The sequence below is a fragment of the Paraburkholderia rhynchosiae genome (assembly GCF_002879865.1).
GTDB lineage: Bacteria > Pseudomonadota > Gammaproteobacteria > Burkholderiales > Burkholderiaceae > Paraburkholderia > Paraburkholderia rhynchosiae.
The window spans coordinates 55,984-169,365 of record NZ_PNXY01000008.1 but is presented as its reverse complement, the minus strand read 5'-3'; the positions used below and the strand labels follow the sequence as shown (position 1 = coordinate 169,365).

Sequence of the window (113,382 nt, the reverse complement as noted above, 5' to 3'; positions counted from 1 at the left end):
CGCGCGCGGCGACCAGCATAGGCGCGTCGAGCGCGAGTCCGCACGCAAGCGACGCCAGCGCGAACAGCACGATGCCCGCCGCATACAGCCGGCGCGCGCCGAAGCGGTCGCCGAGCGCGCCCGCCGACAGCATCAGCACGGCGAACGCGAGCGTGTAGGCATCGACGACCCATTGCAGGCCCGCAACATTGGCGTGCAGATTCGCGCCGATTTCCGGCAGCGCGATATTGACGATCGTCACGTCCAACTGCGTGACGACAAAGCCCACGCTCACGGTCGCAAGTACACGGCCGAGGGCGGGCGAAACGGGTGTTTTGGGGGAGTTCATGCGCTACATCGTAGGCTCGATTCAACGCACCATGTTTCGGGGCGGCGTGAAGTGTCGATGTAGGCGGAGAACGGGGCGTTGGGAAAAGCTGGGCGTCAGGCAAATGTCAGCGGCAGCAACGCGGGATAAGCGAGCGCCTCTTGCGACACGGGCCTGAACTCGTCGCCGCAAAGAGAAACGGCGCACCCGAAGGCGCGCCGTTCGCTTCACAACCGCAAGCGCTCGCTCAGCGCTTGTGCGGCGCGTCCTTGATGAACAACGTGGTCAACGCACCCACCACGCAGATCGCGCCGACATACAACGGCGCGGCCATCGGGTTCGACTTCATCATCAGCGACACGGCGATTGGCGTGAGGCCGCCGAATACCGCATAGGCGACGTTGTACGAAAACGAAATGCCCGAAAAGCGCACGACCGGTGGGAAGGCTTTCACCATCACGAACGGAATCGCGCCGATCACGCCGACCAGCAGGCCGGCCGCGCCGTATAGCGGCACGAGCGCCGAGGTGTCGACGGCGAGTTGCTGGAACATCACGTAGTAGGTGACAGCCAGCGCAAGGCCGCCGACGAAAATCGTGCGCCCCGCGCCGATGCGGCCGGCGATCGAGCCCGCCATCACGCAGCCGATGGTCAGGCAGAGCGTCGCCACGCAGTTCGCCAGCAGCGCGGTGGCCGGCGCAACGTGAAACTGCTTTTGCAGCAGCGTCGGCGTCATCAGAATCACGACGACGATGGCGGCGGACAGCATCCACGTGAGCAGCATCGAGACGATTACCGCACGGCCGTGGTCGCGCAGCACGGCCTTGAGCGGCACTTCGGCGGCAATCGCCTTGCGCTGCTTGAGCTCGGCGAACACCGGCGTCTCGTGCAGCCAGCGGCGCAGGTAGACCGAAAACATGCCGAACACGCCACCGACGAGGAACGGAATGCGCCACGCGTAATCGGCGATTTCGGCGGGCGCGAAATTGCGATTCACCGCCGACGCGATCAGCGAGCCGAGCAGGATGCCTGCCGTGAGGCCGGCCGTCAGCGTGCCGCACGCATAGCCGATGTGGCGCTGCGGCACATGCTCCGAGACGAACACCCACGCGCCCGGCACTTCGCCGCCGACCGCCGCGCCTTGCATCACGCGGAACAAAAGCAGGAGGACCGGCGCCATGATGCCGATGCTGGCGTAGGTGGGCAACAGGCCCATCATCAGCGTCGGCACGGACATCAGCAGCACGCTCAGCGTGAACATGCGCTTGCGGCCGAACAGGTCGCCGAAGTGGGCCATGACGATGCCGCCGAGCGGCCGCGCGAGATAACCGGCGGCGAAGATGCCGAACGTCTGCACCTGCCGCAGCCAGTCCGGCATGGCGGCCGGGAAAAACAACTGGCCGATGGCCGGCGCGAAGAACACGAAGATGATGAAGTCGTAGAACTCGAGCGCGCCGCCGAGAGCGGCGAGGCCGAGCGTCTTATAGTCGCTGCGCCCGAGAGCGCGTGGGGTGACAGCCTGCGCTCCACCCAGATTTGTCGCTTGCATTGCTATGTCGTTGTCTTGAATTGGGAACCACGTGTGGCGTGGAAAAACGGCGGTCGTCAGGCGAGAAGTGTGGCGAGGGCTGGGTAGAGCGCGGGACACCGGCGCGCCGGCCCGGGTAGGGCAGCGCGATGACGACGGAAGCCAGCGCGGGATTTTACAGGATCAAAGTGATTCGCTTCGGGAAGTGCTTAATTAGATTGAGAAAGTTCCATCAAGCGACGATTTTCGCTGTCGTCCGAGGCCGCGCTTCGGGGCGTGAAGTGTGTTGTAGTCCCTCGGCCATTTGTCTGCCGGATTCGTCTGAGTCACCGCGAAATTAGGATTCATCTTATGGGATAGGACAGGTGCGCCTTCGAGAATGGCGTCCACGCCATCTGTTATGAGTCCTCCCATGCGCATTGCCATTCTTCAACGTGACCCCGTCATGCGTCAGTCGATTGAAAAAATTCTGGTCAGTGCCGGTCATACCTGTTCGGGCTACGACGACGGCCTCACCATGTCGAAAACGCTTGCCCGGTCGACCGTGGACATGCTGGTGCTGGACTGGCAAGGCACACGTCTCTCGGGCACGGAGGTGCTCAGAACGGCGCGTGCGGTCGGCGGCGACCGGGTGCCGGTCATCTTCGTATCGAGGGACACGTCGGAAGAGAGTACGGTGCGCGCCTTCGTCAACGGCGCCGACGACTATGTCGCGTTGCCGCTGCGGCCGGCGGAATTTCGCGAACGCGTCACCGCGCTGCTGCGTCGAGCTTATCCCGACCGCTTCGGCACCGCGAGCTTCAATGTCGGCCCGTACCGTTTCGACACGCATCGCCAGATCGTCATGCTGCGCGGCCAGCCGGTCTCGTTGTCCGGTACGCAATACCGTCTTGCGTCGCTATTCTTCTCGAACATCGGCCGGGTGATGTCGCGCGATCACATCTTCGCGATGGTGTGGGGCCGCGAATTCCGCGAGTTCACGCGCACCATCGACAGCCATGTGTCGCGGCTGCGCCTGTTGCTGGAAATCGAGCCGCAAAACGAATTCCGTTTGCAGCCGGTTTATAAGAGCGGCTACAGGCTGCTGCATCTGCGTCACGAAGAGGCCGTGCACGTTCAGAAGCAGGCCGCCTGAGCCGTTCCCCGCTCAAAGGCGCGGCAATTCCGGCCGTGTTTCGAGCGACTTGCGAATCAACGTTTCCACCGCCGTGCGCTCGTCGCCCGCGAGAGGCAGGCGCGGCGGGCGCACTGGCTCCGTGCCGAGGCCGACCATCGTTTCGGCCAGCTTGATGTTCTGGACCAGCTTGTGGGAGACATCGAGTGCGAGCAGCGGGGCGAACCAGCGGTAGATCTCCCGCGCTTCTTCCAGCCGTCCGGCTTTCAGCAGTTTGTAGATCGCCACCGTCTCGTGCGGAAACGCGCACACGAGACCGGCCACCCAGCCATGCGCGCCCATCAGGATGGCTTCCATAGCGAGATTGTCGACGCCGCACAGAATGGCGAAGCGGTCTCCGACCGTGTTGATCAGTTCGGTCACACGCCGCACGTCGCCGCATGATTCCTTGATCGCGACGATCTTCTTTTCGTCGGCGATTTCCGCGAACATCTCGGGTGTCATGTCGACGCCGTACGCGAGCGGGTTGTTATAGATCATCAGCGGCAACGCGCTCGCATCGGCGACGCTGCGGAAATGGTGCAGCGTCTCACGCCGGTCCGACAGATAGCGCAGTCCCGGCAGCACCATGAAACCGGCGGCGCCGCGACGGCTCCCCGCTTCGGCCTGACGGCAGGCGTCGAGCGTGCTGTTTTCCGCGATCGTCAAAAGCACCGGCACGCGGCCGCGCGAGGCGTCCACGGCGATGTCGAGCACTTGCAGCTTTTCGTCGAGCGAGAGCGTCGACGCTTCTCCCAGCGATCCGCAGACGATGATGCCGTCCACGCCCGCGTCGATCTGCGCTTCGATATTCTTGCCGGTCCATGCGCGGTCTATGCTGAAATCCGCGTTGAACTTGGTGGTAACTGCGGGCAATACGCCTTCCCAGATATGCGCCACGACTGCTCTCCTGAATGTGATGTGTTCCAGCGCAGTGTAAGCAGTGAAAACGCTGCCGTCTTGCGTCAATGGCGCACCACGAATGACGATTTCGGCATAACGGCTAATGCATGTCGGTTGTGCCGAAATCGTCACAATCCGCGCGCAGGCGCACCAAGACTCGGGCGTGCGCCATTCATACCATGTGCGTCATGAAAACGCTCAATATCATCGACTCGCACACCGGCGGTGAACCGACCCGCCTCGTGGTGTCGGGCGGCCCGGATCTCGGCGGCGGAACACTCGCGCAACGGCTCGACGTATTTCGCATGCGTTTCGACGACTGGCGCGCCGGCATCGTCACCGAACCGCGTGGCTCCGATGTGGTGGTCGGGGCGCTGCTGTGCGAACCCGACGACCCGTCGTGCGCGGCCGGCGTGATCTTCTTCAACAATGTCGGCTATCTCGGCATGTGCGGCCACGGCACGATCGGCCTCGTCGTCTCGCTGGCGCATATGGGACGGGTCGGGCCCGGGCGCCATCGGATTGCGACGCCGGTCGGCGTCGTCGAAGCCACGCTCAATGACGACGGCAGCGTGGCCGTGCGCAACGTGCCGGCCTATCGTTATCGCAAGGCGGTTCAAGTCGATGTGCCGGGGCATGGCGTGCTGACGGGCGACATCGGCTGGGGCGGCAACTGGTTTTTTCTGGTCGCTGAGCATGGGCGTGTGCTAGAAGCCTCGCGCATTCCTGAGTTGACCGCCTTCAGCGCCGCGATCCGCGACGCGCTAATCGCGCAGCACATCACCGGGGCGGAGGGCGCGTTGATCGACCATATCGAGCTCTTCGGACCCGGTTCGCGCGACGGCATCGACAGCCGCAGCTTCGTACTGTGTCCAGGCAGCGCTTACGACCGCTCGCCTTGCGGCACGGGCACGAGCGCGAAAGTCGCGTGTCTGGCGGCAGACGGCAAGCTCGCCGAAGGGGCGGTGTGGCGGCAGGAGAGCATTATCGGCAGCGTGTTCGAGGCAAGCTATCGCTATGCCGGCGATGGCGCGTCAGTGATTCCAACCATCACGGGTCACGCGCATATCACCGCGGAAGGCCGGCTTTGCTTCGACGAACGCGATCCGTTCGCGTGGGGCATCCGCACGGCATGACTGCGGATGCGTTGATCGTCGGCGCGGGCATCGTGGGCGCGGCGTGCGCGGTGGAACTGGCCGCGCTCGGCATGCGGGTCGAGGTGCTCGACGCGCAAGGCATCGGCGGCGGCGCGACAGCGGCGGGCATGGGCCATATCGTCGTGATGAACGACTCGCCGGCGGAATTCGCGTTGTGCCGCTACTCGCGCGAACTGTGGCTGGAACTAGCGCCGCAATTGCGCACTCGCGATGCGTTCGCGCGCTGCGGCACGCTTTGGCTCGCCGCCGACGAAGAAGAGTGGCAAGCCGCCCGCGCGATGCATGCCGCGTTCGACACGCAGGGCATCGCCGCGCAACTGCTCGACGCATCCGCGCTGCGTGCGTGCGAGCCGGCGGTGGCTGAGGCGCTCGTGGGCGGTTTGCGCATCGAGCACGACAGCATCGTGTACGCGCCCACAGCCGCCGAATGGCTGCTGACGCAATCGCCGGCGGCCGCAAACATCGGCGTGCGGCTCGGCGCGCCGGTTCGTTCGATCGACGCCGCGGGCGTGACGCTCGCCAACGGCGAGCGGCGCAGTGCGGCGCATGTGATCGTTGCGAACGGCCTCGGCGCGCAGGAGTTGATACCGGCGCTGCCGCTGCAAGCCAAGAAAGGCCACCTGCTGATCACCGACCGCTATCCCGAACTGATCCGTCATCAACTGCTGGAGCTGGGGTATATCAAGAGCGCGCATCATGCGGCCGGCACGTCGGTCGCATTCAATGCGCAACCGCGGCCGACCGGTCAACTGCTGATCGGCTCGTCGCGCCAGTTCAACACGACCGACCCCTCGGTCGAGATGTCCCTGCTCGCGCGGATGCTGCAACGCGCCGCGCACTATCTGCCGATGCTGCCGCAACTGAACGGCATTCGCGCATGGACCGGCTTTCGCGCGGCATCGCCGGATGGACTGCCGCTGATCGGTCCGGCGGGCGATCTGGCGCCTGGCGTGTGGCTCGCCGTCGGCCACGAAGGTTTGGGCGTGACGACTTCGCTCGCGACCGCGAAGTTGCTTGCGGCGCAAATCGTCGGAAGCGCGGCGGCGATTCCCGTCGAGCCATATCTGCCGCTCCGTTTCGTACAGGAGGTGGCGCATGACTGAGAGCGGCGCGCGGCGCATTCGCTTGAGCATCGACGGCCTTGCTGTCGAGGTGGACGCCGGCACGACGGTGGCTGCGGCGCTGGTGGTGTCCGGCGCGAGATACGGCACGCGCGTGTCGGTCAGCGGCGAGCCGCGCGCGGCGCTCTGCGGCATGGGCGTGTGCCAGGAATGCCGCGTGACGATCGACGGCCGCACGCATGCGCTCGCGTGTCAGACGCTTTGCCGGGACGGTCAGAGGGTGCGCACGCGGAAGGCGGACGCGCAATGAGGAGGCGCTTCGGGCCGCTTGCGCCGGACACTTTTGCCGCGAGCCAGACGATGCACACGCACGAGGCGGGCGCGCAATGACGAGGCACTTCGGGCCGCTCGCCCATGACCCCTGCCGCGACGTCCAGAGCCAACGCATGCAAAAGGCAAACCGATAATGACCCGGCACTTCGACGTCATCGTAGTAGGCGCCGGCCCCGCGGGCCTGAACGCCGCACTGGCGGCGGCGCGCGAAGGCGCGGCGGTCGCGTTGCTCGACGACAATCCGCGCGCCGGCGGCCAGATCTGGCGTCAAGGCCCGGGCTATCCGCGGCAGGCGCCGCTGCAAAAACTGCTCGACGGTTTGAACCGCCAAAGCAACATTACCTGCTTCCCCTCGACGCGCGTCGTCGCGCCGCTGGCGCCGCGCGGTCTGCTGGTCGAGTCGGCGGAACAAGGCGGCGTTTGCATGACGTACGGGCGCTTGATTCTCGCGACCGGCGCGCGCGAGCGGTTGCTGCCATTCGCGGGCTGGACGTTGCCGGGGGTGACCGGGGCGGGTGCGCTGCAGGCGCTCATCAAAGGCGGCATGCCCGTGCGCGGCGAGCGTGTCGTGATTGCCGGCAGCGGACCTTTGCTGATCGCGGCATTGGCTACCGCGCGCAGCGCGGGCGCGCGGGTGCTTGCGGTCGTGGAACAGGCTTCGGCTTTCGATGTCGCCCGCTTCGGCGCCTCGCTCGTTCGTGAACCCGCGAAGCTGCGGCAAGCTGTGAGCATGACGCGCGGTTTCGCCGGGCTGCATTACTGGACCGGCAGCATGCTCCAGGCGGCTCACGGCCAAGGCCGCGTTCAAGGCGTGACGATCCGGCGCCGGCGGCACAGCGTGACGCTTGAATGCGACCGGATCGCGTGCGGCTTTGGACTCGTGCCGAATGTGACGCTTGCGCAGGCGCTCGGCTGCGCAATCGACGAAGCGGGCGGCATTGCCGTCGACGCCGCCCAGCACACATCGCTCGACGGCGTTTTCGCCGCCGGCGAGTGCACGGGCGTGGGCGGCGCGGAACTGGCGGCAGTCGAAGGCGAACTCGCGGGCCTCGCGGCGAGTGGCGCTACATTGGAGCGCAGCGGGCTGCATGCGCAACGCGGGCGCTGGCTCCGCTTCGCGCGGCGCGTCGAACGGGCCTTTGCGTTGCAGCCGGCAGCGCGCACGCCGCCCGCCGACGACACGCTGCTGTGCCGTTGCGAAGACGTCAGCATCGGCGAGGTGCGCATGTTCCCGAACTGGCGCGGCGCCAAGCTGCATACCCGTTGCGGAATGGGCGCCTGCCAGGGAAAGGTATGCGGGCTCGCCGCGAGCCTGTACTTCGGCTGGCCGGCTGCGACGCCGCGTCCGCCGTTCAGCCCGGCGCAAATCGGCACGCTGATAGCGGCAGGCGCGCAGCCGTCGCATGGGCAATGACACGCGCCGCTCATCGTTGAGCCATCGGATATTGTCGGCCAGGGTGCCGCTCTATAATCAACCGCGTGTCGAGGACCAAGCAACGACCAAGCCACGACCAAGCCACGACCAAGCCACGACCAAGCCACGACCAAGCCACGACCAAGCAACCGCACCGAGGCGCCGCACTCTGCATCGCCGCGCGTGCACCCCCATAAACGGCTCGGACCCACGGGACCCGCACGATGAACACGCTAGCTCATCAGCTTTCACCTGACGAAGCAACGCTGTCCGACATGCTGTCGCACTTCAGGCAGCTCGAGCCCGTATTCGACGCGTTGCCGGACGTCGTTTTCTTTGTGAAGGACGCCCACGCGCGCTATGCGCTGGTCAATCGCACGCTGGCTTCGCGCTGCGGCTTCAAGGAAAAGTCCGCGCTGCTGGGCAAGACCGCCGAGGACGTGTTTCCGCGCCGCTTCGGCCGCATTTACACGGCGCAGGACGAGGGCATCATCCACGTCGGCAATCAGATGATCGATCAACTGGAATTGCACCTTTATCCCGGCCGCGAGCCCGGCTGGTGCCTGACGTGCAAGCAACCGTTGCGCGATGCGGCGGGCCGGATCGTCGGCCTGGCCGGCATCTCACGCGATCTCAAAGCGGATGAGAGCGGTCATCCGGCTTATAGCAGGCTCGCGGCGGTGGTGCAGTTCATCCAGGAAAACTACGTTCAACCGTTGAACCTGAAGCATCTGGCTGCAATGGCGGACATGTCGGTGGCGCAACTGGAGCGCTATTTTCACAAGGTCTTTCATCTGACGCCGCGCCAGGTCCTGCTGAAAACGCGGCTCGACGCCGCCACGGCACTGCTGGTTTCGAACGACAAAGTCACCGACGTCGCCGCGCTTTGCGGCTACACCGATCACAGCGCCTTCACGCGTCAATTCAAGGCGACGGTGGGCGTGACGCCGACCGAATACCGGATGCTGCTGCACGGCACGTCGCGGAGTTGAGCCTCGGCTTATGGTTCGTCGCAAGCATCACTATTATGTGTACGTCGTCGCGCTCGACGATAAGGTCTGGAATGAAGCGCGTTTTCGCCGCGCGAATCCAGATTACCGGTTCGACAAGCCTTGCGTGTATGTGGGGATGACCGGGCTCGATCCCGATCTGCGGTTCGACCGGCATAAGGCCGGCATTCAGGCCAATCGCTATGTGCGCGACTATGGCTTGCGCCTCGTGCCCGAGTTGTACGAAGTGTTCAATCCCATGCCGTATCTCGGCGCACAGGAAATGGAAGTGGAATTGGCGATTGGACTGCGCGAAGCGGGGTACGGCGTGTGGCAGGCGTAAGCGCCCGTTACTTCACGCCGAGTCCGCGTAGCACGGCATTGCCTTCAGGCGTCAAGCGGATGCGCGAACCACCTGCTTCGCTCGAAACGGTTTCGATCAGGCCGGCTTCGTGGAGTTGCGGAATTTCGGGTTTCGCGGATGCGTCGATCGGCGCGTGCAATAACAGCAGCAACGTCGCCAGTTCGTGATGGCTCAGCAAGCGGCGCAAAATGGTCGGCCGCCTGGCCGGCGCGGGTGTGTCGTTGGTATTGTCTTCGGGCTGGTTCATGGTGCGCACCTTGTGCGGGATAGTGTCCGAAGGATCATGCGGACGAAGTCTTAAACGATTCTTAAGAACCATTGTCCTGTAACACCGTGACACGAAGATGGCACCCGCTTGCCTTACCAACCCTTAGCGATGGCGTTTTTCGCCTGGCCGACCGTGACTCCTGCTTACGGCGCGCAGGTTTTCCCGGCTGTTTCGATCCACAGCGTATTCACATGGCGCTTGCCCGCATAGAAACGGTAAGTCGTCGCGCCGTTGTCGCTGCGCACCTTGACGATGTTCGAATCGCCGAAGTCCAGCATCTGACCTTGGGGGATCGACGTGGATTTGAATGCGGCATTGTGGTTCGAGGCCAGTTGCGTCAGGCAGGCGACGACGTCGTTGACCGAGCGCTGCGTGGTGGTGTCCGTGACCGGCTCGCCGGCATCCGGATCCTTCTGAAAGTAGGCGCAAGCGCTGAGAAGCAGGGGAACTGACAGGACTACGGCAAACTTCTTCATATCTCTCCTGGCGTTTCGTTCGGCCGCCGGTGGCTGCGGAGGCCGCCCTCGGCCCAGCGCGACATACCCCAAATGCAGCCGCAATTGCAGCCGCGGACCGCGAATCAAGGCGCCATTATATCGGGGCGAGGGCCGCACCCAGCCGATGCCGCACGGCGCGTGCCCGAGCCGGCGTCGATCCGGGTCCGTGGTCAGCGCGACACACGCCGGAGCGCGGTCTATTTGCGCCGCTGCGCTTGCGCCGCGAGCCGCACCGCCGCATTGCCGGCGCCGTAGCCGTCATAGCCGCCGCGCCGCTCGACGATCTCCATGAAAAAGCGCTGATCGAGCTGTTCCGTGTACGCGTGGAAGAATTCGCCGCCGCGTTCGTCGCGGTCATACAGGATGTTGTGCTCGCGCAGCGCTTCGAGCATGTCGTCCGGCAACGCGTAGCGGGCGGCGAGATCGTCGTAGTAATTGCGCGGGATGCGCAGCACCGGCAAGCCATCGGCGACGAATTCGGGAATCGCGCTGAAGATGTCGCTCGTGCTGAACGCAACGTGATTCAGGCCCGAGCCGCGATAGGTATGCAGCGCCTCGGCCACCGCCGTATGGTGATCCACCGAGGCGTTCAGCACGACTCGCACGGAACCGTCGCGGCTGCGCAGCGCACGGCTGCGCACGAGCCCATAGGGGTGGGGCACGAGCACGCCGGGTTCGGCCTGAAAGCCGAAGGCCGTCCGCAGAAACAGCACCCACGTGTCCAGCGAATTGGCCGGCACCGCGAGGCACACGTGATCGATGCGGCTGAGCGGTCCTACTTCCGCCGGGCCGTTGACGTCGGTGAGAATGAAATCGGCCTCGAACAAGGTGGGCTGATCCGGCGTTTCGTCGACGAAATAATTCAGGCTGCCGTCCGGCGCCTGCACGGCGGGCAGTACGCGTTCGTTCGGGCCGATCTGGCCCGAGAACGGCGCATAGCCGAAACCGGCCGCGCGCTCGAACGCCAGGCTGGCGTTGTCCACGCGAAACGCCGATGCACACAGCGACAAGCCATGCTGCTGAAAAAACGCATTGGCGAACGAATCCGGCTCGGCGTTCAGCACGATGGACGCCGCTCCATGCTGATAAAGCGTCACCTCTTTCGAACGATGCCGGCCCGCCTGGCGAAAGCGCAGCTTGCCGAGCCAGTCGGCCAGATGTGCGCGCGTGGTGTGATCCACCGCGAATTCCAGGAACTGATAGCCGACGTGCGCGGGCGCAGCGGGCGACTCGTACAACGCGCCGACCGGTTGCCGTGCGGCTTCGAGCAACGCACGCGCCTGTTCTTCGAGGAACAGCAGCGAGCGATGGCCGTCCGCGGCGGTAATCGTGGTGGGCGCGGCGCGAAAGCCGTCGTTGAAAATTTCCAGCGAAAGCGGGCCCTTGTAGCCCGATTTCACGACTTGCGCGGTGAAGTTCGCCACGTCGAAGTCGCCCTGGCCCGGAAAGCAGCGGTAATGGCGGCTCCATTCGAGGACGTCCATCGCAAGCTTCGGCGCGTCGGCGATCTGCACGAAAGCGATGCGCTCGCCGGGAATGTCGGCGATTGCGTCGACCGTATCGTCGAGCGACAGCGTATGAAAGCTGTCGAGCACGAGCCCCAGATTCGGATGATTCACCGCGTTCACGAGCTTCCACGCGTGCCGGTACGTCTTGACGTGCTTGCCCCACGCGAGCGCTTCATAACCGGCAGTTACGCCGGCCGCCTGGGCCGCGCGCGCCAGGGCGCCGAGCTGGTCGATCATCAGCGAATCGTCGCCGATGGTATCCGGCGACACGTTGCTGCAAACCAGAATGCGATCCGTGCCCAGTTCGTGCATCACGTCGAACTTGCGCTTGGCGCGGTCCAGATTACGCGCGAGACGCTCCGGACTTACGCCGTCGAAATCGCGGAACGGCTGGAACAGCATGATTTTCAGGCCCAGATCGTCGGCGATGCGCCGCACGTCGGCGGGCGAGCCGTCGAAATACAGCAGGTCGTTCTCGAAGATCTCGACGCCGTCGAAGCCGGCCGCCTGGATCGCGGTCAGTTTTTCTACGAGGGTGCCGCTGATGGACACGGTGGCAATCGAACGTTGCATGAACAACTCCTGCGAAAACAGTCGGACGGCAGTCGGGGAAATGCGCGCGGCGGCGCCTGGTCTGCATCCTTCGCCGCAGCCATGCTGCAATGCGCAAAATGGGCTAGTTCGTTACTTATGCTGCAAGCAACGGGCCAGACTGTCCCACCCTAAGCGTGATTTTCGCCAGTCTATACAAACTAACTAGATGGTACAAATTCGTATAAACCCCGAATGACGGATGCGGCCGAAGCGCGCACACTTCGTCATACGTTGAGAAGCGACTGCGCCTGTTGCAGTCAGCTTCCTGTTTCATCTAGCTGGAGACGATGTCATGAGCTTTGCATCAGTACTGGTCCTCAACGGACCGAATCTCAACCTGCTCGGTACACGCGAGCCGGCCATTTACGGCTCGGAAACACTCGACGACGTCGCGAAACTTTGCCGCGATGCGGGCGAGCGCCTCGACCTGTCGATTGAGTTCTGTCAGTCGAACGCCGAGCATCAACTGATCGACTGGCTTCATGCGGCGCGCCTGAAGGTCGACGGCATCGTCATCAATCCGGCCGCGTACACGCATACGTCCGTTGCGATCGCCGACGCACTCACCGCGATCGAGAAGCCCGTCATCGAAGTACATATTTCAAACGTGCATCGCCGTGAAGCGTTCCGGCATCACTCGTATGTGTCGGCGGTGGCGGATGCGATCATCGTCGGCTGCGGCACGCAGGGTTATGTGCTCGCTCTGGAGCGGATGGCCACCATCCTTAAGAATAGGGCGGCGAAATGAGCACGCCAATGAATGTGCAAACAACTGCACAAACGAACGCTCAGGCGAGCGCGAATTCGTATCTGGTCGGTCTGATCGGCTCGGGCATCGGCGGCTCGCTGAGTCCCGCGATGCACGAGGAGGAGGGCAGCAAGCTCGGCCTGCATTACGTGTACCGACGCATCGATCTTGAAGCGTTGAAGCTGGACATCACGGCGCTGCCCGAGCTGCTCATCGCCGCCGAGCGCATGGGTTTCAATGGTTTGAACATTACGTATCCGTGCAAGCAGGCGGTCATTGCGCTGCTCGACGAATTGTCCGACGATGCCCGCGCGCTCGGTGCGGTCAACACGGTGCTGTTCGAGGACGGCAAACGCATCGGTCACAACACGGACTGGTCCGGCTTCGCGCGCGCTTTCCAACGCGGCTTGCCGGATGCGTCGCTCGAACGCGTCGTGCAACTGGGCGCGGGCGGCGCAGGCGCGGCCGTCGCGCATGCCGCGCTCGCGATGGGCGCGCAAACGCTCACGCTGTTCGACGTGGACGCCGCGCGCGCCGCATCGCTCGCCGCGGAATTGCAGAAGCGCTTCACCGACCGCACGGTCACTGCCGGCACGTCGCTTGGCGACACGCTCGCCGTCGCGAACGGCCTGATTCACGCGACGCCGACCGGCATGGCGAAACTGCCGGGTCTGCCATTGCCCGCCGAATTGCTGCACCGCGATCTGTGGGTGGCCGACATCGTCTATTTCCCGATCCGCACTGCGTTGTTGCAGGCGGCCGAAGCGCTCGGCTGCCGCACACTGAGCGGCGGCGGCATGGCAGTGTACCAGGCGGTCGACGCGATGCGCATTTTCACTGGACTCGAGCCCGATGCCGAACGGGTCTACGCCCATTTCCAGTCCTTGTTGGAACGCTAACCGGTAGCGCACGCCCGTACACGACGGATACATGACCAGTCAGAGGAGACTACAACGATATGCCGCAACCGATTCAATCCACTCCGGCCGACACCACGCGTCAGGCCGGCGCGACCGCGAGCAGCGCGCGCCGCTCGAACGCCCGTTATCAGATACTCGGGCTGCTTGCCGTCGGCACGATGATCAATTACCTGGACCGTACCGTGCTCGGCATTGCCGCGCCGCAACTGACCAAGGAACTCGGCATCAACGCCGCGATGATGGGTCTGCTGTTCTCGGTGTTCTCGTGGAGCTATGTCGCTTCGCAGATTCCGGGCGGGCTATTCCTCGACCGTTTCGGCAGCAAGCTGACCTATTTCCTGTCGATGAGCTTCTGGTCCTTGTGCACGCTCGCGCAAGGACTCGTGCACGGCATCGCCGGGCTGTTCGTGTTCCGCCTGGGCCTCGGCGTCTCCGAAGCGCCGTGTTTTCCGACCAATAGCCGCGTAGTCGCGACATGGTTCCCGCAGAGCGAACGCGCGATGGCGACGGGCACCTACACCGTCGGCGAATATATCGGCCTCGCGTTTTTCAGCCCGTTCCTGTTCATGCTGATGGGCGCGTTCGGCTGGCGTTCGCTCTTCTATGCGGTTGGGGGCGTGGGCATCGTGTTCGGCGGCATCTGGTGGTTGCTGTATCGCGAACCGCGCGATCATCCGTCGGCGAATCAGGCCGAACTGGACTATATCGAAGCGGGCGGCGGTCTCACGCAGCGGCACAAGGACACCAGTGCTGCTGCGGCACCGGCGAAGAGCGGCTTCGAATGGCGCACCATTGGCCGTCTGCTCAAGCATCGTCAATTGACCGGCATCTGTCTCGGCCAGTTCGCGGGCAACTCGACGCTCGTGTTCTTCCTCACGTGGTTTCCGACGTATCTGGCGACTGAACGCCACATGGGTTGGCTGAAGATCGGCTTCTTCGCGATCATGCCGTTCATCGCGGCGTCGATCGGCGTAATGTTCGGCGGACTCTTCTCCGACTGGCTTTTGCGTCGCGGCAAGTCGCCGAACGTTGCGCGCAAGTTGCCGATCATCGCAGGCCTGTTGCTCGCGTCGACGATCATTCTCGCGAACTACGTGCAGAGCAACGTGGCGGTGATCGCGATTCTGTCAGTGGCGTTTTTCGCGCAAGGCATGGCTGCGCTGGGCTGGACGTTGGTATCGGATATCGCGCCCGAAGGGCTGCTCGGCGTGACCGGCGGCATCTTCAACTTTGCCGCGAATCTGGCCGGTATCGTGACGCCGCTGGTGGTCGGCTTCATCGTCGCCGCGACCGGGTCGTTTGTCGGCGCGCTGGTGTTCATCGGCGTGATCGCATTGATCGGCGCGCTGTCTTACATCTTTATCGTCGGCGACATCAAGCGGATCGTGCTGGTGGATTGAACAGCCGGGTGTAACCTGAGTGCGTAAAAAACGGGACGTGGCGCAGGCCACGTCCCGTTTTACATTTCGGACCGCAAGCCGATGGTCAGTCTTCCTTGCGCACGAAACGCAGCACGGCGTCCACGATCATCGCGCGATGACGCGCTCGCAGTCTCGGATGCGACGGGTCGCGTCCAAACGCGGTGCCGAACGTATGACGATTACCCACGCGATGAAAGCACAACGAGCTGATCAGCAGATGGAGGTCGATTGCGTCCACGTCACTGCGAAACTTGCCGGCCGCGATACCGCGTGCCAGCAGATCTTCGATCGTATGAATGACGGTCACGTTGCGGCCTTTGAAGCTTTTGACCTGCTCGACGTATTTCGCACCGTTGATGTTTTCGATCGTCACGAGGCGCACGAAATCGCGCTGGCGGTCGTGATAGTCGAACGTGAATTCGACTAGCGCGCGCATGCCCTCGATCGGATCGAGTTCGCTGACATGCAGATCCTGTTCGAGCGCGCGAATGTCGCCATACACCTTTTCGAGCACCGCCTGGTACAACCCTTCCTTGCTGCCGAAGTAGTAGTACAGCATGCGCTTGGTGGTGTTGGTGCGCTCCGCAATAGCGTCGACGCGCGCGCCCGTCAGACCCATCGCGGAGAACTCCTGGGTCGCGACGTCGAGGATATTGCGCTTCGTCTGTTCGGGATCGTACTTGCGTCGAGCGTCGCTACGTCGGGCGTCCTTGCGCGGTGCGTCGGACGGGATGCCGTTGGTATCGGGCTCGGCGGCCTTGCTTCCCTTTTTCATTGTGTATTCGAGCGGCAGTGACCGCGCATTCTAGCATGGCGAAAACGGCCTCTGGCGCGGGTTTTGCGCGCAAAGGGCCGCTTGCCGTAGTGAATTGGCGGCGTATCGAGCGGGGCATGTCCTGGCCGGCCGCCTCGAACGCCGGCCCGCCTCATCCGGTTGCATCAGGTGCTTTCAAACGGAGCCGCGAGGTCGCCGGCGGCGCGCGGCGAATACGTCGCGCGCTTGCATCGCGGTGTAGGTCAACTGAGCGGCGACGAGGCCGAGCGCCCCGTACGCGGGTGTCAGGCCGAAGGCGGCGAATGCTGTGGGCACCGGACGCTCGCCTGTGATCGCGGCGGCCAGCAGTTCGCCGGACATCGTGGTCGGCGCCATGCCGTGTCCGCCGAAGCCGACCGCGTGCCACACGCCGTCCGCACTGCGCCCGATTTGCGGCATCTTGTGCCGCGCGTAACTCATCAGACCGCCCCACGCGTAGTCGACACGCACGTCGTGCAATTGCGGATAGACCTTCAGCAGATCGCGCCGCAACAGTCGCGCGATGACCTCCGGCGCGCGATCGCGCACCGAGATGCGTCCGCCCCACAGAATCCGTGTGTCGGGCAGCGGGCGATAGTAGTCGAATGCGAAGCGGGTATCGTAGACGGCCGCGCGCGTGTCGATCGCGTCTTGCAGACGCTCGCCGAGCGGCTCGGTCGCCATGACATAGGTGGCGATGGGCAGCACCGCGCGCTCCACTTTCGCGTAGACATTGCGCGTATACCCGCCGCCCGCCATCACGACGTGTCGCGCGTCGATGGCGCCTTGCGGCGTGTGCACGACGAAGCCCGCGCCGTCGCGCTGCAGATTCACGACCGGCGACTGCTCGTAAATCTGCACGCCCGCGCTGGCCGCTGCATCGGCGACGCCAAGCACGTATTTCAGCGGGTGAAAGTGAAACGCGTTGCGCTCGAACAGGCCGCCGTGATAACGGCGCGTCTTCAATTGCGATGCCAGTTGTTCGGCCGTCACAGGTTCCCAGTCCACGCCAAATGAATCCCGCATCAAACGCCGCTGTGCGTCGAGCAGCGCGGGTTCGTCGAACCAGTTCGCGAGGATGACGCCGGCGTCGATCGCGTCGCAATCTATCCCGTAGCGCGAGATGCGGGCGCGCATCAGATCAACGGCGTCGGTGGTGAGCGTGTACAACTCGCGCGCGCGAGCCGCGCCGAGCGTTTTCAGTAGATCGGCGCAATCGAGACTGTAGCCGCCGAACACGAAGCCGCCGTTGCGACCAGACGCGCCGAAGCCGACTTGCCGCGCTTCGAGCACGGCGACATCAGTCACGCCGCGCTCAGCGAGCCCCAGCGCCGTCGATAACCCAGCAAGCCCGCCGCCGATGATGCACACCTCGACACTGCGCCGCCCGGCGAGCGGCGCGTAAGTAGACGGGCGGGTGACGGTGGCTTCGTAAAAGCTTTGCATACCGGCTAGCGTAGCGGGAATCGCTTGCCCGCGTCCAGTCGCGCGCGCCTGCCGCCTTCTATCGCCCTCTATCCGTTCTATTGCGCCCAGCGCAGCACCAGCGGATCGAGCCGTCGCGCGACTTTCAGCAATCCTTCACGCGTGGCCGGATGCATTGCCGGCAACGGATGGCGTACCGCGTCGGAGCGAATCACGCCGCCTTCCTTCATCAACGCCTTGCACGATGCAAGGCCACCCTGGCGGTTTTCGTAGTTGATCAGCGGCAGCCACTGCTGATAGTGAGCGGCGGCGGCTTCGGTGTCGCCGGCCGCATAAGCGTCGACGATCAGGCGGATGCCGTCGGCATAACCGCCGCCCGTCATCGAACCCGTTGCGCCTGCATCGAGATCGGCCATCAGTGTAATGGCTTCTTCGCCGTCCCACGGCCCCACGATTGCATCGCCGCCGAGCTCGATCAACTCGCGCAGCTTGTTCGCCGCTTGCGGCACTTCGATCTTGAAGTACGACACGTGCTCGATCTCGCGAGCCATGCGCGCGAGGAACGGCGCGGACAACGGCGTGCCGCTGACCGGCGCGTCCTGAATCATGATCGGAATGTCGATTGCGTCGGACACGGTGCGATAAAACTCGTGAATGCCGCGTTCGCCGACGCGGATCGTCGCGCCGTGATACGGCGGCATGACCATGACCATCGCGGCGCCCGCCGCTTGCGCGCGGCGGCTGCGGTCCGCGCATTGATACGAACTGAAATGCGTGGTCGTGACGATTACGGGCACACGGCCCGCGACATGATCGAGCACGACGTGCATCAGCGTATTTCGCTCTTCATCGGAGAGGGCGAACTGTTCGGAGAAGTTCGCCAGAATGCACAGACCGTTCGAGCCCGCGTCGATCATGAAGTCGATGCAGCGCTTCTGGCCTTCGAGGTCGAGCTGACCCGCATCGTCGAAAATGGTGGGCGCAACGGGGAACACGCCGCGCAATGCAGCGGCATTGATGGTTCGAGTCATGATGTAGGCGCTTTTAAAAGTAATAGGGCGGGGCGATCGGAATGTCTCTGCCGCCGACTATACGGCTCTGCGGTCCGCGGGTATATTGAATTGTTTCCATCCTGTGATCGCTTTTACGACTCACCCGGGCTTTGATGAAAAACACACTGAACGTCCTGTTGGGCAAACTGCGCATGAAGCAACTGCAATTGCTGATCGCGCTCGACGACCAGAAGTCGCTGCATAAAGCGGCGGGCCTGATGTCGATGACGCAATCGGCCGCGAGCAAGGCATTGCAGGAACTCGAATCGATGTTCGAGGCGCCGCTTTTCGAGCGCTCGAAGAGCGGCATGATCCCGAATCAGCTCGGGCATTGCGTGATCCGCTATGCGCGCCTCGTGGCGACCGACCTTACCGCGCTATGCCAGGACGTCGCGGAAATACGATCGGGGCGCGGCGGGCGCCTCGCGATCGGCGCGATCATGGGCGCAATTCCCGGGTACGTGGTGCCGGCCATTAATCAACTGCATGCCGGGCAGCCGAACCTGTCGATAGAAGTGGTGGAGGACACGAGCGCGCGCATGCTCGCGCAGCTCGACGACGGCCGGCTCGATCTCGTGATCGGCCGCGCGGCGGTGGCCGCCGATCCGTCGAAATATCAGTACCGTCCGCTCGCCGACGAGCCATTGTCCGTCGTGGTCGGATACGGTCATCCACCGTTGCCTAGGAACGAGGTCAAGCTGAGCCATCTGGCGGATCACCGTTGGGTGATGTATCCGTCGCATATGCCGTTGCACGCGCTGCTCGAACGCGAAATGGATCTTGCCGGGCTGGCGATGCCCGATAACCCTATCTCCACTGCATCGACTTTCGTGACGGTCGCGCTGTTGCAAAGCAGTGCGGATCTTGTGTCGTTGTTGCCGACTGCGATCGCGGAATCGTTTATTCGGCAAAAAATGCTGCGCGTCGTGCCGGTCAAACTGAAGTCGCCTTCGCAGACGTTCGGCGTCGTGACGCGCAAAGGTGGCGTGCTGTCGCCGCCGGCCGAGCGTTTCGTGGAATTGCTGCAGGAGCCGACGAAACTGCAGGGCGAGCCTCGCCCACCCAAACTGAAGCCCATGCCGAAGCGCAAACCCGCGCCAGCAGTCGCAAAGCGGAAAGTGGCCTGAGCCAGCGGTTTCATCAGCACGCGAAAGACGTTGAATATCGCACGGGAATTCGCAATTTGCTATGCCGTCGCGACGGGTGTTGTAGTCGCGACACTGGGGGTAAATCCGAACCAATTGCGCGTGCGCGTCCGCGCTACACTCCCTTGAAGGGCGTCAGGATTACGAGGCTGGCGCCGCTCGGGAGAGCAGTCATGAATCGGCCATCGGTGCGGGTTCCGCTTCGCGCCACCAGCACCACGTGGGTGCGCAAAGGGTTCAAATGGGCGCTGGCGGCGGCGTTGTTGCTTGGGTTGGCGTGGGTTGCACGCATGTGTCAGCTCGAGATTGAAACGTCCCGTCTCCAGGCGCACTACCTCTCCGAGCTGACACGCGACATCGGCTTTGCCGTCGACGAAGGTCCCAGTCATTCCATTCGTTTTCCCGAGACGGACAAAGGTCCTTACGACACCCGTCTCGGTTACGCATTGCTGCCGTCCATCCAGCAGCGTTTGCTGCAACGCGGCTTTGAAATCACCTCGCAGGCGCGCGATTCGGAACGCATGCTGTCGCTTGCGGATAGAAGCCTTTTCCTGCCTTACGCCGAGAAGGATCAAGCCGGCTTGCAGTTGTTCGACGGCACCGGCACACCGCTTTTTAGCGCGAGTTTTCCGGGCCACGTGTATGGCAGCTTCGAAGCGATCCCGCCGCTCGTCGTTAATTCGCTGCTGTTTATCGAAGACCGCTATCTACTCGATCCGAGTCAGCCGAACCGCAATCCCGCCATCGACTGGGGGCGCTTTAGCCGCGCGCTGGTCGACCAGGGCGCGCGCGTATTCAACCACCATCAGGCGACGCCCGGCGGCAGCACACTCGCCACCCAGATCGAAAAATTCCGCCACTCGGCGGGCGGGCGTACCGCGACGCCGCCGGAGAAGCTGCGGCAAATCGCGTCCGCTTCGGTGCGCGCCTATCTGAACGGCCCGCAAACGATGCCCGCACGCGAGCAGATCGTCGTGCATTATCTGAATTCGGTACCGCTTGCCGCGCAGCCCGGCATCGGCGAAATCAACGGCATGGGCGACGGTCTCGCCGCCTGGTACGGCCGCGATTTCGACACTGTGAACCGCATCCTGAGTGCACCTTCGACAGAGCAGAATTTGCCGGAGCAGGGCGAAGCTTTCCGCCAGGTGCTTTCGCTGATGATCGCGCAGCGCGCGCCATCCTATTTGCTGCATCGCGGTTATGCGGAACTCGAACGGCTGACCGACAGTTATTTGCGGCTGCTCGCAAACGGCGGCGTGATCTCCTCCGCGCTGCGCGACGCCGCGCTCTCCGCGAAACTGGAGCTGCATCGCGCGCCGAAACCCGCTGAAAACACGGCTTCGTTCGTGTCGCGCAAGGCAGTGACGTCGATGCGCTCGAATCTGCTGGCGGCGCTCGGCATTTCGAGCTTCTATGAACTCGACCGGCTCGATCTGCAAGCCACCGGCACCCTGAACAATGCCGTGCAGCAGGCCGTTAGCGAACGGCTCGCTGCTGCCGCAACGCGCGATGGCGCGAAGGCCGCGGGTCTTGTCGGCTTCGAGATGCTGCGCGCCTCGGACGACCCGTCGAAAATCGCCTACAGCTTCACGCTGTTCGAGCGACGCGACGGCGCCAACCTCGTGCGTGTGCAAACAGATAGCGTCAACCAGCCGTTCGACATCAATTCCGGTGCGCGGCTGAATCTCGGCTCGACTGCGAAAATGCGTACCGTGGTCACGTATTTGCAGATCGTGTCCCAGTTGCACACGCGTTATGCGGCTCGAAGCGCGGCTGAACTCAAAGCCATCAAGCCCGACCCGAACGATCAATTGACGCGCTGGGCGCTCGACTATCTCTCGCATACAAAAGACCGCTCGTTGCAAGCCATGCTCGATGCGGCTGTGGAGCGCAAATACTCAGCGAATCCGGGCGAAACGTTCTACACCGGCGGCGGCGCGCAGAGCTTCAACAACTTCGAATCCGACGACAACAGCCGCATTCTCACCGTTCGCCGCGCGTTTCAGCATTCGGTGAATCTGGTGTTCGTGCGTGTGATGCGCGACATCGTCCACTACGAGATGGTGCAAACCACCGGACCTTCGTCGCAATGGCTCGGCGATCCCGCGATCCGCAAGATGTATCTGACGCGTTTCGCCGATCAGGAAAGCCGTGTGTACATGAATCGTTTTTACACGAAGTATCACGGCAAGCCGCGTGAACAGGCATTGGCACTGTTGCTGCTCGGCGTGCGCAAATCCCCACCGAAAATCGCGACGGTATTACGCAGCGTTGCACCGGACGAGTCCAACGCGTGGTTCAACGCGAAGATGCGCGCGGCGCTAAAAAATACGCCGGCTGCGTCGATACTCGATGACGAAGACCTCGCGAATCTCTACGCCAAATACGGAATCGACCGCTTCAATCTGAACGACCGCGGTTATATCGCGAGTGTGCATCCGCTCGAACTGTGGACGCTCAACTATCTGCGCGAGCATCCCGACGCAACGCTCAACGAGATTCAGAATGCGAGCCGCGATGTCCGTTTGTCGACGTATTCGTGGCTCTTCAAGACGCGTTACCACGCGACTCAGGATCGCCGTATCAAACGCATGGTCGAATTGCGCGCCTATGACGCAATCGGTAAATCGTGGCAGGCGCTCGGCTATCCGTTCGCGACGCTCACGCCTTCGTATGCCGCGGCAATCGGTGCTTCTGGCGATCGGCCGGCTGCGCTCGCGCAACTGATCGGCGTGATTGCCAACGACGGCAACAAGGTGCCGACTGAAAGCCTCACGCAACTGGACTTCGCGAAAGACACGCCGTACGAAACGCATTTTCAGCGCGCGGCCGCCGCGCCGCAACAGCAGCTTTCGCCGGAAATCGCGGGAATCGTCAAAGGCATGTTGCGCGATGTCGTGACGGGCGGCACGGCACGGCGTCTCGCGCAAGGCCTCACGTTTCCTGACGGCAGGACAATGGAGGTGTACGGCAAGACTGGCACCGGCGATCAGCGCTTTAACGTGTTCGCCAAGGGCGCACGGCTGATCGAGTCGCGCAAGGTGAACCGCAGCGCCACGTTTGTGTTCGCTATCGGCGATCGTTTTTATGGCACGCTAACCGCGTGGGTGCATGAGCCGTATGCGGCCCGCTACGAATTCACGAGCGCGCTTTCGGTGCAATTGCTTAAGTCGATGGCGCCTGCGTTGCAGCCGTTGCTGGAATCTTCGCCTGCAAAGACCGCTTCGGTGACGACGAAGGTCGCCGCGCAATGAGCGCGTCGCTGCTGATCAATAAGCCGGCTCAGTCGCCGGTTTGAGAAACAGTTCGTGCACCGGCGCGAAATGCGCATAGAGCGGCAAAATCGCGCCGCCCATCGCACGCGCGTCGGCGCCGATTGCGCCTTCCAGTAATTGCGGGCGCACCATGCCTTCCCATTCGAATCGATCCAGCACACGCTCAGTACGACGAATGATTTCGCGCACCATCTGACGGTCGAGTTCGCCGTCGATCACCACCGCTTCCAGGTCGAGCAGCGCAGCCGCATTGATGAGCGCGTTGGCAATCGCGGGACACGCGCTATCGAGCCATTGTTCGGTATGCCGCCACATTTCCGGCGACAAGGCGCGATGATCGTGCGCGGCGGCGGCCGGCTTACCTGCGTCGCTCAATAGCCGTTCCAGCACGAAACCCGATGCCGCATGCAGCAGTTGCCGCGCGGGCTTGCGCGCGCCGCCCTCGCGCAACGGAATCGAGCCGACCGCTCCCGCGTTATCGTGCGGTCCGCCATGCAGGCGGCCGTCGATCACGAGCCCACCGCCGATGAACGTGCCGACGAACAGATACAGAAAGTTGTGGATGCCGCGTCCCTGGCCCATCACGAGTTCAGCGGCGCAGGCGGCCGTGGTGTCCTTCGCGAATTCGACCGGCAGCCCGGTCATGGTCGCGATGCGCGAGCGCAAGTCGATGTCGTGCCACGCATCGAGCGCGTCGGGCGGCGCGCCGAGAAACTCGCGCCAGCCGCCGAGCCACAACGGCGCGGCCACACCCACGCCGACCACTTTGTTCGCGTTCGCGCCGAGCGTCTGATTCACGCGCGCGAGCTTGCTTTCGAGGGCGGGAAACAGCGTGCGCGGATCGGGATACGGATACTCGAATACATCGCGGCACACGACGCGGCCGGCGAAATCCATCGCCAGTACGTCGAGACTGCGGCGCCCTACCTTGATGCCGATCGTGTATGCGCCGTCGGCGCGCAACGCAATCGGCACGGACGGCTGGCCGATTCTGCCACGCACACGCGCCTGCTTTTCCAGCAGGCCGTCATCGATCAAACGGTCGACGATCATCGACACCGTCTGCATCGAAAGACGTGTGAGGCGGCCCACGTCGGCCTTCGGCAGCGGCCCATGCAGGCGGATTGCCTGCAGCACGATGCGCTCGTTGAACTGCCGCATGCCGACCTGATTCGAGCCGACAGTGCGTGTGAGGGGCGGGCGGACGCCGGTGGTATCCATGGTCGCGCCCGATCAGCGGAATGCCCGCATCATGCAATCGCCTTGACGTCCGCTTCTTTTGCACCGGTCATGATCGCGACCGCCTCCGACATGTGCACGTCTTTCGTGTTGACGAGCGCAGCGCGCCGGCCAAGCCGCTGAATATGGATGCGGTCCGCGACCTCGAACACGTGCGGCATGTTATGGCTGATGAGGATCACCGGCAGCCCGCGATCGCGCACGCGGCGAATCAGCTCGAGCACCATGTTGCCCTCCTTCACGCCGAGCGCGGCGGTGGGCTCGTCGAGAATGACGACATGCCGCGCGAAGGCGGCGCTGCGCGCGACGGCCACGCCCTGACGCTGACCGCCCGACAGCGTTTCGACCGCCTGACGCATCGAGCGAATGCCGATTTGCAGGTCTTTCATATGCGCGGTCGCTTCTTCGAGCATGCGGCGTTTGTCGATCATCTTGAAGATCGAGCCGCGCCAACCGGGTTTCACCAATTCGCGGGCGAGGAAGAGATTTTCCGCGATGCTCATGGCCGGCGCGACCGCGAGTTCCTGATATACGGTCTCGATGCCCTGCGCGCGGGCGTCCAGCGGACTGCGGAATTTGACGGGCTTGCCATCGAGCAGGATCTCGCCTTCGTCCGGCACGGTCGCGCCGGAAAGCGCCTTGATCAACGACGATTTGCCGGCGCCGTTGTCGCCGATCACAGCGAGAATCTCGCCGGGCAGCACTTCAAAATCGCAGCCGTCGAGCGCGGTCACGCTGCCATAACGTTTGACGAGTCCGCGCGCCTGCAGGACGGGCAATGCGGTGGAAGCGGAAGTAGGTGTCGACATGATGGGCTCCTTTGAGTGCTCAACCGCGACGATGAGAGAGTTTGTCCGCGGCCACCGCGAGAATCACCAGCATGCCGGTGATCAATACCTGGTAGACCGAAGAAACGCCGATCAAGGTGAGGCCATTACGGAACACGCCGACAATCAGCGCCCCGAGCAGCGTCCCGGAAATGGAGCCGCGCCCGCCGAAAAGACTCGTGCCGCCGAGCACGACCGCGGTGATGCTGTCGAGATTCTCCGTTTGTCCTGCTTGCGGATCGCCGACGCCGGTACGCGACACCGACAACAACGCAGCGATGCCGTAAATCGCGCCGGCCAGCGTGTAGACGGTAAGCAGGATTTTCTGCGACGACAAACCCATCAGCCGTGCGGCCTCGGGGTTATTGCCGAGCGCATACAGGTGCCGCCCGGGCACCGTGTCGCGCAACACGAACCATGTGCCCAGATACATCAGCAGCGCGAGCACCGTGCCGTATGTGACGTCCGCCGGGCCGAACTTGAACGTGTTGCCGAAGAACATCATTGCGTCCGGCAGATTCGACACGCTTTCCGCATTCGAATAGATCTGCGTAAGCGCGAACGCAATGTTCAGCGTGCCGAGCGTGACGATGAACGCGGGCAACTTGATGCGGGTAATGAGCACGCCGTTGAGCACGCCGAACAACGTGCTTGCGCCGATGCCGCAAAGAATCGCGAGTGCCGGCGGCAGGCCCAGAGTCACGGCGAACTTGGTCATGATGATGGAGCCGAATGCCATCACCATGCCGCATGAGAGATCGATGCCGCCGGTCAGCACGATCAGTGTCTGACCGATTGCGATGACCGCGACGACCATCGTCTGTTGCAGGATCAGCGATAGGTTCTGGAACGACAGGAAGCGGCTGCTCTGTGAAATGAAGAAGCCGCATGCCAGCACGAGTGCGATGAGCGGCCCGACTTCGGCGAGCGACGGCAAACGGTCGGAGAAATGGCGCGGATGGCCCGCGGGCGCGGAAGGAGTTGACATGATGGATGTCCTCGAGACATGAGCGTGGCACGCGCCACGCGGCAAATCATCCGGCGGCCCGGAGCGCGGGCCGCCGTACAGTACGCGTTACTTGTTGCCCCAGCAGTTGTCGAGGCCGAACTTCGTATCCTTGCTATCGATGCCGGACATCGGCTTATCGGTGATGAGCGTCACGCCCGTGTCCTGATAGCCCGAGACCTTCTTGCCGGTCTTCGCGTAATCGACGCCGGCCGTCACGCCGAGCGCGGCCATCTTCAACGGATACTGCTGCGAGGTCGCGGCAATCGAACCGGCCTTCACGTTGCGCACGCCTTCGCAGCCGCCGTCAATCGAGACGATCATCACGCCTTTGTCCTTGCCCGCGGCCTTGAGCGCGCGATACGCGCCTGCTGCCGCCGGCTCATTGATCGTGTAGACCACGTTAATGTCCGGCGATTTCTGCAGGCAGTTTTCCATTGCCGTCTGCCCCTTCGACTGATCGCCGCGTGTGTCCTGGCTGCATACGATCGAAGGATCACCTTCCTTCACGCCGAAGCCTTCCAGAAAGCCGTTATGACGCAACACGCCCACCGAGACGCCGGGCGCGAGGTCGAGCGTGGCGATCTTCGCGGGCTTGCCGTTCAGCGCGGCCTTCGCGTATTTGCCGATCAGCACGCCGGCCTTGAAGTTGTCGGTGGCGAAGAGTGCGTCGGTCGCGTCCTGCGGATCGGTCGGCGTGTCGAGCGCGACCACCATCACGCCTGCGGCGCGTGCCTTCTTGATGCTCGGCACGATTGCCTTCGTGTCGCTCGGCGTGATCAAAATCGCTTTCGCGCCGGCCGTCATCATGTTTTCGATCGCGGTGACCTGGCTCGCGTTATCGCCGTCGAACCTGCCGGCAGCGGTGACCAGCTTCGCGCCGTCTTTCGATGCGGCCGCTTCGGCGCCTTGTTTCATCTTCACGAAGAACGGATTGGTATCGGTCTTCGTGATGAGGCCGACGACGGGCTGGTCGGCCGCCTGGCTCGCGCTCGCACACCATACCGCCGAAGCGGCCACGCACATCGAGACGATTTTCCTGGCGACAGGAAGCCTGCGGGAATTCAGATTCATGGGACGCTCCTCCGGTTATTTGGCAACGATGTTCTGGACTGCGGGCGGTTGCGCACACGAACGCTGCGAGCGTGCAACCTGGACTGCGGTGGATTCCAACGTGTCGATCCGGCATCGGACCGGACCGCTTAAATCACTTTGGTTGATTTAGTACAGCAGGCGCGGCGAGGCGCGTCAAGGAATGTCGTTGGGGAGGGAGTTGTTGCAGGAGGACCGGTGAACACGCGCGAAGCCATATACCGAAAGGCTTTCAGGCAGTGGTGCGACGCAACGCGGAGCTCTGGGACTCCGGGAAAGTCCTGGCTACGTCGAAAGCAGTTAGAAAGCGAAACCGCATATATCGACCGCTCGAACGGCGCACGTTTGCGACATTCGCGGCTTCAGCGCGAGCGCAAGCGCGGCGTGCCCGTCGAGGCACGCACCATGAGTTTCGGCGCGGAGGAAACGCGCATCGGCACCTTGGCCTTGCTGCGTCCCGCCTGTCCATACGACGACTCGATCAGCTCGCGCAGCAACGACACGGCGAGCCCGGCCACTTCGACAGTCGGCACGGCCACGGTGGTCAACGCGGGCCGCGACTCGCGCGCGAGCTGAATGTCGGTGATGCCGACCACGGACAGGTCGGCGGGCACGTTCAGGCCCAGATCCGCTGCGGCATGCATTGCGCCGAGCGCCGGCAGGTCGTTCGTCGCGAAGATGGCGGTCAGTTTCGGATCGGCTTCGAGCAGCGCGCGCGCCGCGTTGTATCCGCCCTGGATCGTATCGGCCGCGTGTTTGACGCGGTTCTTCGGCGCGCCCGCCGCGCGCAGTGCATCGACGAAACCTTCATAGCGCGCAGCATGAATGCCAGAAGCCTTACTGCCGACAATCGCGCCAATCCGCCGATGCCCCAGCTCCAGCAGATGCTCGCCGGCAAGCTCGCCGGCCAGACGAAAATCGACCGCGACGCATGGCAAGCCCGGCGGTTCGTTGGGCCGCTCCCACATGCATAAAACCACGGGCGTGCCGCGCGATTCGGTCATGTGAAGGTCGGCCAATTCGAGGTTTGCATTGGTCACGAGCACGCCCTCGGAGAGCGTGCCCGCTATCTGATCGAGGTATGCGCGACCGGTGACCGGATCTTCGTTAGTATTGCAAATGATCACGAAATGGCCGCTCGTTCGCGCCGCGCGTTCGACGGCGAGCGCGAACTCCGGATAGAACGGATTGGCGATGCTCGACACCATCAATGCAAGCGTCGGAGCGCGGCCTTCCGCGAGTGCGCGAGCGGCGAGGTGTGGCCGGTAGCCGAGCGCATCGACGGCTTCGAGAACCCGTTGACGCGTCGTCTCGCCGACCCGTCCGCGATTGCGCAGCACGTTCGAAACGGTGGCCGGCGTGACGCCGGCATGACGCGCGACTTCTGTAAGTGTAGGCATGTCTGTTCATTATTTGGGATGGCTGCCCGACATTTGCATCGATGGGCAAGGCACGGCACCATCTGTCGCACAGACAAAAACGATATCGGAGACAGGCAAGGCCCAACGATCGCCCGCGATCGATTTTTTCGGCCCTGCTGATTAAGCGCTTAATCTCCGACGTCGAGCCGATTAAATCACGGAGTCGATGCGATGGCGAGCATTTCGTTAAGAGGCGTACAGAAGGCGTATGGCGACGGCGCGCCGGTGATTCGCGACGTCGATCTCGAGATTGGCGAGAACGAATTCTGCGTGTTTCTCGGGCCATCGGGCTGCGGTAAATCCACATTGCTGCGCATGATCGCGGGCCTCGAAGACTTGACCGACGGCGATCTCTTCATCGGCGGCCAGGTCATGAACGACGTGCCGGCGGCGCAGCGCGGCGTCGCGATGGTGTTCCAGAGCTACGCGTTGTTCCCGCACATGACCGTGTTCGAGAACATGGCGTTCGGATTGAAACTCGCCAAGACTCCCAAAGACGAAATCGACCGCAAGGTGCGGGAAGCCGCGCGCATTCTGCAACTGGAAGCGCTGCTCGAACGCAGGCCGAAAGCATTGTCGGGCGGACAGCGTCAGCGCGTTGCAATCGGCCGCGCAATCGTGCGCCAGCCGGGCGTGTTTCTATTCGACGAACCGCTTTCCAATCTCGACGCAACGCTGCGTGGCCAGACCCGCATCGAGATCGCGCGGCTGCACAAGCAGTTCGCGAAGGCGAGCGTCGTGTATGTCACGCACGATCAGATCGAGGCAATGACGCTTGCGGACAAGATCGTGTTGCTGCACGCAGGCAAGGACACCGAGCGTTACGGCAGCATCGCGCAAATCGGCGCGCCGCTCGAGTTGTATCACCGCCCGAAGAGCCGCTTCGTCGCCGGGTTCATCGGTTCACCGCGCATGAACTTTTTGCCGGGACGTGTCGCGTCGATCGACGCGCAAGGCGTGACAGTCACGCTTGATCACACGCAGGAAAACGTGCGCGTGCCTGTGGATGGTGCGGCGCTCCAGGTCTCGCAAATCGTGACTTTCGGGGTGCGTCCTGAACACCTTGAATTCATCGACACATCTACGCCTGCCGACGACGCCGTTCTCTCGCGCACCGTCTCGCTGGTCGAGCAACTCGGCGAACACAGCTACGTGCATCTCGATCAACCCGGCGGCGTCGCATTGATCGCGAAGGCGCCGGGCGATACGCGACTCGCGCCAGGCCATCGCGCGAACCTGCGGGTGCCGAGCCACGCTACGCACTTGTTTACCGAAGACGGCTTCGCCGCCGCTTCGCTTGAATCCGTCGAACATTACGCATAAAGGACATTCGGATGCGCCTTGGAGTCTGTTATTACCCGGAACACTGGCCTCAGTCGATGTGGGAAGACGACGCGCGCCGGATGAAAGCACTCGGCATCGAGCAGGTGCGCATCGCCGAGTTTGCATGGAGCCGCATCGAGCCAACGCCTGGCGAATACGATTGGGGCTGGCTCGACCGTGCGATCGATGTACTCGGCGCAGCCGGCTTGCAGGTCGTGATGTGCACGCCGACCGCAACGCCGCCAAAGTGGCTGATCGACCGTCATCCGGATATCTTGCCGGTGGGTGCTGACGGCCGGCCGCGCGCGTTCGGTTCGCGCCGTCACTATGACTTCTCGTCGCCGTCGTATTTCGCGGCGTCGCAGCGCATTTGCACGGCGATTGCCGAGCGTTACGGCAAGCACCCGGCGGTCGCATACTGGCAGACCGATAACGAATTCGGCTGCCATCACACGGTAGTGAGTTATTCGCCGGCAGCAGTGGGGCGCTTTCGCGAGTGGCTGCAAGCGCGCTATCAAACGGTAGACGCATTGAATCGCGCATGGGGCACCGTGTTCTGGAGTATGGAGTACCGCAGCTTCGACGAAATCGATGCGCCAGTCGCGACCGTGACCGAAGCGCATCCTTCACATCGGCTCGATTACCGGCGTTTCGCGTCGGACGAAGTGGCGCGCTATAACCGCATGCAGGTCGAGATCATCCGCGCGCATTCGCCGGGGCGGCCGGTCGCGCACAACTTCATGCAGCTCTTTACCGAGTTCGATCACTACAAGGTTGCGGCCGACCTCGACGTCGCGGCGTGGGACAGCTATCCGCTGGGCGCACTTGAGGAGCAATGGTTCGCGCCCGATGTAAAGGCGCGTTGGCTGCGCAGCGGTCATCCGGATTTCGCGTCGTTCAATCACGACGTGTATCGCGGCATGTCGAAGCTGCCGTTCTGGGTCATGGAGCAGCAGCCGGGTCCGGTGAACTGGGCGCTGTGGAATCCGGCGCCGTTGCCGGGTATGGTGCGGCTGTGGAGCTGGGAGGCGTTCGCGCATGGCGCGGGTTGTGTGTCGTACTTCCGTTGGCGTCAGGCGCCGTTTGCGCAGGAGCAGATGCATGCGGGGTTGAATACGCCGGATAACCGGCTCGACGTTGGCGGTAGCGAGGCCGCGCAAGTGGCCGATGATATTCGCGCGGTGCTGGCTGCAAACGCCGACGCCAATGCCACGATCCGTTCGAAGGTCGCACTCGTCTACGATTACGAAGCAAAGTGGCTGTTCGAGATTCATCCACAGGGTGCGGACTTTCACTATCCGCGTTTTGCATTCGAGTACTACTCGGCGCTGCGCTCGCTCGGTCTCGATGTCGATGTCGTGCCAGTCGACGCATCGCTCGACGGCTATGCGCTGATTGTCGTGCCGCCGCTACCGGTCGTGCCCGCGGATTTCGCCACGCGTCTCGCAAGTTCCGGCGGGCAAGTGGTGATTGGGCCGCGCACCGGTTCCAAGACTCAAGATATGCAGATCCCCGCGAATCTGCCGCCGGGTGCACTCGCTGATGTATTGCCGCTGCGTGTGTGGCGCGTGGAATCGATGCGGCCGAACGTGACCGAAGCTGTGCGGCTTGCCGACACGGAAGACGCGAAAGCTGAAGACGGTGTTGCCCGCCATTGGCGCGATTTCATTGAAGACGATAACGCGAATGCACTTGAGGTACTCGCGCGATTCGCCGACGGCCACCCCGCGTATGTGCGAAACGGCGCGTTTCATTACTTCGCGAGTCTATTCGACGAGGCGTTGACGGTTCGGCTTTTTTCGCAAATCGCACAGCACGCCGGCATCGAAACCTTGCCGCTCGGCGACAGCGTGCGTATTAGCCGGCGTGGCGCACTGACCTATGTGTTCAACTACGGCGACGCCGCACACATGATTACCGATGTAGCCGACGGCGCATTTGTGATCGGCTCGCGCGCAATCGAACCACAGGGCGTGGCGGTTTATCGATCGAATTAACCCGGTTCAAGCAACGGGACGATGTGCAAAGCGGAATTCCAGGCAGTAACGACAACGACGCAAAATCAAGGAATAAAGGAGACAGGTAGTATGAAAATGAAACCACGCAAGGTTCTGCTGGCACTCGCGCTTGCTGCGGCGGCTGTGGGAACGTCCGTCGTCAGCACCGCGCAGGCGGGCACGCTGACCGCCAATATCGCGTTCAAGGGCGCGAGTCAGCGCGCGGTCTGGCAATCGGTTGTCGACGACTTCAAGAAGGCGCATCCCGCAATCGACGTGAAGGTGTCATTTATCGATGAAGAAGCCTACAAGGTGCAGTTGCCCGGCTGGCTCTCGACGGTCGCCCCCGACATCGTGAACTGGCATGACGGCGAACGCATGGCCTATTACGCGCAGCGCGGCCTCTTCGAAGACTTGAGCGGCGACTGGGCGAAGAACGGCTGGAATGAGATGTATGCGTCGACGAAAGAAGCGTCGTCGTACAAAGGCAAGCAATATGCCGCGCCGACCGTGTACTACTCGTGGGGCATGTTCTATCGCAAGGATCTGTTCCAGAAGGCCGGCATCTCAGGTGAACCGAAAACGTGGGATCAGTTTCTCGACGACTGCAAGAAGCTGAAAGCAGCGGGCATTACGCCGATTGCGGTAGCGGGCCGCGATGCATGGACGCTTGCGGGCTGGTTCGATTATCTCGACTTGCGCCTGAACGGCAACGCATTCCACCAGAAGCTGATGGCGGGCGAGGTTGCGTACACCGATCCGCGCGTCAAGAAAGTCTATACAGCGTGGAAGCAGTTGATCGACGCGGGCTATTTCATCGACAACTCCCTTTCCTACGATCTCGATTCCGTGCAGCCGTTCCTGTTCCAGGGCAAGGCCGCGATGATGCTGATGGGCACGTTCATCACCGCGGGCTTTCCGCCGAACGTGAAGCCGGAGATGGGCTACTTCCAGTTCCCGATCATCGACGCAAAAGTGCCGACTGCCGAAGACGGCCCGGTCGAATCGCTGCATATTCCGTCGAAAGCGAAAAACAAGGCGGACGCGCACACGTTCCTTGCATTTGTCGAGACGCCGGAGATCGGCGCGAAGCTCGCAGTCGGTCTGGGTTCGCTGTCGGCGAACAGCAAATCGCCCGAGCCGGAAGACCCGATTTCGAAGATCGGCTTCCAGATCCTTGCGAACACCAGGGGCGGCATCGCGCAGTTTTATGATCGCGACATGACGAAGGAAATGGCCGATGAAGGCATGAAGGGGATGCAGCAGTTCATCTCCGACCCGTCGAAACTCGACGGCGTACTTGCGCAACTCGAGCAGACGCGCAAGCGGATCTATAAGAAGTAACGAACGGCGCGGCGGCCGCAAGGCCGCCTTCCGTAGCATCCGATGGAGAAGATCTTGTCGCATTCCGTCACCCGTCACACTGTGGCCGATCCCGCTGAACCAGGCGGCTCGTTGCTGCCCGCGCCAGGCGGCACAACGCGTGGGCGCGCGCCGAACGTAGGGACGCGCCAGCGCCGTCCTTCGCCAACTGCCCGGCGTCAACGGCGCGCTGCTTTTCTGTTTCTCGCGCCGGCTTGCGTGATGGTGGCGATTTACGTGGTCTGGCCGATTCTCTCGACGATACGCCTGAGCTTTTTCAACTGGGACGGCATGACGGAGCCGTCTTTTGTCGGCCTCGCCAACTACGTCGAACTGTTCCATACGCAGACGTTCTATACGGCGCTGAAGAACAACCTGATCTGGCTGCTGCTATTTCTACTCGCTCCGCCGATGGGACTCGCCGTCGCGTTGTATCTGAATCAGGCAGTGGCCGGCATTCGCATCGTCAAATCGCTTTTCTTTGCGCCGTTTGTGTTATCAGGCGTGGTGGTCGGGCTGATCTTTTCGTGGTTCTACGATCCGACTTTCGGTTTGCTCGCGCTGGTTCTCGGCCACGGCGTGCCGGTACTCGGCGATCCGCGCTACGCGACTTTCGGCATCGTATTCGCGGCGCTGTGGCCGCAAACCGCCTATTGCATGATTCTTTATCTGACCGGTCTCACGTCGCTGAACGCCGAGCAGATTGAGGCCGCGCGCATGGAAGGCGCACGCGGCTGGTCGATGCTGTGGCACGTCATTCTGCCGCAACTGCGGCCCACCACGTTCATGGCGATTGTCGTCACGATCATTGGCGCATTGCGCAGCTTCGATCTGATCTCGGTGATGACGGGCGGCGGTCCGTTCGAGAGTTCGACCGTACTCGCGTATTACATGTACGACCAGGCGATCAAGTATTACCGCATCGGTTATTCCGCGGCGGTGGCGGTCGTGCTGTTCGGCATCATGCTGGTCTACATCGTTTATCACCTGCGGCGGATGCTGCGCGCCGAGCAATAAGGAGCCGACCATGTTTCCAATCCCAATCGACAAATGGAAACCGGCGACGCGCCGCGTCTACAAACTGACCTTGCCGCTCGCATTGCTGATCTGGCTTCTGCCGATGATCGCGGTGCTCGTCACGTCGGTGCGCTCGACAGAAGAACTCAGCGAAGGCAACTATTGGGGATGGCCAAAGCACTTTGCGCTGTTCGACAATTATCGCGAGGCGCTGACCACCTCGCCGATGCTCCACTACTTCTGGAACAGCGTGCTGATTACGGTGCCCGCGGTGATCGGTTCCATTGCGCTCGCGGCAATGGCCGGCTTCGCTCTCGCAATCTATCGCTTTCGCGGTAATTCCTCGCTGTTCGCCACTTTCGTTGCCGGCAACTTCGTGCCCGTGCAAGTGCTGATGATCCCGGTGCGCGATCTGTCGTTGCAGCTTGGCGTGTTCAACACGGTAACCGCGCTGATTCTCTTCCATGTGTCGTTTCAGACAGGTTTTTGCGCGCTCTTTCTGCGCAACTTCATTAAGCAGTTACCGTTCGAACTGGTCGAGGCGGCGCGCATTGAGGGCGCGAACGAGTGGACCGTATTCTTCAAGATCGTGCTGCCGTTGATACGGCCTGCGCTCGCCGCATTGGCGATCCTGGTGTTTACCTTCGTGTGGAACGACTATTTCTGGGCGCTGTGTTTGACGCAAGGCGACGATGCCGCGCCGATCACCGTGGGTGTCGCCGCGTTGAAAGGGCAATGGACGACCGCATGGAATCTGGTTTCGGCCGGGTCGATTCTGGCCGCATTGCCTTCGGTTGCAATGTTCTTCGCAATGCAGAAGCACTTTGTGGCGGGCTTGACGTTTGGCGCGACGAAGGGCTGACGCGGCTGCGCGCTACCGCATCACAGCGCGATCCTGAGGCAAATGAAAAATCCGGTAGGGCATCTAAACCTTGCCGGGAAGCGCCGCAAACGTTTGCGCCATTATCTCATACGTTTTTTCTTATTAAAGATTGGGAAGGGCTTGTCGTTATCCAGTGAAATAAGTCAGTCTGTCGAACTGACTCGTGCCCGAGGAACGGCACGCGCTGGACGAAAACAGCTCATCGGGGGAACCAATCTTGAACCAGCAACGGTCACCATGGTCGCGTACGGCGGCTCCTGGCGAAGTCATCTATTCCGAGGGCTTTCTCGGGGATGCGGTCATCTACGTGATCGCCGATGGCAAAGTCGAAATTTCCGCCCAATGCGATGAAAAAAAGGTCATTCTCGCCACGCTCGGGAAGGGCGAGTTTTTCGGTGAAGCCGCGCTGTTGCCGCCCGAGCCGCGAGCGCACACCGCCAAAGCACTGAGCTTCTGTCAATTGACCGCCATTGCGGGCGGCATTGTCGAAGAAGAACTGGAACGCGTATCGCCGCTGCTGCGCCATATCGTGCGCACTATGATCCGCCGCGTCAAAAAGAAAGACGACATTCACGCGACCAATACGCATGCTGATTTCCTGCCTGGCGTTCTGTCGTATGCGCACGTTCTTTCGTTGATGGCCGGTGCGGAAGCGAACGACAGGTTCGACGGTCGCGCACGTCGCCCTCAGAACGAGGAAATCTCGATTCCACTCTCCGAAGTCATCAAGAAATGCAACGCGATTGCCGGTCATTCGCGCCCGCATGTGATGGCAATGCTCAAGCGCATGGAGAAACTCAATCTCGTCTCGATCGAAGCGGGACGCTCGGAGCGGCTGAACAATACGTCGGGACGATATTCGGCAAGCGACGGCGCGGCGGGCCGGCAACTCGTCACGTTCGATCCGGTGAGAATCACGGAACGCGCGCAGCAGGTGGCGGACCACGATCTCGACGTTTCGATCAGCAGCGAACTGGAACTGATCGAACTGGACGATCTGGAAGCGCTGATCGGTGTCGACAGGAAAGTGATTCTCAACAAGCTCTCCCATGCGGAAATCGCAGAAGACATCTTTGCGTTCCGAAAGACGAAGGTGCTGAATTATGTCGAGGAAAAGGGTCTCAGCTATTTCTCGCGCCGCAATGCGCGCGGCGGGAACGAGTTGAAATCGATCGACGATCTGGAATTTGTCGACCAGAGAACATTGTTCGACGCCATGAGCGCGTTCGATACCTACGATCTCGCGAAACTGCTGTCCTCATTGGCGGGCCAGCCGATCGACGAGCGCCTGCAATCCGTGATGACGGAGGCGCGGAAGAAAGAGGTGTCGTGGGTAATGCGTCGCGAACTCAAGATCGACCCGGTCGAGATTGTCGAGATCGAACAGCGGTTCATCGACACCGTCCGAGCGCTCAAGTCTCCCGCGGCGAGCACTGCGCCCGTCGAGTCCTGACGTCTACAGCGTTGAATCGACAACAACGACAACATAGACAACACACCGTTTAACCTGTAATTCGCAGGCTCATGCAGCCGGTTGCGAGGAAGTATGGATCTCTTGACGATATTTGGCGTGGTGTTCGGCTTGACGGCGATCGTCGCGGGCTTCTCGCTCGAAGGCGGGAATTTCACCTCGCTGTTCCAACTGGAGGCGTTTGTCATCGTCCTTGGCGGCACGTTCGGGGCGGTGATGATTCAGAACACATGGGCGCGGTTTTATGACGGCGTGAAGCAGTTGCGCTTTGCTTTCGTGAAGGCGCGGCAAGTGGATCGCGAGAGTTTGTCCGTGCTGCTCGAATGGGGCGATCAGGCGAAACTGAACGGCATGCTGGTGTTCGAGTCGATCGACGCGGGCGGCATCAGCCCGTTTGCCAAACGAGGCCTCGAATTGCTGGCGAACGGCGTATCGACGGCGGTGCTCGAAGATGCGTTGCAACGGGAAGTCGACGCCTATGAGCGCAATCACATGGCGGCGGCGCGAATCTGGCAGCAGGCGGGCGGTTATGCGCCGACTTTCGGTATTCTCGGCGCGGTGCTCGGCCTGATTCAGGTAACAGGTCATATGCTTGAGCCGTCGCAACTTGGGCAAGGCATCGCTGTCGCTTTCGTGGCAACGCTCTATGGCCTCGCATTGGCCAACCTCGTGTTTCTGCCGCTATATGGAAAGATCCGCGCGCAGGTGGATAGCGAATTGCGTTTCAGGCGTTTGTATCTCGACGGCTTGCTCGCGATTTCGCGCAAGGAATCGCCGCACACCATCGAAACGCGATTGGCCGGCGACGTGCGCGAACGATCCGCCGAATTGCTCGGCTAGCCGGTTCGATAAAAGAACGAGCCACAATTGATAGCGGACTTTCGTGTATGAGCACATCTACTGGCAGCAAGCGTCTCAGTGCGGGTAAAACCGGGCACCAGGACGGTCACGATAACGGCGAACAGTCGGATCGTTGGCTGCTCTCGTACGCGGATCTGATTACCACGCTCATGGTGCTGTTTCTCGCGCTTTATGTTTTGCAGCTTGCAAAAAACAGCGAGCTGCAAATAAAGACGCTGCAACATCACCCGGTAAAAGAAGCCGTTGCCGCGCAGGCGCCCGTTACGACGCCCAACGCGAAAGATGACGCAAAAAAGCGGCTGCTTTCGTTGCTCGAGCCCTTGCAGGACAACCAACGGATTACGATTTCGCACACGCCGCAAGGCGTCGAGATCGCGATCAATGCGAAGGTGCTGTTCAATTCCGGCGACGCGCGTCTTTTGCCGGAGTCGTTCGCCGTGCTGGATCAGATCGCCACGTTACTGCGTGACCGCGCAAGAAACAATATTCTGGTAGAAGGGCACACTGACAGTTTGCCGATATCCACGGCGAAATACGAATCCAATTGGGAACTGTCTTCTGCACGCGCAGGTGCAGTGGTGCGCTTCTTCGCCGACAAGGGCATTCAAGCGCACCGAATGGCTGCAATTGGCCGCGCCGACAATTTCCCGCTGACCATCGGCGACGACGCAGCGGCTAACGCTGCAAATCGCCGCGTGACGATACTCGTCGAGTATTGAACGTCACACGTCCAGCGCAAGATACTGGTGAAGCGACTGAATGGCGGCCGCGCCTTCTCCTACGGCAGCCGCTACTCTCTTGACCGAGCCGCTGCGCACGTCGCCCACCGCGAAGATGCCGGGCCGGCTCGTTTCGAGGAAATGCGCCGGGCGTTCCGATGTCCATTTGTGAGCGACATCCGGGCCGGTCAGCACGAAGCCGTTCTTGTCGAGTTCGACGCAGTCGCCAAGCCAGCCCGTACTGGGCTGCGCGCCGAGAAACAGGAACACATGCCGGACAGGCTTCTCCTCGATCCGCCCCGCCTGGTTCCACCGAATCGATTCAAGATGCGCGTCGCCGTTCAATGCGACGATCTGCGTTCGCACATGAACCGTGATGTTCGGCGCGGCCTCGATCCGTCTGATCAGGTAGTTGGACATGCTCGTATTTAGTCCCTCGCCGCGAATCACAATGTGCACGTGGCGCGCGAAGCCTGAGAGAAAAACCGCAGCTTGCCCCGCCGAGTTGCCGCCGCCGACAATCACGAGTTCTTCGTTGCCGCAAAACGCGGCTTCCATGAACGTCGCGCTGTAATAGACGCCACGGCCTTGAAAATGCTCCAGGCGCTCGAGTTCCGGTTTGCGATAGCGCGCGCCGGTAGCAATCACAACAGCGCGCGCATAGACGTGCTCGTCGTAGTTCAGCCGGATATGGAACGGCTGACCTTTGTCGCATTCAATACCGAGCGCCTCGATCGGCACGCCGACTTCCGCGCCGAATTTCCTGCATTGCGACAGGCCGCGTCCGGCGAGTGCCTGTCCCGAGATTCCGGTTGGGAATCCAAAGTAATTTTCGATCTTCGAACTGGTACCGGCCTGCCCGCCGGGCGCTTTGGTGTCGAGAACCGCGACCCTTAATCCCTCGGATGCGGCATACACCGCCGCCGCGAGGCCCGCCGGTCCCGCGCCGACTACGACCACGTCGAAGCGTTCGCCGTTCAATCTATCGGGACTCAAGCCGATGGCGTCGGCGGCGGCGCGATTCGTCGGGCGCTTGAGCACGACGCCCTGCAAGGTGACGAGTACCGGAAGATCTTCCTCAGTGACGCCGTAGCGCTCCAGCAGTGCTTTTGCTTCCACGTGCTCGGCAATATCGAAGTACGCCGAAGGCTGCGCGTTGCGGCTCAGGAAGTGCCGCAATACCAGCGTCGGGAAAGAAGCGGAACTGCCGATCACGACCACTCCGCCGTTCTGGTCCTGAATGTATGCGACGCGCCGCAGAATGTAGGCGCGCATGATCGTTTCGCTTAATTCGGCTTCGGCAATCACGAGTGCGCGCAGCGATTCCTCGTCGATCACGATCACTTCGCAATCGCTCGTCGCGCGCGCGGAGGCCACCGCGCCGCGGCCCGCTAGCGTTCCGACCTCGCCGGTGAAGCTGCCGGGACCGTGAGAGCCGAGAAAATGCAAATTGTCACCGGCGCCGCGCGTCGCCTCGATGGTGCCTGACAGGATTGCGAACATGGGAATGTGGCGATCGCCTTCAGAAAACAGTATGTCGCCGGCTTTCAGTTTGCGCCGTTCGCCGTATCGCTCCAGTACCGCGAATTGCGCGTCATTCAGCCGTGGAAAGATCTGGTGGTGACGGCTGCCGCCTGCCAGCAGATCTTCACGCTTACCAGAAGTTTTATCGCTCATGAGATGTCCGATTGGAAAGACGCATGGTGCAAGCGGGTCACTCTGCGCCGGATTGGCGTCTCGACGCGAACAATCGGCAGCAGAGGGAAGGCTGTGGACAGCCATTTCAGCGGAGATTGTGCGCCAGAGTCCGTTCGCCCGTAAAGGGTGCGTAAGGCAGCGCGTATGGCACGGCGTGTATGACGCGGGCCGTTGACACGGTGCCGCGAGAGGCTCGCCGCGCTCAAGTCGGCATTTCTTCTGCCGTTAACGACCTAAGAGAAATAGACAACGAGTGGGGTCTGCGAAGCATGCGTAATTTGACAGTAAAAAACAGCTTACTTGCGGTGCTCGTCGTCTTTGCGGCGATGATCATGTTCGGCGGCGTGGTCGGCGTATTCGCGCTCGGCCGCTCGAACGAAAACGCTCAGCGGCTCCAGGAGATTGCCACTCAGGAGATTCTCGCTAACGACGGATATAAGGACAGCACCCGCACCCGCGCAGCCTTGACGCGCGCTTACGCGGCGCTCAAAGAGCGCAACGACGTGGCCACGCGCGATTCGGCACTCGCCAGCGCGCAACGAACGTTGGATCGCGCGGACGTCGAAACGCGCGCTTTTGCGTCGGCGTCCCGATTCGTGGGACAGGACGACGCGCTCAAACAGCAACTCGTCGACTCCTCGAATGCATTGGCTGCGACGCTCAAGAAAGCCTTCGACACGCTGCAGCGTGGCGACACTGACGCCTACGTCGCAATCAACGATCACGACATCACCCTTGCAGGCCAGGTCTATTCCGCGAATGTCGAGAAGTTTCAGAATCTCGCCGGCGCACTCGCGAAGGAATCGGCGGCAAGAAACGAACGCGAATACGGCTGGATCGTCGCGATGGTTGCAACGGGTGTCGCGCTTGCACTGCTGTTGATCGTCGCCACCCACTTTGCGTTGCGCACCATCGTGATCCGTCCGTTGCAGCTAGCGTCGAGACTGCTCGACCGGATTGCGGGCAATGATTTGACCACCTCCATTCCCGACGGCAGCAGGAGCGAGATCGGCCAGTTGTTCATGGCGATGTCGCGCATGCAGGCCGGACTCGTGCATACGGTGTCGAACGTGCGCGTGAATTGTGAAGCGATTCACGGCGGTGCGCGCGAGATAGCCGCGGGCAATCTCGATCTGTCGAGCCGCACGGAGGAGCAGTCGGCATCGCTCGAAGAGACCGCGGCGAGCATGGAAGAACTGACGTCTACGGTGAAGCAGAATGCCGACAACGCGCGCCAGGCGAGCACGCTCGCCGCAAGCGCCGCCGACGTCGCTCAACGTGGCGGCGACGTAGTGCAGCGCGCCGTAAAGACGATGACCGCGATCACCGCGAGTTCGCATAAGATCGCGGAAATCACTGGCATGATCGACAGCATCGCATTCCAGACCAACATTCTGGCGCTTAATGCCGCGGTGGAATCGGCGCGTGCGGGCGAGCAGGGCCGCGGCTTCGCTGTCGTGGCCGGCGAGGTGCGCACGCTCGCCCAGCGCAGTGCAAGCGCCGCACAGGAGATCAAGTCGCTGATTTCCGCTTCGGTCGACGACGTGCGTAACGGCAACGAACTCGTCACGCAGGCCGGCCACACGATGAACGAAATCGTCGGAGCGGTTCAAGGCGTTGCGACTATCATGGCGGAGATCACTTCGGCGACGGTCGAGCAAACCGCGGGAATAGAACAGGTTGGCAAAGCCGTGAGCCAGATGGACCAGGTTACGCAACAGAATGCCGCTCTCGTCGAGCAGGCCGCTGCCGCCGCAAGTGCGCTGGAGCATCAGGCGCAGTCAATGACGGATGCGGTTTCGGCATTCCGTCTTCGATAAGCGGTATAAACAAGGCAGCGTGAATCAATTCAAACCACTCGATCGGAAAATAAACATGAGCGTTAAAGCCGTCTCACGTGCAGTCGCAATTCTGTTAGCCGGCGCGGCAATATCCGGCGTCGCACATGCGGCCACGTATGCGTATGTGTCGAATGCGGACAGTCAGGACATTTCGGTGTTCAGCCTGGATAAATCGAATGGCGCGCTTAAGCCCGTCGAAACGGTGGGCATCGGCGGCACGGTCATGCCGATGGCTTTTTCGCCGAGCCATTTGCGGCTCTACGCGGGAGTCCGTTCGAAGCCTTATCGCGTAGTGAGCTTCGCGGTCAATCCGCTCGATGGCCGCCTGACCGAACTCGGCAAGGCGCCGCTTGCGGACAGCATGGCCTATGTGTCGACCGATGCAAGCGGCCGCTATCTGTTCTCCGCGTCGTATGGCGGCAATCTGCTCGCGGTGAACAGCATCGGCGCAAATGGCGTGGCGGGAGACGTTCAGCAGATCGTCAAGACGGGTCCGATGGCGCACGCTATTCGTAACGCGCCCGATAACCGTTATGTGTTTGCATCCGTTCTCGGCGCCGACGCGTGGTTGCGGCTGAAGTTCGATCCGTCGAACGGTTCGCTTACGGAAGACGCCGCGCCCGCTTATTCGCTTCCCGCCAAATCGGGCCCGCGCCATTTCGTGTTCTCGCCGGATCATCGTTTTGCTTATCTGATCGACGAACTCGACGGCAAGCTGCATGCGCTGGCATTCGACAATCAACGCGACTCCGTGAAGCCGTTGCAGACCATTTCTATTCTACCGGCCAACTTTTCAGGCGATAAACCGTGGGGCGCCGATGTTCACGTGACGCCCGATGGCCGCTTCCTGTACGCGTCGGAACGCACGTCGAGCACGCTGGCCGCTTATCGTGTGGATCGCGCTTCTGGCAAGCTGACGCGCATCGGCACGTATCCGACCGAGAAGCAGCCGCGCGGTTTCAACATCGATCCGTCGGGCAATTACCTGCTCGCGGTCGGCCAGTTGTCGACCAATCTGAGCGCATACCGGATCGACCCGAAGACAGGCGCGTTGAGCACGCTCGGGCAGTATCCGGTGGGCAAGGGCGCGAACTGGATCGAGATCGTGGAGTTCGACGGATCGAACGCCGATTGAAGGTCACGGCGCACGGACTCATGCGCCATGTGATTGCGGCTCACGCTTCGTCGCGGCAGCGATGCGGCGTGAGCCGTCATTCGATTCCTTCATGTTTCAGCGCCAATTGCACGGCAGGCCGCGCACGCATGCGTTGAGCGAAGTCTTCGAGTTTCTGCGGCACCTCAATGCTGACCTTCTTCGCCCATAGCAGCATCGTAAACAGATAAGCGTCGGCGACGCTCGCCTCAGAGCCGAACAGATAGTCTCCCTTCAGCATCGTGGCAATGAGTTGGAAACGCTGGCCGATTTTTTCGCGCGCGGCGCTCGCTTCCGCATCCGACGTCGGCTTGAAAACACGGCCGAACTGCTTATGAATCTCCGTCGAAATGAATGCCAGCATTTCAACGAGACGCGTCGCGCCTAACTCGCCCGACGGTGCCAGCGAGGGCTTTCGTTGCGCGACCCATGAGAGGATTGCGACGTTTTCCGTAAGCCGCTGACCGTCGTCGAGTTCGAGCGTCGGCACATAGCTTTTCGGATTGATTTCATCGAATTTCTGGCCGGTCTCGGTTGTCTTGGTTTTGAGGTCGACGCGTACGCGGTCGAACTCCATCTCCGCTTCGTGCATGGCAATGTGATCGGCGAGACTGCACGCGCCCGGCGAGTAGTAGAGCTTCATGATGCGGCCCTCCTTCGTATAGCAGTTGACGATTCTTTTCGAGCAGCAACCGCCATGCCCCGATAGCACGGGTCACAGTTCGCCGCACACCTTACTTGTCGTGATGGCCCGGAAGCACCGCGCCGAGCACCTGCTTTGCGGTCTGCACGATCACGTTGCCCTCATCCGGATCGCCTTTCATCAACGTCGACGCAAATGCCTTAGCCTGCGCCAGCGTGATATGCGGCGGCAGCGGTGCAATGTTCGGGTCCGCCTTCACTTCGATCACGACCGGGCAATCGGCGGAAAGCGCTGCGTCCCACGCTGCGCCCATCTGTTCGGCGTCGTCGACGTAAATGCCTTTCAGGCCGATCAGTTCCGCGAACCGGTGATACGGCACGGACGGAATGTCCTGCGACGCCTCGAACTTTGGGTCGCCTTCCATCACGCGCTGTTCCCACGTGACCTGGTTCAGGTCCTGATTGTTCAGCACCATGCAGATCCAGCGCGGATCGGCCCAGCGTTTCCAGTACTTCGAGACGGTGATGAGTTCCGCCATGTTGTTCATCTGCATCGCGCCGTCGCCGACCAGCGCGATCACGGGCCGCTCGGGATAGGCGAACTTGGCCGCGATGGCATACGGCACGGCCGCGCCCATCGACGCCAGCCCGCCCGACAGCGAACACATCATGCCGCGCTGCACTTTCAGATCGCGTGCATACCAGTTCGCGCACGAGCCCGAATCGCTGGTCACGATTGCGTTCGACGGAATGCGTGGCGACAGTTCCCACACCGTGCGTTGCGGATTGACCGCGTCCTTGCCGGGTTCATGCGCGCGCTCGTCGAGCGTCTTCCACCAGTCGGCGGTCCAGCCTTCAATGGTCTTGCGCCATGCGCGGTCCTGCTTCTGCTCGAGCAATGGCAGCAGCGCGCGCAGCGTTTCCACGCTATCGCCGACGAGGTTGACCTCCATCGGATAGCGCAGGCTCAGCATGTCGGCCTTCAGATCGATCTGCACGCCGCGCGCCGCGCCTTCCTTCGGCAGAAACTCGGAATACGGAAAGCCGGAGCCGATCATCAGCAACGTATCGCATTCGGTCATCAGGTCGTAGCTCGGCTTGGTGCCGAGCAGGCCGATCGAGCCCGTGACCCATGGCAGGTCGTCAGGCAGCGCGGCCTTGCCGAGCAGCGCCTTCGCGACGCCCGCGCCCAGTTTTTCGGCGACGGCGATCACTTCATCGGTCGCGTGCAGCGCACCGGCGCCGACCAGGATCGCGACTTTCCTGCCGGCATTGAGCACGTCGGCGGCCTGCTGAAGATCTTCCGCATGAGGAACGAGGCGCGGCGCGCGATAGCCGACACCCGAATGCAACGTGCCATGCTTGCGTGCCGGCGGCTCGTAGGGCCGGTCCTGTAGATCGTTTGGCAGAACGAGCGCGGTCACCTTGCGCTCGGAAAGTGCGGTACGTATTGCACGATCGACGAGATGACGCACCTGCGCGGGCACCGACGCCTGTCCGACGAACGCGCCGGCGACGTCCTTGAACAGCGAGACGAGATCGACTTCCTGCTGGTAGTGTCCGCCGAGTGCCGCGCGCGCCTGCTGGCCGGTGATCGCGAGCACGGGCATGTGATCGAGCCGGGCGTCGTAGAGGCCGGTGACGAGATGCGATGCACCGGGTCCCGACGTCGCGATACAGACCCCGAGTTCGCCGGTGAATTTTGCATGGGCGGACGCCATGAAGGCCGCCATTTCTTCGTGGCGGACCTGAATGAATTCGATCGGCTCCGGTTGACCGGTTGCCTTGCGATGTTTCTTCGCTTCGGTTTGAGCGCGGTTCAGCGCGCCGAATACGCCGTTGATGCCGTCGCCGGGATAGCCGTAAATCCTGCGCACGCCCCAGGCCTGAAGTCGTCCGATGATGAAGTCGCCGACAGTGGTGGACATGGACTGCTCCTCACAAAAGAGTTTGTGATGCAGACGGTGTTGCAAACCGCGTTCCCCGTTCTTTCAGACAGTAAAGATGAGGTGTCGCGTCGTCGTCATGCGGGCTCGGTTTTTGCTCGCACAGCCGATGTGAATCCGCGAGCCGGGAATGTTTGTGGTTCCGCAGCCTGGCGTTTTATGCGCATTGGCAGACCGGGAATCGTCAGTGGCATCGGTCTGCTGATCAGCAAGAACCGTGATGTGTGACGCACTCGCGGCGTTTCGCGCTTGCCGTTGCCGGGATGCGAGGCGACATACAAGGACAGATACAAGCCGGGATGCGAAGCGAGATACGGCGTCGTCTGTAACAATACATCTGTCTCCACAGTCCCCCGGAAAAGCCATGACCCAACCGCTTACCATTGACTTCGTCTCCGATATTGCATGCCCCTGGTGTGCAATTGGCCTGTCCTCGCTGCAACTTGCGTTGTCGCGCCTGGGAGACGCGGTCGACGCTCAGATCGTCGTGCATCCGTTCGAGCTGAACCCGCAAATGGGTCCGCAGGGCGAGGCGATTGTCGAGTATCTGGGCAAGAAGTACGGGCGCACGCCCGAGCAGATCGCCGAAACGCAAGCCATGATCCGCGAGCGCGGCGCAAGCGTCGGCTTCGATTTCGGCCCGCGTGCGCATGTCTATAACACCTTCGATGCGCACCGCCTATTGCACTGGGCCGGTCTCGAAGGCAAGCAGTTGCCGCTCAAACTTGCATTGCTGCGGGCCTATCATTCCGACGGCAAAGACCCGAGCAATCACGACGTTCTCGCCGAAGCGGCTCAGTCCGTGGGGCTGGACGCTCACGCTGCGCGCAACGTGCTGCAAAACGGCGACTATGCCGACGAGGTCCGTGCGGAAGAACGCGAATTCCAGTCGCATGGCATCCAGTCGGTGCCGGCGATCATCTTCAATCGCCGCTATCTGGTGAGCGGCGGGCAACCTGTCGAGACCTTCGAGCAGGTCATCCAGCAGATTCTGGCGGAAGGGTAACGCGGCAATTTCGAATTCGAACGCCTGCGCACGAGCAGGCCGCTATGACGTAAGCGAAGTACCATCGGAGAACATTCGCCCATGGTCACCAAACGAATCCATGCCGCGTTGCTCGGCCTCGCGCTGATGGCGCTTGCCTGCTTGTGTCAGGCGCAATACACGACAGACTGGCTCGCCAATACATACGGAACGCTCGCCACGCACGTCGGCAACGGCGCACGTTCGATGTGGGTCGCGCCCGAGGGCGTGATTTATACCTCGTCGCTGTGGGACGAAAACGAGGGCGGCGTCGCGATCTATCAGAACGGCCAGAGCATCGGCTCGATCGGCACGCACGCGGATTTTCAGGGTAGCGCGATTACGGGCAATGCGACGTCGATCTTCACGGCGTTGCAGTACAACCGGTCGTTCGGCAGCGGCTCGGTGGGGCGCTATAACCGCGCGACTAAAGCGCTCGACCTTCGTATTCCCGTCAGCGTGTGGACCGGTATACCTCACGCCGATGTAATCACCGGACTCGCGACCGCCGGCACGCTGCTCTATGTGAGCGACTTTTACGGCAACCGTGTCCGCGTCTATACGACGGACGGCGTGTGGCAGCAAGACATGACCGTGCCAGGCCCTGGTTCGCTTGCGCTCGATAATGCGGGCAACCTGTGGGTCGCGCGAAAAAGCGCGGGCGTGATAGCCGAATTCAGTGCGGGCGGCGCGCCGTTGAACACGATTCAAATGCCCGCTGCCTCGCGACCGTCCGCGCTGTATTTCGATGCGTCGACGGGAGCGCTGATGGTCGGTGACGAAGGCCCCGACATGAACATCAAGATGTACCACGTGTCCGGCACGCCTACCTTGGCCGGTACATTCGGCGTTCAGGGCGGCTATCTGGATACAACCACGGGGATAAAAGGTCAGGTCGGCGACAAGCGCTTCACGCGCGTGGCCGGCATCGGCAAGGACGCGGCCGGCAATCTGTATGTACTCAACAATCCGTGGGGAGGCGGCTGGGACCTCGGCCGCAATGGTCCGACCGATCTTCATGCGTACGACACTGCCGGCAATCTGCAATGGAAGCTGCAGGCACTCAACTTCGAAGCGGTGGCGGCGCCTGATCCGTCGACAGATGGTGCCTATTTCTACAGTGGCGCGCACATTTATACGGGCAGCGCGGGCGGCACGTTCGTGGCGAATACCGTCGACCCGTTCACGTACCCGTCAGACCCGCGCCTGAATTTCAACGACACGCAGCGTGGGCAACACTTCGGCCAACTTGTCACGGTGGGCGGAAATCGCATTCTCGTCGCGTCCGGGCAGAATCCTGACACGTTTAACTTCTTCCATTTCAACGCGGCGAGCGGCTACATTGCGATTCCGGACGGGTCGATTCCAGGGTCCGCGTTCAATACGAACGTGCGCGTGACAGGGGGATTCTGTATCGATAGCAGGGGCGATGTGTGGGCCGGTCTCGACAGGACGAACCATATCTATCACTACCCGCTCACAGGCTTCGATGGTAACGGCAAGCCGCTGTGGGGACCGGCCATCACCCTCTCCATTCCACTCAGTATTCGGCCGTTGACGCGCATCATCTATTTGCCGGAGAGCGACACGATGATCCTCGCGCAAGGCGTTGCCGGCAGTTGGGACTGGTCGGCGATTCAGTCGCGCATCGAGGTCTATCACGGCTGGAGTGCGGGCAACACCACGCGTGCCCAACCGGTAATCAAACTCACCGGCACGAATCCGAAGTCGATTACGGCCGCGGGCAACTATCTGTTCGTCGGCTACGTGCATACAGTGCCGAACATCGACGCGTTCAATCTCACTACTGGTCATCTCGACGCGACGCTGATTAACAACAGCCCCGGTACGGTGGATGTCGGCAATGATGTCGATTCGATGTACGGACTCCGAGTGCTTCTGCGAGCGAGCGGTGAGTACGTGATTACCAAGGACAACTACAACGGGTCGAGCATCATTGTTCATCGCTGGACGCCGTGAGCGCGTGCGTCGCCGGGGGGCCTCCATCGGATAAGATACGGCCCTCGTGGCAACTTTCCCGCTTAAAAGGAGTGGTTTCAGTGATTCAGCCGAGCAATGTATTCAAGGAGAACCTTGCGCAAATGCCCGCGGTCGACGGTATCGAGCGTATCGATCTGATCGACATGCAAGGTGTAGTGGTGGCAAGCATCGAGAACAGGCCGGGCAAGCAGGGCTCGCTCGCGGTGTATAACTATTTGCAGCAGACGTTCGGCACGCTCGATGCCGAAGCGGCCGGGCACGGCCTCGCGATGTTTGGCGAACATACCGCCGACGCGCGCAACAGGCCGGGCGCTCACCCGAACGTCGATCATCTGCTTGCGATCGCCTCGGGTGCGCCGGCGTTGCGCATTCACGTTATCGCGGCGGCTTGAATTCGTTTAAGTAGCGTGCTTAAACGCACGCGCCTTACTCTTCCACCGAGTCGTACGGTGCCGCGCGCTCACGCCGCGAAGCTCGGCCGAAAATCGCGCGATCGGCGAACCATACCGCGAGCAGCGTCGCGCCCATCAACGGGAACACGATGCCGAGCAGAATCAGGCCGGTTTTCCAGCCGCGCATCGGCGGTGCGGCCCTTTCTCGCGACGGCGCTCCGAGCGAGCGCTGCGGCCTGCGCTTCCACCACATCACGAAGCCGGTTGCGGCCATGATCGCGAGACCGAGCGAGATCGCGGCGCACAGAATCTGATTGGCGAGACCGAAATAGCGGCCCATATGCAATGACGTGCCATACGACACCGCTTTGGATACGGCGCCGTAGTCCGCATAGCGAATGTCCTTCAGTACCGCGCCGCTGTACTGGTCGATGTAAATCGTGCGTTCCAGTTGCGGGTCAGCTGGAAAGTACGACACGGTGTAGACGCCTGTCGCTGACGTGGGCAACGCGACGTTGTAGCCGCTCGTCACGCCCAGCGACGCGGCTTGAGCGACGATGCGGCCGAGCGGCAGCGGGCTGGCTGCTTGGGGGTCCGCGGAAGCCGGTACCGGCGAATTGCCGACGGCCCACGGCGTTTGCGGCAGCGGCAAGTCGTCCATCGTCATGCCGGGCATCGAGTCCGTATGCGCGGCGTGTTCTCCATGCTCTGCGTGTTGTGCATGGGCCGGCAGCGCGGAACGCAACGGCAAGCCGCCCCACGTGCCCGCCGGCGCACCGAGGTTCACGGACGTTGCGAGCGCTTTGAACTGCTTGCCCCATGAGCCGGACCACGGGAGACCTGTCAGCACGAATGCGAGCGCGCCGAGTGCAAGCCAGATGCCCAACACGGCGTGAACGTTTTTCCACAGCGAGCGTCCCTTCAGCGTGAAGCGCGGCACGAGCGCATCCCGCACGGTGCTCGCTCCGCGTGGCCACCACAATGCCACGCCGGTGCCGATCATCACAAGTGTCCAGCACGCGGCGAGTTCCATCAGCAGTTCGCCCGGCTTGCCGAGCAGCAGCTTGCGATGCAACATCCGGTCAACCTGCATGAAACGATCGTCGACGCTCAGCGTGCCGAGCACTTCCCCACTATACGGATTCAGATAGACGCTCTGTTTTTCTCCATCCGCAAGACGAAAGATAAATTCGGCGCTACTTTCGGGCGCGTTCATGATTGAGGCGGCTACCGCCGTGGCGTTCGGCGGCATTGCTGAGCGCGCTTGTGAAAGCAGCACGTCTTCTGTTGTTCGCGGCGTCGCTTGTGGTTGGACGACCAGAAGCTCCCGATAAAGCAGCGGTTCGATCTGTGGTTGAAAACAGTACAACGTGCCGGTGATTGCGAGCACGATGAGAAACGGCATGACGAAGAGGCCGGCGTAAAAGTGCCATCGCCAGAGAGTGCGATAGCCGTTACTGTTGGTCGTTGTACCTGGACCGGCGTTGTGTTGGACGATGGTGGTGGACATGAGATCCTCCTGAAGCAAATTGATCTGGTTTTCCGGCTACGCGCTGCATCGCGCGTTACATGCGCAGCTTCGCTTCCACATAGAATGTGCGGCCCGGATACGGGTGGTAGACGAAGTAGCGAGCATCGAAAATGTTGTCGACGCCAATGCCGAGTTCACTCAGCTTCGTCGGCCTGAACGTGAACTTCGCGTCCGCGACCGTGTATGAACTGGTGCCGCCGAATACATCCGGATTGGTGTCGGTATTCGTGAGCGTGTTGTATTGGCGGCCCGAATAGCGCGCGGCGAGTGTGAGAGCGGCGCGCTCGTCGAAGCGATAGGTCGCCGCAATATTCGCGCGCCACAATGGAATGCGATAAAAGTACTTGCCGACACTCGCCGGGTTCTGCGCGTTGGCAATGATCTTCGACTGCGTATAAGCGACGCTCGCAAGAAGATCGAGTCCGCGCACGAAAACGTCTTCGCCCGAATAACTCGTTTCGACGCCCCGCGAGCGCACCTTGCCAATGTTCTGGAAGTTCGTCACGTTGGGAATCACTGTGGTGTCTGTCTGGCTGAAGATCGTGTTCTTCACATCGTCCTGAAACAGCGAGAAGCGGAAGATGCCATTCCAGTGCGCCCATTCGGCAGTCAGTTCCTTCGAGAGGTCATCTTCCGGTTTCAGGTTCGGATTGCTATTGACGATCGAGGAACCGTTGATTTGCCCTTGAAACAATTCGCTGACCGTCGGAAAGCGATACGCGCGGCCAATTGAAGCGCGCAATGTCAGATCGTCGGTGACGTCGAAGGAGAGCGAAGCCTTTGGCGAGAAGTGCTGCTGACTAGCGCCGCTGAGCGCAATGGCTTGGCCGGCCATGGCTTGCGATCCGTCGTAGGCTCGCCAGTCTTCGTAACGCAGGCCGTATACGAGTTTCCAACGCGGCAGAAAGCGCCACGCATCCTGTGCGTATAGCGCTTGGGTCTGCGTCTTACCGGCGAATGCATTGGCGAATGAAGTGGCCGAGCCGTCGCGCCAGTTGAGCGTCGAGTAGGTCTCGTTGTCGAGAAAGTAATTGTCGTAGTGATAGCCGAAGCTCAGCGCGTGATTCGCGAGACCCGCCTGCGTGGACGCGGGTGTGTAAGTTGTTCGCAGATCGAGCGTCTTCCATCCGGTACCGTCGCCGAAGGTGATCGTGCCCGCGCCATTGCCCGCCGCGCCGGAATTGGCGAGGCGCGCGACGCTATTGCCGATGTCGTAATACGAAGCGATTGCCTCGCCATTCCAGCCGCTTGCATTGCGCGTTTTCAGCGACACGCCGTACAGCCAGTTCTCGCTATGCCCGAGGCTCGGCGCGAATGCGGCTGCGGGAATCGTGTACTCGTACCCGTCAATGGCCACCTTGCCGCTATACACAGCGTTGCCGTTCGTGTCGCGCAGAAAACTCGACGTCTGGCTGTTATAGGTTTGGTGCCAATAGCCGAGCGTGAAAGCGCCTTGCAGTGCCGGCGTGAAGTCATATTGCATCTTCAGCTTGAACTGGTCCTGCACGGTGTGTTCGATGCCTTCGCCGTTTGTGCCGAGTACCGCCGTCGGCGTGTTGTTCTGGTTGTTGTAGAAGTACGCGCCGGTCACGGGTGTGTCGCCGGCTTTTGCAGGCGTGCCCGACTTCGCGAGCGTGGCGAATTGCAGGGGCTGGCTCGTGTTCTCCAGATGGTTCACGCCCAGCAAATACGAGAACTTGCCGATTCTGTCGCCAATCGAAGCACTCGCTGCACTGCCGTTGAAGTTGCTGTTCACGCCATACAGACTGAAGTGCTGCGTGAATGCTTTCACGTCGGCTTCGGCTTCGAATTTCTTCGGCATGCGCGTGCTGATCAGTACCGTCGCGCCGAGCGAATTGCCCGGATATAGTGCGGAATACGGCCCATAAATCACATCGACCTGCTGGATCTCGTCGGGAAAGACCATCGACCAGCGCGGCGGAAAAGAATAGCTGTTGCCGAGCAGATTGCTGAGCAGCAGCCCGTCCGCATAGACGAGACCTCGCGCGCTCTGCGTATTGCTCGTGCCGCGCACAGCGATGATCGAATTCAGATCGCCGATAAACCGCTTGCGCACGGCGAGGTTCGGCATGTACTTCAACACGTCTTCGGTGTTGACGACATTCCAGTTGGAGAATTGATCGCGCGTGACCGTTTCGACCGACGCGGGCAGATTCGGATCGACGGCACGCGTCGCGGCAGTGGCGTTTGCATTGGCATTCGCGCTCACGCTGACGGCGGGCAGTGTAGTGTCGGCCTTCAGCGTGTCGGCGAGAGCCGGCGACGCCGCGAACGCCGTCACGGCAACAGGGACGAATGCGGGCAAATACGCCGAAAAAAGCTGTGCTGCAGCCGCCCGAACGGGCAGCCTTCGCAATGCGAAGATGAACATGACAGTTTCCTTGATGCATTGAACGGACGATCGCGCGCGCCGTCGACGGAAGCGACGAACGCGACCAATGCGCGATCAGGAACAACGACGATCAGGAAACGACAGGCGGTGCTCTTGGGCGTCCCGAAGGAAACGCGCCGAGCGGTGTGAAGCGAGTTGAGAGAGTGGGCGGAGCAGTGCCTGCGATGGTGACCGCCACTGGCGGTTCCGTTGCAGCAACCGTCGGCATCGCAACGTGATGCTGCAACAGATGGCAGTAGCCGCAAGCACCGAATGCGTCATCGTGGCTGAGGTGGACTGCCATCGTACTGGCGGTACTGGCGTGGTTCGTGGCGCCAGTAGAGCCCGTCACGCCCGGCGCGGCCGTTTGCAGCGCCGAGCACAATGCGGCGATAGGCTCCTGCGCGCGGTTGGATACCATCATCTGACTCACGAGCGGCGCGAACACGACAAGCCACATGGCGATGAGGCCAAGCCAGGCTGTCAGGTGGTTGCGGGAACGTGGAGTCATGGCAATGAACGGGGAAAACGCGGGCGATTCTAGCATCGTCACGCGGGTTTTTCTGTCCGATCCTGGTTTTACCAGTGGATTGGCGGTGGAATCCGCTCATTTCCCGCGGTTACAACGGCATCTGACCGCTTGATCCGCGTGGTACATGTTGACCTTCGGGCCACTTCGGCGGCCCACGCGCGGACGCCAGCCCTGCAACATATCGGCAGGCGCTCGCGCTTCGTCCCGACCATGCCAACGCGCACTGCAACCGCGGCATCCTGCTGCACGATCAGCGACGCCTGCCGAAAAACTGAGGCAGGCGTGCGTCGCGCGATTAGCCGCTACGCGTCACGATCGACGTCCAAAAGCCATCCCATCCTTTCATGCCGACGCGGCTCAACTGCAACGACAGGCGAAGGTACTCGGGGTAGCTTTTCTTATCGGCGTCGAGAAAAATCATGTCGAATGGCGATCGCATTCCATCGATTTGATCCATCGCTTCTCCCGAATGCTGCGAGTTATTTGGCTCGCTTCGACCTGGACTTTTTGCTGGAGGTATTGAGCGCGATTGCTGCGTGAATGAGGGCTTTAAATGCATCCGCGTCGAGCGCTTCTCCTTCGTGGATGTCGATTGCGCGCCTCACGTTGCCGTCGAGACTCGAGTTGAACAGCTTTGCCGGATCCTCTAATGAGGCGCCCTTCGCAAAGGTCAGCTTCACGACTGACTTGTACGATTCGCCTGTGCAGATGATGCCGTCGTGCGACCACACGGGCGTGCCCATCCACTTCCATTCTTCCACGACATCCGGATCACCCTCCTTGATGAGCTTGCGGATTGCGCTCAAGGTCTCTCCGCGCCAGTCCCCGAGATCGGCGATTCTTTTATCGATCAATTCAGATGCCGATTGAGTTTCGGTCGAAGCCGACTTGTTCATGTTGTTCTCCTGAGCTTCCTGGAGCTTTGGGTTCAGAGGCCGAATTGCTTCGCGTATTCGGTGTTCAGGCGCGGCCAATCGAATTTCATCGCGTCGCCGGCCACGATGCGCCCGATGGGTTCATCCGCCAGAAAGCGGTCGAGCACGTCGAAGCAGATGTGCCAGCCTGCCGCGCCCATCGAAATGAAGTTGCGATCGATGTTATGCCACAGCGTGAGACGCGTGCCGTCGCCGAGCGCCTCCAGTTGCCAGCGAAGATCGTTATCGCCCCAGCGGTATTCGAGCAGATTCGGCGCGTCCGCGCGCGTCACTTGTGTTTCGGAGACTTGCGGCTTGGGCGTGCCAACCGTCGAAAGCTTCACGGGGCCGACGTTGGAGAGAGTGCGGTCGGCGTCGAACGGCGCCCATTCGCGCAGACTGGCGGGGTCGGTCAGCGCTTGCCACACTTTCTCCGGCGAATGGCGCAACTCGCGCACGAGAACGAGTGTCCACTTATCGGCCTCTTTCTGAACTTCGGCGCCGGCTGCGGGGCCGGGCTTATATGCGTCACGATTGCTCATCGTTTCTTCTCCTTACGGCGCGGTGCCGGGTTTGTCTGGTCGAGGTGGCGTTCGAGAGCGTCGAGATGAACCGACCAGTAACGGCGGAACGGAGCGAGCCAGGCGTCGATCTCCATGAGCGGCTCCGGTTTGATCCGGTATAGACGCCGCTGGGCATCGACGCGCGACTCCACGAAGCCGGCCTCTCGAAGCACTCGCAGATGCTTGGAAACTGAGGGCTGCGAGAGGTTGAGCTGCTCCTCGATATCGCCTACGGACCGCTCCGAAGACGCAAGCAGACTGAGGATGGCGCGGCGGCTCGGCTCGGCGATGATGGCAAAGGTTGAGTCCATGGTGTTTATATACTTCATGGGGTATATACGTGTCAAGCTTAGCGCCTATCGGCGATGGCTTGTTGTGCTTGGGAATGCGCTGAGGCGTGCGACGCTGCTAATGTGCGCCGTATCGAACGAACCTGTGGGGAACCGCGACGGAAGTAGGGGGACTCGGCCTGTGTCCATGCAGCCGGTGCTTCGTCGCGTGATGGACGAAAGTGTGGAGTCGATCGAGTCAAGCGCGGGTCAGCAATGGCTGACGGCGCGTCGTCCGATCCGTATGGAGCGTTGAGCCGCTCCGTGTGGCACTAAACGGGCTTCTTACGAGAACCCGAAGCGTATTTCGAAGCGCGGAGCGTGTCGCCGCATCCAGAAACGCAAAGTCGGACTCGTGCCCTTATTCCGCGATAGAAAAGCGCGCCGGGCGGCTTTCTGTCGACTTGGTGGGACGCTCGACGCGTGCAGTGGCGCCGCGAATGAACAGTACCGCGCACAACGCAACCATCGCCCAAATGCAGAGAATTATCGTCAAAGCGCTCATTTCATTTCTCAAGATTGAAAACTGCGTTGGTGCTGTTGGCCGCGGTGGACGTGCTGGCCGGTCAGTGCATCGTGGGTTGGTCGGCGCCGCCGGATAGAAGCTCGTCGATCAGGCGGGTGGTCAATCCCAACTGTTTTTCAAGCGACGCGCGCGCTGCCTGCGCCGCTGCCTCGTCGCCGCGTGCCGCTGCATTGTACGTCTGCGTCGCGAGGCGCAACACATTTTGCGATGCGACGTGCAGGCCGTGCATTGTTTGAGCGTCGGTGCCCGGCGCCGGGTTGTTCCATTCGGGCGTAGCAAGGTCCCGCAGACCCGCTTCGAACTCGCGATTCCTGTCATGACGTGAAGACATTTGAAGCTCCTGGCGCGATTGGAACGATGTCAGTGTGCGCCGGCCGCTCTGAGTTCAATCCGTCGAATAGAAGGCGCTTTTCAAGCCAATCCGCAGGGATTGCAGAGGTGCTCTTTTCGTCTGGAGAAAGCGCAGGCGCAGATGCCCAACAGGAACGCATTGCTGCGGATGCGATTCAGGCCATTTCCAGGCCGATTGAGACGTAACCAGCGCTCGCCGTCAACATTACCGATAAACAGATTAGATAGATTTGCACGCCGCTTTAGGTGCTTCGCCCGGGCGATCGAAATCTACAATGACAGCCGTACATTTAGCGATGGAGTCCCGCGATGTCCAGTCGCGCACAGACCCGCATTCCCTGCATGATGATTCGTGGCGGCACGTCGAAAGGCGCCTTTTTCATGGCGTCCGACCTGCCCGCCGATTCCGCTGAACGCGACCGTGTCCTGCTCGCCGTGATGGGTTCGCCCGATCCGCGGCAGATCGACGGTATCGGCGGGGCCGATCCGTTGACGAGCAAAGTCGCGATCATTTCCCGCTCGTCGCGCGAAGATGCGGACGTCGATTATCTGTTCGCACAGGTCGTGGTCAACGAAGCGCGTGTCGACTTCGGCCAAAACTGCGGCAATATTCTCGCGGGCGTCGGGCCGTATGCGATCGAGCGCGGCCTCGTCAAAGGGGAAGACGGCAGCACGCGCGTTGCGATTCACATGGTGAACACCGGGCAGATCGCGGTGGCCACCGTCAGCACGCCGGATGGGCGCGTGACCTATGAAGGCGACGCGCGCATCGACGGCGTGCCGGGCGGCGCCGCGCCAATCCCGCTCGAGTTCAGGGACACGGCCGGCTCGACTTGCGGCGCGCTGCTGCCGACGGGGCAGCTCAAGGACACCGTCGAAGGCATGGAAGTGACGTGCATCGACAACGGCATGCCGCTCGTGTTGATGCGCGCACGCGACCTGCAACGCACCGGCTACGAAACGCGCGAGGAACTGGACGCCGATCACGAACTTAAGGCGCGCATCGAAAAGATCCGCCTCGCTGTGGGCCCGATGATGAATCTCGGCGACGTCAGCGCGCGCACGGTACCGAAGATGTGTCTGGTCGCGGAGCCGCGCGACGGCGGTGCCATTTCCACTCGCAGCTTTATTCCGCATCGCTGTCATGCATCGATTGGCGTGCTTGGCGCGGTGAGCGTGGCGACGGCGGCGGTGTTGCCGGGCACGGTGTGCGACGGCATCGCCCACGTCGATCCCGAGGGTGCGCGCAAACGCGTGTCGGTCGAACATCCGACCGGCGAGTTCACCGTCGAACTCACGCTTGGCGGCGAGCGCGATCGTCCCGAGGTGTTGAGCGCGGCGTTGTTGCGCACGGCGCGCTGGCTTTTCGACGGTATGGTCGGCATCCTTGCTTCCGTTTGGGAACCGCAGCCCTGAGTGCAGGCTGCCGCTAGTTCGCGGCCACGCTGATCGTGCGCGTGACCTCCACCACTGACAGGCGAATGGCGTCGATCAGCGCGCGAGCCGCGGGTGACGGCGTACCCGCCGCGCGCATCGTCAGGCCGATGTCGCGGCGCGTGTTGTGCAGCGGCACGTTGAGCACCGCGAGTTGCCCCGCTTGCACTTCGTAGTGCAACTGCTGCGCCGACAGCGCGGCCACCATATCGGTGCCGAGCAGCAGGCCCCGAATCACCGCGAGGTCGGCAGTCTCGACCGTTGGCATCGGCGGTTTCACTTTCATCCGTTTGAATTGCGCTTCGAACAGCGCGCGCGCCGGCGCGTGGCTGCGCGGCACGATCCACTGCACGTCGCGTAGATCCATGATGGACGGCTCACGAGCATGCGTGAGCGGATGATTGCGCCGCACAAGAAGCACCATATCTTCCGACATCAACCGCTCGTTCCGCAGCCCGCTTGTCGCGTCGTTCTCGCGCAGCGCGCCGAGAATGAAATCGATGTCGCCCGCTCGTAAACCCGCAACCAGCGCTTCGTACGCGCTTTCATCGGTGACGACCCGTACGCCGGGATTTTTCGCGCTCATCTTTGCGATGGCTTTCGGCAGGATCAAGGTGCGCCCGAGCGGCAGCGCGCCGACGGTCACCGCACCCTGGATGTTGCCGCGCAATGCCGCGATATCGTCGGGCACGTGGCGCAGTTCGTTCAATGCGCGCCGCACGTGAAGCAGAAACGTTTCGCCTTCCGCGGTGAGCAGAATGCCGCGCGGGCTTCGATGGAAAAGGCTCAAACCCGAGCCGCTTTCGAGCACTCGAATCGCGGTGCTCACAGCGGGCTGGCTGATGCCGAAGGTCTTCGCCGCGCTCGGCATATGACGGTGCCGTGCGAGCGCCACGAAGATTTGCAGCCTTCGCGTGTTGAGCAGATAGGCGGGCAATGCGCCTTCAGCCGCAGGCCGGCGGCGCGCCTGCCGCGCGGAGCACCATTGCGCGAGTTCTTCGAGCTCCGCAAAGATTCGCTCACAACGCAGCAGCACTGCGCGGCCAACGGGTGTGGGCAGCATGCCCGACGGACCGCGATCGAATAGCGGTTCGCCCAGCGCCGACTCCATTTCCTGCACTGAACGCGTGACCGCCGATTGCGCGCGAAACAGCGCGGCGGCGGCGCGCGTTGCACTGCCCATATCGGCGACCAGTCGAAACGCGCGCAGTTGCGCGAGGTTCAACAGATCCTTGTTGCTGGCAGGCGCCGTGGTTTTTGCGCCATTTCTGACTGGAATGAGCGATGCATCGTGCGTCATGCCGCGCCCGCAATCAGATGCAAAGCCGGCAGCGACAGATTCAGGCTTTCCTTCGATATATGCGTGTGCTCCTTCATCAAGGCTTCGACGCGCGCGCCTTCGCCTTTCGTCAATGCGTCCGCAATCGCATGATGCTGCCGATGCGCGTACATCAGCATCATGAACTGACGCTCGCGCGCGGCTTCGTCGAAAGCGATTGTGGAGGGCGAGACGAACGGGATCTTGTCGTTCAGGCTCAACGCGGCACTCACGGCCGTGTTTTGCGCGGCCTCGATGATGAGCGAGTGAAAGCGCCCGTTCATCGCGGCATAGCGCACGTCGTCGCCAGGTTTCAACTGGCCGTTGCCGAAGATGTCGTCGCCTTCACGCAGGCACTCCTCAAGCGCGGCGGCCAGTGCAGTGCCCACGCCGCTCTCGGCAACCGAGCGTGCAGCGAGACCTTCGAGCACGCCGCGCACGTCGATTGCGTTCAACACGTCCCGCACGCTGAAGCGGCGCACCACATAGCCGCGCGCGCCCGAGCGATCGAGCAGCCCTTCTGAAGACAGCACGCTTAACGCATAACGCAGCGGCGTGCGCGATACGCCGAGCCACTGCGAGAGCTGGGCTTCGACAAGCCGTTGACCGGGCGACAACTCACCCGCCAGGATTTTCTCGCGCAAGGTCTGAACAATGGCCTGTTGGGTGGTTTCGTTCATCGTCATGTATTCGTTGGACGTCGTCCAGTATAGCCATGCAAACCGGCGGGCACCACGAGCTGACCCGGCGGCTTGCGAGTTGGTTCCAAGGGCATCTGTTCTGTTTATCGCAAAGCGTTCTGAAAATATGCGCGCACGAGCGGCCCGGGGCTGTTTGGGATACCAAAGCGGCCCGATGCGGTGCGGCTTCCAGCCCTCGGGCAAGACAGAGAAAATGTGTTGGAACCATACAAGTAAGGCGATTAACGGTATGACGAAGGTTTACCCGTACTTTCCGAAAAGTCGCAGAATTCCTATCTTCGTATCCCAAGATGGTTGCGAAGACTACTTTTCCAGGTAACAGCGACTATCCGATTGGCGCGCGATGATCGCGCAGCACGAAGTAACGGAAGACAAACGAAATGGCAAGGATCATTGGTGGCATCGGCACGTCGCATGTGCCGACTATCGGCATGGCGTACGACAAGGGCAAGCAGAACGATCCCGCGTGGGCGCCGCTCTTCAAAGGCTATCAACCGGTGGCGAGCTGGCTCGCCGAACGCAAGCCCGACGCGATGGTCATGTTCTACAACGACCATGCGAACAGCTTCTTCTTCGACTGCTATCCAACGTTTGCGTTGGGCGTGTCGGCCAACCACGAATTCGCCGACGAGGGCGCGGGCAAGCGTCCGCTTCCGGACATCGCGGGCCATCCCGATCTGGCCATTCACATCGCCGAGCAACTGGTCAATGACGAGTTCGACCTCACGATTTTCCAGGACCGTCCGCTCGATCACGGCTGCAATTCACCGCTTTCGCTAATGTTGCCGCATGCGGGCGGCTGGCCGCTCTCGCTCGTGCCCATCGAAGTCAACGTGTTGCAGTATCCGTTGCCGACCGCCAATCGCTGCTATCGCCTCGGCCGCGCGCTGCGTCGCGCGATCGAATCGTTCGACGCGGATCTGGATGTCGTCGTGGTCGGCACGGGCGGCCTGTCGCACCAGGTGCACGGCGAGCGCAGCGGCTTTAACAACACCGAGTGGGACATGGAGTTCCTGGACCTGATCGTTCACGAACCGGAGCGTCTTGCCGCGATGAAGCATGTCGACTACGTGCGCCTCGGCGGCGCGGAAAGCGTCGAAACCATCATGTGGCTCGCGATGCGCGGCGCGCTCGGCTCGAAGGTTCGCGAACTGCATCGCAACTATTACCTTGCGACCAGCACGGCGATGGCCGTGACGATCTACGAAGACGAGGTGGCGCAATGAATCCGCAACTGATCGGCGTCGAAGAACTGACGGGTACGTATCCGTTCGATATTCGCCAGAGCATGAAGGCGATGCGCCTGAACCGCTTCTTCTGGCAGATGCGCGAAGCGCCGGCTCGCACGCTATGGCTCGAAAACCGCAACGCAGCTTATGACGCGGCGGGTCTCACGCCGCAAGAGCGCACGTTGGTCGACAACGCCGACTGGATCGGTCTGATTCGCTACGGCGTGTGCTTCTTCGTGCTCGAGAAATTTGCGCGTGTGGTGAAGATCACAAATCTGGGTATGTACGCAAGCATGCGAGGCGAAACCCTCGAAGCGTTTCTCAAGACGTGCAAGGTGCCTGAAGCGGTGTAGGGCGCTCGACCTTGCGGCGCTGACTGGCGGCTTTTCATTCGATACCACAACAAGACCCGGCTTCCACAGAAAGCCGGGGCAGGAAACTATTTTCTTCGGAGACGTGCATGAAATCTGCAGACTCAGTCGACATCAAGGCGTTTATCGACGCACGCAAGGTGTCGCCCTACCAGTGGCTCGTCCTCGTTCTCTGTTTTCTGATCGTCATGATGGACGGCCTCGATACGGCCGTGATGGGCTTCGTCGCGCCCGTGGTCATGCATGACTGGAGTGTGAGCCGTACTGCGTTCGGTCCGGTGATGAGCGCTGCAATGGTCGGCCTCGCAATCGGCGCATTGGCAGCGGGTCCAATTGCCGATCGCATCGGACGCAAGAAAGTGTTGATCGCTTCGGTATTGTGCTTCGGCTTTTTCAGCCTGATTTGCGCATTCGCCGAGACGCCCCTGCAACTCGTCGCGCTACGCTTTCTGACTGGGCTCGGCCTCGGCGCAGCCATGCCGAATTCGACAACGCTGCTCTCCGAATATGTGCCGTCGCGCAACCGTTCGCTGCGCTTCATCACCAGTCCGGTAGCCGACGCATAAGCCTGTTTGCGCAGTGTCATGCGAGAACTCACGGCCTGCACGCTTACGCCGCGTCTCTCGCATTCAGTGTGCTCGGCACCAACGGCGCGGGACAAGTCATCGACGCAACCGCGACGCTCGGCGACGGCTACCACTCCGCGCCGTCGTGGACGGGAAGCCAGTTCGCTTTCGGCATGGGCATTATTCACCGCTTCTCAGCCGGGTTCATTGCTGTGTAGAAGCTATCGCCGATTGAAAAGCCGGGCTGCATTGTCAGTCCGGCTTTTTTTTCGCGGAACGGTAATTGCTCCCTTGTTGCACAAAATCGCCGGACGGCATCAAAACCGCCAGGCGAGTTCGTCGACAACGGAGACAAATCATGACGACCAAGCCATCTAATCCTCCCGATGCAGCCCGCCGTAAAATTCTCGCCGCGCTTGCCGGTTCTATAGCGCTATCGGCTTGTGGAGGAGGCGGGGGAGGCGGCAGTAGCGGTGGCTCGGGCTCGGGAGGATCGCAGCCCGTCGGCACGATTCCGCCGGATCGCGCGAATCTGCCGCGCACCGTATTGCCGGACCCGGCGGCGTCAGGCATTGACCATGTGGTGCTCGTGACGATGGAGAACCGTTCGTTCGACCATCTGTTCGGCTGGGTGCCCAATGCCGAAACTGCACAGACCGGGCGAACCTTCAAGGATGCGTTCGGCGAAACGCACCCGCCGTTCTCGCTTGCCGCGAACCCGGCCTATGGCTTCCAGAGCTGCTCGTTCGCCGACCCCAACCATTCATACGATGCAGGACGTGTTCACCTCGCGAATGGCGCGATGAACGGCTTTCTGCTGACGCCCGCGACGAGCTTCACGCGCGGCGACCTGCTGCCGATCGGTTATTTTCAGTCCGCGGACCTCGACTTCTATCGCGGCGCGGTATCGCAGTACACGGTGTGCGACTACTACATGAGCGGCATTCTCGCCGACACCTTTCCGAACCGCATCTATCTGCACAGCGGCGAAACAGACCGCTTATCGGATTCGCTCGACACGTCGTCGCTGCCGACCATCTGGGACCGGCTCGACGCGAAGAACGTCTCCTCTGCTTATTATTATCACGACGTGCCGTTCACAGCGCTATACGGCACGCGTTACGTGGGCCGCTCCCGACTGTTCGCCGAGTTTCTCGCCGACGCGGCTGCGGGCACATTGCCGTCATTCTGCATGGTCGAACCGAGCTTCGGCGGAGAAGCGCAGGGCATCTCGAATGACGACCATCCTCATGCCGACGTGCGAAACGGTCAGGTGCTGCTCGGTCAGATTTACGACGCATTACGTACCAGCCCGAACTGGAGCAAGACGCTGATGATCGTCGTCTATGACGAGTGGGGCGGTTTCATGGAACACGTCGCGCCGCCGGTGAAGCCGGTTTCCGCAGCCGAAGCCGCGCTGGGCAACGACGGCCGGCTCGGCTTTCGCGTGCCCTGCATGCTGTTCGGACCGCGTGTGCGCGCGAACAACGTGTCGCGCTATCCGTTCGACCCCAGCTCGATTCACCAGTTGCTCGCGTGGCGCTTCGGGCTCGATCCGCTTGGTGTGCGCGCAAGCGATTCGAAGACTTTCAACATGGCCTATGCGCTCGATTTCACTGACGCGCCGCGCAGCGACGCGCCGGCCATCGCCGTGACGCAAGGCACGTTCGGCTCGGCATGTTCGAACATATCGACTGCGGGGGCGGGCCTAAGCGGCATCGCACAGCTGGACAGGAGCCAGGTCGTGCCCGATACGGCAATCAGTCCGCCAGGCGGCCGTTTTGCCGAGCTGAGAACGAAAGCGGATACGCTCGGTTTCCCGGTGCCCAGGTAAGCGCCTGATAGGCCTCTGGTCGATGCCTCGACGCTGGCGCGGCATCAGAACAATTGCGCTTGCCCCGACACCAGCGTCGTAAAGTCGTCGCGCAACAGAGGCAGGATCGCGTCCGCGACGGGCTGCAATTGGCGCGTCAGATAGTGTTCGTAGTCGATCGCCGAACGCAGCGTTTCGAGCGGCTCGGGCCCGGCAATCGTCATCACGTAGCTGATCCAGCCGCCGTTCTGATATTGCAGCGGACGTCCCTGCCGACGATTGAATTCGTCGGCCACGCGTGCCGCGCGTACATGGGGCGGCACGTTGCGCTCGTACTCGCCGAGCGGCCTGCGCAAACGCTTGCGATACACGAGCTGTTCGTCGAGCTTGCCCGCGAGCGTGTCGCGCACATAGTCGCGCACGTAATCCTGATAGGGCTGCTTTGTAAAGATGCGCCGATAGAGTTCCTGCTGAAACTGCTGCGCGAGCGGCGTCCAGTCCGTGCGGACCGTTTCGAGCCCTTTATAGACGATGTCCTCGCTGCCGTCCGGCAAAACCGTGAGCCCCGCATAGCGCTTCTTGCTGCCTTCTTCGGCGCCGCGAATCGTCGGCATGAAGAAACGCCGGTAATGCCGCTCGAATTGCAATTCGAGCGCACTATCGAGCCCGAATCGCTGCTGGAGATTTTGCCGCCACCACGCGTTGATATGCTCGACCAGCGCGCGTCCGATGCGGCCCGCTTCTTCTTCGCTATGCGCATGTTTGAGCCAGACGAAGGTCGAATCCGTGTCGCCGTAAATGACTTCATAACCTTCGGCCTGAATCAGTTCGCGCGTGCTGTGCATGATTTCGTGGCCGCGCATCGTGATCGACGAGGCAAGACGTGGATCGAAAAAGCGGCAACCGGTCGAACCCAGCACGCCGTAAAACGCGTTCATGATGATCTTCAGCGCCTGAGAGAGCGGCTTGTTCTGTTCGCGCTTGGCTGTCTCTCGGCCTTGCCACACCTGGCTCACAATCGACGGCAGACAATGGCGCGTGCGTGAGAAACGTGCGCCAAGAAAGCCGGGCACGGATTGATCGTCGCCGGGGTTCAGCATGCCTTCCACGAGCCCGACCGGGTCGATCAGAAACGTGCGAATGATCGATGGATACAGACTCTTGTAATCGAGCACCAGCACCGAGTCGTAGAGGCCGGGGCGCGAGTCCATCACGAAGCCGCCGGGACTCGCGGCGCCGGCCACGTCGCCGAGATTCGGCGCGACGTAGCCTTGCCGATGCATTCGCGGCATATACAGGTGCGTGAATGCCGCGACCGAACCGCCGCTGCGGTCGGCGGGCAGACCGGTGACGGTTGCGCGTTCAAGCAGAAACGGCAGCAATTCGGTCTTCGCGAAGATGCGCGTGACGAGCTCGCAATCCTTGAGGTTGTATTGCGCGAGTGCGGGCTTGTCCTCGTCGAAGCGGCGCTGGATTTCATCCATGCGCTGATAGGGATTGTCGATGGCTTTGCCTTCGCCCAGCACGGCGCGCGCGACATGTTCGAGGCTGAATGAAGGGAAGCTCCACGTGGCCGAGCGCAGCGCCTCGATGCCGTCGATAATCAGACGCCCCGCGGCGCCCGCAAAGTAATGATTCTGCCTGAGGCCATGTTCGCGCCATTCCATCACCGCTCCGCCGCGGCCTAGCCGCAATGGCACGCCGTATTGTTCGGCGTGCTGCCGGAGCACACGCAAATCGAACTGCACGAGATTCCATCCGATGATCGCATCGGGGTCGTGCCGCTCCAGCCACGTGTTCAACTTTTCGAGCAACTGTGCGCGGGTTTCGCAGTATTCGAGGTCGAAGTCGAGCCCGCTGGCGTCCCCGTTCGGTGGCCCGAGCATGTACACCTGACGCTGCCCGCAGCCTTCTAGCGCGATTGAATAGAGTTCGGCATGAACACTTGTTTCGATGTCGAGCGACACGAGTTTCAACGCGGGACGGTAGTCAGTAGCCGGTTTCAGCTCGCCGCTCACGAGCATGCCGCCGCTTTGCGCATCACCGCTGAACCGCACCGGCGCGGTGATGAAACGCTCCATCATGTAGCGCTCGGGCGGGAAGATGTCGGCCTCATACACGTCGACGCCGCCTTGTTTAAGGCGTTTTTCGAAGCCGGTCAACTGACGATATTGCGGGCAGTACAGTCCCATCACCGGTCGATGATGGAAGTCGCGCAATTCGAGCGGGCGCAAATCGAGCGGCGCCTCGCGGCGCAAAACGGTTTCGGCGCGCTCGCGCTGTTCGGCGGGAATGAATGCCACCGATGTTTGATGACGCAAACGGATGTGACGGGGCCCGCTGTCAGTTGCCAGCCAGAAATCGACTTCGGTACCGGCCGGAGTGTCCCGCCAATGCCGCGTCAAAATGAAACCCTGTTCAAGCTCAGTCAAACCACCACCTCCGAAACGGCGCGTCATCGCCTGAAGCGATTTTACCGCCCTGCGTGTTCAACGGTGGTCCGTGCTTGTGTCACCCTGCATGCAGCCATGCGGTGTAGCCGGTATGATGGTTTTGCAGCGCTTCTTTCGGCGCGTTCATGCGCCGGTCAAGTCTTCTAAAAATCGGAGTAGATCAAATGACTTTGGGCAAACTTCTGGTGGCCGTCGCGGTAGCTGCAACGAGCTTCGGCGCGCACGCGCAAGTCGCCGGCACACAACCGCTTAGCGTGACAGTCGAGCAGTCCAATGCACTGCTGAGCGGCTGGAGCGTGAAGAAGAGCATTCTCGGCAAGGCGGTGTACAACGATCAGAACGAGAAGATCGGTTCAATCCGCGATCTGGTGGTTGCACCAGACGGCTCCCTGTCCGCTGCAATCGTCGCGGCCGGCGGCTTCCTCGGCGTTGCGTCGCACGATGTGGCCGTGCCTATCGCCGCGCTCGACATTCGTTCGGGGAATTTCTATCTCGCCGGCGCAACAAAGGCGGCCTTGAAGGCGACGCCCGAGTTCCAGTACAACAAGGTTCAGGCGCCGGCGAAGCCCAAGAAACTTTCGGGACAATGATACGCGAAGCCGGCCTGGTTGCCGGCTCACTGGTCGACCTATTGGTCGACTCAGTTGTCGGCTCAGTTATCGTCTCAATGCCAGCCGGCGAGTACTTTCATCAAGCCTCCAATGCGAGCGTGGCGAACGTGCCGAGCCAATGCTCGCCCATGTAGTCTCCGGCTACATGAGGCAGCGCGCTATGCAAGTGCCGCTCGGCTGAATCGAGCAGCACAGTCCGGCGAATGTCGCCGGCCGGCAGCGCGCGGGCCAGCGAGCGTTGGCACCATGCGCGGCTCAGGTTAAGGCCGTCAAGGTGAGCAATCTTGCCGTCGGTGCGGTCAGTCACGGTGACGGGTTCGAACAGCGTAGCGGGCTTCTTCGCGCCGAGGTCCGGCAGAAAGCGGCCGAACCAGTCGACGAATTGCGCGGGCGGCAACACGCGCCTCATCAATTCGGCTTCCATCAGCGAAGGCGACAGAAATTCGTCGCCGGCAGGTTCCCATGCCTGGCATCCTACGTCGTGCAGAAACCAGCGCTCGGCGGTGCTGACGATCAGCGCTTCCAGTGAATCGCGCGACGTTTGCCGTGCGAAGTCCAGCGTGAGTGCGAGGGCGAACGCCATGTTGAAATGCGTGCCGACGCGCAGCGGATAAGTAGCTTTCGGCAGGAACGTCTCGAATCGTTCGACAAAAATCTCGGTGAGCGGCGCGAACGTTTTCGACCAGCGCGCGGCGTCGGAGAGCTTCAACGAATTGAGTTGCGCGCTCAACGCGAGCAACCAGGCCCAACCATAGGGCCGCTCGAACCCGAGGTTGTGCGGCAGTTCGAGATATGCGCGTTCGCCCGCCACATTCACCGCGGTGAAATGCTCGTCGACTACCGCGACAATGCGTGCCGCTTCGGGCAGATCCGGAAAGCGCTCAAGGAGATGAAGAATCAACCAGTAGCCGTGTACGCACGAATGCCAGTCGTAGCTGCCGTAAAAAATCGGATGCAACGCACGAGGGCCTTGCACGTCCTCGGGACCGGCGAGCGAATGCGTCAGTTTGTTCGGGTATTCGCGCGTGAGATGGGCAAGCGCGAGTTTGGCGAATTTGGAAGCGAATTCCGGAGTGAGTAAGGCGGTCATCGGCGGTTCCTCGAGAGCGAACATACGAACAGGTCATTAGTATCGTATTGGCGGCCGACAATAGCAAAGCGGCAAGCGTCGCGCGCTGATAATGCTCTGCGGATATTCTGGCCGCAGCAGCAGTAATCGTGTGATGTTGGCGCGATGTGTCCCGATGTTGCTCCAATGTTGCCGTGTGTCGTCGTTAATAGCGGGCAATCGCCGCTAACGCTGGTGAAGCGGGCAGAGCATGGCGAGAGGAGGAATGGGCAGAGGCGCCGCGATTCTTTCGAGTCCTTTGCGCCGGCATTTTCCACCGCATGCGCATGCTATGGTCGCGCTCCGACATAAGCCATGCGTCTTTGCACTCACAACAAGAAGATGGAGCAGTTTTTTATACGGCGTGCCAGCGCCGTCAGTCCGGCTCGACTGTCTTCTCTTTTCTTACTTGCTGCGAACCGCGCTATAGAGAGGCAAGGCTTGCGCTTCGAGCATTGCAATGGCCTGAACCGCCAGTTGTGACAGCGTGTGCTTGCTGCTCGTCGCGATAGCAAGCCGGCTGAATAAAGTCGGCTCGGTAATGCGGATTACGCGAAAGCGCCGCTTGAGCGCATCGCTCACGGTCGCATTGAGCGGCAGCACCGCGTAGCCGATGCCCTCGCTGACAAGATCGAGAATCGACGACACGGCATCCACTTCCAGCTCGATGTTCAGCCTCACGCCTTGCTCCGCCGCGACCGATTCAACCATGCGCCTGATTGCATGCATGCGGCCGGGAATCACCAGCGGATAGCGTGGGATATCTCGCAATGCAATCGTCGCGACGGGTTCAAGCGCGGATGTTTCGTGCGTTTCACCATCGTCCGCGCCGATCAGGAATAGCTCTTCGGTGAATACCGTGCGCTTGTCGATCAACGGTGTATCGAACGTGTCGTAAAGAACCGCGACGTCGACGCGACCCATCATCAGCCATTCGATCAGATACGTCGACAGACCTTCCGCAACCGAAATAGTCGCGCCAGGGAAAGACTTGCGAAAACTGCGCACCAGTTCATTGGTCGCGACCTTCGCGAAGCTCGGCGTAATGCCAATGCAAAAATGGCCGCCGACGGTGCCGCGCAATTCGTCGAGGTCCTGCGATGCGCGCTGCACCTGCGAGAGGATCCCTTTCGAATGAGCCAGCATGCGCTGGCCGGCCGGCGTGAGTGCGACGCCGCGGCCATTGCGCTCGAGCAGCGTGTGGCGAAGTTCGACTTCGAGTTGGCGCACGAGCCGGCTCAGGGCGGGCTGGTTGGTGTCGAGCGTAATGGCGGCGCGCGTGAAGCTGCCGAGTTCGGCCACATGTACAAACGCTTCCAGCTGTTTGAGGTCCATTTGTCCGAGGTATGTGTAAATCACATATCAGCTAGTTTGGTATAGCGATTGTATCGGCCGGCTCCCGCAGCCACAATCCGCTTACTCCAGCTTACAGACAGAGCCCGCGCCGCGCGGCCATCAAGATCGAGACGAAGCTCCATGAAATCCTGTTTGCCACCCGATTCCCGTCCTGTTCAGCCCGCCCAGCGGTTGCCTGCCGGCGCTTGCGACGCGCATTGCCATGTCTTCGGTCCCGCCGCCGTTTTCCCGTATGCGCCGGATCGCAGCTATACGCCGCCCGACGCGCCTTTCCAGCAACTGGTCGCGTTGCACGATTTTCTCGGCCTGAGCCGCGGTGTAATCGTGCAGGCAAGCTGTCACGGCACCGACAATACGGCGATGCTCGATGCGATTGCTCGCGGCAACGGCCGTTATCGCGGCGTCGCGATTGTCGACGGCGATATCACGGATGAACAACTCGCCGACCTGGACGCACGTGGTGTGCGCGGTGTGCGCTTCAACTTCGTCGCGCATCTCGGCGGGGCGCCGGATCCCGACGTGTTCGACCGCGTACTCGAACGTATCGAACGGCTCGGTTGGCACGTCGTGCTGCATCTCGATGCGCAGGACATTCTGCAATACGCCGAGCGGATCGCGCGCATCAAAGTGCCGTTCGTGATCGATCACATGGGTCGCGTGCGCGCCGAGGCGGGACTCGATCAGCAGCCGTTTCGCCAACTGCTCGATTTGATGCGCAATCCGCTCGCATGGGTCAAGGTATGCGGTTCGGAACGCGTATCGTCTGGCCGCCGGCCTTTCGACGATGCGATTCCATTTGCTCAAACGCTGATCGAAGCCGCGCCCGACCGTGTACTGTGGGGCACGGACTGGCCTCATCCGAACATCAGTAGGGACATGCCCAACGACGGCGAACTGGTGGATCTGCTGTTCCGCTTCTGTCCGGATGAGGCATTGCGGGAAAAGCTGGTGGTGACCAACCCCGCACGACTTTACGGCTTCTAAGCGAAGCCGCCGCCTCACTCATGTTTTGAACTGCCGCGCGAAGATGGCAGGCAAACGGAAAGCAAAGCGTATCGTCTTTCCGCTGATATTCCGGCTTTGCATTGGATCGGAGTGAGACGCGTAAAGCGTCAACTCTGGTCGACAGGAGACAACGATGACCAACACCAATCCCCGCACTAACCGTTCCGGAGCGACGTCATGAGCGAGAGTGCCGTCATGACCTCGTCCGCGCCAGGCGCAAAGAAGCCGTTCTATCGAACGCTCTATTTTCACGTGTTCGTCGCGATCATGATCGGCGTGCTGCTCGGGCATTTCGCGCCGTCGCTCGCCGTGAAGATGAAGCCGCTTGGCGACGCGTTCATCAAGCTCATCAAGATGGTGATCGGCCCGATCATCTTCTGCACGGTGGTGACCGGCATCGCCGGAATGGGCGACATGAAGAAAGTCGGGCGAGTAGGCGGCAAGGCGCTGCTGTACTTCGAAATCGTGTCGACCCTCTCACTCGTGGTCGGGCTCCTGGCCGGGCATATGTTTCATCCGGGAGCAGGCTTCAATCTGAATCCGGCCACCATCGATACAAAAGCGCTTGCCGGTTACACCACTGCCGCGCATCAGCAGAACACCGTCGAGTTTCTGATGCACATCATTCCGGACACTGTGACCGGCGCGTTCGCATCGGGCAATGTGCTGCAGATCCTGCTGATTTCAGTGCTGTTCGGCGCGGCGCTCGCCGCGACTGGGGAGCGGGGGCGCCCGCTCGTGGCGATGATCGACTACTTTGCTCATACATTTTTCGGCATCGTTCACATCATCATGAAGGTCGCGGCGATCGGTGCGTTCGGCTCGATTGCGTTCACGATAGGCACCTATGGAATCGGCGCAGTTGTGCCGTTGCTCAAACTGATCGGCGCTTTCTACGCGACGCTGGTCGTATTCGTGATGGTGGTGCTCGGCGCGATTTCGCGGATGCTCGGCTTCAGCATTCTGCGCTTCATGAGCTATATCCGCGAAGAGATCCTGATTGTGCTAGGCACCAGTTCATCGGAAGCCGCGCTCCCGCAGATGCTCGAAAAGCTCGAGCGCCTTGGCTGCTCGAAATCGGTTGTCGGACTCGTCATTCCCGCAGGCTATTCGTTCAATCTCGACGGCACCAACATTTATCTGACGATGGCCGTGCTCTTCATCGCACAGGCGTTCAATATCGAACTCAGTCTCACGCAGCAATTAACGCTCGTCGGCGTGGCGATGCTGACGTCCAAAGGGGCGAGCGGCGTGGCGGGCGCCGCATTCGTGATGCTGACATCGACGCTGCTGGTTTTCCCGCTGATTCCAGTATCGGGCATGGTGCTGATTTTGGGCATCCACCGTTTCATGGGTACAGGTCTCGCGATTGCGAACACGATAGGCAACGGCGTCGCGACGCTGGTGGTCTCGGCATGGGAACACGAGCTCGACCGTTCGAAGCTGAATGCCGGTATGTCGCGCCGACGCGTGGATTAACCGCATGAGTCCGCCGCGTGAATTGACGGTATAGCCGCTGTAAAACATCCAGGCGTCTCTCGGTCTGCGTGCGCCATCGCGTCCCGCAGCAGGAGACACTTGCGCTCAAAAAATACAATCCGGTCTGGAGACACCATCCATGGATATAAAGACAGACGACACGCGCCGCGGGTCACATTTCAACACGGTATGCATGGCAACGGCCCTGCTTGCAGCGACGAGCGGCGTCGCTCACGCCGACTCTTCACAAGCCACGGCGGGCGCAGCGTCGATCTCGTCTTCGTCGGTGCAGATGTACGGCTTGATCGGCATGTATATCGACAGTTCCAAACTCAGCACGACGCGCGCGAGTACCGTGCAGTTAGGTGGTGGAGGATTGACCACATCGTTCTGGGGCATTCGCGGCCGCGAGGACATTGGCGGCGGCAATGCGGTGATTTTCAGCCTCGAAAGTTTTTTCAGGCCGAACACCGGGCAGATGGGACGCAATACGACCGACGGGCTTTTCTCGCGCAACGCCTATGTCGGACTCACTGGCGCTTACGGCACGTTCAAGTTCGGCGAGCAAACGAACCCGACTTATATCAACCAGCAACTCGTTAATCCATTCGGCTCGTCAGTGGTCTTTTCGCCATTGATCGTGCAGTCGTACACGGCGAGCTATAGCAACACGGTGATTGGCGATACGGTCTGGCAAAACGCAATCGAATACGTATCGCCGAATTACGGCGGGCTCACGGGTACAGCCATTTATAGCGTAAGCAGCACGACGGGACACCAGGGGCGCGACAACATCGGCCTGCATTTAACGTATGCGAAAGGACCGCTCACGGCGGTCTTCTCGGCGCAGCGCGTGCGGACCGCGGCGGTCACGCCATCGACTGGGCAGTACCTTTATCTCGCTGGCGCGGCGTACGACGCGAAGTTCATGAAGGTGTACGGCGCCGCGCAAATGACGAGCAACAACAACGTGGAGACCGGCTCGCACACTTATGAGCTCGGCGTTTCGGTGCCGCTCACGCCGTCGAATCTGATCCTCGCCGAATGGGCGCGCACGGAACACAGCGCGCCGCTCAATCGCAGCAATGTGCGCAATACCGGTAGCCTGGCGTACGAATACATTCTTTCTAAGCGTACTTTGGTGTACACGGTGTATTCATACGACAAGCTCACGGCCAATCCGTCCGGCAGCACGTATGGCGTGGGCATTCAGCACACCTTCTAGCCGGGTCGCGCATTGCTTGAGGAGTTGGCCTGCCCGGCACGGCTGCATGAGAAGATGGTCGACCTCCGCCCATGGACGTCTGCGAATTCAAGATCCCATGTTCGCCGCGCATCAGTTGCAAGTGCTTGCGTCAGTGTGAACGCAATTACGCGTCGTCTTCCCAGTCGTGCCACTCGACGCGATTCGCCTTCAGATAATCGCCGACCGCGCGCCCCACGGTCGGCATGAAATAGCGCTCGCCGATACGCTCGAAAATTCCATAGCGTTTGAGGCTGTCTTTGACCGGCCCCTTCAATTCCGCAAAGCAGAGTTGAACCTGCATGGCGTCGAGTTCTTCGTCGAGTTCGGCCAGCATGTCGGCAGCGGTGACGTCGATGTCGGTCACCGGCTCCGCGGCAATGACGATCCAGCGAGTCGCGTCCGGTGCGTCGTCGATTGCGCGCCGCACGCGTTCGCGAAAGATCTGCGCGTTCGCGAAGAATAACGGCGCATCCCAGCGCAGCAGCACGAGGCCAGGAATGCGCCGGGCGTCGGGATGCCGCGAGATGTCGTGATAGCCCTTTACGCCGTCCACGCGCCCGAGCACCGCTGCATAGGGCCGCCACGCGCGCCAGAGAAACATCAGCACGGCCAGCGCTAACGCGATACCCACACCGGCCACGACGCCGGATAGCACGACGCCGAGGAAACAGACCAATGCCTGAACGAGTTCACCACGCCGAAGCCGGTAGAGCCGCAGCACGCCGCGTGTTTCCAGCAATGCCAGCGAAGCCGCAATGACGACAGCAGCAAGCGCGGCTTGCGGCATATTGTGCAGCGCTTGTGGCGCGAACAGTAGCAGGACCGACACAATCGCGGCCGCCACCAATCCGGTGGCCTGGGTTTCTGCTCCCGCGGCCTCGGCAACCGGCGTGCGCGATCCGCTGGCGCTGACGGGAAAGCCCTGAAACAGCGCCGCCGCGACATTCGCGACGCCCACGGCGAAACATTCCTGATTGCGATCGACATGTCCACCGCTACGCAGCCCGTAAGTCTGCGACAGCATGGTGACGTCGGTGAGCGTGACGAGCGCAATCGCGGCTGCGGTCGTGCATAGCGCCAGCCATTCGTTGAGCGCGAGCATCGGAAACTGAATCGATGGCAGACCGCGCGGCAAACTACCGACGACTGCAATGCCCGCGCGTGCGGCGAGATCGGCGAATGATGCAGCGAGTGTCGCCGCGGCGACCGCGATCAGCACACCGGGCATTCTCGGCGCCCAGCGTCGGCAGGCCAGAATGATTGCAAGCGAAGCCGCGCCGATAGCGAGCGCCATGCCGTTGATCTGGCCCGCCATCACGCCGCGCGCGAGTTCGCGCACCTGTGCGAGAAACGATTCGCCCTTCACGGGAAAACCGAACAGTTTGGGTAACTGACTAATTATGATCGTCAGCATGATGCCGTTGAGATAGCCGTGGCGTATCGGCGTCGAAAGAAGGTCGGCGATAAAGCCGAGTTTCAGCACGCCGACCGCTACGCAGAGCCCTCCGGAAAGCAGCGCAAGTGCGCCTGCCAGCATGACCGCTTGTGCACCGCCGCGATGCGCGAGCGGCATGGCAGCGGCGAGAATCAGCGCCACCAGCGCCGAATCGGGTCCGAGTACCAGGATGCGGCTCGGCCCGAACAGCGCGTAAGCGACCAGTGCTACGAGCGATGCATATAGGCCCGTGACGGAGGGCATTCCCGCCGCCTCGGCATAAGCCATCCCCGCCGGCACGAGCACGGCACTCAGCGTCACGCCGGCGATAGCGTCGTGCGGCAGGGAAGCGGGCCGATATTCGCGCATCCACACGAGGGACGGTACCCAACGCGCGAGCCGGCCCGCAACAGCGGCATCCTTGCGCGACGCGCGGCGCTCGCCTGTACCGCCGCTACGGTGCGATCGAGTAAGGCTCATCGGGCAGATTGAGCAGACTGTCGTCGACATTCATCTCGATCGCGCAGTCGCCCTCACGCGCCGGCGGGCTTTGCGATTCGCCGAAGCGCTTCTGCACGGCCGCCTTGAGCCGCTGTTGGATCACTTGGCGTTTTGCGGTGTCCATGTCCGCGTACGAGTCGATTTGCGTCTGCGAAAACCTGAGGGTCACGACGCAACGGGCATCGAGAGACGTATCGCCGCGCGATTCGAGAACCCACGACAACTGGATGTAAAGCGTAGCCCCTTCGTCGTAGCTTGCAACGCTGGGCGATTTTGGCGATTCAAAGGCGCTTGCGAGCGCCAACTGGATTTCCTCGATGCGCTGCAGCCGGTCTGTCTTGCGCATGCTGACTCCTCCCTAACGTATGCGATGGCATGACGGCCACGGTGGACCGGGCGCAAGTCATGCATGCGTCCCCGGTATGCGTTGCCGTACTTCACCCTGAACGTGAACTCGCAAGCAATGAACCACCTGTGCGGGTACGCATCGGCGATCTGGCGTCCGCGCGCGCGATGCACGGGGCGAAACGCATAGCGTGTATTCGTTACCGGTTTTTACACGCGATTGCAACTTGTACAGGGACGGAAGACGGCCGCGCATTGCGAAGCCGTGTCGCGTCGGCATGCCGGTCGCGCCTTGGTTTCCAGCGTTCGTGCAGAAGAGTGACAGACCTCTGCACGATGTGTTGAAGTGGTTGAGGGCTTGCGCAACGACGACAGGCGCGAGGCCTGCAGCCGGTGAGGAGATGATGATGGAACCAGTTCTAAGGAAGGTGATAGCGGCCGCGTTGATCGCGGCGCTTGCGGGCGGCACGGTGGCGTGCAAGCGCACCGCCTCGAACGACACTGCGGGAACGGCGGGCATGAGTGGGCCGGCCGCGACGAGCGACACGGTGGCGCCACGCATGGGCGCGGCATCGGGCGCGAGCCAGTAAGTCGAACGGCAGGTATCCGGCTGGCGCAACGGCGCCGGGAAGTCCGCGAGCACGCCCAGCGGCGTCACGCTTATTCGCCTCGCGAAGGAGAGCGATATGCGCGCAATGGTGTTCGACGGAAGCGCCGCGGTGCTGCGCGAGATGCAGGTGCCCGATCCGCAACCGGCGGCCGGTCAGTTGCTGATCGACATTCATGCTTGCGGAGTGTGCCGCACCGACTTGCATGTGATCGACCGCGAACTGGCGCATCCGAAACAGCCTGTCATTCCCGGCCATGAAATCGTCGGAACGGTGGCGGCGCTGGGCGACGGTGTCGACGGATTCAAGCCGGGCGACCGCATCGGCGTACCGTGGACGGGCCACACCTGTGGGCATTGCCGCTATTGCGCGAGCGGCCGCGAGAACCTGTGCAACGAGCCGGGCTTTACGGGCTATACCATCGACGGCGGCTATGCCGAGCGCACCGTCGCGGATAGCCGTTACTGCTTTCATCTGCCCGAGCGCTATTCCGATGTCGAAGCGGCGCCGCTCCTGTGCGCGGGCCTGATCGGCTATCGCACGCTCGGCATGGCGGGCGACGCGCGCAGAATCGGCATCTACGGGTTCGGCGCAGCGGCTCATATCGTCGCGCAGGTCGCGCGCTACCAGGGGCGCACGGTGTACGCGCTGACGCGTCCGGGGGACACTGCTGCACAGCAGCTGGCGTTGCGGCTCGGCGTGCACTGGGCCGGCGGCAGCGACGAGACTCCGCCAGAAGAACTCGACGCCGCGCTCATTTTCGCGCCCGCCGGCGCGCTCGTGCCGGCGGCGCTGAAGGCGGTGACCAAGGGCGGCATCGTCGTATGCGGCGGAATCCACATGAGCGATATCCCGTCCTTTCCCTATGACCTCTTGTGGGGCGAACGGCGAATCTGTTCGGTTGCCAATCTCACGCGCGCCGACGGTCATGCCTTCATGCGACTCGCGGGCGACGTGCCTCTGCAAATCGAAACCACATGCTATGCACTCACGGACGCAAACCGTGCGTTGAACGATCTGCGCGACGGTAGAGTCACGGGAGCAGCCGTGCTGTGCATGCGATGATGGTCAAAGGTACTGGGCGCTGCTCGCAGCCCTGATTGCGCTGCAACGGACTGCCGTAACGAAATGCCCGATTGTTGTTGTGCTGTTGCGCGCAGTTTGGCACTACGCGTCCGCGGCAGGATCATACGGCACGACGCGCTCATGTTCGTCCGCCTGATTGCGCGCCACGATCGCTCGCGCGGCAACTGTCTCGTCGAGATTGAACGGTTGATGCGGCACCCCAGGCGGAATGAACAGGAAATCGCCCGCCTCGGTGATCACAGATTCGCGCAGGCCGGGTCCATAGCGCGTCTCGACCCTGCCTTCGAGCATGTAGATCGCCGTTTCATAGTCGGCGTGGCAGTGCGGCTCCGCATGGCCCCCTGGCGGCACGACGACCATGTACATCGATAATACCGTGCTTCCGGCAGTGCCGGCGGAAATGCCGACGAAATACGGCAAGCGCTGGCTAGTCGCCATTGTCTCGTCGGGGCGCACCTTGACGATGGTCGCGCGGGCATCATGCAAGACGTTGGCCATAGTGGCTCCTTTCCAATTCGGCCGGCATGTTGGTTGCCTGTGCCCGCCATGAAGCAAAGTCTAGACGACCGAGCCGTCGTTATCGTGCCTTCTTTAAAGCGCTATCGGCTCGATGACGCACGTTTCTGCTTGCCACGCGCCACATCTTTCCCTCGCGGCTTTTCCTTCCGTTCCGCCAGCGCCGCGCGCAAACGCGGCACGGCAAAGTCGATAAAACTGCGTGTTTTCAGTGGCAATTTCCCTTGCCCGGTGTGCATGACGTTCACAGGCACCGGCTCGGATTCGAAGTCGCGCAAAACCAGTTTCAGCTCGCCTTCATCGACGGCGCGCGCTACCTGATACGACAGCACGTTCGTCAGCCCCACGCCGGCAATCGCTGCGTCGATGGCCGCTTCCGCCGTATTGACCGACAGCCGCGGACGAATTGGCACGGCTTGCTGTTGCCCTCCGCCCGGCGCGAAGGTCCACACGGAGCCCGAAGGCAAGGAGTCGAAAATCACACAGGCGAGGCGCGCAAGATCGGCAGGCGTTTGCGGTCCACCGTTCTGCGCGAGGTACAAGGGACTCGCGCAGACCACGCGGCGTACCGTGCCGACCTGGGTCGCGATCATGCTGCTGTCGGGCAATTTGCCGATGCGCAATGCGATGTCGATATGTTCGTCCAGCAGATGCAGGTTGTGGTCAGCGAGCACGAGCCGCACTGCAATGTCGGGGAAAGTGGTGAGGAACTCGTTGATAACGGGCAGCATGTGCAGCCGTCCGAATACGATCGGCGCTGTCACCACAAGCTCGCCGCGCGGCGTGCTGTACTCGCCCGCTGCGGCCCCTTCGGCTTCGTTGACCTGGTCGAGGATCTGTTTGCACGCAGCGAGATAAGCCACGCCCGCGTCAGTTAGCGTGAGCTTGCGCGTGGAGCGCACCAGAAGGCGCGCGTTCAGATGCGCTTCCAGCTCTGCGACTTTGCGGCTCACGGTAGGCAGCGGTGTGCTCAGTTTGCGGCTGGCGGCCGAAAAACTCCCGGTTTCCGCCGCGGCCACGAAAATCGACATTGCTTCCAGACGGTCCATGAACGCGCTCGCACATCGAGGATGAATCGATCGAAAATACCGGATTGCCGGCAGTTCGGGAAGAGTTGATTGCGTTTATCCGGAGCGGGCTCGCGCGCGAACGCAGCACAACGCGCCAGCGCTACAATCGTTTTCACATGAAGCGTTATAACGGAGACACAGCATGGCAAATCTTCAGCCGATCAGCCGCTACCCCGTGCCGGAACCGAGCGAATGGCCCGACGACATCAGCGCGCGCATTCTCGAAGTGCAGCAGAAAGCCGGATTCGTGCCGAACGTGTTTCTCACGCTCGCACATCGGCCCGATGAATTTCGCGCCTTCTTCGCCTATCACGACGCGTTGATGCTGAAGGAGGGCGGCCTCACGAAGGGCGAACGTGAAATGATCGTGGTGACCACCAGCGCGGTAAACGATTGCCTCTATTGCGTTGTTGCGCACGGCGCGATTCTGCGCATTTACGAAAAGGCGCCGTTGCTTGCCGATCAGGTTGCCGTCAATCATGGCAAGGCGGACATCACTGCACGACAGAAGGCGATGCTCGATTTTGCTTTAAAGGTATGCCGTGAATCGGGCACGGTCGACGAGTCCGATTTTCTGACCTTGCGCGAACATGGCTTTTCCGACGAAGACATCTGGGACATTGCCGCGATTACGGCGTTCTTCGGTTTGTCCAATCGTATGGCCAATGTGATGTCGATGCGTCCCAACGACGAGTTCTATTTGATGGGACGCGTGCCGAAACCCGCGTCGGATGCGCCGGCCAAATAGTCCTGGCTGCTGAAGTCAGAACGACGTGCCCATGCTGTCGATTCACCACTGCTTCATTCGTCGTGTCTATATGGGCGGCGATGCGCGAGCCGCATCCGCACGCCCTTGTCCTGTTCCTTACAGAGGAGATGGCTGATGACTGACCTGAACGAATCTGCACAGACGCTGAAGCCCGCCCGCGAACTTGCCGACTCGCCGCGGCGCTTTCCCGGCGAAAGCGCTGAATATCGCCGTGCGCGCAACGATTTGCTCGCGGAAGAAATCGAATTGCGCCGCCATATCGAACGGGTTGCCGCGCAGCGCCGCGCGTTGCCGCCCGGCGGCGTCGTACCAGAGAACTATCGTTTCGAAAGCGAAACAGGACCCGTCACGCTCTCCGAGATGTTCGGCACGCACGACACACTCGTCACCTATAACTGGATGTTCGGTCCTCAACGGGAACGGCCCTGCCCGATGTGCACTTCGCTGCTGAGCGCGTACGACGGCGAAATGCCCGACATACTGCAGCGCGTCGCGTTTGCGGTGATTGGCCGCTCGCCGATAGAGAAGCTCGTCGCATTCAGGAAAGAGCGTGGCTGGCGGCATTTGCGGCTGTATTCGTCGGCGGGAAACACGTTCAATCGCGATTACGCGGCGGAAGGTCCCAATGGCGACGACGTACCCGCATTCAATGTGTTCACGCGATCCGGCGATACAGTGCGGCATTTTTGGGCCGAGGAAATGGGCCCGTGGGCTGCCGACCCAGGACAGGACCCGCGTGGCGCTCCTGATGTAATGCCGATCTGGACCGTGCTCGACATGACACCCGGCGGTCGTGGCCGAGATTGGTATCCGAAGCTGGAGTACGACACCGCGCCCCGATAGTCTGTTTGCGGCGCGCCACCTTCGGGGCGTCACCTCACGGCAATTTACTTACCGCTGCGCCTCGGCAGCATTCGCCTGTTCGAGCGCCGACTGCAAATAACTGGACACGGCGCCCGAACGCATGGGCCGGCTGAACAGATAGCCTTGCACCGCGCGTGCGCCCAATGCCTTGATCACTTCCGCCTGCGACGAGGTTTCGAGTCCTTCCACCACGCATTCGAGCCCAAGATTCTTGCAGAGGTCGAGTACCGACTTGACGATCTTCTTCGACGCGCTGTTGGAGTCCACGTCGGTCATGAAACTGCGATCGATCTTGATCGAGTCGAAGGGCAGGCGATGCACATAGCTGAGGCTCGAATAGCCGGTGCCGAAGTCGTCGAGCGAAACGCGGCAGCCGGCCTGCTTGATCATCGTGAGGGCCGAGCGAGCCTGTTCGAAGTCGCGGGTCACGGCAGTCTCGGTAATTTCAAACGACACGCGATGCGGCGGCACACCGCTTGCCTCAACGATATCAATCAGGCGACGAGCGCGGGCTGAGGTCGAAATGTCTATGGCGGAAAGATTGAACGACAGATAGAGATCGGACGGCCAGTTGTGGACTTCGGCGAGTGCCTTGTGCAAAAGCACTTCGGTAATGCGTAGAATGACTTCGGTGCGTTCTGCAATCCGAATGAATTCCTCCGGCTTGACCGCACCAAGCCGTGGATTGTGCCATCGCCCGAGCGCTTCAAGACCGATCGTACGTTTAGTGACGACATCCGAAATCGGTTGAAACTCCAGAAAGAGTTCCGACTCCAGTTCGGCGTGACGTAATTCCTGCGTGACGAGGCTCGAGCGTCGAATGCGTGTCTCGTGTTCCGTCGAGAAAATCACCGCGGTGCCGCGGCGGCTTTCCTTGCCGACGTAGAGCGCCGCGTCCGCGCGTTCGAACACCTGGGTGACGGTCGTGCCGGCATCGGGAAATGCGGCCCAGCCGATCGTGCCCGATAGTTCCGCGATATTGCCCGCTACCCGATAGGGCTGACTGAGCGCGTCGCAAATGCGCTGGCCCAATTCGAGTAGCGTCTCCTTCGACTGCTTGTGTTGCGCGACCACGCCGAATTCATCGCCGCCGAGCCGTGCGAAGAAGATGCCGGGCTCCTCCAGCGCGAGCAGCCGCAGGCCGACTTCCTGGAGCACGAGGTCGCCGCTCGCATGGCCGTAGATATCGTTGACCTGCTTGAAGCCGTCAAGATCGATCAGGCCGACATTGAACCCGCCGCCCGTGCCGAGCGCCTGTTCGGACAACGCGCGCAGCGAAGCGAAGAAGCTGCGGCGGTTGGGCAGATCGGTGAGGCTGTCGATGCTTGCAAGGCGGAAGTTGTCGTCACTGAGCCGTTGGGTTTTTTGCTGACTCGCCTGCAATTCGCGCTGTGCATGCACGACACCTGAAAACGTCCGGTAATACAGTTCAATAATGAAAGCAAGTGCGAGTCCCACGAGCGTCATGTCTATCGCCATTGCGATGAAAACCGGAGACCCGGTGAACACTAGGAACGTTGCAAAGCTCAGGATCACTATCGACAGTAAAAGCAATGCGGCCACGCGCAAGTGCATCAGGCAGAATACGCATCCCACCACGGTCGTCGCCATGTAAAACGCGACCTGCGCCTGTTGATAGGCGTTGCCGTATGGCAGGAGCATCAGCGACCAGGCGGTGAACGCAATGCCTAAAATGCCGGCGAGCCAGACGAGTTTGCGCAACTCGGGCACGGCTTTGTCGTGAGTTAGCACGTGATGCCGGGAACGCCACCATCGCACACATCGCACAATGCACAACATGCAAAGCGCGCCGGGGACGTAGATGCAGAGCCACGCTGGCGCACAGTGCAGATGCGTGATCGTGACGGCCATCGTATTGACGATCAGGATGAAATAGAGAAGAGGAATCTGACGGCCGAACGCCTGGACCTGCGAACGCACGAGTTCGGGGTCTCCTTCGGCAACAGACAACGCTTCCCTCAATCTGGTTAAGCCAACCATTCCCGTCCCTTAACGATTGCGCCGCATACGAAGCTTGATATAACGGCATGCGTGGCTCGGAGCTTGAGGGCGTTAGACGGGCGCTCCAGGATTACGCTAACGGGCGGTAGGAACGACTTCCGAAGGCGGGCGTCGACGCGTCTGCCAAGCTCGCCGTCAGTAAGTTTGACCTTCAGGCGGCCGCTCAAAGCTTCGGGCATGACAGTACGCGCTGCGGTCCAAGTGTCGTGCCGGGTTCGCCGTGCGTAGCGGGACTGCCTTGCGGCGGGGTGGAAACGAGGCGCACGGCGTTGTCGCCGGCGTTCGCCAGAACGTATTTTTCGGCGCTGCCCCCGGGTTGCCAGTACGCGCGAAATACGCCGTTTTCGCCGAATACGAGAAGCTTGCCATGCACCGTTTTTGCGCCGCTGACAAGGTCGACCGGCTCGCCGTCTCGTACCTGGAAACCCTGAGGCGTGGCCGAATCCGTCGCGCCGACGAGCGTCGCGCAGGCGGTTTCATCGGCCTCGGCAGTCGCGCAAAAGAGTGCGGCGAGTAGCGCCCCTGTTGCAATATGGCGAAACTTCATCTTTTTCTTTCTCCTGATTGCTTGCCCGGATTACACGCCGCAAGGCGAATGCCGGTCCTGTCGCGGTGCACCTTAACATAGTAAAAAATGGGCCTGAAAACGGTTTGGGCTGCGCTAAAGCACTGAAATTGCAACGGATTGTGATACGCGGCGCGCGCCGGTGAGGCGCGAGAAACACCTAAGCGCGCGATTCTTATGGCACTTTGCAAAAGAAAATCGTCAAATCGCCTGTGGGCGGGTGATACAAGGCTTACACGCGGGGTTTGCGCGAAAGCGCGCCTATGCGTTAGTGTGTCGGTCCCGGCGCGACAGATGTAGCGCCGGTTCCATGATTACCATACGGGAAGTGCTATGAACAAACAGGAACTGATTGATGCAGTCGCCGCAGCGACGGGCGAAAGCAAAGCGGCCACTGGCCAAACCATCGACGCTATCGTTGAAGCGGTAACCAAAGCCGTGGTGGGTGGCGATACGGTGCAACTGGTCGGTTTCGGTTCTTTCTCGACTGGCGCACGTGCAGCACGCGTGGGCCGCAATCCGTCGACGGGTGCCGAAATCCAGATCGCCGCAGCCAAGACGGTGAAGTTCACCGCGGGCAAGGCGTTCAAGGAAGCCGTCAACGCGTCGTAATGCAACGCGCTTCACACCGGAGCGTCCGCAACGCGCTGCGATGGCGCGGCGCGAGCCATGCCTCGGGTGTGAAGATCACGCGCTGCCCAGCCCCGGTAAGCTGAACCCATCGGCGGATGGCGCGGCGCGTGTGCCGGGTTTGGCTCTGCATGGCCTCTGTTGCATTGAAGCCGTGTCCGCGATCAGCCCGCGCGGCGCTTGCGGGTTGCATCGGCGAGAGTCTCCAGCACCGGCTCGGTTTGCGCCCAGCTCACGCAGGCATCCGTGATCGACACGCCGTAACGCAACGGCTCTCCGGCCTTCAGATCCTGACGGCCTTCTTCCAGATGACTTTCAAGCATCACGCCCATGATGCGCCGCTCGCGCGCGGAAAGTTGCTGCGCCAGATCCTGCACGACATCAAGTTGACGCAAATGCGATTTGCCCGAGTTCGCGTGCGAGCAGTCGATCATCACCTGTTCGCGCAGGGCCGCTGATTTGAGCGCCGCACAGGTTGCCGTCACCGACGCGCTGTCGTAGTTCGGTCCTTTCTTGCCGCCGCGCAGAATTACGTGGGCGTCGTCGCTGCCGCGCGTTTCGAAGATTGCGGCCATGCCCATCTTCGTCATGCCCATGAACGCATGGCTCGCCCGCGCTGCGACGATAGCGTCAGCAGCGATCTGCACTCCGCCGTCGGTGCCGTTCTTGAAACCGATCGGACAGCTGAGGCCCGAAGCCAGTTGCCGATGACTCTGGCTTTCTGTTGTGCGCGCACCGATTGCGCCCCACGCGATCAGATCGGCAATGTACTGCGGGCTCAGCAAGTCGAGAAATTCGGTGGCGGTGGGCAAGCCCAGACCGTTGATGTCGAGCAGCAATTGCCGCGCAAGACGCAAGCCTTCATTGATGCGGAAACTGCCGTCCAGACGCGGATCGTTGATATAGCCTTTCCAGCCCACGGTGGTGCGCGGCTTTTCGAAGTACACGCGCATGACGATTAGCAGATCGTCCTTATAAGTGTCGGCGGCGGTCTTGAGCTTGTGTGCGTACTCGATTGCCTGATCGTGGTCGTGAATCGAGCACGGGCCGACGATCATCACGAGCCGGTCATCGCGCTCGTGCAGAATGTCGGCGATTTCCACGCGGGTTTTTTCCACCAGCGATTGCACCGCAAGCGGCACGGGCAATTCGTCCTGCAACAAGGCAGGCGAGATCAACGGACGTACCGCGCCGATGCGAACGTCGTCAATGCGCGTCGTGTCCTGGGTGGCGTCGGCCGAGCCGACTTCCTGGTCGTGCAAAGGATTGTCGATGGCGCTCAAAATATTCTCCCGGACTTTTGATGTGGGTTGGCCTCGCGGCCTTGAATGTGGGTGTCGTTGCGTGGGGTTCGCTGCCGGGATTATGACACTCGCGTACCGCAGCCGAAACGGCGCTGCTCAGAGACGTTCGATCAATGCCATTGCCGCTGCCGGATTGCGTTCCTTGAAGCCGCTGATCACGTACAGATAAACGTCGCGCGCGGCGGCTTTCGCGGGCGGCTCGGCACAGGTTTCGAGATCATCCGGCATCGTGCCCGCGGCTAGTTGGCGCGCGCGTTCGGCCCATGCGTCGAGTGCTTTCGTCGAATAGCCTTTGGCCTGCTTATCGGTTGTGCCCATGATGCGCGCATATACGAACGGCGCGGTGATGTCGGCGATTTGCGGATAGTCGCTGTCGGCGGCCAGCACGACCGCGACTTTGTATTTGCGAGCCAGCGCGACAAATTGGGGCGTTTTGAAGCTGTCGTTGCGCACCTCGATTGCGTGTCGCAGCTTCACGCCTTCGATGCTCGCGGGCAGCAGCTTCAGGAAGGCTTCAAAGTCTTCATTGTCGAACTTCTTGGTCGGCGCGAACTGCCAGTTGACCGGGCCGAGCTTTTGTTTGAGCAGCAATACGCCGCTCGCAAAGAAACGCTCGATGGTCTCGCCCGCGTCGGCGAGTACTTTACGGTTGGTCGCGTAACGCGGCGCTTTCAGCGAAAAGACGAAATCGTCCGGCGTTTCCTGATACCACTTTTCATAGCTCGCCGGCTTTTGCAAACCGTAGAACGTGCCGTTGATTTCTATTGAACTGAGATGCCGGCTCGCGTATTCGAGTTCGCGGCTTTGCGTGAGATCTTCCGGGTAGAAGGTGCCGCGCCAGGGTGCATACGTCCAGCCGCCTATGCCGATCCTGACGTTGGTGGCTTTGGATGTTTTCGTGGTCCTTGCGCTCGTTGAAGACTTTGCGGCTTTTGCGGGCTTGGGATCTGCCACCTGATGTTCTCCTTTTGGCTGCGCTTCAGCTACCGGTAGACCGCTAGATTAGCGTTTTTTTAGGCGCGAGACAGAACCTACGAGAACCAGAAAGAACCAAAACCCAGACCGCTATTCGTCGCCCGATTCGCCGCCCGATTCGTCGGCTGAGCGAGTAGCCGCGTGAGCAGCGCTGGCAGCCGCCGCTTGACGCGCAGCCTCCTCAAAACGCCGGTTCGCTTCCGCGACTTCCATCCTGAACTGCTGCAATGCATTCACCGCCAGATCTGGCGGCGTCAATGCGGCCCACAACACGTCGATCAGCTGATCCGCGGTCGCGTCGATATCGATATGCCGGTTCGCGAGCGTCGCGTCCCACAACACGTGCTCCATTGGCCCGAACACCATCGAACGCAATAAGCGCAAAGGCATGTCCGCGCGGATCTGGCCGCTTTGCTGGCCTTGAGCCAGGACGCGCATCAACGGTGCGGTGTAGCGGCGCTGCAATTCGGTCAGCGGCTCGCTTAACTCATGATGCCGCGCGCGTCCTTCGGACAGCACTAGCGCGCAAAGGTCGGTGCCGTTCACCAGCATCAGGCGCAAATGGGTGCGCACGATGAACGCGAATTGCTGGCGCACGGCGCCGTCGCGCGGCAGTCCGGATTCGATCGCGCCGATGATCTCGTCGTACCAGTCGCCAATGACTCGGGCACACAACTCGCGCTTGCCGCGGAAATAGCTGAAGACGGTGGCTTCGGAAATGCCCAGGCGTTGAGCGATTTCGGCGGTTGTCGCGCGCTCGTAGCCCTTTTCGGAGAACACGTCGCGGCCCGCCTGAAGAATCTCTTTCACGCGCTGCTGCGACTTGCGCCCAGCTGGCTGGCGGCGCGACGCCGGCAATTCGGCCTTGAGAACAACCGTCATATGAGTCAGATTCAAGTTTTCGGAAGAGTTCGGCTCAAGGAGCCCGATTCACTTGATGCTACCACAGCACGGGCGCGAGCGAAGCGACGGAGCTGGTTTCTGAGTCGCACTCAAAAATACCTATTGACGCTTACGTAAATGTAGCGTGAAATTCGCCTTGAACATCGCGCCTCGTGCGGACGAGAGACGAGGCTCACAAGGCGCCGCCGTCCGCTGAGCCGCGCGCGAATTCGCCGGCATCTATCCATTAGCCGGCCGCCAATGAACTCTGGAGACACAGCAATGAGTAACCTGCCCGGTTTGCAATTCCCGCTCGGTGAAGAAATCGAAATGCTGCGTGACAGCATCGCGGGATTCGCAGCGAAAGAAATCGCGCCGCGTGCCGCCGAGATCGATCGTACGGATCAATTCCCGATGGACCTGTGGCGCAAATTCGGCGATCTCGGCGTGCTCGGCATGACGGTCTCGGAGGAATACGGCGGCGCGAACATGGGTTACACGGCGCATATGGTCGCAATGGAAGAGATCTCGCGCGCGTCGGCGTCGGTCGGTCTCTCTTACGGCGCGCATTCGAATCTGTGCGTGAATCAGATTCATCGCAACGGTACCGATGCGCAAAAGCAGAAGTATTTGCCGAAACTCGTGTCGGGCGAACATGTCGGCGCGCTGGCAATGAGCGAGCCGAATGCGGGCTCGGATGTGGTCAGCATGAAGCTGCGCGCCGATAAGAAGGGCGATCGCTATGTGCTCAACGGCACGAAGATGTGGATCACCAACGGACCGGATTGCGACACGCTGGTCGTCTACGCAAAGACCGACATCGAAGCGAATTCGCGCGGCATTACCGCGTTTATCGTCGAAAAGGGCATGAAGGGTTTCTCGGTTGCGCAAAAGCTCGACAAGCTGGGCATGCGCGGCTCGCATACCGGCGAACTCGTGTTCCAGGACGTCGAAGTGCCGGAAGAGAACATCCTTGGTCAATTGAACGGCGGCGTGAAGGTGTTGATGAGCGGCCTCGACTACGAACGCGCGGTGCTTGCCGGCGGTCCGACTGGCATCATGGTCGCGGTGATGGACGCAGTCGTTCCGTATATCCACGACCGCAAGCAGTTCGGCCAGTCGATCGGCGAATTCCAGCTGATTCAAGGCAAGGTCGCGGATCTGTACACCACTTTGCAGGCGTGCCGCGCGTATTTGTACGCGGTCGGCCGCCAACTGGATACGCTCGGCACGGGGCACGTACGCCAGGTTCGCAAGGACTGTGCGGGCGTGATTCTGTACACGGCCGAAAAAGCCACATGGATGGCCGGCGAAGCGATCCAGATTCTCGGCGGCAACGGTTATATCAACGAGTACCCGGTTGGGCGTCTGTGGCGCGATGCGAAGCTCTATGAAATCGGCGCGGGCACGAGTGAAATCCGCCGCATGCTGATTGGCCGCGAGCTGTTTGCCGAGACCGCGTAAGCGCTAAAACGCCAACTCCGATCAAGACAGGAGAAGCCACGCAATGCCGATCATCGAATCAAAGCTCAATCCGCGCTCCGACGACTTCCGCGCCAATGCAGCGGCGCTCGAAGCGCTGGTTACCGATCTTCGCATGAAGGTCGAGAAGCTCGCGCTGGGCGGCGGGCAGGCGGCGCGCGAGAAGCATACGGGCCGCGGCAAATTGCTGCCGCGCGAGCGCATCGAGAAGCTGCTCGATCCGGGCACACCGTTCCTCGAGTTCTCGCAACTCGCGGCGTACGGCATGTACAACGACGACGCACCGGGCGCGGGCGTGATCACCGGTATTGGCCGGATCGCGAGCCAGGAGTGCGTGATCGTCTGCAACGATGCGACGGTCAAGGGCGGCACCTATTATCCGATCACCGTGAAAAAGCACGTGCGCGCGCAGGAAATCGCCGCGGAAAACCGCTTGCCATGCGTGTATCTGGTCGACTCGGGCGGCGCCAACTTGCCGAATCAGGACGACGTATTCCCCGACCGTGACCACTTCGGCCGCATCTTCTACAACCAGGCGAATCTGTCCGCGGCGGGCATTCCGCAGATCGCCGTCGTGATGGGTTCGTGCACCGCGGGCGGCGCGTATGTGCCGGCCATGAGCGATGAATCGATCATAGTGAAGAATCAGGGGACGATTTTTCTCGGCGGCCCGCCGCTCGTGAAAGCCGCAACCGGCGAAGTGGTCAGCGCGGAAGACCTCGGCGGCGGCGACGTGCATACGCGTCTGTCCGGCGTGGTCGATCATCTCGCGCAGAACGATGCGCATGCGCTCGCGATTGCCCGCAGCATCGTCGGCAACCTGAATCGCACGAAGCATGTGCCGGTCATGTTGCAGGAGCCGAAGCCACCGCGTTACGACGTGAAGAGCATGTACGGCGTGATTCCTGTGGATACCAGGAAGCCCTTCGATATCCGCGAGGTGATTGCGCGTATCGTCGATGACTCGGCGTTCGACGAATTCAAGGCGCGCTACGGCACCACGCTTGTGTGCGGCTTCGCGCATATCTGGGGACATCCGGTCGGCATCATTGCCAACAACGGCATTCTGTTTTCGGAGTCCGCGTTGAAGGGCACGCACTTCATCGAACTGTGCTGCCAGCGCAAGATTCCGCTCGTGTTTCTGCAGAACATCACGGGCTTCATGGTGGGCCGCAAATACGAAAACGAAGGCATTGCGCGCAACGGCGCAAAAATGGTGACGGCAGTCGCGACGGCGAAGGTGCCGAAGTTCACGGTGATCATCGGCGGCTCGTTCGGTGCGGGCAATTACGGCATGTGCGGCCGTGCATTTTCGCCGCGTTTTCTGTGGATGTGGCCGAACGCGCGGATCTCGGTGATGGGCGGCGAACAGGCCGCGTCGGTGCTGGCCACGGTCAGGCGCGACGGTATCGAAGGCAGGGGCGGTTCATGGAGCGTCGAGGAAGAAGAGGTCTTCAAACAGCCGATTCGCGAGCAATACGAACATCAGGGCCATCCGTACTATGCAAGCGCGCGTCTGTGGGACGACGGCGTGATCGATCCGGCGCAAACACGCGACGTGCTCGGTCTCGGTTTGTCGGCCGCGATGAATGCGCCGATCGAAGACACGCGTTTCGGCGTGTTCCGGATGTGAGCGCGCGCGACACATGGGAGCCGCCACGATGCAATACCAAACACTGAACGTTGAAATCGCAGGGTACGTCGCCACGGTCACGCTGAATCGCCCGGAGGTGCGCAATGCGTTCAACGAAACGATGATCGCCGACATCACCGCGGCCTTCACAGCGCTGAACACACGCGACGACGTGCGCGCGGTCGTGCTCGCCGCGAATGGCAAGTCCTTTTGCGCGGGCGCCGATCTGAACTGGATGAAGAAGATGGCCGCCTACTCGGACGACGAGAACCGCGCCGACGCGATGTTGCTCGCGAACATGCTGTCGTCCATCTATCGCTGCAACAAGCCGGTGATCGCACGCGTAAGCGGCGACGCATACGCGGGCGGCATGGGCCTGATCTCGGCATGCGACATCGTGGTGGCGGTGGAAAGCGCACGCTTCTGTCTCTCCGAGGCGCGTCTGGGTCTGATCCCGGCGACCATCGCGCCATATGTGATTCGCGCGTTGGGTGAGCAGGCGTCGCGCCGCTATTTCGTAACCGCCGAACAATTCGACTGCGCGACCGCGCTACGCCTTGGGCTCGTCAGTGAAGCGGTCAGCGCGGAGCAACTGGACGCCACCGTGCAGCAGATCGCGCAAACGCTCTGCGCAAATGGTCCGCAAGCGGTGCGCGCCTGCAAGCAGCTCGTGCAGGACGTCGCAGGCCGCGAGTTGAACGATGCGTTGATCGAAGACACGGCCGCGCGCATTGCGCATACGCGAGCCGGAGCGGAAGGCCGCGAAGGCGTCGCATCGTTCCTCGAAAAACGTACGGCGGCCTGGCGCAACTGAAATAGCTGAACGCGCGGCTTGCGCATTACTTTTCGAGGCACCCAGGCCTTTATCAGAAGAATATCCCGAGATCGAGACAACTCATGTTCAACAAGATCCTGATTGCCAACCGGGGCGAAATTGCGTGCCGCGTCGCCGCCACCTGCAAGCGGCTCGGCATCGCGAGCGTGGCCGTCTATTCCGATGCGGATGCCAACGCAAAGCATGTGAGCGCGTGCGATGAAGCCGTGCATATCGGCGGCTCGACCGCGGCGGAAAGCTATCTGCGCGTGGAGCGCATTATCGAAGCCGCGCGTGCAACCGGCGCACAGGCAGTGCATCCCGGCTATGGTTTCTTGTCGGAGAACGAGGACTTTGCGCATGCGTGCGAAGCCGCGGGCATCGTATTCATCGGACCGCCGGTCGAAGCGATCGCAGCGATGGGCTCGAAAGCCGCCGCGAAGGCGTTGATGCATGCGGCGGCCGTGCCGCTCGTGCCCGGTTATCACGGCGACGATCAGAACACCGAACTATTGCATCATGAAGCCGATGCGATCGGCTATCCGGTTCTGCTGAAGGCGAGCGCGGGCGGCGGCGGCAAGGGCATGCGTGTGGTCGAGCGCAGCGAAGACTTTCCGGCGGCGCTGGCGTCATGCAAGCGCGAAGCGGCGAGCAGCTTCGGCAACGATCGCGTGCTGATCGAAAAGTATCTGACGCGGCCGCGTCACGTGGAAGTGCAGGTTTTCGCGGATCGTCACGGCGGCGCGGTTTATCTGTTCGACCGCGATTGCTCGGTGCAGCGCCGTCACCAGAAGGTGTTGGAAGAAGCGCCCGCGCCGGGATTGTCCGCGGAAATCAAGCGCGAAATGGGCGAGGCGGCAGTCGCCGCGGCGCGCGCGGTGAACTATGTCGGCGCGGGCACGGTCGAGTTCATCATGACGGCAACGGGCGAGTTCTACTTCATGGAGATGAACACGCGCCTGCAAGTCGAGCATCCCGTCACGGAGATGATTACAGGCCAGGACCTGGTGGAATGGCAACTGCGCGTGGCCGCCGACGAACCGCTGCCGCTCACGCAGGAGCAGCTAAAGATCGACGGCCACGCGATCGAGGCGAGAATCTATGCCGAACATCCGGCGCGCGGCTTCTTGCCGTCGACGGGGACGCTGAAGCATTTGCGCATGCCTGAGGGCGTGGAATTCGTTATCGATGCCGCTGGCCTCGGCGAGCCTGGCCGCAAGGCGCCGGTGCGGATCGACAGCGGCGTGCGTGAAGGCGACACCATCACGCCGTTCTACGACCCGATGATCGCGAAGCTAATCGTGCACGGCGCCACGCGCGAAGAAGCGCTCGCGCGAATGAGCCGCGCGCTGCACGCGTGCGAGGTGGTCGGCCCGCATACCAACGTCGAGTTTCTGCAACGCATTGTCGCGAGCGAGCCGTTTGCGACGGGCGACCTCGACACTGGCCTGATCGAGCGGCATCACGATGCGTTATTCGCGCCGGTGAAGCAGCCGTTCAAGGAAGCGCTCGCGCTTGCGTGCGCCGCGCTGCTCACGCGCGAGGGCGGTACCGCGCACGGCGCATCGCCGTGGGATGCGTTATCGCACTGGCGTCTGAACGGCGGCTATACGCAGACGCTCGGCTGGCTCACTATTCACAACAGCGGGGAAAAAGACAGCGTATTCATGGTCACGTTCGCGCGTGACGGCGGCACGCAAACGCTCGAACACGACGGCGTGCGCGAGCAGTTCACGTGGTCGAATGGCTCCGGCTTGCATGAATACCGGGCGACGATAGGCGATGCGCGCGCCACGGGCCGCGTGTTTGTCGACGGCGATACGTTTCATGTGTTTTGCCTCGGTCATGCGCTTGCGTTCGAGTGGCAAAACCTGCTCGCGCATGCCGCCGATGCCGAGGGCGGCGAAGGCCGTCTGACCGCGCCGATGCCCGGCAAGGTGATCGCGGTGCTGGTCGAACCGGGCACGGTGGTGGAGAAGGGTACGCCGCTGATCGTGATGGAAGCAATGAAGATGGAGCACACCATCGGCGCGCCGGCAGCAGGCACGGTAACCGAAGTGCTGTATGCGGTTGGCGATCAGGTCGCCGACGGAGCGCAGCTTCTGGTGCTGGACGTGCAATAGGCACGGGCGGCACGAGCTTTCCGGCTTCGCAAAAACATCAGCAATGCCTTAGCCGAGCCGCGTATAGCCGACTGCGCGCGCCTCGCTTTCCAGTTGCGCGATGCGGTCGTAATCGTCGAGCGGTAATGCGGAAAAGCCCTGCAAACGCAGGCGTTTTGCGCGCTCCGGACGCAGTGCGAGTGCTTCGTTCAGCGCCTCGCGCAAGGCTTCGACGGTTGCAGCGGGCACTGTGTCCGATGCAATCAAAGGCAAGCCCGGTGACGCCGCTGTCATGCCGATGCGGCGAACTCGCCGCGCCAGTTCCGGTATTTCATCGCAGACAAAAGCGAACGTCACGCAATCTATCGCGGCGACGTCCGCGCGATTGTCTGCCACCGCCTGCAACGATCCCAGATGCGAACCGGTGCGCACGACAGCGCGAAAAAACGCGCCCTCCTGCGAGTGCGGCGCGACCGCGTGGCGAAGCGCGTTCATGCCGCTATTCGAATCGTCCTGATTGTAGGCGGCGCGTGCGCCGCGGCACGACGCGAGCGTGTCGAACGGTGCATCCGCACGCGTGACCAGCACGCTGGCGTAATGTGCGCCTTCGCAGCCGGGCGCGTCGAAGCGCGGCGTCGCGATCAACTGCACCTGTTCGCGCAAGCCGTGCATCAACGGATAGCCGCACGTTTGCGAAATGAGCAGATTGGGACGCCGCCAGAAGCCGTGCAATTCTTCGTCCGGCTCGACGATGCGGCACGCCGGCTTCACCATGCGCAGCACGTCAGCGAGCCACTCGCGCCATTCGAATTCGAGCGAAGGTGTGACGTTGTACATCGGCAGCGCGGCGATCCAGGTCATGACGCGATTCTTGCATAGTTATTTGCAGACTCAGTGTCTGATCATACGGAACTCGTCGACGCCGAGCCGCACCGCTTCGGTCGGCCTGAATGTCCATTTTCGCGCCGCCACCGTCAGGATTTCGAGTTGCGCGTCTTCGAACGCGGCGAGCAAATCCGTTTTGCGCGCACTTGCCGCTCCGCAATAGGCGATTAGCGCGTCGGCGCTGACTTCGAAAATCTGCGCGCGATCATCGCAGTACACCCTGAACGCGACCGTTGCGCACTCGGTGACACAGGGCCGGAATCCTTCATCCACATAGACCGACATGGCGACCTCCTTTCGCGCGCGCGCCTGAGTTGTCAGTATGACCAGGGCAAAGCGCTCCGGTATGTGGGAGAGCTAGCATTCGCGATGAAATGGGCCATCCGTGTTGGCGTGCCCAGTGGCCTGACGCGGTGTGTTCTGGGCGCAATCTTTTGTAATCGGCGCGATTTTTCGGCCTGGTATTCGGTCGTTCGCGCAGCAATGGGGCTTCTACGAGACGCGCAATTTATCATCACGGGCCGCGAGCAGTGCCGGCATTTCGCCAAGCGAATCGATCAGCGCATCGCATTGCAATGCCGCTGCGCCGTCCGGTCCGCCATAGCCATAACTCACGATAAACACCGGGAGGCCCGCCGCTTTTGCTGCCGTGACATCGACCGGCGAATCACCAACCAGCACGCTGCATTCCGCATCCACGCCGAGCAATCGGCAAGCGTGCCATAGCGGTTCGGGAGCAGGCTTCATGCTGTCGATCGAATCCCCTGCGACCAGCACGTCCAGATAACTGGCAAGCCCTGTCATAAGCAGCAGCGGCGCGGCCAGCGCTTCGGGTTTGTTGGTGACGCACGCAAGCCGGTATCCGAGCCGTCGCAACTCGGCGAGACCCGTGACCACGTACGGAAAGACGTGACCGATGCAACCATTTGTCTCTTCATAGTGTCGATGAAACACCGCCAACGCTTCGCTCACATCGACTCGCCGATCCAACTCGGCTGCTTCGAGCGTGCGGCGAACGAGGTTGGGCACGCCCTTGCCGATAAAGCCGCTGACCGTGCCGAACGGCAATGGCGGCGCACCGAACTCGGCGAGCATGCGGCTGGCCGCTTCGACGATATCCGGCGCGGTATGAATCATCGTACCGTCGAGGTCGATCAGCACGGCTCGTGTTTGCATTTGCGGTTGCATTTGCGCTGCAAAAGATGGCTGCTTGCTCATACGGCTGCTGTCTCATTCAGCGCATTGCGATGCCAGCGACGCAACGTGGCCAGATCCACCCACGCGGGTTGTTGATCCGCATCAGTCGAAGGGATCGGCGTATGCGGATCGCCGAGATGAGGCAGCACGGCCAACGCGCCTTCAAAGCGATCCTGCGACGAATACGCGGTCGGCGTCACGACAGTCGGCACGAACGCCGCTCGTGCCGCGCGCAGACCATTGACGGAGTCTTCGAATGCAACGCAGTCTGCGCCTTTCAGGCCGAGTTGCCGAAGCACGTCGAGATAGACATCGGGTGAGGGCTTCTTTGCCTGGGTCGTGCCCGCGTCGCAGATGGCGGCAAAGCGGTTACGCCAGTCAGGGCCGAAGGGCGCTTGCAGCAATGCGTCGAGATTCGCGGGCGTGGTGGTCGTCGCGATCGCCACCGGAATCGACGCTGCTTCGGCTTCCGAGATCAGGCGCGCGATGCCGGGCCGCAAGGGCAAACCGCCGTCGCGCACGCGCGCAGCGTAATGACGGGTTTTGATCGCGTGCACCGCGTCTATCACGCTGCTTACACTCGAGCCCTCAGCTTCTTCCGGATCAGCGATGCGCCAGTAATGCAGCAGACGCTCCTTGCCGCCCGCCACTTTCAGAAGATGCGTGTAGAGCGCCTCGTCCCAGTACCAGTCGAGGCCCGCCTCCGCGAAAGCCGCATTGAATGCGTGCAGATGCGCGGTTTCCGTATCGGCAAGTGTGCCGTCGACATCGAAGATCAGGGCTTGCATGGGCCGGTCCTCTCCATGTTATGCGGAGCCGGCGTATTGCTCGCCGCCGCCTACGCAGTCACGATAGCGGAGCGGAAGGCCGATTTGAATTCAGACATTCTTTGAATGCCGATAAGACATCGTTTAAGGGTTCTCCGCGGGCATGTGCTGCTCGAACGGCGCACTGGTGGAGCGACTCGCTATGCCTTCATGCGACGGCAGTTGCAAACCCGTCACGAAGTACGCATGCAGCCCGTGCGCGAAACGCCTGAGCCGCGTCACGATCGACTTGTTCGCGCGGGTCAGGCCGTTGTATCCAAGCACCGCCGGTATGGCGACGAAGAGGCCGAACGCTGTCATGATCAGCGATTCGCCGACCGGTCCGGCAACATGATCGATGGATGTCTGGCCCGTCTCGCCGATCATGACGAGCGCATGGTAAATACCCCACACGGTGCCGAAGAGCCCGACGAACGGCGCGGTGCTGCCGATCGACGCCAGCACCGCGAGGCCGCTTTGCATGTGAGCGATGGTGTCGTCCATCGTGTTCTGTAGACGGCGGGTGATCAAGTCCGATACGTCGATGCGGTCTTGCAGATGCGGCCTGGTTTGCCGATGGTGATCCGCGGCCTCGGCGGCGGCCATCGCAAGCGCGAGAAGCGGATTGTCGCGCAGAGCCGCAGCGGATTGCTGTCCACTTAAGCTCTCAAGGCTACCCAGGCCTATCAGTCCGTCTTCGAAGCTAGCCGCTTGCCAGAACCGCGCATCGGTCCGGGCGGTCACACGCTTGATCCGCATGACGTTCCAGCACTTGACGACGATGACCGTCCACGACAGGATCGACATGATAAAAAGGGCGCACAGAATCGAGCGCGTGACGAAATCGCCGGTCTGCCAGACATTGGCGAGACCATAGTGTTGCATGATGGTTTCCTTTCAGTCGCTCCGGCGTGGATGGCTCGTGGATGGCCATAAGCGCGGCATTGTCGAGCCTGCGTTCATTGTCCGCCGGCGAGCAGCATTTTAGAACGGGCGCCAGGCTCACGGCGTCAATTCGGGAAAATCTCCCGCCCGGTGTCCGTTGTCAAACGATCCCTCAATGGACTACTTTGCTTGAATGACGCGAACTTTCGCGGCGCAGCGCTTTCACCACGGAGTACAACAATGCTGGAGACACGCTTTCGTATCGCAAGACGGGGACGTTCCATCGCTTTAGCTGCAACCATGGCCGCCGTGCTGGCCGCGCTCGTTGCGAGCACGGCCCACGCGGCCGCACCACTGGCCTACGTGACTAGCGAGAAGGCCGGCGTCGGCGTGATCGATCTCGATCAGATGACACTGACCAGGACATATCCCGTCGGCGCGGACGGCCCGCGCGGCCTGAGCCTCAATACGGACGGCTCGCGGTTGCTGGTGGCCAACAAGAACACCGCCGACCTCGCGGTGATCGATACCGCTTCAGGGCAGGTCGTGCAGCGCGTGAAGATCGGCAAGAATCCCGAATTTGTGCGCGTGCACAACGGCTACGCTTACGTCACTTATGAGCCGGGCGAAGAGGGCGGCCCACCCGCGGCGAACGGGCAACCTGAGAAGCAGCCAGAGAAGCAGGCAGAGAAGCAGTCCGAGAAGCAGTCCGAGAAGCAGGCCAACGGCAAGCCCACCAAACCGCACGCCGACGATGATGACGACGCCAACAAGCCGCCTGCGGAAATCGCGATCGTCGATATGAAAACGTGGCGCGTGGTGCGCTCAGTGACGAGCGGGCACGAAACCGAAGGCATCGAATTTTCACGCGACGGCAAAACCATGCTCGTCACTAATGAAGGCGACGATACCGTCTCCCTCTATCACGTGCGCACGGGCGCGCCGCTCAAAACCGTGAAGCTCGCGGCGGGCGGGCGTCCGCGCGGCATCCGCTTGTCGCCCGATGGCAAGGAGTATGTCGTCACGCTCGAGTCGCTGAGCAAGCTCGTCGTGATCGATGCACGCACGCTCAAGGTGATCAAGACCGTCGATACGAAGCTCGGTCCATATGGCGTGGCTTACGGTCCCGACGGCCAAAGGCTCTTCGTGGCGGCGGCCCGCGACAAAACGGTCCAGGTGTTCGATGGCCATACCTACGAGCATCTCACCGACGTCCCGGTCGGACAACGTTGCTGGCACTTCAGCTTTACGCCGGATGGCGCGAAGCTACTGGTGGCATGCGGACGCTCTGACGCGGTCTACGTGCTCGACGCGCACAGCTATCAGCCCATCACGCAGATCGGCCAACTGCCGCTAGCTTGGGGCATCGTCACTTATCCCCATAGCGACGGTTCGATCGAGTCGCACTAAGTTGTCCATCACGCGCGAGGCGATGATGCGTCGATCACGCGTCATCGCCTCGCGCATCCGTCACGCTATTTCCATGCGTAGCGCAAGCCGACCCAGAAGCCGCGCGGCGCGCCCGGCCCGACGAACTGTTCGTTGCTCGGGTTGGCGCCGTCGAACGTATGGTTCGGGCCGTTGAAGAAGTTCTCTCCGAGGGTGCCGAAGCTCGCGTAGCGTTTGTCCAGCAGATTTGTGACGTTCGCGAACACCTGCAGCTGTTTGGTCACCTGATAGGACGTATCCAGATCGAGCAGCAGATAGCCGGCGATCTTGCCGTTCACGTCCTGGTTGTTTTCATCGCCCTGTGCATAGATGCCACCACGCCACGTCAGGTTCGCGCCGACCTTCCACTTCGCCGTGGCCGCGTAATCGAGTTGTAGCTTGACGGTGTTCGCCGGAATGCCGGGAAGATGATCGCCCGGCTTCACGCTGATGTTGCCGTTTGCGTCTGCGCTCGAGTTGCTCGGACGGCTTTCGGCCCAGCCCGACCGGTAGGTTGCGTCGATATAGCTGTAGCTCGCCGTCACTGCGACTGGACCCAACTGGCTGTGCCCGGACAGCTCAAGCCCTTGCCGGCGCGTGCGGCCGACGTTCTGAAAGAAGCCCTGGTTGCTCGCCGCGCCATTGCTGCTGATGAACTCGATGTCGTTGATCAACGTCGTTCTGTAGGCGGCGGCGCTCCAGGTCGTCGCCTGGCCGATCCTTCCGCGCGCGCCGATTTCGAAGGTCTTCGAGATCACCGGTTGCAACGACGGGTCCGACACGAAGTCGTTTGGCAGCGAACACGGCGCGGCCGGATCGGCACACGCAAGTTCGATCGCGGTCGGCGAGCGCATGCCTTCGTTGTATGTTGCATAGGCCGTGAATGCGGACGTTGGATTCCAGTTGATACCGACAGCCGGATTGAAGCGCGAAAACGTATGGTGGCCGTTCAGTTGCGGCTGCACGCCGCTCTCGTCGCCGATCGTCGCGTCCGCCCAGTTGTAGCGCCCCGCCAGCGTGAGCGACCATTGCTTCGTCAGCGACAGCGTGTCCTGCAGATAGATACCGTAGTTGCCGTTATGCGTCTTCGCCGCGGTTTGCTGCGTGAAATCGCCGATGCCGACCGTCGCGCGCGAATCGGTGAAAACGGCATCCTGCGACGATTCGGTGTAGCGCGAATTGGCGATATCCGCCGACACACCCGCCACGAACTGGTTTTCCATGCCGCCGAGCTTGCCGAGCAGCGTGAGTTGCAGGCTCGCGCCATAGCTGTCGGTCGAGACGACAGACTTCTCGTTGGTCGCCTGCGTCGTGTCGATGCCGCCGCCGTCATCCACCGAGCCGAAGTTCGGATTGGCGTTGCTGCTCACATTGCTATTGCGAAAATGCCGGTAGTACGCATTGCCGCTCAGTTCGACGTTATCGCTGAAGTAGTGTTCGCCCGACAGCGTCACGTAACCCGCGCTGTTCAGGTTCTGGTCGGGATAGGTGTAGGGCTGTTTGGGATTGCCGAGAAACGAACGTGGAATGGTCTGCGTGCCGTGCAGATCGTTGTCCGCGCCGCCCGCCGACAGCGACAGCGTGGTGTCGGCATCGGTATAACGCAGCTTGCCGAAAATCTGCCGGACGCGGCTCGCATTCTGCTCCGCCCAGCCGTTGTCGTTCGCTACGTTGCCGGTCACGTAGTAGTCCACGTTCTGTCCGATGGTGCCGCCCTGTTCGATCTGCGCGGTCTTGCGGCCCCACGAGCCCAACGCGAGTTCGGCCTCGCCGCCGGGGCTCGTCTTGCCGTTTTTTGTCGTGATCGCAAGGGCGCCGCCGAGCGTATTCAGGCCATACGTCGGATTGGAACCGGGAATCAGCTGGATCGTGTCGATTGCCTGCTGCGGCAGCACATCCCAGTTCACCACGTCGCCGAACGGCTCGTTCACGCGCACGCCGTCGACGAACACGGAAATGCCCTGCGGCGTGCCGAGCAGCGGCGACGCAGTGAAGCCGCGATAATTGACGTTCATCTGATACGGATTGCCCTGTGCATCGGCGATATCCACGCTCGGCAGATTCTTCGCGAAGTAATCGGTGAGCGTGCTGCGATGTTGCTGTTCGATGTCTTGCGCGCGAACGGTCTGCACGTTGGCCGGCACTTGCGCGAGCGGTGTGCCGATGCCGAGAAGCGGCGTAGTGCCGACAACGACAACGGGCGTGAGTGTGGTCTCCGCAGTGGCCGCGGCGGTGTCCGCGACTTCCGCGGACGACGCCGCCACAGAAGGCTCGGCCTGCGCCCACGCACTGACCGACATACTCGCGAGCGCGCTGCCAAAACCCAACGTAATGCTTGCTCGCTGCCGGAAACGGCGTCCATGACTCGCGCGGCGCGCGCGGGATGACATGCTCATTATTGTGTCTCCTGCCGGATCGAAGCTACGACGCTCTTGATTAACGCAGCCGCTCTGCGGCGTACGTAGCGCTTTTTTTCGTGGTGTGCAAAGCTTCGCATGCGCGAGCTCGCGAAAGCTCGGGAGCTTTTCCCGAAATCGCGAGGAAGCGTTCCCAAACCCGTTGCAACCATTTCGTGTCCGACTGGCCTGAGTAGAATGCAAACGTGATGTCGAGCGATTCCCCGAACCCTTCTTCAACGCACCGCGATCCGCCGCATTCGACGGTTCCGCGCGACCTTGCGTGGGTGCTTGCATTGACCTTGCTCGCTGCCGTGTTCAGCACGGCGTTCGATGTGAGCGAGCGCGCCTATCGCTGGACCCGAGGTCTCGAACGCTTCCAGCTCGACGAATTGCCGGGCACGCTATGCGTGTTGTCCATGGGTCTTGCGTGGTTCGCGTGGCGCCGTTATCGCGAGACGCGTCGCGAGCTTGCGTACCGCCGCGCGCTCGAGGAACAGGCCGAACGTCTGCTCGCCGACAACCGGCGTCTCGCCAACCAGGCGTTGCAGGCGCAGGAGCTCGAGCGCCGCCATCTCGCGCGCGAACTGCACGATGAACTTGGCCAGTACCTGAACGCGATTTCGCTCGACGCAGCGCGCATCCGCGATCTGTCCGTCGAGCATGAGCCGGAGATTCATCGCGTGTCGCTCGGTCTGATGCAGAGCGCAAGTCATGTCTACCGACAGATCGGCGGCATGATCCGGCGCTTGCGGCCCATCGGCCTGGACGAGTTCGGTTTGCCGAGCGCGCTCGAACATTGCGTCGACGGTTGGCGCGAGCGGCTACCCGACGCGTCATTCTCGTTGACGATAGAAGGCGATTTCACGGGCCTTAGCGATACGCTCACCATCACGCTGTACCGGCTCGTGCAGGAAGGGCTCACGAACGTCTCGAAGTTTGCGAGCAAGTCACGCGTGGAGGTGTTCATGGTGCGCGCGCCGCGGGAGGCGCATCGCGACAGGCGAAGCGAACAGCACGACGAGCTCATCGACGAAATCGTTGTAACGATGGTCGATGATGGTCCCGGTGTCGATCTCGATGCACCGCGCGACGGCCTTGGTTTGATCGGCATGCGCGAGCGCGTCGAGGCGCTCGGCGGGGAGTTTCATATGGCGAGCAAGCCCGAAGGCGGCTTTCTGTTCTGCGCGCGCGTGCCCGCTCACGCGGGGCTGGCCGAACCGGTAAACTGAAGCCCGAGACGGCTCGCCATTTGCGCGAGCTGCACGCCGTTGTCGGCGCCGAATTTCTGCCGGATCACCGACTGATGATTGGCCACCGTCTTCTGGCTGAGTCCCAGTTTTTCGGCGATGCTCGGCAGCGTATAGCCCTGCACGAGCAGACGCAGCACCTCGAATTCGCGCGCGGATAACTGCCGTCCAGGCGGGCCTTCGCTGAACGCATTGCGCAGCGCGAGCGCCTGCGAGATGTCGGGGCTCAGATAGCTCGCGCGCCGCGCGATCGTGCGAACCGCTTCGACCAGCACATCGGGCGCGCTGGCCTTGGTCACATAGCCTAGCGCGCCGGCGTCGAGCGCGCGGCGCACGAAGATCGCTTCCTCGTGCACACTGAAAATCAGCACGCGCGCGTCGGGCTCGCGTGCGAGCATGCGCCGCATTGCCTCGATGCCGCTCGCGCCGGGTAACGAGACGTCCATCACGACCACATCGGGTCGCAGCGCGCAGAAGCGCTGATAGGCCTGTGCGGCGTCGGCTGCCTCGCCGCACACATGCACGTCGGCGTTCAGTTCGAGCAGGCGCCGATAGCCTTCGCGCACCACCGCGTGATCGTCGACGAGCAACACTGAGATGTCCGCCGCGGCCATGCTCAACCTCCCTGTCCACGGCCGCGCTCATGCGGCGGCTCGTCCGACGAACACGCGGCCACCAGCTTGCGGGAATTGGCGTCGTTACGAAACACGATGGGCTGCTCGCGCGGCTCGTTTGCGGTAGCCGTCTCGCGCGCTAACTTCACGACGTTCACCACCTTTTCATGCGACGGCGACTTGTCGCACACCGGATCTGCATTGGCTGCATCGCCGGTGAGCAGATACGCCTGGCAGCGGCAGCCGCCCAGGTCGCGTTCCTTCTCGTCGCAACTGCGGCACGGCTCTTTCATCCAGCCGAAGCCGCGAAAGCGATTGAACGCGTCGCTCTCGTACCAGATCTCGCGCAGCGGCGTCTCTTTCACGTTCGGCAACACGAGTCCGGGCAGACTGCGCGCGGCGTGACAGGGCAGCGCCGCGCCGTCCGGCGCCACGCCGAGAAACACTGCGCCCCAGCCGTTCATGCAGCGCTTCGGCCGCCGCTCGAAATAGTCGGGTACCACGAAGAAAATCTTGCAGCGATCACCCTGCGTGCGGCGATAACGCTCGACCACCGCTTCCGCTTCTTCCAGCTGTTCGGGTGTCGGCATGAGCTGCGCCTGATTGTGATGTGCCCAGCCGTAGTACTGCGTGTTCGCGAGCTCCAGGTATTCGGCGCCCATCGCCAGCGCCATCTCGATGATCTTGTCGACGTGCGGCAGGTTATAGCGATGCAGCACACAATTCAGCACCATCGGAAAACCATGCCGTTTGATCGACGCGGCGACCCGCTGCTTCAGATCGAAGGTGCGCGTGCTGCTCAGAAAGTCGTTGAGTTCCTGCGTCGAATCCTGGAACGACAACTGAATGTGATCGAGGCCGGCGGCCTTCAGGTCGCCGAGGCGCTTGTCGGTGAGACCGACGCCCGAGGTGATCAGATTCGTGTAGAAACCAAGCCGCCGCGCTTCTTCGACGAGCACTTCGAGGTCGTCGCGCACCAGCGGTTCGCCGCCCGAAAAACCGAGTTGCGCGGCGCCGAGCGCGCGCGCGTCGCGCAGCACGCCGAGCCATTGTTCGGTGCTGAGTTCGCGGCTGTGATCGGTGTAGTCGACCGGGTTGTAGCAGAACGCGCAATGCAGCGGACAGCGATACGTCAACTCCGCGAGCAGCCAGAGGGGCGGCGCCACGCCGGTTGGGGCGGCTTGTGACTGCACATCGGCAGCGGGTTGCGAGAGGTCGGTCATTGCGCTACTCCAGCCATCCACGTGAACGCGCGTCGGTTACGAACGCCCGCACTTCGGGAGCGAGCCCGGTGGTGCTGAACGCCTGTTCCAGATCGGCGATCAGCGCGTCCATATCGCGCGTGCCGTCGCAACGTTTGAGAATCTCCGCCGCGCTCTGATTGAGCTTCACCATCCCCTCGGGATAGAGCAGCACGTGAGCGTTCTGCGCGGGTTCCCATTGCAGGCGAAACAGCTTGTTGAGCGCGGGACGATCGGCGGTGGTGTCGTTCATTGCGGAAAAGCCTTTTCGATCGAATCCAGCATGGTCCACAGAATGTCGAGCTTGAATTGCAGGATGTCGAGCGCGCGTTCCTGCTGGTCGCGCCGCGTGAAATAGTCAAGCGTGACTTCGAGTCCATGCTGCACGTCGCGCTGCGCGAGCGTGATGCGTGAGCGGAAATACGCGAGACCCGAAGCTTCGATCCACGGATAGTGTTCCGGCCAGCTCGCGAGCCGGTCTCGATGCACCTGCGGCGCAAACATTTCCGTCAGCGACGAACACACCGATTCCTGCCACGGCGCGCGGCGCGCGAAGTTCACATAGGCGTCGACGGCGAAGCGCACGCCGGGCGTCACGTGCTTGAGCGACCACAATTCGTCGCGCGACAGGCCGACCGCGTCGGCAAGCCGCGCCCATGTTTCGATGCCGCCTTCCTCGTCGCCGTAGCCGTCGTGATCGAGAATGCGCAGCACCCAGCGGCGGCGCGTCTCGCGATCCGGACAATTCGACATGACGGCCGCGTCTTTCAGCGGAATGTTGATCTGATAGTAGAAGCGGTTCGCGACCCAGCCGCGAATCTGCTCGCGCGAGCAACCGCCGCTATTCATCTTCACATTGAACGGATGATGAATGTGGTACGCGGTGCCCTTTGCACGCAACTGGGCTTCGAATTCCTCGCGGGTCCAGGCGGGTTCGCTGCTACGTTCGCCGGTTTGCGCATCGTGCCGCGGCGCTGTCCCCAAGGTGTCTTTCGCGTTCATGCCGTCTCCGGTTCGTGCCTCACGAGTGCTTCCTGGCCGCGCTTCATAGTTCGAAGCTCATGCCGTCGTACGCAACTTCAATGCCGTGCTCCGTGAGGATGCGGCGTTCCGGGCCGTCCTCGACAAGAACCGGATTCGTATTGTTGATGTGGATGAGCACCTTGCGCTTGTTCTGTTCACCAAGCGAATCCAGTACCTCGATCATGCCACCAGGGCCGGACTGTTGCAGATGACCCATATCCGCCGCGGTTTTCTTCGAGAGGCCGAGGCGGATCATTTCATCGCCGGTCCACACGGTGCCGTCGACGAGCAGCAGATCCGCCCCGCGCATTGCGTCTAGCACATGTGTTTCGATCGCGCCGAGACCCGGCGCGTAGAACACGCGCTTGCCGGTCTGCCGGTTCGTGAAGACGAGCCCGATGTTGTCGCCGCGCTCGGGTGCGTTGCGATGCGGCGAGTAGGGCGGCGCTTTGCTCGACAGCGGCAGCGCGTCGATCTGCACGCCCGGCAGCGCCTTAACCGCAAGTGGTGCGCCGTCGAGCGCGATGCGACGATGCTCGACGCCGCAGTAATGTGAGAGCATCGGCGCGATCGGGAAGCCGCTCGTCAGGTCTTGCCAGACCGCGTCGGTCGCGTAGAGCGGCAGCGGCGTGTCGCGCTCGCGCAGCATCAGGAGGCCCGTCACGTGATCGATCTGCGCGTCGATGACGAGCACCGCCGCAATGCCGCTATCGCGCACGCGGCGGGCCGGTTGCAGTTCGGGATTCGCGGCAATCTGCGCGAGCAGATCGGGCGACGCATTGACGAGCAGCCAATCCTCGCCATTCGCGCTGACTGCAATCGACGATTGCGTGCGGCGCGTCGCCTTCAACGTGCCGCGCCGCACGCCGTCGCAATTGCGGCAATTGCAGTTCCATTGCGGAAAGCCGCCGCCCGCCGATGAGCCGAGAACCTTGATCTTCATGCCGCGTGGCGCAGCGTGCGCCCCTCGTGAGTAGGTGGAAGGAACATCGTTGCGAGCGCGTGGGCCGTGCGTTCGTGCAAGGCCGGATCGCTTGCCAGATGGCCGGCACGCACACATTCGACGTGCGCGGTGGGCACGGCGCGCGCGAGCCGCCACAGATTGTCGGGCGGGCAAACCGGATCGCGTGAGCCGTGCACCGCGGCAAGCGGCACGCCGGCCGCGGCGGCGCGGTGAGCGAGCGACAGCAATTGCGTCTCTCCGAGCCAGCAGCGATGAACCAGATAATGCGCCTGAATGCGGTACTTGCCGACCAGCTTGCGGCTGTCTTTTCGCGAGTCTCTGGCGGGCACGCGCTTGCGTCGGGCCGAGGCACTGGCGAGCACCGCGTTTTCATAGCCGCGCCATGCGAGCGCGATTGTCTGCTGTCGCGTGTCGCCGGCGCCGCCGCGTTGCAGCTGGGCATGACAGCGCGCGAGCAGGTCGGCGGGCCGCTCGCAACGCGCTGCGGCGCAGAGCTTCGCCCATGCGCCCGGCGCACGCTTGCGCGACGCGACGAACAAGCCGCGAACCTCGCGCATCGAAGTGAGAAAGAGGCCACGTAGCACCACGCCCGTCACCGATTGCGGATGCCGTCCCGCATACGCGAGCGCGAGCGCCGCGCCCCACGAGCCGCCGAGCACGCCCCAGCGTTCGACGCCGAGCCGCATCCGCACCGCTTCGATGTCTTCGATCAGCCGATCCGTGCGGTTGCGGCGCACGCTGCCGCCCGGCGTCGAGCGTCCGGTGCCGCGCTGGTCGATCAGCACGATTCTGAAGCGCGTCAAGTCGAAGAGCCGCGTTGCGTCCGGCTGACTGCCGCTGCCCGGACCGCCGTGCAGTACAACGACCGGCACGCCGTCCGCGGCTCCGGCAACGGCGAACGACACCCGCTGACCGTCGCGCGTGCGCAATGCGTCGAGCGTCAGCGGCGCTTGCGACGAGCCGTGCTGTGAACGTGGCCGCGTGTACGAGTGTGCGCATGAGCGCGTGTATGAGCCGGGCCGCTTCATGGCAGCATCCTCGCGAGCAGATTGTCGCGATCGATCCACTGATGCTTGAGCGCGCCCGCCACATGCAACACGATCAGCACGATCAGCGCATAGGCGATGGCCTCGTGAATGCCGAAGAACAGCCCGCGCAAGCCCGCATCGTCCCAGCCCCATTTCGGCAGCGGAATGCCCCAGAAGCGTGTTCCGTAACGATTGAACGACGAGCCCAGATAGCCCGACAAGGGCATTGCCACCATTGCTACGTATAAAAGGCCCTGCGTAGTGCGCGCGGCGGCGCGTTGCCACGGTCGCATCGGCGGCAAGGGCGGCCGATGAAAGGCCACACGCGCCATGATGCGGAGAAGCACCAGCAGGAAAACCGTTAGTCCGATGGACTTGTGAAGGTTAAGCAGCGTCGCCTTGACCGGCAAGCCTTTCGGCAGTCCGACCATATAGAGCCCCAGCGCGAGCAAGCCGATGATGCCGAAGGCGATCAGCCAATGCAGCGCGATCAACGAGCCGGCATAGCGCGGCGCGGGTGCGTCGGCGCCAGGCTGCGCGGAAGAAGAATGCGCGATCGTCATGTCTGCCTCCCTCGTTATCCGGTGTCTGTGTCGGACACTGTTTTGACCAGCTATCCGACAGCCCGTTTGACTGCATGTTTATGCGGGCCGCGCGGCGCTTTTACCTAGCCCATCACGAGTATTTCACCTCGCCCGTCGACGGCGACGTCGCCTGCATAGCGGCGCGGCAAGCTCGCCTCGCGCCACTGCGAAAACGGCGCGATTTCGCCGGCGAGACTGCGTACGAGCAACGACCAGAATACGTCGAAACCGCGACCGCCGTCTGTGAAGGTGGGCGGCAAATACGTGGGACGCTGCGCGAGCAGCAGGGTTCCGCGCCTCATACCGTACGCATAGTGTGCGCCGAGTTGACCGGCGATGCCGATGGTGCCCGCCACGAGCCGCGACGCCGCGAAGTCGCCCGCATCGCCGCCGACCAGCACCAGCCCGCGGCGCATCCGGTCGGCGAGCCGCGCGCCGGCGTTGCCATGAATCGTTAGCGTGCCGCCCGTCATGCCCTCCATGTCGCCGACGAGCGCGCCGGCCGCGAAATCGCCGCAATCGCCCGCGACCGTCAACCGTCCGCCGCGCATCTCGCAAGCGGTGAAGTGTCCGGCGTCGCCGTCGATGCGCAACACGCCGCCAGCCATCTGGAAGCCGCTGTGATCGCCGGTCGAACCTTGCACGATGAGATGCCCTTCGGTCATCCGCGCGCCGACGCGGTCGAGCCACGGCGCGGCGTCTTCGATCACCAATGCAGCGTCAGAGCTGGCCTGAGACGCTTCTTCGGACGCAGCGGCAGCATCGCCGCCGCGCGACACGTCAAACACATCGCCGACCACACATCTGTCATTGCCCGCAGGCAGAACGATGCGCTCGATCTCCGCCACAGACATGGCCGCGAGCGGCGCAGGCAACAACGCCGAAGCGTCGACGCGAAAACCCGGCGCTGCCTTTAAGCGAAGCGTAGTCACGACGCTCATGCGCTGCTCCCGCCGAGGCCGGCCGCAAGTTGGTGAAGATGGAAGTGGTAAGGCCCGAGCTTGCCGCCGTAGTTGCCCGCCGAAATCCGCAGCAGGCCCGCCGGACTTCCGAGCCCGACGGCGGCAACGATGCCCGCCGTCATCGCTGCGCCAACATCCGCTTCGGTGAGCCCGTCGATCACGATTTCGAGCACGCAGCCGGCTTCCGCGCTCAGTTCGCTGCGCGCCGAAAGACCCGTGAGCGTCGGACAGAATGCGTCGTTGGTGGACGCGGTGGCGCCTTTGTATTTCGAGCCGACCTTCGATCCCGAACGCACGACGCCGCCCGGAAACGGCATGATGACGTTCGGCAGCCTGCACATCGCGGCGACTGCCGCCTCGGCAGCGGCCAACGCCGCGTCGATATCGCGCGCGAGAAAAATCAGATTACCGCCGCCGACGGCCTTGACGGTGGGCGCCGTCTCTTCGCAGACGAACTCGCCGTCCATTACCGGCACGCGCCAGTAACGCGTGTCGCCGAGCATCTTCGAAATCTGCCAGCCGTCGCCGAAAAAGCGCAGGTTTTTGCCGAGCGGCGCGAGATCGGAAAGCGGCGCGCGGCTCGTCTCGGGGTCGATGCCGCGATAAACGGCGGTGGTCGGGCACGTGAGCACGCATTGCCCGACGCGCCGTTCGATCTGTTTCGCCAATTCCTTCGACGACACCGCGAATAGCAGCACTGCGACGCCCGGCCGGCCATCCGGCGTTTCCTCTCGTTCAAGCGTTCGCTCGACCCCGGCCTCGCAGCCGCAGCCGATCACCGATGTCGCGAAACCCGTCAGCGAGTGCGCCGCGTTCATCGCCCACGCTGGCGTATGCGCGGTGATGACGAGCCGCGTCGCCTTCATCGGAAAGGCTTCCGCGAAGGTGGCGTCGATCGTGGTGCCGTTGATCTGCAGGGTCGCCGGGTCGCTCATCGTTTGCGGTTGATGTTTTTTGTCGGGCATTTCAGCCATTGCAGCCATTTCAACCGTGCGCGAAGCATTCGACGGGCAGCAGTCTGCCGCCGCGGCAGCAGTTGCAGGCTTCGTCGTCGCTGATCGCGGCATGCGCGAAGTTGCTCGCAAGATTCGCTTCGCTGTACTCACGCACTCTCTTCTCGATGCCGCGGTCGAATTCGGGCGACACGAAGTGAATGCCGCCCGTCGGCGTCGCGACGAGCGCTCCGTCGCGCGCGACGAGTTCGCCGTCCTTGAACACATACGCGGGCGACGTGAACATGCGCTCGCGGTCCGGATTGTCGCGATACACGGCAATGTCCGCCGCCGCGCCCACACCTAGATGGCCGCGATCGCGCAGGCCGAGCAGGCGCGCCGGTCCCGCGCGCGTGATGATCGCGATCTCGTACAGTGACAATTCGCGCGTCAATTGCGGCAACGCGCTCGCCACTTGCGCGTCGGCATTGAGCTTCGCGAGCTGCTCGTCGCGAAACGATTTGTCCATCAGCAGACGGATCAGATGCGGATAGCTGGTGAACGGGCCGCCGTTCGGATGGTCGGTCGTCATCGCGACTCGCCACGGGTCGTCGATCAGCAGAAAAATTTCGAGCCCGATGATCCACTGCAACGCATTCACATAGCTCTGCTCGCGATAGCGGAACGGCACCACGCCGCAGCCTGCATCGCATTCGATATCGCCGACCACCCACTTATGCGGCCGCGCGAGCGGTGCGTTGCGGAACTGCATCATCGTGTCACCGGAGGCCGTGACGGTTTGCCCGAAGATAATCTGACCGACGTCGATCGACACGTTCGGCCGCGCGTTCACCGCCTCCGCGATCCGGCGCGCACCTGACGAAAATTTCTGCGGACCCTCCACGCCATAGCTATGAAACTGGATATGCGTGAGATGCACTGGCAGGCCGTCGGCGGCGTCCATCGTCGCGATGGTCGAATCGATGTTGCCCGGCACGCCGAGATTGCTCGCATGCACATGCAGCGGATGGGGCACGCGCAGTTCCGTCAGCGCGCGCGTCAACGTGTGCAGCACCTCGCGCGGCGTAATGCCGTAGTGCGCATGCGGCTCGTCCACGTTCAGCGAGCGCTGGTTGAACTTGAACGCGGAAATGCCGCCCGGATTGACGACCTTCACGCCGAGTGCTTTGCTCGCATGAATCGTCCAGCCGACGTAGTCGCGCAGACGCTCGAAGTCGTCGCGTGCGGCGAGCATCTGCAGGAACAGTTCGTCGTTGCCGAGCATCACGTACGCGCCGTGATCGATGATCGGCGTGTCGCCCATTTCGAGGTGCGTGTGGCGCGCGTTGGACGGCATCATCGCCGGTTCGAACGCGGCTGTGTAGCCCATTTCGGCGTAGCGGTAGCCAGTCGCGAGCGTGCCGGGCGTGCAGACGCCGCATGACGGCAGCCGGAGATAGCGGCCGTTCGCGTCCTGCACGGATTCGTAGGCGGCGTCGCGCACGGGGTCGTCCCGATGATCTTCGGGCAGCAGCAGGCGCGACAGACTCGTCTTGCCGCCGCCGATATGCGAATGCATGTCGATGCCGCCCGCCATCACGATCATGCCGGTGGCATCGTATTCGCGGTCGGCCGGCACATTGGCCGGTACTTCGACGATGCGTCCGTCGCGAATCGCCAGGTCGCGGCGCTCGCCATCGACGCCGTTGGCCGGATCGAAGATCGTGCCGCCCTTGAGCCGGATGAGACTCATGGCTGCACCTGTGCGGCGGGCTGCGTGCCGAGGCGCGCGGCGAGTTGCGTCGCTATTCTGGCAACCGAGCTTGCGACGGGGTTCGCCGCCGAGAGACTCTCGCCGCCGCCGCGCGCGGCGGCGAGCGGCATCACGACCGAACTATCGACACGGAATAGATGACCACCGCTGTCCACACCGGGCGTGGCGACGGGAATAAACACGGTGGCCGCGCCGCGCGCTGTCGCGGCCTGCGCCAACGCGGGATGGCCGAGCACGATCGCCGGCAGTTCATCAGGCAACGCTTCTGGCCACGCGGGCGGCGCGAAGCTCGCGACCCATAGCAGCGCGTCGATCTCCCCATCGGCGAGCAGTCGTGCGGTGCGATAGCGATACGGATCGTGATCGAGCGGTGCGGTCCCGGCAATACGTGAGGGCGTCGAAACACGCGTGCGAAGCGGCAGTCCCGAGAGCCAGGTCACGGTCTGGTTGACCGTCAACGCGCCGTCATCGCCGCCGAGCGCGAGGCAGCCCGCGCGCGCGCTCAGATTGGACGCCTTGACGATCCGGTTCAGGGCTTCGATCAGCAGCGCCCCATGCGGGGCGGGCAACGATGTGGGCTCATAGACGAGTACCGTGTAACGCGCGGCGGCTATACGAGCCTGCAGTGCCTGCAACACCGCAAGCGTCTGCGCCACCTGTCCCGCATGTAAAGCATGCTCATGCAACGCGTTCGGCGTGCGCCCGTCGCTGATCGCGGACCATAGCGCGAGCGTATCGAACGGATCGAACGGATCGGCGTCCGGCAGGATCGACTCGATTCGCACATTCGCAAGGCCGCTCGCTGCCGGATCAGGCGTGCAGCCGACGAACACGAGTTCGCGCGCCGCCTCGGTGCCTTCGATCGTGCGTGTGAAGAAGCGCGGATAGCGCCGCGACGGCTGGCAGCCGAAGAACACCAGCAGATCGGCGCGCGCGCGCACTTCTGAAAGCGTCGTGAAGAACGAGCCGCGATCCTGCAAGGCGAGCGTGGCCGCGCTCATCGCGTCGCCATGCAGATGATCGAGGATCGCGCCGCAGCCCGCGGCCAGCGTGTACAGTGCGCGCGTGCCGGCGACGTCGGTCGTCAATGCGCCGAACAACGGACGCCGCGCCGACGACAGAATCTGCGCTGCACGGGAGAGCGCTACGTCGAGTTCCACCTCGTGTCCGTCGACGCTCGCGCGGCACTGCGCATCCGCGGCACCGTAATACGTCAGCGCGTGCTCTAGCCGCGGGCAATCGGTGTTGTGCACGGAGAGTGTGGCGTCGTCGTGCGACTCGATTAGGAGGTCGTCGCACAGCAACGGACAGAATGGGCAAGTCCAGTCGCGCGTGATCGACGAGGCGGGCACGTTGGCCGCGCCCGATGGGCTAGAGGTCGACGGATCGGTGGGCGAGAGATGCATGGGACGACTTTTAGCAAGCTCCATGCCGATCCACCTGCAACGTAAAACAGCGGCGCGCCTCGAAGCCGAGCGCGCTTATGTAACGTTCTGCTTAAAGGAGCAGAGACCGCTCGATGCACGACGTCTTGCATCGAACGTGTCGCAACGGCACTGCGCCAGTCTTGCGCACCGCACACGTTGTGTGTCGATCTGGAGCAGAGTGTCACCCGCGGTTCGATAAAGCTTGCCGTTTGTTTACTCGAACACCTTGTGGGCCGATTGGCATGGAACTTGTTTTGCTTGCCTACGTCGACGCGGCGAGCGGCATGCCGATGCGGCGGTCGTGCAGCGCCGACGCGACGAGCCATGCGGTAGCGCCAGTGCGGGCCGCCGCCGCCATATCGTCGCGATGGCGAATGCCGCCGGCGCCGATCACGTCCGTATGGGCAGGCGCGTTTGCACGGATACGTTCGAAGGTGGCGAGATCCGGGCCGTCGTAGCTGCCGACCTGATCGAGCGTCATGGCGATGACTCTGCGCGGCCACCATGAGCGCGCGAGTTCGAAGATGTCGGACGATGCCTCGGCTGTAAGCAGTTGGCCGGCGCGGTGGTCGAGCGAAAGGATCGGCGAGAGCCCGGCCGTTTCGGCGGCGTGCAGCGCGGTTATGTCTCGCAGCGATTCGGTGCCGAACACCGGCACGAGCGTCGCGAGATCGTGCGGCGCGAGAGGGTCAGTGCCGTTGCGCCGGCCGCTAGCGTCGATACGTTCGAACAGCGCCTGCATCGACGCGTAGTCGGCATAGCCCGCATCGAGCCAGATGTCGGTGCCGGGCAGCGCGGCACGCAAGGCAGCGAGCGTCTCGACGTGAGCGCCATGCTGAAGGATTGCGCCGAGGTCGGCGATATAGAGCGTTCGGGCGCCGCTTGCAGCAAGCAGCGCGCGGCCGATGTGAAGCGGCTCGCTGGTGGCGGCGAGCGGCGAGCGGATAGGCAGATAGGCAGTCCGTTCGCCGCGCACCGCGCGGACGACGTTGCCGTCGAGCAGATCGAGAACCGGTATCACCTGCATAGGGGCGCATCCTTTGACCAAGATCTTTGTCTTCGAGTATCTCACCGGCGGCGGTATCTACCCGGCGGTCGCCGGCGCGGGGAGCCTCGCCGACCTGAGCACGCTGATTGTCGAAGGACGCGTGATGCGCGACGCGCTAGTCGCCGATTTACGTGAGCTGGACGGCGTCGAGGTGAGCTTCGCGAGCTCGCGCTTCGAAACCGTCGACCCCGCACTCGCTCATTGTATGGCCGCGCCCGGCGAATCGATGACGGCCTTCGTTGCGCGCGTGGCGCGCCAGCACGATTACGCGTGGATCATTGCGCCCGAATGCGACGGCTTGCTGATGCATCTATACGACGCGGTCGGCGCGGCGCGCTGGCTCGGCTGCGCGAAAGAAGCGATCCGCGTTGCGTCGAGCAAGAGCGCGACCGCCGCGTGCCTCGCAGCGCACGGCATCGCGACGACGCCGGCCATCGAACCGGGAGAAACCCTGGCGCAACCCGGTGGCCATTGGGTCGTGAAACCGGACGACGGCGCGGGCGGGCTCGATACCTTTGTCTTCGACGATCTCGCAGACGCTTGTGCCGAATATGACGCACGCGCGGCGGCTGCGCGCAATCCGGTGCTGCAGGAGTGGGTCGACGGCGAGCCGCTGAGCCTTTCGCTGATCTGCCATGGCGAGCGCGTCGAACTCGTCAGCATCAACCGGCAGCAGATTGGCCTGAGCGGATCCAGGGCGCCGGGGCAGCATGCGCGCATCGTCGAATTTGATG

The 113,382-nt window shown here is 62.1% G+C and carries 104 protein-coding genes and 2 pseudogenes (2 of these 106 cut by a window edge); 49 read left to right on the top strand and 57 right to left on the bottom strand.

Going from position 1 to position 113,382, the window contains the following annotated elements; genetic code table 11:
* Together C0Z16_RS13890 and C0Z16_RS13885 are read right to left on the bottom strand one after the other, a co-directional pair.
* A protein-coding gene (locus tag C0Z16_RS13890) for an MFS transporter (protein WP_102632729.1) crosses the window boundary here: on the bottom strand, positions 1–328 show its start. 1,139 nt of this gene lie to the left of the window's left edge; 328 of the gene's 1,467 nt are visible here — the first part of the coding sequence; it begins with the start codon at positions 326–328; its stop codon lies off the left edge, out of view.
* Positions 329–554: 226 nt separating this feature from the next.
* A complete protein-coding gene (locus C0Z16_RS13885) occupies positions 555–1,856 on the bottom strand; it encodes an MFS transporter (protein WP_102632728.1) in 1,302 nt (433 codons plus the stop codon).
* Positions 1,857–2,247: 391 nt separating this feature from the next.
* Between C0Z16_RS13885 and C0Z16_RS13880 the strand changes: the two genes are divergently transcribed.
* A complete protein-coding gene (locus C0Z16_RS13880) occupies positions 2,248–2,970 on the top strand; it encodes a response regulator transcription factor (protein ID WP_102632727.1) in 723 nt (240 codons plus the stop codon).
* Between the two features lie 12 nt (positions 2,971–2,982).
* On the opposite strand, the gene C0Z16_RS13875 is transcribed toward C0Z16_RS13880, so the two are convergent.
* On the bottom strand, positions 2,983–3,888 hold the full coding sequence (locus tag C0Z16_RS13875; protein ID WP_102632833.1) for a dihydrodipicolinate synthase family protein: 906 nt from the start codon (positions 3,886–3,888) through the stop codon (positions 2,983–2,985).
* A 182-nt stretch (positions 3,889–4,070) separates the two neighbouring features.
* Between C0Z16_RS13875 and C0Z16_RS13870 the strand changes: the two genes are divergently transcribed.
* The 6 genes from C0Z16_RS13870 to C0Z16_RS13845 all read left to right on the top strand — a co-directional run bounded on the left by C0Z16_RS13870 (position 4,071) and on the right by C0Z16_RS13845 (position 9,188).
* Positions 4,071–5,027 (top strand): 4-hydroxyproline epimerase, encoded by a 957-nt coding sequence (locus C0Z16_RS13870; protein ID WP_102632726.1) that lies wholly within the window; start codon positions 4,071–4,073, stop codon positions 5,025–5,027.
* Positions 5,024–6,151 carry an NAD(P)/FAD-dependent oxidoreductase gene (locus C0Z16_RS13865; RefSeq protein WP_102632725.1) on the top strand — a complete coding sequence of 376 codons (1,128 nt, stop codon included), beginning with the start codon at positions 5,024–5,026 and terminating at the stop codon, positions 6,149–6,151. The genes C0Z16_RS13870 and C0Z16_RS13865 overlap by 4 nt, the downstream gene beginning before the upstream one ends.
* A complete protein-coding gene (locus tag C0Z16_RS13860; protein WP_102632724.1) occupies positions 6,144–6,419 on the top strand; it encodes a (2Fe-2S)-binding protein in 276 nt (91 codons plus the stop codon). The genes C0Z16_RS13865 and C0Z16_RS13860 overlap by 8 nt, the downstream gene beginning before the upstream one ends.
* Positions 6,420–6,575: 156 nt before the next feature.
* The gene (locus tag C0Z16_RS13855) at positions 6,576–7,856 is read left to right on the top strand and encodes an NAD(P)/FAD-dependent oxidoreductase (protein ID WP_102632723.1); all 1,281 of its coding nucleotides are present in this window, start codon (positions 6,576–6,578) and stop codon (positions 7,854–7,856) included.
* 224 nt (positions 7,857–8,080) lie between these two features.
* The gene (locus C0Z16_RS13850) at positions 8,081–8,848 is read left to right on the top strand and encodes an AraC family transcriptional regulator (protein WP_102632722.1); all 768 of its coding nucleotides are present in this window, start codon (positions 8,081–8,083) and stop codon (positions 8,846–8,848) included.
* A 10-nt stretch (positions 8,849–8,858) separates the two neighbouring features.
* Positions 8,859–9,188, top strand: coding sequence for a hypothetical protein (locus tag C0Z16_RS13845; RefSeq protein WP_102632721.1), 330 nt, complete (start codon positions 8,859–8,861; stop codon positions 9,186–9,188).
* Positions 9,189–9,195: 7 nt separating this feature from the next.
* Here the strand turns inward: C0Z16_RS13845 and C0Z16_RS13840 are convergent, their stop codons facing one another.
* The 3 genes from C0Z16_RS13840 to C0Z16_RS13830 form a co-directional block, all read right to left on the bottom strand.
* Positions 9,196–9,456, bottom strand: a complete 261-nt coding sequence (locus C0Z16_RS13840) for a hypothetical protein (protein WP_102632720.1) — start codon at positions 9,454–9,456, stop codon at positions 9,196–9,198.
* Between the two features lie 164 nt (positions 9,457–9,620).
* Entirely contained in the window at positions 9,621–9,953 is a 333-nt protein-coding gene (locus C0Z16_RS13835) for a hypothetical protein (protein ID WP_102632719.1), read from the bottom strand.
* A 218-nt stretch (positions 9,954–10,171) separates the two neighbouring features.
* Positions 10,172–12,055, bottom strand: a complete 1,884-nt coding sequence (locus C0Z16_RS13830) for a bifunctional sugar phosphate isomerase/epimerase/4-hydroxyphenylpyruvate dioxygenase family protein (protein WP_102632718.1) — start codon at positions 12,053–12,055, stop codon at positions 10,172–10,174.
* Between the two features lie 313 nt (positions 12,056–12,368).
* Here C0Z16_RS13830 and aroQ point away from each other — a divergent pair, with 313 nt between their 5' ends.
* From aroQ to C0Z16_RS13815, 3 genes are read left to right on the top strand one after another with little or no spacing between them, the layout of a single operon-like run.
* A complete protein-coding gene (aroQ, locus tag C0Z16_RS13825) occupies positions 12,369–12,824 on the top strand; it encodes a type II 3-dehydroquinate dehydratase (protein ID WP_102632717.1) in 456 nt (151 codons plus the stop codon).
* Positions 12,821–13,723, top strand: coding sequence for a shikimate dehydrogenase (locus C0Z16_RS13820; protein ID WP_102632716.1), 903 nt, complete (start codon positions 12,821–12,823; stop codon positions 13,721–13,723). Before aroQ ends, C0Z16_RS13820 begins: the two co-directional genes overlap by 4 nt.
* Before the next feature lie 59 nt (positions 13,724–13,782).
* Positions 13,783–15,144 (top strand): MFS transporter, encoded by a 1,362-nt coding sequence (locus C0Z16_RS13815; RefSeq protein ID WP_102632715.1) that lies wholly within the window; start codon positions 13,783–13,785, stop codon positions 15,142–15,144.
* Positions 15,145–15,229: 85 nt separating this feature from the next.
* Here the strand turns inward: C0Z16_RS13815 and C0Z16_RS13810 are convergent, their stop codons facing one another.
* From C0Z16_RS13810 to C0Z16_RS13800, 3 genes are all read right to left on the bottom strand, one after another.
* The gene (locus tag C0Z16_RS13810; RefSeq protein ID WP_102632714.1) at positions 15,230–15,940 is read right to left on the bottom strand and encodes a TetR family transcriptional regulator; all 711 of its coding nucleotides are present in this window, start codon (positions 15,938–15,940) and stop codon (positions 15,230–15,232) included.
* A 174-nt stretch (positions 15,941–16,114) separates the two neighbouring features.
* Positions 16,115–17,404 carry an NAD(P)/FAD-dependent oxidoreductase gene (locus C0Z16_RS13805; RefSeq protein WP_102632713.1) on the bottom strand — a complete coding sequence of 430 codons (1,290 nt, stop codon included), beginning with the start codon at positions 17,402–17,404 and terminating at the stop codon, positions 16,115–16,117.
* A gap of 77 nt (positions 17,405–17,481) precedes the next feature.
* The gene (locus C0Z16_RS13800) at positions 17,482–18,414 is read right to left on the bottom strand and encodes a dihydrodipicolinate synthase family protein (protein ID WP_102632712.1); all 933 of its coding nucleotides are present in this window, start codon (positions 18,412–18,414) and stop codon (positions 17,482–17,484) included.
* A 134-nt stretch (positions 18,415–18,548) separates the two neighbouring features.
* On the opposite strand from C0Z16_RS13800, the gene C0Z16_RS13795 reads away from it, so the two are divergent.
* Both C0Z16_RS13795 and C0Z16_RS13790 read left to right on the top strand, forming a co-directional pair.
* Complete coding sequence (locus tag C0Z16_RS13795; RefSeq protein ID WP_102632711.1) at positions 18,549–19,562, top strand: LysR family transcriptional regulator; 1,014 nt, start codon at positions 18,549–18,551, stop codon at positions 19,560–19,562.
* 191 nt (positions 19,563–19,753) lie between these two features.
* Entirely contained in the window at positions 19,754–22,837 is a 3,084-nt protein-coding gene (locus C0Z16_RS13790; RefSeq protein WP_102632710.1) for a transglycosylase domain-containing protein, read from the top strand.
* 15 nt (positions 22,838–22,852) lie between these two features.
* Here C0Z16_RS13790 and C0Z16_RS13785 read toward each other — a convergent pair whose 3' ends face one another.
* The 5 genes from C0Z16_RS13785 to C0Z16_RS13765 all read right to left on the bottom strand — a co-directional run bounded on the left by C0Z16_RS13785 (position 22,853) and on the right by C0Z16_RS13765 (position 28,422).
* Positions 22,853–24,079, bottom strand: a complete 1,227-nt coding sequence (locus C0Z16_RS13785; RefSeq protein WP_102632709.1) for an ROK family transcriptional regulator — start codon at positions 24,077–24,079, stop codon at positions 22,853–22,855.
* A gap of 29 nt (positions 24,080–24,108) precedes the next feature.
* Positions 24,109–24,906: an ATP-binding cassette domain-containing protein gene (locus C0Z16_RS13780; RefSeq protein ID WP_102632708.1), complete on the bottom strand. Its 798-nt coding sequence runs from the start codon at positions 24,904–24,906 to the stop codon at positions 24,109–24,111.
* A gap of 19 nt (positions 24,907–24,925) precedes the next feature.
* Positions 24,926–25,912: an ABC transporter permease gene (locus C0Z16_RS13775; RefSeq protein ID WP_102632707.1), complete on the bottom strand. Its 987-nt coding sequence runs from the start codon at positions 25,910–25,912 to the stop codon at positions 24,926–24,928.
* 87 nt (positions 25,913–25,999) lie between these two features.
* Positions 26,000–27,004: a sugar ABC transporter substrate-binding protein gene (locus C0Z16_RS13770; RefSeq protein WP_102632706.1), complete on the bottom strand. Its 1,005-nt coding sequence runs from the start codon at positions 27,002–27,004 to the stop codon at positions 26,000–26,002.
* A 380-nt stretch (positions 27,005–27,384) separates the two neighbouring features.
* On the bottom strand, positions 27,385–28,422 hold the full coding sequence (locus C0Z16_RS13765) for a LacI family DNA-binding transcriptional regulator (protein WP_102632705.1): 1,038 nt from the start codon (positions 28,420–28,422) through the stop codon (positions 27,385–27,387).
* A 192-nt stretch (positions 28,423–28,614) separates the two neighbouring features.
* On the opposite strand from C0Z16_RS13765, the gene C0Z16_RS13760 reads away from it, so the two are divergent.
* The 8 genes from C0Z16_RS13760 to C0Z16_RS13725 all read left to right on the top strand — a co-directional run bounded on the left by C0Z16_RS13760 (position 28,615) and on the right by C0Z16_RS13725 (position 38,076).
* Entirely contained in the window at positions 28,615–29,766 is a 1,152-nt protein-coding gene (locus C0Z16_RS13760; RefSeq protein ID WP_102632704.1) for an ABC transporter ATP-binding protein, read from the top strand.
* A gap of 11 nt (positions 29,767–29,777) precedes the next feature.
* Entirely contained in the window at positions 29,778–31,763 is a 1,986-nt protein-coding gene (locus C0Z16_RS13755; protein WP_102632703.1) for a beta-galactosidase, read from the top strand.
* A gap of 90 nt (positions 31,764–31,853) precedes the next feature.
* On the top strand, positions 31,854–33,107 hold the full coding sequence (locus C0Z16_RS13750; protein WP_102632702.1) for an ABC transporter substrate-binding protein: 1,254 nt from the start codon (positions 31,854–31,856) through the stop codon (positions 33,105–33,107).
* Between the two features lie 54 nt (positions 33,108–33,161).
* Positions 33,162–34,142, top strand: a complete 981-nt coding sequence (locus C0Z16_RS13745) for a carbohydrate ABC transporter permease (protein WP_244201233.1) — start codon at positions 33,162–33,164, stop codon at positions 34,140–34,142.
* A gap of 10 nt (positions 34,143–34,152) precedes the next feature.
* Positions 34,153–35,004 (top strand): carbohydrate ABC transporter permease, encoded by an 852-nt coding sequence (locus C0Z16_RS13740; protein ID WP_102632700.1) that lies wholly within the window; start codon positions 34,153–34,155, stop codon positions 35,002–35,004.
* A gap of 238 nt (positions 35,005–35,242) precedes the next feature.
* Complete coding sequence (locus C0Z16_RS13735; RefSeq protein ID WP_167403517.1) at positions 35,243–36,478, top strand: Crp/Fnr family transcriptional regulator; 1,236 nt, start codon at positions 35,243–35,245, stop codon at positions 36,476–36,478.
* Between the two features lie 93 nt (positions 36,479–36,571).
* Entirely contained in the window at positions 36,572–37,336 is a 765-nt protein-coding gene (locus C0Z16_RS13730) for a flagellar motor protein (protein ID WP_102632698.1), read from the top strand.
* A 47-nt stretch (positions 37,337–37,383) separates the two neighbouring features.
* Complete coding sequence (locus tag C0Z16_RS13725; RefSeq protein ID WP_102632697.1) at positions 37,384–38,076, top strand: OmpA family protein; 693 nt, start codon at positions 37,384–37,386, stop codon at positions 38,074–38,076.
* 3 nt (positions 38,077–38,079) lie between these two features.
* On the opposite strand, the gene C0Z16_RS13720 is transcribed toward C0Z16_RS13725, so the two are convergent.
* Complete coding sequence (locus tag C0Z16_RS13720; RefSeq protein ID WP_102632696.1) at positions 38,080–39,753, bottom strand: FAD-dependent oxidoreductase; 1,674 nt, start codon at positions 39,751–39,753, stop codon at positions 38,080–38,082.
* 290 nt (positions 39,754–40,043) lie between these two features.
* Between C0Z16_RS13720 and C0Z16_RS13715 the strand changes: the two genes are divergently transcribed.
* On the top strand, positions 40,044–41,594 hold the full coding sequence (locus C0Z16_RS13715) for a methyl-accepting chemotaxis protein (RefSeq protein WP_102632695.1): 1,551 nt from the start codon (positions 40,044–40,046) through the stop codon (positions 41,592–41,594).
* A 55-nt stretch (positions 41,595–41,649) separates the two neighbouring features.
* Positions 41,650–42,750 carry a lactonase family protein gene (locus C0Z16_RS13710; protein WP_102632694.1) on the top strand — a complete coding sequence of 367 codons (1,101 nt, stop codon included), beginning with the start codon at positions 41,650–41,652 and terminating at the stop codon, positions 42,748–42,750.
* Positions 42,751–42,826: 76 nt separating this feature from the next.
* Here the strand turns inward: C0Z16_RS13710 and C0Z16_RS13705 are convergent, their stop codons facing one another.
* Complete coding sequence (locus C0Z16_RS13705) at positions 42,827–43,411, bottom strand: glutathione binding-like protein (RefSeq protein ID WP_102632693.1); 585 nt, start codon at positions 43,409–43,411, stop codon at positions 42,827–42,829.
* Between the two features lie 91 nt (positions 43,412–43,502).
* The gene (locus tag C0Z16_RS13700; protein ID WP_102632692.1) at positions 43,503–45,338 is read right to left on the bottom strand and encodes a thiamine pyrophosphate-requiring protein; all 1,836 of its coding nucleotides are present in this window, start codon (positions 45,336–45,338) and stop codon (positions 43,503–43,505) included.
* A 27-nt stretch (positions 45,339–45,365) separates the two neighbouring features.
* Here C0Z16_RS13700 and C0Z16_RS13695 point away from each other — a divergent pair, with 27 nt between their 5' ends.
* The 4 genes from C0Z16_RS13695 (at position 45,366) to C0Z16_RS13680 (ending at position 48,773) form a co-directional block, all read left to right on the top strand.
* Positions 45,366–45,584: a hypothetical protein gene (locus C0Z16_RS13695; RefSeq protein ID WP_102632691.1), complete on the top strand. Its 219-nt coding sequence runs from the start codon at positions 45,366–45,368 to the stop codon at positions 45,582–45,584.
* A 136-nt stretch (positions 45,585–45,720) separates the two neighbouring features.
* Complete coding sequence (locus C0Z16_RS13690) at positions 45,721–46,362, top strand: DsbA family oxidoreductase (protein ID WP_102632690.1); 642 nt, start codon at positions 45,721–45,723, stop codon at positions 46,360–46,362.
* An 81-nt stretch (positions 46,363–46,443) separates the two neighbouring features.
* Positions 46,444–48,360, top strand: coding sequence for an SMP-30/gluconolactonase/LRE family protein (locus C0Z16_RS13685; RefSeq protein ID WP_102632689.1), 1,917 nt, complete (start codon positions 46,444–46,446; stop codon positions 48,358–48,360).
* A gap of 80 nt (positions 48,361–48,440) precedes the next feature.
* Positions 48,441–48,773 (top strand): DUF2322 family protein, encoded by a 333-nt coding sequence (locus C0Z16_RS13680; RefSeq protein ID WP_102632688.1) that lies wholly within the window; start codon positions 48,441–48,443, stop codon positions 48,771–48,773.
* Between the two features lie 34 nt (positions 48,774–48,807).
* On the opposite strand, the gene C0Z16_RS13675 is transcribed toward C0Z16_RS13680, so the two are convergent.
* The 3 genes from C0Z16_RS13675 to C0Z16_RS13665 all read right to left on the bottom strand — a co-directional run bounded on the left by C0Z16_RS13675 (position 48,808) and on the right by C0Z16_RS13665 (position 53,207).
* Entirely contained in the window at positions 48,808–50,283 is a 1,476-nt protein-coding gene (locus C0Z16_RS13675; RefSeq protein WP_102632687.1) for a PepSY-associated TM helix domain-containing protein, read from the bottom strand.
* A gap of 55 nt (positions 50,284–50,338) precedes the next feature.
* Entirely contained in the window at positions 50,339–52,696 is a 2,358-nt protein-coding gene (locus C0Z16_RS13670) for a TonB-dependent receptor (RefSeq protein WP_102632686.1), read from the bottom strand.
* Positions 52,697–52,787: 91 nt separating this feature from the next.
* Entirely contained in the window at positions 52,788–53,207 is a 420-nt protein-coding gene (locus C0Z16_RS13665; protein WP_102632832.1) for a DUF2946 domain-containing protein, read from the bottom strand.
* Positions 53,208–53,413: 206 nt separating this feature from the next.
* On the opposite strand from C0Z16_RS13665, the pseudogene C0Z16_RS39340 reads away from it, so the two are divergent.
* Positions 53,414–53,503: pseudogene (locus C0Z16_RS39340) on the top strand (hypothetical protein); the annotation flags it as partial.
* Between the two features lie 20 nt (positions 53,504–53,523).
* Here C0Z16_RS39340 and C0Z16_RS37405 read toward each other — a convergent pair.
* The 5 genes from C0Z16_RS37405 to C0Z16_RS13640 all read right to left on the bottom strand — a co-directional run bounded on the left by C0Z16_RS37405 (position 53,524) and on the right by C0Z16_RS13640 (position 55,891).
* Complete coding sequence (locus C0Z16_RS37405) at positions 53,524–53,685, bottom strand: hypothetical protein (protein WP_407070671.1); 162 nt, start codon at positions 53,683–53,685, stop codon at positions 53,524–53,526.
* Positions 53,686–53,707: 22 nt separating this feature from the next.
* Complete coding sequence (locus C0Z16_RS13655) at positions 53,708–54,124, bottom strand: DUF1801 domain-containing protein (RefSeq protein WP_102632685.1); 417 nt, start codon at positions 54,122–54,124, stop codon at positions 53,708–53,710.
* A 32-nt stretch (positions 54,125–54,156) separates the two neighbouring features.
* On the bottom strand, positions 54,157–54,684 hold the full coding sequence (locus C0Z16_RS13650) for an SRPBCC family protein (protein ID WP_102632684.1): 528 nt from the start codon (positions 54,682–54,684) through the stop codon (positions 54,157–54,159).
* Entirely contained in the window at positions 54,681–55,016 is a 336-nt protein-coding gene (locus C0Z16_RS13645; protein WP_102632831.1) for an ArsR/SmtB family transcription factor, read from the bottom strand. The genes C0Z16_RS13650 and C0Z16_RS13645 overlap by 4 nt, the downstream gene beginning before the upstream one ends.
* A gap of 584 nt (positions 55,017–55,600) precedes the next feature.
* Positions 55,601–55,891, bottom strand: a complete 291-nt coding sequence (locus C0Z16_RS13640) for a hypothetical protein (protein WP_102632683.1) — start codon at positions 55,889–55,891, stop codon at positions 55,601–55,603.
* Positions 55,892–56,220: 329 nt separating this feature from the next.
* On the opposite strand from C0Z16_RS13640, the gene C0Z16_RS13635 reads away from it, so the two are divergent.
* Entirely contained in the window at positions 56,221–57,327 is a 1,107-nt protein-coding gene (locus C0Z16_RS13635) for a 4-oxalomesaconate tautomerase (RefSeq protein ID WP_102632682.1), read from the top strand.
* A 13-nt stretch (positions 57,328–57,340) separates the two neighbouring features.
* Here the strand turns inward: C0Z16_RS13635 and C0Z16_RS13630 are convergent, their stop codons facing one another.
* Both C0Z16_RS13630 and C0Z16_RS13625 read right to left on the bottom strand, forming a co-directional pair.
* Complete coding sequence (locus tag C0Z16_RS13630) at positions 57,341–58,645, bottom strand: LysR family transcriptional regulator (RefSeq protein WP_102632681.1); 1,305 nt, start codon at positions 58,643–58,645, stop codon at positions 57,341–57,343.
* Complete coding sequence (locus C0Z16_RS13625) at positions 58,642–59,343, bottom strand: GntR family transcriptional regulator (protein WP_102632830.1); 702 nt, start codon at positions 59,341–59,343, stop codon at positions 58,642–58,644. Before C0Z16_RS13625 ends, C0Z16_RS13630 begins: the two co-directional genes overlap by 4 nt.
* A 401-nt stretch (positions 59,344–59,744) precedes the next feature.
* On the opposite strand from C0Z16_RS13625, the gene C0Z16_RS13620 reads away from it, so the two are divergent.
* The 5 genes and pseudogenes from C0Z16_RS13620 to C0Z16_RS13605 all read left to right on the top strand — a co-directional run bounded on the left by C0Z16_RS13620 (position 59,745) and on the right by C0Z16_RS13605 (position 63,364).
* Positions 59,745–60,590: a gallate dioxygenase gene (locus tag C0Z16_RS13620; RefSeq protein WP_102632680.1), complete on the top strand. Its 846-nt coding sequence runs from the start codon at positions 59,745–59,747 to the stop codon at positions 60,588–60,590.
* Positions 60,587–60,946 (top strand): protocatechuate 3,4-dioxygenase, encoded by a 360-nt coding sequence (locus tag C0Z16_RS13615; protein ID WP_102632679.1) that lies wholly within the window; start codon positions 60,587–60,589, stop codon positions 60,944–60,946. The genes C0Z16_RS13620 and C0Z16_RS13615 overlap by 4 nt, the downstream gene beginning before the upstream one ends.
* Before the next feature lie 107 nt (positions 60,947–61,053).
* Positions 61,054–61,494 (top strand): annotated as a pseudogene (locus C0Z16_RS13610) (MFS transporter); the annotation flags it as partial.
* Positions 61,495–61,598: 104 nt separating this feature from the next.
* Complete coding sequence (locus C0Z16_RS37745; protein WP_158244487.1) at positions 61,599–61,748, top strand: hypothetical protein; 150 nt, start codon at positions 61,599–61,601, stop codon at positions 61,746–61,748.
* A 140-nt stretch (positions 61,749–61,888) separates the two neighbouring features.
* Positions 61,889–63,364, top strand: coding sequence for an alkaline phosphatase family protein (locus C0Z16_RS13605; protein WP_102632678.1), 1,476 nt, complete (start codon positions 61,889–61,891; stop codon positions 63,362–63,364).
* Positions 63,365–63,408: 44 nt separating this feature from the next.
* Here the strand turns inward: C0Z16_RS13605 and C0Z16_RS13600 are convergent, their stop codons facing one another.
* On the bottom strand, positions 63,409–65,775 hold the full coding sequence (locus C0Z16_RS13600) for a DNA polymerase II (RefSeq protein ID WP_102632829.1): 2,367 nt from the start codon (positions 65,773–65,775) through the stop codon (positions 63,409–63,411).
* Between the two features lie 185 nt (positions 65,776–65,960).
* On the opposite strand from C0Z16_RS13600, the gene C0Z16_RS13595 reads away from it, so the two are divergent.
* Entirely contained in the window at positions 65,961–66,386 is a 426-nt protein-coding gene (locus C0Z16_RS13595; RefSeq protein WP_102632677.1) for a PRC-barrel domain-containing protein, read from the top strand.
* Positions 66,387–66,486: 100 nt separating this feature from the next.
* Here C0Z16_RS13595 and C0Z16_RS13590 read toward each other — a convergent pair whose 3' ends face one another.
* Positions 66,487–67,497: a DUF2891 domain-containing protein gene (locus C0Z16_RS13590; protein WP_102632828.1), complete on the bottom strand. Its 1,011-nt coding sequence runs from the start codon at positions 67,495–67,497 to the stop codon at positions 66,487–66,489.
* Positions 67,498–67,920: 423 nt separating this feature from the next.
* Entirely contained in the window at positions 67,921–68,850 is a 930-nt protein-coding gene (locus C0Z16_RS13585) for a LysR family transcriptional regulator (protein ID WP_102632676.1), read from the bottom strand.
* A 141-nt stretch (positions 68,851–68,991) separates the two neighbouring features.
* Here C0Z16_RS13585 and C0Z16_RS13580 point away from each other — a divergent pair, with 141 nt between their 5' ends.
* The 3 genes from C0Z16_RS13580 (at position 68,992) to C0Z16_RS13570 (ending at position 72,580) form a co-directional block, all read left to right on the top strand.
* Positions 68,992–69,855: an amidohydrolase family protein gene (locus C0Z16_RS13580; RefSeq protein ID WP_102632675.1), complete on the top strand. Its 864-nt coding sequence runs from the start codon at positions 68,992–68,994 to the stop codon at positions 69,853–69,855.
* 198 nt (positions 69,856–70,053) lie between these two features.
* Complete coding sequence (locus tag C0Z16_RS13575) at positions 70,054–71,355, top strand: dicarboxylate/amino acid:cation symporter (protein WP_102632674.1); 1,302 nt, start codon at positions 70,054–70,056, stop codon at positions 71,353–71,355.
* 139 nt (positions 71,356–71,494) lie between these two features.
* Entirely contained in the window at positions 71,495–72,580 is a 1,086-nt protein-coding gene (locus C0Z16_RS13570) for a porin (RefSeq protein ID WP_102632673.1), read from the top strand.
* A gap of 145 nt (positions 72,581–72,725) precedes the next feature.
* Here the strand turns inward: C0Z16_RS13570 and C0Z16_RS13565 are convergent, their stop codons facing one another.
* Together C0Z16_RS13565 and C0Z16_RS13560 are read right to left on the bottom strand one after the other, a co-directional pair.
* Positions 72,726–74,516 carry a SulP family inorganic anion transporter gene (locus tag C0Z16_RS13565; protein WP_102632672.1) on the bottom strand — a complete coding sequence of 597 codons (1,791 nt, stop codon included), beginning with the start codon at positions 74,514–74,516 and terminating at the stop codon, positions 72,726–72,728.
* Positions 74,491–74,883 carry a hypothetical protein gene (locus C0Z16_RS13560; protein ID WP_102632671.1) on the bottom strand — a complete coding sequence of 131 codons (393 nt, stop codon included), beginning with the start codon at positions 74,881–74,883 and terminating at the stop codon, positions 74,491–74,493. Before C0Z16_RS13560 ends, C0Z16_RS13565 begins: the two co-directional genes overlap by 26 nt.
* A 406-nt stretch (positions 74,884–75,289) precedes the next feature.
* Between C0Z16_RS13560 and C0Z16_RS13555 the strand changes: the two genes are divergently transcribed.
* A complete protein-coding gene (locus tag C0Z16_RS13555; protein ID WP_102632670.1) occupies positions 75,290–75,472 on the top strand; it encodes a hypothetical protein in 183 nt (60 codons plus the stop codon).
* A gap of 96 nt (positions 75,473–75,568) precedes the next feature.
* On the top strand, positions 75,569–76,555 hold the full coding sequence (locus C0Z16_RS13550; RefSeq protein WP_102632669.1) for a zinc-dependent alcohol dehydrogenase family protein: 987 nt from the start codon (positions 75,569–75,571) through the stop codon (positions 76,553–76,555).
* A 102-nt stretch (positions 76,556–76,657) separates the two neighbouring features.
* On the opposite strand, the gene C0Z16_RS13545 is transcribed toward C0Z16_RS13550, so the two are convergent.
* Complete coding sequence (locus C0Z16_RS13545) at positions 76,658–77,074, bottom strand: cupin domain-containing protein (protein WP_102632668.1); 417 nt, start codon at positions 77,072–77,074, stop codon at positions 76,658–76,660.
* Positions 77,075–77,175: 101 nt separating this feature from the next.
* Positions 77,176–78,141: a LysR family transcriptional regulator gene (locus C0Z16_RS13540; RefSeq protein WP_102632667.1), complete on the bottom strand. Its 966-nt coding sequence runs from the start codon at positions 78,139–78,141 to the stop codon at positions 77,176–77,178.
* Between the two features lie 163 nt (positions 78,142–78,304).
* On the opposite strand from C0Z16_RS13540, the gene C0Z16_RS13535 reads away from it, so the two are divergent.
* Both C0Z16_RS13535 and C0Z16_RS13530 read left to right on the top strand, forming a co-directional pair.
* Entirely contained in the window at positions 78,305–78,910 is a 606-nt protein-coding gene (locus tag C0Z16_RS13535; RefSeq protein ID WP_102632666.1) for a peroxidase-related enzyme, read from the top strand.
* A 135-nt stretch (positions 78,911–79,045) separates the two neighbouring features.
* Positions 79,046–79,774, top strand: a complete 729-nt coding sequence (locus tag C0Z16_RS13530) for a DUF899 family protein (RefSeq protein ID WP_102632665.1) — start codon at positions 79,046–79,048, stop codon at positions 79,772–79,774.
* Positions 79,775–79,822: 48 nt separating this feature from the next.
* Here the strand turns inward: C0Z16_RS13530 and C0Z16_RS13525 are convergent, their stop codons facing one another.
* Positions 79,823–81,796 carry a putative bifunctional diguanylate cyclase/phosphodiesterase gene (locus tag C0Z16_RS13525; protein WP_102632664.1) on the bottom strand — a complete coding sequence of 658 codons (1,974 nt, stop codon included), beginning with the start codon at positions 81,794–81,796 and terminating at the stop codon, positions 79,823–79,825.
* A gap of 184 nt (positions 81,797–81,980) precedes the next feature.
* A complete protein-coding gene (locus tag C0Z16_RS13520) occupies positions 81,981–82,364 on the bottom strand; it encodes a hypothetical protein (RefSeq protein ID WP_102632663.1) in 384 nt (127 codons plus the stop codon).
* A 351-nt stretch (positions 82,365–82,715) separates the two neighbouring features.
* Here C0Z16_RS13520 and C0Z16_RS13515 point away from each other — a divergent pair, with 351 nt between their 5' ends.
* Positions 82,716–82,994: an HU family DNA-binding protein gene (locus C0Z16_RS13515; RefSeq protein WP_006049832.1), complete on the top strand. Its 279-nt coding sequence runs from the start codon at positions 82,716–82,718 to the stop codon at positions 82,992–82,994.
* Positions 82,995–83,176: 182 nt separating this feature from the next.
* Here the strand turns inward: C0Z16_RS13515 and C0Z16_RS13510 are convergent, their stop codons facing one another.
* The 3 genes from C0Z16_RS13510 to C0Z16_RS13500 form a co-directional block, all read right to left on the bottom strand.
* Positions 83,177–84,295 (bottom strand): 3-deoxy-7-phosphoheptulonate synthase, encoded by a 1,119-nt coding sequence (locus C0Z16_RS13510; RefSeq protein ID WP_102632662.1) that lies wholly within the window; start codon positions 84,293–84,295, stop codon positions 83,177–83,179.
* Between the two features lie 117 nt (positions 84,296–84,412).
* Positions 84,413–85,270: a DUF72 domain-containing protein gene (locus C0Z16_RS13505; RefSeq protein ID WP_175130671.1), complete on the bottom strand. Its 858-nt coding sequence runs from the start codon at positions 85,268–85,270 to the stop codon at positions 84,413–84,415.
* Between the two features lie 111 nt (positions 85,271–85,381).
* Positions 85,382–86,173 (bottom strand): TetR/AcrR family transcriptional regulator, encoded by a 792-nt coding sequence (locus C0Z16_RS13500; protein WP_102632661.1) that lies wholly within the window; start codon positions 86,171–86,173, stop codon positions 85,382–85,384.
* Between the two features lie 282 nt (positions 86,174–86,455).
* Here C0Z16_RS13500 and C0Z16_RS13495 point away from each other — a divergent pair, with 282 nt between their 5' ends.
* The 4 genes from C0Z16_RS13495 (at position 86,456) to C0Z16_RS13480 (ending at position 92,225) form a co-directional block, all read left to right on the top strand.
* Entirely contained in the window at positions 86,456–87,637 is a 1,182-nt protein-coding gene (locus C0Z16_RS13495; RefSeq protein ID WP_102632660.1) for an isovaleryl-CoA dehydrogenase, read from the top strand.
* 43 nt (positions 87,638–87,680) lie between these two features.
* Positions 87,681–89,288, top strand: coding sequence for a carboxyl transferase domain-containing protein (locus C0Z16_RS13490; RefSeq protein ID WP_102632659.1), 1,608 nt, complete (start codon positions 87,681–87,683; stop codon positions 89,286–89,288).
* Between the two features lie 28 nt (positions 89,289–89,316).
* Positions 89,317–90,102 (top strand): enoyl-CoA hydratase/isomerase family protein, encoded by a 786-nt coding sequence (locus tag C0Z16_RS13485; RefSeq protein WP_102632658.1) that lies wholly within the window; start codon positions 89,317–89,319, stop codon positions 90,100–90,102.
* 83 nt (positions 90,103–90,185) lie between these two features.
* A complete protein-coding gene (locus C0Z16_RS13480; RefSeq protein ID WP_102632657.1) occupies positions 90,186–92,225 on the top strand; it encodes an acetyl/propionyl/methylcrotonyl-CoA carboxylase subunit alpha in 2,040 nt (679 codons plus the stop codon).
* Between the two features lie 48 nt (positions 92,226–92,273).
* Here the strand turns inward: C0Z16_RS13480 and C0Z16_RS13475 are convergent, their stop codons facing one another.
* The 5 genes from C0Z16_RS13475 to C0Z16_RS13455 form a co-directional block, all read right to left on the bottom strand.
* The gene (locus tag C0Z16_RS13475; protein WP_102632656.1) at positions 92,274–93,065 is read right to left on the bottom strand and encodes a phosphate/phosphite/phosphonate ABC transporter substrate-binding protein; all 792 of its coding nucleotides are present in this window, start codon (positions 93,063–93,065) and stop codon (positions 92,274–92,276) included.
* A 30-nt stretch (positions 93,066–93,095) separates the two neighbouring features.
* Positions 93,096–93,374, bottom strand: a complete 279-nt coding sequence (locus tag C0Z16_RS13470) for a DUF1488 family protein (protein ID WP_102632655.1) — start codon at positions 93,372–93,374, stop codon at positions 93,096–93,098.
* A gap of 207 nt (positions 93,375–93,581) precedes the next feature.
* Positions 93,582–94,265: a phosphoglycolate phosphatase gene (gph, locus tag C0Z16_RS13465; RefSeq protein ID WP_407070670.1), complete on the bottom strand. Its 684-nt coding sequence runs from the start codon at positions 94,263–94,265 to the stop codon at positions 93,582–93,584.
* Positions 94,266–94,303: 38 nt separating this feature from the next.
* On the bottom strand, positions 94,304–95,074 hold the full coding sequence (locus C0Z16_RS13460) for an HAD family hydrolase (RefSeq protein WP_102632653.1): 771 nt from the start codon (positions 95,072–95,074) through the stop codon (positions 94,304–94,306).
* Positions 95,075–95,197: 123 nt separating this feature from the next.
* The gene (locus C0Z16_RS13455) at positions 95,198–95,977 is read right to left on the bottom strand and encodes a MotA/TolQ/ExbB proton channel family protein (protein WP_102632652.1); all 780 of its coding nucleotides are present in this window, start codon (positions 95,975–95,977) and stop codon (positions 95,198–95,200) included.
* A 240-nt stretch (positions 95,978–96,217) separates the two neighbouring features.
* On the opposite strand from C0Z16_RS13455, the gene C0Z16_RS13450 reads away from it, so the two are divergent.
* Positions 96,218–97,387, top strand: a complete 1,170-nt coding sequence (locus C0Z16_RS13450) for a YVTN family beta-propeller repeat protein (protein WP_102632651.1) — start codon at positions 96,218–96,220, stop codon at positions 97,385–97,387.
* 65 nt (positions 97,388–97,452) lie between these two features.
* On the opposite strand, the gene C0Z16_RS13445 is transcribed toward C0Z16_RS13450, so the two are convergent.
* Complete coding sequence (locus tag C0Z16_RS13445; protein WP_102632650.1) at positions 97,453–99,801, bottom strand: TonB-dependent receptor; 2,349 nt, start codon at positions 99,799–99,801, stop codon at positions 97,453–97,455.
* A 209-nt stretch (positions 99,802–100,010) separates the two neighbouring features.
* Here C0Z16_RS13445 and C0Z16_RS13440 point away from each other — a divergent pair, with 209 nt between their 5' ends.
* Complete coding sequence (locus C0Z16_RS13440; protein WP_102632649.1) at positions 100,011–101,033, top strand: histidine kinase; 1,023 nt, start codon at positions 100,011–100,013, stop codon at positions 101,031–101,033.
* Here the strand turns inward: C0Z16_RS13440 and C0Z16_RS13435 are convergent.
* The 12 genes from C0Z16_RS13435 to C0Z16_RS13380 form a co-directional block, all read right to left on the bottom strand.
* Positions 101,003–101,665: a response regulator gene (locus C0Z16_RS13435; protein WP_102632648.1), complete on the bottom strand. Its 663-nt coding sequence runs from the start codon at positions 101,663–101,665 to the stop codon at positions 101,003–101,005. The two genes, C0Z16_RS13440 and C0Z16_RS13435, sit on opposite strands and share 31 nt — an antisense overlap.
* Positions 101,666–101,667: 2 nt before the next feature.
* Positions 101,668–102,888: a pyrroloquinoline quinone biosynthesis protein PqqE gene (gene pqqE / locus C0Z16_RS13430; protein ID WP_102632647.1), complete on the bottom strand. Its 1,221-nt coding sequence runs from the start codon at positions 102,886–102,888 to the stop codon at positions 101,668–101,670.
* A gap of 4 nt (positions 102,889–102,892) precedes the next feature.
* The gene (gene pqqD / locus C0Z16_RS13425; protein ID WP_102632646.1) at positions 102,893–103,159 is read right to left on the bottom strand and encodes a pyrroloquinoline quinone biosynthesis peptide chaperone PqqD; all 267 of its coding nucleotides are present in this window, start codon (positions 103,157–103,159) and stop codon (positions 102,893–102,895) included.
* A complete protein-coding gene (pqqC, locus tag C0Z16_RS13420) occupies positions 103,156–103,908 on the bottom strand; it encodes a pyrroloquinoline-quinone synthase PqqC (RefSeq protein ID WP_102632645.1) in 753 nt (250 codons plus the stop codon). The genes pqqD and pqqC overlap by 4 nt, the downstream gene beginning before the upstream one ends.
* Positions 103,909–103,951: 43 nt before the next feature.
* A complete protein-coding gene (gene pqqB, locus C0Z16_RS13415; RefSeq protein ID WP_102632644.1) occupies positions 103,952–104,872 on the bottom strand; it encodes a pyrroloquinoline quinone biosynthesis protein PqqB in 921 nt (306 codons plus the stop codon).
* Complete coding sequence (locus tag C0Z16_RS13410; protein WP_102632643.1) at positions 104,869–105,921, bottom strand: alpha/beta fold hydrolase; 1,053 nt, start codon at positions 105,919–105,921, stop codon at positions 104,869–104,871. The genes pqqB and C0Z16_RS13410 overlap by 4 nt, the downstream gene beginning before the upstream one ends.
* A complete protein-coding gene (locus C0Z16_RS13405; RefSeq protein ID WP_102632642.1) occupies positions 105,918–106,484 on the bottom strand; it encodes a cytochrome b in 567 nt (188 codons plus the stop codon). The genes C0Z16_RS13410 and C0Z16_RS13405 overlap by 4 nt, the downstream gene beginning before the upstream one ends.
* A gap of 104 nt (positions 106,485–106,588) precedes the next feature.
* Entirely contained in the window at positions 106,589–107,446 is an 858-nt protein-coding gene (locus C0Z16_RS13400; protein ID WP_102632641.1) for a formylmethanofuran dehydrogenase subunit C, read from the bottom strand.
* Complete coding sequence (gene fhcD, locus C0Z16_RS13395; protein WP_102632826.1) at positions 107,443–108,402, bottom strand: formylmethanofuran--tetrahydromethanopterin N-formyltransferase; 960 nt, start codon at positions 108,400–108,402, stop codon at positions 107,443–107,445. Before fhcD ends, C0Z16_RS13400 begins: the two co-directional genes overlap by 4 nt.
* Before the next feature lie 49 nt (positions 108,403–108,451).
* On the bottom strand, positions 108,452–110,152 hold the full coding sequence (locus C0Z16_RS13390) for a formylmethanofuran dehydrogenase subunit A (RefSeq protein WP_102632640.1): 1,701 nt from the start codon (positions 110,150–110,152) through the stop codon (positions 108,452–108,454).
* A complete protein-coding gene (locus C0Z16_RS13385) occupies positions 110,149–111,579 on the bottom strand; it encodes a molybdopterin-binding domain-containing protein (RefSeq protein ID WP_102632639.1) in 1,431 nt (476 codons plus the stop codon). Before C0Z16_RS13385 ends, C0Z16_RS13390 begins: the two co-directional genes overlap by 4 nt.
* Before the next feature lie 283 nt (positions 111,580–111,862).
* Positions 111,863–112,627, bottom strand: a complete 765-nt coding sequence (locus tag C0Z16_RS13380) for a HisA/HisF-related TIM barrel protein (protein ID WP_102632638.1) — start codon at positions 112,625–112,627, stop codon at positions 111,863–111,865.
* Positions 112,628–112,640: 13 nt separating this feature from the next.
* Between C0Z16_RS13380 and C0Z16_RS13375 the strand changes: the two genes are divergently transcribed.
* A protein-coding gene (locus C0Z16_RS13375; RefSeq protein WP_102632637.1) for an ATP-grasp domain-containing protein crosses the window boundary here: on the top strand, positions 112,641–113,382 show its 5' portion. Its footprint extends 338 nt past the window's final position; only the first 742 of its 1,080 coding nucleotides appear in the window; it begins with the start codon at positions 112,641–112,643; its stop codon lies off the right edge, out of view.

Excerpts from the sequence above, each read along its gene's own strand:
- C0Z16_RS37405 (WP_407070671.1), bottom strand. The coding sequence starts at position 53,685 with ATGGATCAAATCGATGGAATGCGATCGCCATTCGACATGATTTTTCTC.
- pqqD (WP_102632646.1), bottom strand. The coding sequence starts at position 103,159 with ATGAACGACACCACCGCCGATCGTCCCGCGCTCAACAAGCTGTTTCGC.
- C0Z16_RS13715 (WP_102632695.1), top strand. The coding sequence starts at position 40,044 with ATGCGTAATTTGACAGTAAAAAACAGCTTACTTGCGGTGCTCGTCGTC.
- C0Z16_RS13595 (WP_102632677.1), top strand. The coding sequence starts at position 65,961 with ATGACTTTGGGCAAACTTCTGGTGGCCGTCGCGGTAGCTGCAACGAGC.
- C0Z16_RS13580 (WP_102632675.1), top strand. The coding sequence starts at position 68,992 with ATGAAATCCTGTTTGCCACCCGATTCCCGTCCTGTTCAGCCCGCCCAG.
- C0Z16_RS13820 (WP_102632716.1), top strand. The coding sequence starts at position 12,821 with ATGAGCACGCCAATGAATGTGCAAACAACTGCACAAACGAACGCTCAG.
- C0Z16_RS13885 (WP_102632728.1), bottom strand. The coding sequence starts at position 1,856 with ATGCAAGCGACAAATCTGGGTGGAGCGCAGGCTGTCACCCCACGCGCT.
- fhcD (WP_102632826.1), bottom strand. The coding sequence starts at position 108,402 with ATGAGCGACCCGGCGACCCTGCAGATCAACGGCACCACGATCGACGCC.
- C0Z16_RS13520 (WP_102632663.1), bottom strand. The coding sequence starts at position 82,364 with ATGAAGTTTCGCCATATTGCAACAGGGGCGCTACTCGCCGCACTCTTT.
- C0Z16_RS13725 (WP_102632697.1), top strand. The coding sequence starts at position 37,384 with ATGAGCACATCTACTGGCAGCAAGCGTCTCAGTGCGGGTAAAACCGGG.
- C0Z16_RS13440 (WP_102632649.1), top strand. The coding sequence starts at position 100,011 with ATGTCGAGCGATTCCCCGAACCCTTCTTCAACGCACCGCGATCCGCCG.
- C0Z16_RS13685 (WP_102632689.1), top strand. The coding sequence starts at position 46,444 with ATGGTCACCAAACGAATCCATGCCGCGTTGCTCGGCCTCGCGCTGATG.
- C0Z16_RS13450 (WP_102632651.1), top strand. The coding sequence starts at position 96,218 with ATGCTGGAGACACGCTTTCGTATCGCAAGACGGGGACGTTCCATCGCT.
- C0Z16_RS13390 (WP_102632640.1), bottom strand. The coding sequence starts at position 110,152 with ATGAGTCTCATCCGGCTCAAGGGCGGCACGATCTTCGATCCGGCCAAC.
- C0Z16_RS13665 (WP_102632832.1), bottom strand. The coding sequence starts at position 53,207 with ATGACTCCACGTTCCCGCAACCACCTGACAGCCTGGCTTGGCCTCATC.
- C0Z16_RS13525 (WP_102632664.1), bottom strand. The coding sequence starts at position 81,796 with ATGGTTGGCTTAACCAGATTGAGGGAAGCGTTGTCTGTTGCCGAAGGA.
- C0Z16_RS13860 (WP_102632724.1), top strand. The coding sequence starts at position 6,144 with ATGACTGAGAGCGGCGCGCGGCGCATTCGCTTGAGCATCGACGGCCTT.
- C0Z16_RS13405 (WP_102632642.1), bottom strand. The coding sequence starts at position 106,484 with ATGACGATCGCGCATTCTTCTTCCGCGCAGCCTGGCGCCGACGCACCC.
- C0Z16_RS13495 (WP_102632660.1), top strand. The coding sequence starts at position 86,456 with ATGAGTAACCTGCCCGGTTTGCAATTCCCGCTCGGTGAAGAAATCGAA.
- C0Z16_RS13785 (WP_102632709.1), bottom strand. The coding sequence starts at position 24,079 with ATGGATACCACCGGCGTCCGCCCGCCCCTCACACGCACTGTCGGCTCG.
- C0Z16_RS13635 (WP_102632682.1), top strand. The coding sequence starts at position 56,221 with ATGTCCAGTCGCGCACAGACCCGCATTCCCTGCATGATGATTCGTGGC.
- C0Z16_RS13650 (WP_102632684.1), bottom strand. The coding sequence starts at position 54,684 with ATGAGCAATCGTGACGCATATAAGCCCGGCCCCGCAGCCGGCGCCGAA.
- C0Z16_RS13480 (WP_102632657.1), top strand. The coding sequence starts at position 90,186 with ATGTTCAACAAGATCCTGATTGCCAACCGGGGCGAAATTGCGTGCCGC.
- C0Z16_RS13475 (WP_102632656.1), bottom strand. The coding sequence starts at position 93,065 with ATGACCTGGATCGCCGCGCTGCCGATGTACAACGTCACACCTTCGCTC.
- C0Z16_RS13810 (WP_102632714.1), bottom strand. The coding sequence starts at position 15,940 with ATGAAAAAGGGAAGCAAGGCCGCCGAGCCCGATACCAACGGCATCCCG.
- C0Z16_RS13880 (WP_102632727.1), top strand. The coding sequence starts at position 2,248 with ATGCGCATTGCCATTCTTCAACGTGACCCCGTCATGCGTCAGTCGATT.
- pqqC (WP_102632645.1), bottom strand. The coding sequence starts at position 103,908 with ATGAACGCGAAAGACACCTTGGGGACAGCGCCGCGGCACGATGCGCAA.
- C0Z16_RS13565 (WP_102632672.1), bottom strand. The coding sequence starts at position 74,516 with ATGAGCCTTACTCGATCGCACCGTAGCGGCGGTACAGGCGAGCGCCGC.
- C0Z16_RS13560 (WP_102632671.1), bottom strand. The coding sequence starts at position 74,883 with ATGCGCAAGACAGACCGGCTGCAGCGCATCGAGGAAATCCAGTTGGCG.
- C0Z16_RS13455 (WP_102632652.1), bottom strand. The coding sequence starts at position 95,977 with ATGCAACACTATGGTCTCGCCAATGTCTGGCAGACCGGCGATTTCGTC.
- C0Z16_RS13500 (WP_102632661.1), bottom strand. The coding sequence starts at position 86,173 with ATGACGGTTGTTCTCAAGGCCGAATTGCCGGCGTCGCGCCGCCAGCCA.
- pqqE (WP_102632647.1), bottom strand. The coding sequence starts at position 102,888 with ATGACCGACCTCTCGCAACCCGCTGCCGATGTGCAGTCACAAGCCGCC.
- C0Z16_RS13605 (WP_102632678.1), top strand. The coding sequence starts at position 61,889 with ATGACGACCAAGCCATCTAATCCTCCCGATGCAGCCCGCCGTAAAATT.
- C0Z16_RS13540 (WP_102632667.1), bottom strand. The coding sequence starts at position 78,141 with ATGGACCGTCTGGAAGCAATGTCGATTTTCGTGGCCGCGGCGGAAACC.
- C0Z16_RS13625 (WP_102632830.1), bottom strand. The coding sequence starts at position 59,343 with ATGAACGAAACCACCCAACAGGCCATTGTTCAGACCTTGCGCGAGAAA.
- C0Z16_RS13710 (WP_102632694.1), top strand. The coding sequence starts at position 41,650 with ATGAGCGTTAAAGCCGTCTCACGTGCAGTCGCAATTCTGTTAGCCGGC.
- C0Z16_RS13460 (WP_102632653.1), bottom strand. The coding sequence starts at position 95,074 with ATGCAAGCCCTGATCTTCGATGTCGACGGCACACTTGCCGATACGGAA.
- C0Z16_RS13765 (WP_102632705.1), bottom strand. The coding sequence starts at position 28,422 with ATGCCTACACTTACAGAAGTCGCGCGTCATGCCGGCGTCACGCCGGCC.
- C0Z16_RS13850 (WP_102632722.1), top strand. The coding sequence starts at position 8,081 with ATGAACACGCTAGCTCATCAGCTTTCACCTGACGAAGCAACGCTGTCC.
- C0Z16_RS13555 (WP_102632670.1), top strand. The coding sequence starts at position 75,290 with ATGGAACCAGTTCTAAGGAAGGTGATAGCGGCCGCGTTGATCGCGGCG.
- C0Z16_RS13410 (WP_102632643.1), bottom strand. The coding sequence starts at position 105,921 with ATGAAGCGGCCCGGCTCATACACGCGCTCATGCGCACACTCGTACACG.
- C0Z16_RS13615 (WP_102632679.1), top strand. The coding sequence starts at position 60,587 with ATGAATCCGCAACTGATCGGCGTCGAAGAACTGACGGGTACGTATCCG.
- aroQ (WP_102632717.1), top strand. The coding sequence starts at position 12,369 with ATGAGCTTTGCATCAGTACTGGTCCTCAACGGACCGAATCTCAACCTG.
- C0Z16_RS13695 (WP_102632691.1), top strand. The coding sequence starts at position 45,366 with ATGCAGACGGTGTTGCAAACCGCGTTCCCCGTTCTTTCAGACAGTAAA.
- C0Z16_RS13550 (WP_102632669.1), top strand. The coding sequence starts at position 75,569 with ATGCGCGCAATGGTGTTCGACGGAAGCGCCGCGGTGCTGCGCGAGATG.
- C0Z16_RS13530 (WP_102632665.1), top strand. The coding sequence starts at position 79,046 with ATGACTGACCTGAACGAATCTGCACAGACGCTGAAGCCCGCCCGCGAA.
- C0Z16_RS13690 (WP_102632690.1), top strand. The coding sequence starts at position 45,721 with ATGACCCAACCGCTTACCATTGACTTCGTCTCCGATATTGCATGCCCC.
- C0Z16_RS13535 (WP_102632666.1), top strand. The coding sequence starts at position 78,305 with ATGGCAAATCTTCAGCCGATCAGCCGCTACCCCGTGCCGGAACCGAGC.
- C0Z16_RS13720 (WP_102632696.1), bottom strand. The coding sequence starts at position 39,753 with ATGAGCGATAAAACTTCTGGTAAGCGTGAAGATCTGCTGGCAGGCGGC.
- gph (WP_407070670.1), bottom strand. The coding sequence starts at position 94,265 with ATGCAAACACGAGCCGTGCTGATCGACCTCGACGGTACGATGATTCAT.
- C0Z16_RS13755 (WP_102632703.1), top strand. The coding sequence starts at position 29,778 with ATGCGCCTTGGAGTCTGTTATTACCCGGAACACTGGCCTCAGTCGATG.
- C0Z16_RS13545 (WP_102632668.1), bottom strand. The coding sequence starts at position 77,074 with ATGGCCAACGTCTTGCATGATGCCCGCGCGACCATCGTCAAGGTGCGC.
- C0Z16_RS13640 (WP_102632683.1), bottom strand. The coding sequence starts at position 55,891 with ATGTCTTCACGTCATGACAGGAATCGCGAGTTCGAAGCGGGTCTGCGG.
- C0Z16_RS13790 (WP_102632710.1), top strand. The coding sequence starts at position 19,754 with ATGAATCGGCCATCGGTGCGGGTTCCGCTTCGCGCCACCAGCACCACG.
- C0Z16_RS13770 (WP_102632706.1), bottom strand. The coding sequence starts at position 27,004 with ATGAATCTGAATTCCCGCAGGCTTCCTGTCGCCAGGAAAATCGTCTCG.
- C0Z16_RS13845 (WP_102632721.1), top strand. The coding sequence starts at position 8,859 with ATGGTTCGTCGCAAGCATCACTATTATGTGTACGTCGTCGCGCTCGAC.
- C0Z16_RS13830 (WP_102632718.1), bottom strand. The coding sequence starts at position 12,055 with ATGCAACGTTCGATTGCCACCGTGTCCATCAGCGGCACCCTCGTAGAA.
- C0Z16_RS13870 (WP_102632726.1), top strand. The coding sequence starts at position 4,071 with ATGTGCGTCATGAAAACGCTCAATATCATCGACTCGCACACCGGCGGT.
- C0Z16_RS13815 (WP_102632715.1), top strand. The coding sequence starts at position 13,783 with ATGCCGCAACCGATTCAATCCACTCCGGCCGACACCACGCGTCAGGCC.
- C0Z16_RS13585 (WP_102632676.1), bottom strand. The coding sequence starts at position 68,850 with ATGGACCTCAAACAGCTGGAAGCGTTTGTACATGTGGCCGAACTCGGC.
- C0Z16_RS13775 (WP_102632707.1), bottom strand. The coding sequence starts at position 25,912 with ATGTCAACTCCTTCCGCGCCCGCGGGCCATCCGCGCCATTTCTCCGAC.
- C0Z16_RS13805 (WP_102632713.1), bottom strand. The coding sequence starts at position 17,404 with ATGCAAAGCTTTTACGAAGCCACCGTCACCCGCCCGTCTACTTACGCG.
- C0Z16_RS13655 (WP_102632685.1), bottom strand. The coding sequence starts at position 54,124 with ATGAACAAGTCGGCTTCGACCGAAACTCAATCGGCATCTGAATTGATC.
- C0Z16_RS13750 (WP_102632702.1), top strand. The coding sequence starts at position 31,854 with ATGAAAATGAAACCACGCAAGGTTCTGCTGGCACTCGCGCTTGCTGCG.
- C0Z16_RS13435 (WP_102632648.1), bottom strand. The coding sequence starts at position 101,665 with ATGGCCGCGGCGGACATCTCAGTGTTGCTCGTCGACGATCACGCGGTG.
- C0Z16_RS13575 (WP_102632674.1), top strand. The coding sequence starts at position 70,054 with ATGAGCGAGAGTGCCGTCATGACCTCGTCCGCGCCAGGCGCAAAGAAG.
- C0Z16_RS13760 (WP_102632704.1), top strand. The coding sequence starts at position 28,615 with ATGGCGAGCATTTCGTTAAGAGGCGTACAGAAGGCGTATGGCGACGGC.
- C0Z16_RS13780 (WP_102632708.1), bottom strand. The coding sequence starts at position 24,906 with ATGTCGACACCTACTTCCGCTTCCACCGCATTGCCCGTCCTGCAGGCG.
- C0Z16_RS13590 (WP_102632828.1), bottom strand. The coding sequence starts at position 67,497 with ATGACCGCCTTACTCACTCCGGAATTCGCTTCCAAATTCGCCAAACTC.
- C0Z16_RS13570 (WP_102632673.1), top strand. The coding sequence starts at position 71,495 with ATGGATATAAAGACAGACGACACGCGCCGCGGGTCACATTTCAACACG.
- C0Z16_RS13470 (WP_102632655.1), bottom strand. The coding sequence starts at position 93,374 with ATGTCGGTCTATGTGGATGAAGGATTCCGGCCCTGTGTCACCGAGTGC.
- C0Z16_RS13620 (WP_102632680.1), top strand. The coding sequence starts at position 59,745 with ATGGCAAGGATCATTGGTGGCATCGGCACGTCGCATGTGCCGACTATC.
- C0Z16_RS13490 (WP_102632659.1), top strand. The coding sequence starts at position 87,681 with ATGCCGATCATCGAATCAAAGCTCAATCCGCGCTCCGACGACTTCCGC.
- C0Z16_RS13630 (WP_102632681.1), bottom strand. The coding sequence starts at position 58,645 with ATGACGCACGATGCATCGCTCATTCCAGTCAGAAATGGCGCAAAAACC.
- C0Z16_RS13855 (WP_102632723.1), top strand. The coding sequence starts at position 6,576 with ATGACCCGGCACTTCGACGTCATCGTAGTAGGCGCCGGCCCCGCGGGC.
- C0Z16_RS13445 (WP_102632650.1), bottom strand. The coding sequence starts at position 99,801 with ATGAGCATGTCATCCCGCGCGCGCCGCGCGAGTCATGGACGCCGTTTC.
- pqqB (WP_102632644.1), bottom strand. The coding sequence starts at position 104,872 with ATGAAGATCAAGGTTCTCGGCTCATCGGCGGGCGGCGGCTTTCCGCAA.
- C0Z16_RS13515 (WP_006049832.1), top strand. The coding sequence starts at position 82,716 with ATGAACAAACAGGAACTGATTGATGCAGTCGCCGCAGCGACGGGCGAA.
- C0Z16_RS13700 (WP_102632692.1), bottom strand. The coding sequence starts at position 45,338 with ATGTCCACCACTGTCGGCGACTTCATCATCGGACGACTTCAGGCCTGG.
- C0Z16_RS13670 (WP_102632686.1), bottom strand. The coding sequence starts at position 52,696 with ATGTTCATCTTCGCATTGCGAAGGCTGCCCGTTCGGGCGGCTGCAGCA.
- C0Z16_RS13795 (WP_102632711.1), top strand. The coding sequence starts at position 18,549 with ATGAAAAACACACTGAACGTCCTGTTGGGCAAACTGCGCATGAAGCAA.
- C0Z16_RS13675 (WP_102632687.1), bottom strand. The coding sequence starts at position 50,283 with ATGTCCACCACCATCGTCCAACACAACGCCGGTCCAGGTACAACGACC.
- C0Z16_RS13740 (WP_102632700.1), top strand. The coding sequence starts at position 34,153 with ATGTTTCCAATCCCAATCGACAAATGGAAACCGGCGACGCGCCGCGTC.
- C0Z16_RS13800 (WP_102632712.1), bottom strand. The coding sequence starts at position 18,414 with ATGACTCGAACCATCAATGCCGCTGCATTGCGCGGCGTGTTCCCCGTT.
- C0Z16_RS13865 (WP_102632725.1), top strand. The coding sequence starts at position 5,024 with ATGACTGCGGATGCGTTGATCGTCGGCGCGGGCATCGTGGGCGCGGCG.
- C0Z16_RS13705 (WP_102632693.1), bottom strand. The coding sequence starts at position 43,411 with ATGAAGCTCTACTACTCGCCGGGCGCGTGCAGTCTCGCCGATCACATT.
- C0Z16_RS13380 (WP_102632638.1), bottom strand. The coding sequence starts at position 112,627 with ATGCAGGTGATACCGGTTCTCGATCTGCTCGACGGCAACGTCGTCCGC.
- C0Z16_RS13840 (WP_102632720.1), bottom strand. The coding sequence starts at position 9,456 with ATGAACCAGCCCGAAGACAATACCAACGACACACCCGCGCCGGCCAGG.
- C0Z16_RS13385 (WP_102632639.1), bottom strand. The coding sequence starts at position 111,579 with ATGCATCTCTCGCCCACCGATCCGTCGACCTCTAGCCCATCGGGCGCG.
- C0Z16_RS13730 (WP_102632698.1), top strand. The coding sequence starts at position 36,572 with ATGGATCTCTTGACGATATTTGGCGTGGTGTTCGGCTTGACGGCGATC.
- C0Z16_RS13645 (WP_102632831.1), bottom strand. The coding sequence starts at position 55,016 with ATGGACTCAACCTTTGCCATCATCGCCGAGCCGAGCCGCCGCGCCATC.
- C0Z16_RS13835 (WP_102632719.1), bottom strand. The coding sequence starts at position 9,953 with ATGAAGAAGTTTGCCGTAGTCCTGTCAGTTCCCCTGCTTCTCAGCGCT.
- C0Z16_RS13400 (WP_102632641.1), bottom strand. The coding sequence starts at position 107,446 with ATGAGCGTCGTGACTACGCTTCGCTTAAAGGCAGCGCCGGGTTTTCGC.
- C0Z16_RS13485 (WP_102632658.1), top strand. The coding sequence starts at position 89,317 with ATGCAATACCAAACACTGAACGTTGAAATCGCAGGGTACGTCGCCACG.